Origin of the sequence: Rhodopseudomonas palustris (assembly GCF_003226555.1) — a bacterium.
Taxonomy (GTDB): domain Bacteria; phylum Pseudomonadota; class Alphaproteobacteria; order Rhizobiales; family Xanthobacteraceae; genus Rhodopseudomonas; species Rhodopseudomonas palustris_I.
On the sequence record NZ_QKQS01000023.1, the window covers coordinates 82,858 to 197,093 of the forward strand.

General features: G+C 66.1%; 103 protein-coding genes and 2 tRNA genes (1 of these 105 running past the window's edge). 38 read left to right on the plus strand and 67 right to left on the minus strand.

The features are described from left to right. The first annotated feature begins 44 nt into the window (after window positions 1-44). A complete protein-coding gene (locus DNX69_RS12985) occupies window positions 45-1,025 on the plus strand; it encodes a small ribosomal subunit Rsm22 family protein (RefSeq protein ID WP_110786408.1) in 981 nt (326 codons plus the stop codon). On the opposite strand, the gene DNX69_RS12990 is transcribed toward DNX69_RS12985, so the two are convergent. Beyond that, on the minus strand, window positions 1,026-4,253 hold the full coding sequence (locus DNX69_RS12990) for an autotransporter domain-containing protein (protein WP_110786409.1): 3,228 nt from the start codon (window positions 4,251-4,253) through the stop codon (window positions 1,026-1,028). It abuts the gene before it with no gap. Between the two features lie 299 nt (window positions 4,254-4,552). Here DNX69_RS12990 and DNX69_RS12995 point away from each other — a divergent pair, with 299 nt between their 5' ends. The 4 genes from DNX69_RS12995 (at window position 4,553) to DNX69_RS13010 (ending at window position 8,110) form a co-directional block, all read left to right on the plus strand. Beyond that, complete coding sequence (locus DNX69_RS12995; RefSeq protein ID WP_110787605.1) at window positions 4,553-5,104, plus strand: LemA family protein; 552 nt, start codon at window positions 4,553-4,555, stop codon at window positions 5,102-5,104. A gap of 135 nt (window positions 5,105-5,239) precedes the next feature. Further along, window positions 5,240-6,433, plus strand: coding sequence for a M48 family metallopeptidase (locus DNX69_RS13000; protein ID WP_110786410.1), 1,194 nt, complete (start codon window positions 5,240-5,242; stop codon window positions 6,431-6,433). Between the two features lie 179 nt (window positions 6,434-6,612). After that, window positions 6,613-7,386, plus strand: coding sequence for a hypothetical protein (locus DNX69_RS13005; RefSeq protein WP_110786411.1), 774 nt, complete (start codon window positions 6,613-6,615; stop codon window positions 7,384-7,386). A 58-nt stretch (window positions 7,387-7,444) separates the two neighbouring features. Continuing rightward, complete coding sequence (locus tag DNX69_RS13010) at window positions 7,445-8,110, plus strand: hypothetical protein (RefSeq protein ID WP_110787606.1); 666 nt, start codon at window positions 7,445-7,447, stop codon at window positions 8,108-8,110. Window positions 8,111-8,287: 177 nt separating this feature from the next. Here DNX69_RS13010 and DNX69_RS13015 read toward each other — a convergent pair whose 3' ends face one another. Together DNX69_RS13015 and DNX69_RS13020 are read right to left on the minus strand one after the other, a co-directional pair. Further along, window positions 8,288-8,833, minus strand: coding sequence for an adenine phosphoribosyltransferase (locus DNX69_RS13015; protein ID WP_110786412.1), 546 nt, complete (start codon window positions 8,831-8,833; stop codon window positions 8,288-8,290). Window positions 8,834-8,984: 151 nt separating this feature from the next. Further along, entirely contained in the window at window positions 8,985-11,144 is a 2,160-nt protein-coding gene (locus DNX69_RS13020; protein ID WP_110786413.1) for an anthranilate synthase component I, read from the minus strand. A gap of 294 nt (window positions 11,145-11,438) precedes the next feature. Between DNX69_RS13020 and DNX69_RS13025 the strand changes: the two genes are divergently transcribed. After that, a complete protein-coding gene (locus tag DNX69_RS13025; protein WP_110786414.1) occupies window positions 11,439-11,645 on the plus strand; it encodes a type II toxin-antitoxin system HicB family antitoxin in 207 nt (68 codons plus the stop codon). Window positions 11,646-11,690: 45 nt separating this feature from the next. Here DNX69_RS13025 and DNX69_RS13030 read toward each other — a convergent pair whose 3' ends face one another. The 4 genes from DNX69_RS13030 to DNX69_RS13045 form a co-directional block, all read right to left on the minus strand. Then, on the minus strand, window positions 11,691-12,344 hold the full coding sequence (locus DNX69_RS13030) for a hypothetical protein (RefSeq protein ID WP_110786415.1): 654 nt from the start codon (window positions 12,342-12,344) through the stop codon (window positions 11,691-11,693). Next, a complete protein-coding gene (locus tag DNX69_RS13035) occupies window positions 12,344-12,763 on the minus strand; it encodes a RusA family crossover junction endodeoxyribonuclease (protein WP_234826965.1) in 420 nt (139 codons plus the stop codon). Before DNX69_RS13035 ends, DNX69_RS13030 begins: the two co-directional genes overlap by 1 nt. 108 nt (window positions 12,764-12,871) lie before the next feature. Then, window positions 12,872-13,513, minus strand: a complete 642-nt coding sequence (locus DNX69_RS13040) for a class I SAM-dependent methyltransferase (protein WP_283809354.1) — start codon at window positions 13,511-13,513, stop codon at window positions 12,872-12,874. A gap of 3 nt (window positions 13,514-13,516) precedes the next feature. Further along, the gene (locus DNX69_RS13045) at window positions 13,517-14,839 is read right to left on the minus strand and encodes an ABC1 kinase family protein (protein WP_110786418.1); all 1,323 of its coding nucleotides are present in this window, start codon (window positions 14,837-14,839) and stop codon (window positions 13,517-13,519) included. A gap of 460 nt (window positions 14,840-15,299) precedes the next feature. Here DNX69_RS13045 and DNX69_RS26330 point away from each other — a divergent pair, with 460 nt between their 5' ends. After that, the gene (locus DNX69_RS26330; RefSeq protein WP_165825255.1) at window positions 15,300-15,476 is read left to right on the plus strand and encodes a hypothetical protein; all 177 of its coding nucleotides are present in this window, start codon (window positions 15,300-15,302) and stop codon (window positions 15,474-15,476) included. Between the two features lie 15 nt (window positions 15,477-15,491). On the opposite strand, the gene DNX69_RS13050 is transcribed toward DNX69_RS26330, so the two are convergent. The 10 genes from DNX69_RS13050 to DNX69_RS13095 form a co-directional block, all read right to left on the minus strand. Beyond that, the gene (locus DNX69_RS13050; RefSeq protein WP_011160033.1) at window positions 15,492-15,710 is read right to left on the minus strand and encodes an alkylphosphonate utilization protein; all 219 of its coding nucleotides are present in this window, start codon (window positions 15,708-15,710) and stop codon (window positions 15,492-15,494) included. A gap of 134 nt (window positions 15,711-15,844) precedes the next feature. Continuing rightward, window positions 15,845-16,534: an OmpW/AlkL family protein gene (locus tag DNX69_RS13055; protein ID WP_110786419.1), complete on the minus strand. Its 690-nt coding sequence runs from the start codon at window positions 16,532-16,534 to the stop codon at window positions 15,845-15,847. Window positions 16,535-16,766: 232 nt separating this feature from the next. Next, window positions 16,767-17,027: a hypothetical protein gene (locus DNX69_RS13060; RefSeq protein WP_110786420.1), complete on the minus strand. Its 261-nt coding sequence runs from the start codon at window positions 17,025-17,027 to the stop codon at window positions 16,767-16,769. 184 nt (window positions 17,028-17,211) lie between these two features. After that, window positions 17,212-19,122 (minus strand): propionyl-CoA synthetase, encoded by a 1,911-nt coding sequence (locus DNX69_RS13065; protein ID WP_110786421.1) that lies wholly within the window; start codon window positions 19,120-19,122, stop codon window positions 17,212-17,214. Between the two features lie 165 nt (window positions 19,123-19,287). Then, window positions 19,288-20,025: a tetratricopeptide repeat protein gene (locus DNX69_RS13070; RefSeq protein WP_110786422.1), complete on the minus strand. Its 738-nt coding sequence runs from the start codon at window positions 20,023-20,025 to the stop codon at window positions 19,288-19,290. A 239-nt stretch (window positions 20,026-20,264) separates the two neighbouring features. Continuing rightward, entirely contained in the window at window positions 20,265-21,068 is an 804-nt protein-coding gene (locus tag DNX69_RS13075; protein ID WP_110786423.1) for an SDR family NAD(P)-dependent oxidoreductase, read from the minus strand. 92 nt (window positions 21,069-21,160) lie between these two features. After that, complete coding sequence (locus DNX69_RS13080) at window positions 21,161-22,936, minus strand: B12-binding domain-containing radical SAM protein (RefSeq protein ID WP_110786424.1); 1,776 nt, start codon at window positions 22,934-22,936, stop codon at window positions 21,161-21,163. A gap of 157 nt (window positions 22,937-23,093) precedes the next feature. After that, on the minus strand, window positions 23,094-23,504 hold the full coding sequence (locus tag DNX69_RS13085) for a DUF1850 domain-containing protein (RefSeq protein WP_110786425.1): 411 nt from the start codon (window positions 23,502-23,504) through the stop codon (window positions 23,094-23,096). Continuing rightward, window positions 23,465-25,585 carry a TRAP transporter permease gene (locus tag DNX69_RS13090; protein ID WP_110786426.1) on the minus strand — a complete coding sequence of 707 codons (2,121 nt, stop codon included), beginning with the start codon at window positions 25,583-25,585 and terminating at the stop codon, window positions 23,465-23,467. The genes DNX69_RS13085 and DNX69_RS13090 overlap by 40 nt, the downstream gene beginning before the upstream one ends. Before the next feature lie 146 nt (window positions 25,586-25,731). Next, window positions 25,732-26,679 carry a TAXI family TRAP transporter solute-binding subunit gene (locus DNX69_RS13095; protein WP_110786427.1) on the minus strand — a complete coding sequence of 316 codons (948 nt, stop codon included), beginning with the start codon at window positions 26,677-26,679 and terminating at the stop codon, window positions 25,732-25,734. Window positions 26,680-26,832: 153 nt separating this feature from the next. Here DNX69_RS13095 and DNX69_RS13100 point away from each other — a divergent pair, with 153 nt between their 5' ends. Beyond that, window positions 26,833-28,098: an MFS transporter gene (locus DNX69_RS13100; RefSeq protein WP_110787607.1), complete on the plus strand. Its 1,266-nt coding sequence runs from the start codon at window positions 26,833-26,835 to the stop codon at window positions 28,096-28,098. A 29-nt stretch (window positions 28,099-28,127) separates the two neighbouring features. Here DNX69_RS13100 and DNX69_RS13105 read toward each other — a convergent pair whose 3' ends face one another. Both DNX69_RS13105 and DNX69_RS13110 read right to left on the minus strand, forming a co-directional pair. Next, window positions 28,128-28,478, minus strand: coding sequence for a response regulator (locus DNX69_RS13105; RefSeq protein WP_110786428.1), 351 nt, complete (start codon window positions 28,476-28,478; stop codon window positions 28,128-28,130). A 9-nt stretch (window positions 28,479-28,487) separates the two neighbouring features. Continuing rightward, on the minus strand, window positions 28,488-29,492 hold the full coding sequence (locus DNX69_RS13110; RefSeq protein WP_110786429.1) for an HWE histidine kinase domain-containing protein: 1,005 nt from the start codon (window positions 29,490-29,492) through the stop codon (window positions 28,488-28,490). A 173-nt stretch (window positions 29,493-29,665) separates the two neighbouring features. Here DNX69_RS13110 and DNX69_RS13115 point away from each other — a divergent pair, with 173 nt between their 5' ends. The 3 genes from DNX69_RS13115 to DNX69_RS13125 all read left to right on the plus strand — a co-directional run bounded on the left by DNX69_RS13115 (window position 29,666) and on the right by DNX69_RS13125 (window position 33,865). Beyond that, window positions 29,666-31,270, plus strand: a complete 1,605-nt coding sequence (locus DNX69_RS13115) for an alkaline phosphatase D family protein (RefSeq protein ID WP_110786430.1) — start codon at window positions 29,666-29,668, stop codon at window positions 31,268-31,270. A 134-nt stretch (window positions 31,271-31,404) separates the two neighbouring features. Beyond that, window positions 31,405-32,412, plus strand: coding sequence for a Bug family tripartite tricarboxylate transporter substrate binding protein (locus DNX69_RS13120; protein WP_110786431.1), 1,008 nt, complete (start codon window positions 31,405-31,407; stop codon window positions 32,410-32,412). A 238-nt stretch (window positions 32,413-32,650) separates the two neighbouring features. Then, window positions 32,651-33,865 (plus strand): EAL domain-containing response regulator, encoded by a 1,215-nt coding sequence (locus tag DNX69_RS13125; RefSeq protein ID WP_110786432.1) that lies wholly within the window; start codon window positions 32,651-32,653, stop codon window positions 33,863-33,865. A gap of 19 nt (window positions 33,866-33,884) precedes the next feature. Here DNX69_RS13125 and DNX69_RS13130 read toward each other — a convergent pair whose 3' ends face one another. Beyond that, window positions 33,885-34,343 carry a hypothetical protein gene (locus DNX69_RS13130; RefSeq protein ID WP_234827013.1) on the minus strand — a complete coding sequence of 153 codons (459 nt, stop codon included), beginning with the start codon at window positions 34,341-34,343 and terminating at the stop codon, window positions 33,885-33,887. 281 nt (window positions 34,344-34,624) lie between these two features. Between DNX69_RS13130 and DNX69_RS13135 the strand changes: the two genes are divergently transcribed. Next, window positions 34,625-34,927, plus strand: coding sequence for a hypothetical protein (locus DNX69_RS13135; protein WP_110787608.1), 303 nt, complete (start codon window positions 34,625-34,627; stop codon window positions 34,925-34,927). A gap of 18 nt (window positions 34,928-34,945) precedes the next feature. On the opposite strand, the gene DNX69_RS13140 is transcribed toward DNX69_RS13135, so the two are convergent. Beyond that, window positions 34,946-36,157, minus strand: coding sequence for a hypothetical protein (locus tag DNX69_RS13140; RefSeq protein ID WP_110786434.1), 1,212 nt, complete (start codon window positions 36,155-36,157; stop codon window positions 34,946-34,948). Between the two features lie 128 nt (window positions 36,158-36,285). Continuing rightward, window positions 36,286-36,912: an NUDIX hydrolase gene (locus tag DNX69_RS13145; protein ID WP_110786435.1), complete on the minus strand. Its 627-nt coding sequence runs from the start codon at window positions 36,910-36,912 to the stop codon at window positions 36,286-36,288. A gap of 79 nt (window positions 36,913-36,991) precedes the next feature. Here DNX69_RS13145 and DNX69_RS13150 point away from each other — a divergent pair, with 79 nt between their 5' ends. Further along, window positions 36,992-37,417 carry a PaaI family thioesterase gene (locus DNX69_RS13150; RefSeq protein ID WP_110787609.1) on the plus strand — a complete coding sequence of 142 codons (426 nt, stop codon included), beginning with the start codon at window positions 36,992-36,994 and terminating at the stop codon, window positions 37,415-37,417. Between the two features lie 15 nt (window positions 37,418-37,432). Here the strand turns inward: DNX69_RS13150 and DNX69_RS13155 are convergent, their stop codons facing one another. After that, window positions 37,433-38,179 carry an HAD family hydrolase gene (locus DNX69_RS13155; protein ID WP_110786436.1) on the minus strand — a complete coding sequence of 249 codons (747 nt, stop codon included), beginning with the start codon at window positions 38,177-38,179 and terminating at the stop codon, window positions 37,433-37,435. A gap of 114 nt (window positions 38,180-38,293) precedes the next feature. Here DNX69_RS13155 and DNX69_RS26335 point away from each other — a divergent pair, with 114 nt between their 5' ends. Then, entirely contained in the window at window positions 38,294-38,446 is a 153-nt protein-coding gene (locus DNX69_RS26335; RefSeq protein WP_165825256.1) for a hypothetical protein, read from the plus strand. A gap of 56 nt (window positions 38,447-38,502) precedes the next feature. Here the strand turns inward: DNX69_RS26335 and DNX69_RS13160 are convergent, their stop codons facing one another. The 14 genes from DNX69_RS13160 to DNX69_RS13230 all read right to left on the minus strand — a co-directional run bounded on the left by DNX69_RS13160 (window position 38,503) and on the right by DNX69_RS13230 (window position 51,327). Next, the gene (locus DNX69_RS13160) at window positions 38,503-38,880 is read right to left on the minus strand and encodes a response regulator (RefSeq protein WP_110786437.1); all 378 of its coding nucleotides are present in this window, start codon (window positions 38,878-38,880) and stop codon (window positions 38,503-38,505) included. Between the two features lie 166 nt (window positions 38,881-39,046). Further along, window positions 39,047-40,006, minus strand: a complete 960-nt coding sequence (locus tag DNX69_RS13165) for an MBL fold metallo-hydrolase (RefSeq protein ID WP_110786438.1) — start codon at window positions 40,004-40,006, stop codon at window positions 39,047-39,049. Between the two features lie 86 nt (window positions 40,007-40,092). Further along, entirely contained in the window at window positions 40,093-42,135 is a 2,043-nt protein-coding gene (locus DNX69_RS13170) for a methyl-accepting chemotaxis protein (RefSeq protein ID WP_165825257.1), read from the minus strand. A 341-nt stretch (window positions 42,136-42,476) separates the two neighbouring features. Further along, complete coding sequence (locus DNX69_RS13180; RefSeq protein ID WP_110786440.1) at window positions 42,477-43,955, minus strand: sensor histidine kinase; 1,479 nt, start codon at window positions 43,953-43,955, stop codon at window positions 42,477-42,479. A 172-nt stretch (window positions 43,956-44,127) separates the two neighbouring features. Next, window positions 44,128-44,203: transfer RNA gene (locus DNX69_RS13185), tRNA-Phe, on the minus strand. A gap of 135 nt (window positions 44,204-44,338) precedes the next feature. Beyond that, entirely contained in the window at window positions 44,339-44,521 is a 183-nt protein-coding gene (gene yacG / locus DNX69_RS13190) for a DNA gyrase inhibitor YacG (protein ID WP_110786441.1), read from the minus strand. Beyond that, window positions 44,511-45,134, minus strand: a complete 624-nt coding sequence (locus DNX69_RS13195) for a Maf-like protein (protein ID WP_110786442.1) — start codon at window positions 45,132-45,134, stop codon at window positions 44,511-44,513. Before DNX69_RS13195 ends, yacG begins: the two co-directional genes overlap by 11 nt. 96 nt (window positions 45,135-45,230) lie before the next feature. After that, window positions 45,231-46,388, minus strand: coding sequence for an AAA family ATPase (locus tag DNX69_RS13200; protein ID WP_110786443.1), 1,158 nt, complete (start codon window positions 46,386-46,388; stop codon window positions 45,231-45,233). A 318-nt stretch (window positions 46,389-46,706) separates the two neighbouring features. Beyond that, window positions 46,707-47,174: a low molecular weight phosphatase family protein gene (locus DNX69_RS13205; RefSeq protein ID WP_110787611.1), complete on the minus strand. Its 468-nt coding sequence runs from the start codon at window positions 47,172-47,174 to the stop codon at window positions 46,707-46,709. Window positions 47,175-47,229: 55 nt separating this feature from the next. Then, on the minus strand, window positions 47,230-47,721 hold the full coding sequence (locus tag DNX69_RS13210; RefSeq protein WP_110786444.1) for a UPF0262 family protein: 492 nt from the start codon (window positions 47,719-47,721) through the stop codon (window positions 47,230-47,232). Then, window positions 47,718-49,013 carry a histidinol dehydrogenase gene (hisD, locus tag DNX69_RS13215; RefSeq protein ID WP_110786445.1) on the minus strand — a complete coding sequence of 432 codons (1,296 nt, stop codon included), beginning with the start codon at window positions 49,011-49,013 and terminating at the stop codon, window positions 47,718-47,720. The genes DNX69_RS13210 and hisD overlap by 4 nt, the downstream gene beginning before the upstream one ends. Window positions 49,014-49,134: 121 nt before the next feature. Next, window positions 49,135-49,584, minus strand: coding sequence for a DUF2948 family protein (locus DNX69_RS13220; RefSeq protein WP_110786446.1), 450 nt, complete (start codon window positions 49,582-49,584; stop codon window positions 49,135-49,137). Window positions 49,585-49,603: 19 nt separating this feature from the next. Continuing rightward, a complete protein-coding gene (murA, locus tag DNX69_RS13225) occupies window positions 49,604-50,893 on the minus strand; it encodes a UDP-N-acetylglucosamine 1-carboxyvinyltransferase (RefSeq protein ID WP_110786447.1) in 1,290 nt (429 codons plus the stop codon). 146 nt (window positions 50,894-51,039) lie between these two features. Next, window positions 51,040-51,327 carry a DUF3551 domain-containing protein gene (locus DNX69_RS13230; RefSeq protein ID WP_110786448.1) on the minus strand — a complete coding sequence of 96 codons (288 nt, stop codon included), beginning with the start codon at window positions 51,325-51,327 and terminating at the stop codon, window positions 51,040-51,042. Between the two features lie 241 nt (window positions 51,328-51,568). Here DNX69_RS13230 and DNX69_RS13235 point away from each other — a divergent pair, with 241 nt between their 5' ends. Then, window positions 51,569-51,880 carry a hypothetical protein gene (locus DNX69_RS13235; RefSeq protein WP_110786449.1) on the plus strand — a complete coding sequence of 104 codons (312 nt, stop codon included), beginning with the start codon at window positions 51,569-51,571 and terminating at the stop codon, window positions 51,878-51,880. Window positions 51,881-51,943: 63 nt separating this feature from the next. Here DNX69_RS13235 and DNX69_RS13240 read toward each other — a convergent pair whose 3' ends face one another. Together DNX69_RS13240 and DNX69_RS13245 are read right to left on the minus strand one after the other, a co-directional pair. Beyond that, window positions 51,944-53,638 (minus strand): FAD-dependent oxidoreductase, encoded by a 1,695-nt coding sequence (locus tag DNX69_RS13240; RefSeq protein WP_110786450.1) that lies wholly within the window; start codon window positions 53,636-53,638, stop codon window positions 51,944-51,946. 31 nt (window positions 53,639-53,669) lie between these two features. Beyond that, window positions 53,670-53,876, minus strand: coding sequence for a hypothetical protein (locus DNX69_RS13245; protein ID WP_110786451.1), 207 nt, complete (start codon window positions 53,874-53,876; stop codon window positions 53,670-53,672). 77 nt (window positions 53,877-53,953) lie between these two features. Here DNX69_RS13245 and DNX69_RS13250 point away from each other — a divergent pair, with 77 nt between their 5' ends. Next, complete coding sequence (locus DNX69_RS13250) at window positions 53,954-54,418, plus strand: nuclear transport factor 2 family protein (RefSeq protein WP_110786452.1); 465 nt, start codon at window positions 53,954-53,956, stop codon at window positions 54,416-54,418. A gap of 164 nt (window positions 54,419-54,582) precedes the next feature. Beyond that, window positions 54,583-54,657, plus strand: a tRNA-Thr gene (locus DNX69_RS13255). 336 nt (window positions 54,658-54,993) lie between these two features. Here DNX69_RS13255 and DNX69_RS13260 read toward each other — a convergent pair. The 8 genes from DNX69_RS13260 to DNX69_RS13290 all read right to left on the minus strand — a co-directional run bounded on the left by DNX69_RS13260 (window position 54,994) and on the right by DNX69_RS13290 (window position 62,034). Next, window positions 54,994-55,740 carry an SDR family NAD(P)-dependent oxidoreductase gene (locus tag DNX69_RS13260; RefSeq protein WP_110786453.1) on the minus strand — a complete coding sequence of 249 codons (747 nt, stop codon included), beginning with the start codon at window positions 55,738-55,740 and terminating at the stop codon, window positions 54,994-54,996. A 36-nt stretch (window positions 55,741-55,776) separates the two neighbouring features. Further along, the gene (locus tag DNX69_RS13265) at window positions 55,777-56,739 is read right to left on the minus strand and encodes a sugar kinase (RefSeq protein ID WP_110786454.1); all 963 of its coding nucleotides are present in this window, start codon (window positions 56,737-56,739) and stop codon (window positions 55,777-55,779) included. Window positions 56,740-56,769: 30 nt separating this feature from the next. After that, complete coding sequence (locus tag DNX69_RS13270; RefSeq protein WP_110786455.1) at window positions 56,770-57,456, minus strand: L-fuculose-phosphate aldolase; 687 nt, start codon at window positions 57,454-57,456, stop codon at window positions 56,770-56,772. Between the two features lie 79 nt (window positions 57,457-57,535). Further along, complete coding sequence (locus DNX69_RS13275) at window positions 57,536-58,105, minus strand: peroxidase-related enzyme (protein ID WP_110786456.1); 570 nt, start codon at window positions 58,103-58,105, stop codon at window positions 57,536-57,538. 14 nt (window positions 58,106-58,119) lie between these two features. Next, window positions 58,120-58,605, minus strand: coding sequence for a molybdopterin dinucleotide binding domain-containing protein (locus tag DNX69_RS26670; protein ID WP_234826966.1), 486 nt, complete (start codon window positions 58,603-58,605; stop codon window positions 58,120-58,122). Next, window positions 58,551-60,428 (minus strand): molybdopterin-dependent oxidoreductase, encoded by a 1,878-nt coding sequence (locus DNX69_RS13280; protein WP_234826967.1) that lies wholly within the window; start codon window positions 60,426-60,428, stop codon window positions 58,551-58,553. The genes DNX69_RS26670 and DNX69_RS13280 overlap by 55 nt, the downstream gene beginning before the upstream one ends. A 32-nt stretch (window positions 60,429-60,460) precedes the next feature. Beyond that, on the minus strand, window positions 60,461-61,228 hold the full coding sequence (locus DNX69_RS13285; protein ID WP_110786457.1) for a CoA transferase: 768 nt from the start codon (window positions 61,226-61,228) through the stop codon (window positions 60,461-60,463). Further along, on the minus strand, window positions 61,228-62,034 hold the full coding sequence (locus DNX69_RS13290; RefSeq protein WP_110786458.1) for a CoA transferase subunit A: 807 nt from the start codon (window positions 62,032-62,034) through the stop codon (window positions 61,228-61,230). The genes DNX69_RS13285 and DNX69_RS13290 overlap by 1 nt, the downstream gene beginning before the upstream one ends. A 255-nt stretch (window positions 62,035-62,289) precedes the next feature. Between DNX69_RS13290 and DNX69_RS13295 the strand changes: the two genes are divergently transcribed. From DNX69_RS13295 to DNX69_RS13310, 4 genes are all read left to right on the plus strand, one after another. After that, the gene (locus tag DNX69_RS13295; protein ID WP_110786459.1) at window positions 62,290-63,435 is read left to right on the plus strand and encodes an ABC transporter ATP-binding protein; all 1,146 of its coding nucleotides are present in this window, start codon (window positions 62,290-62,292) and stop codon (window positions 63,433-63,435) included. Then, the gene (locus DNX69_RS13300; RefSeq protein ID WP_110786460.1) at window positions 63,432-65,225 is read left to right on the plus strand and encodes an ABC transporter permease subunit; all 1,794 of its coding nucleotides are present in this window, start codon (window positions 63,432-63,434) and stop codon (window positions 65,223-65,225) included. Before DNX69_RS13295 ends, DNX69_RS13300 begins: the two co-directional genes overlap by 4 nt. A gap of 30 nt (window positions 65,226-65,255) precedes the next feature. Then, window positions 65,256-66,344, plus strand: a complete 1,089-nt coding sequence (locus tag DNX69_RS13305) for an extracellular solute-binding protein (RefSeq protein WP_110786461.1) — start codon at window positions 65,256-65,258, stop codon at window positions 66,342-66,344. A gap of 82 nt (window positions 66,345-66,426) precedes the next feature. Beyond that, on the plus strand, window positions 66,427-67,182 hold the full coding sequence (locus DNX69_RS13310) for an IclR family transcriptional regulator (RefSeq protein WP_110786462.1): 756 nt from the start codon (window positions 66,427-66,429) through the stop codon (window positions 67,180-67,182). A gap of 13 nt (window positions 67,183-67,195) precedes the next feature. Here the strand turns inward: DNX69_RS13310 and DNX69_RS13315 are convergent, their stop codons facing one another. Both DNX69_RS13315 and DNX69_RS13320 read right to left on the minus strand, forming a co-directional pair. Further along, window positions 67,196-68,362: an acyl-CoA dehydrogenase family protein gene (locus DNX69_RS13315; protein ID WP_110786463.1), complete on the minus strand. Its 1,167-nt coding sequence runs from the start codon at window positions 68,360-68,362 to the stop codon at window positions 67,196-67,198. 158 nt (window positions 68,363-68,520) lie between these two features. After that, entirely contained in the window at window positions 68,521-69,564 is a 1,044-nt protein-coding gene (locus DNX69_RS13320; RefSeq protein WP_110786464.1) for a GMP reductase, read from the minus strand. A gap of 87 nt (window positions 69,565-69,651) precedes the next feature. Between DNX69_RS13320 and DNX69_RS13325 the strand changes: the two genes are divergently transcribed. Beyond that, the gene (locus DNX69_RS13325; RefSeq protein ID WP_110786465.1) at window positions 69,652-70,575 is read left to right on the plus strand and encodes a ketopantoate reductase family protein; all 924 of its coding nucleotides are present in this window, start codon (window positions 69,652-69,654) and stop codon (window positions 70,573-70,575) included. Here DNX69_RS13325 and DNX69_RS13330 read toward each other — a convergent pair. Beyond that, complete coding sequence (locus DNX69_RS13330) at window positions 70,559-71,308, minus strand: thermonuclease family protein (protein WP_110786466.1); 750 nt, start codon at window positions 71,306-71,308, stop codon at window positions 70,559-70,561. The two genes, DNX69_RS13325 and DNX69_RS13330, sit on opposite strands and share 17 nt — an antisense overlap. 124 nt (window positions 71,309-71,432) lie before the next feature. Here DNX69_RS13330 and DNX69_RS13335 point away from each other — a divergent pair, with 124 nt between their 5' ends. Together DNX69_RS13335 and DNX69_RS13340 are read left to right on the plus strand one after the other, a co-directional pair. Further along, complete coding sequence (locus DNX69_RS13335) at window positions 71,433-72,347, plus strand: PaaI family thioesterase (RefSeq protein ID WP_110786467.1); 915 nt, start codon at window positions 71,433-71,435, stop codon at window positions 72,345-72,347. Between the two features lie 180 nt (window positions 72,348-72,527). Then, window positions 72,528-73,691 carry a GGDEF domain-containing protein gene (locus DNX69_RS13340; protein ID WP_110786468.1) on the plus strand — a complete coding sequence of 388 codons (1,164 nt, stop codon included), beginning with the start codon at window positions 72,528-72,530 and terminating at the stop codon, window positions 73,689-73,691. Window positions 73,692-73,720: 29 nt separating this feature from the next. Here the strand turns inward: DNX69_RS13340 and DNX69_RS13345 are convergent, their stop codons facing one another. The 5 genes from DNX69_RS13345 to DNX69_RS13365 form a co-directional block, all read right to left on the minus strand. Beyond that, window positions 73,721-76,216 (minus strand): plasma-membrane proton-efflux P-type ATPase, encoded by a 2,496-nt coding sequence (locus DNX69_RS13345; protein ID WP_110786469.1) that lies wholly within the window; start codon window positions 76,214-76,216, stop codon window positions 73,721-73,723. Between the two features lie 160 nt (window positions 76,217-76,376). After that, window positions 76,377-77,585, minus strand: a complete 1,209-nt coding sequence (locus DNX69_RS13350) for an acetate/propionate family kinase (RefSeq protein ID WP_110786470.1) — start codon at window positions 77,583-77,585, stop codon at window positions 76,377-76,379. Then, entirely contained in the window at window positions 77,582-78,997 is a 1,416-nt protein-coding gene (locus tag DNX69_RS13355; protein WP_110786471.1) for a bifunctional enoyl-CoA hydratase/phosphate acetyltransferase, read from the minus strand. Before DNX69_RS13355 ends, DNX69_RS13350 begins: the two co-directional genes overlap by 4 nt. 23 nt (window positions 78,998-79,020) lie before the next feature. Next, the gene (gene fabI / locus DNX69_RS13360; RefSeq protein ID WP_110786472.1) at window positions 79,021-79,782 is read right to left on the minus strand and encodes an enoyl-ACP reductase FabI; all 762 of its coding nucleotides are present in this window, start codon (window positions 79,780-79,782) and stop codon (window positions 79,021-79,023) included. A 72-nt stretch (window positions 79,783-79,854) separates the two neighbouring features. Then, window positions 79,855-80,724, minus strand: a complete 870-nt coding sequence (locus DNX69_RS13365; protein ID WP_110786473.1) for an ADP-polyphosphate phosphotransferase — start codon at window positions 80,722-80,724, stop codon at window positions 79,855-79,857. Between the two features lie 376 nt (window positions 80,725-81,100). Here DNX69_RS13365 and DNX69_RS13370 point away from each other — a divergent pair, with 376 nt between their 5' ends. Further along, complete coding sequence (locus DNX69_RS13370; RefSeq protein WP_110786474.1) at window positions 81,101-82,486, plus strand: hypothetical protein; 1,386 nt, start codon at window positions 81,101-81,103, stop codon at window positions 82,484-82,486. 12 nt (window positions 82,487-82,498) lie between these two features. On the opposite strand, the gene DNX69_RS13375 is transcribed toward DNX69_RS13370, so the two are convergent. Next, entirely contained in the window at window positions 82,499-83,425 is a 927-nt protein-coding gene (locus tag DNX69_RS13375; RefSeq protein WP_110786475.1) for a cation diffusion facilitator family transporter, read from the minus strand. Window positions 83,426-83,588: 163 nt separating this feature from the next. Between DNX69_RS13375 and DNX69_RS13380 the strand changes: the two genes are divergently transcribed. Beyond that, entirely contained in the window at window positions 83,589-84,290 is a 702-nt protein-coding gene (locus tag DNX69_RS13380; RefSeq protein ID WP_110786476.1) for a DUF4396 domain-containing protein, read from the plus strand. Window positions 84,291-84,347: 57 nt separating this feature from the next. Next, the gene (locus DNX69_RS13385; protein WP_110786477.1) at window positions 84,348-85,616 is read left to right on the plus strand and encodes a cation:proton antiporter; all 1,269 of its coding nucleotides are present in this window, start codon (window positions 84,348-84,350) and stop codon (window positions 85,614-85,616) included. Between the two features lie 8 nt (window positions 85,617-85,624). Here the strand turns inward: DNX69_RS13385 and DNX69_RS13390 are convergent, their stop codons facing one another. Continuing rightward, entirely contained in the window at window positions 85,625-88,057 is a 2,433-nt protein-coding gene (locus tag DNX69_RS13390) for a membrane-bound PQQ-dependent dehydrogenase, glucose/quinate/shikimate family (RefSeq protein WP_207803148.1), read from the minus strand. Between the two features lie 149 nt (window positions 88,058-88,206). After that, on the minus strand, window positions 88,207-88,620 hold the full coding sequence (locus DNX69_RS13395) for a BA14K family protein (RefSeq protein WP_110786478.1): 414 nt from the start codon (window positions 88,618-88,620) through the stop codon (window positions 88,207-88,209). Window positions 88,621-88,963: 343 nt separating this feature from the next. Here DNX69_RS13395 and DNX69_RS13400 point away from each other — a divergent pair, with 343 nt between their 5' ends. After that, a complete protein-coding gene (locus DNX69_RS13400) occupies window positions 88,964-90,064 on the plus strand; it encodes a mechanosensitive ion channel family protein (protein ID WP_110787613.1) in 1,101 nt (366 codons plus the stop codon). A gap of 132 nt (window positions 90,065-90,196) precedes the next feature. Beyond that, on the plus strand, window positions 90,197-92,419 hold the full coding sequence (locus DNX69_RS13405; RefSeq protein ID WP_110786479.1) for an alpha,alpha-trehalose-phosphate synthase (UDP-forming): 2,223 nt from the start codon (window positions 90,197-90,199) through the stop codon (window positions 92,417-92,419). On the opposite strand, the gene DNX69_RS13410 is transcribed toward DNX69_RS13405, so the two are convergent. The 5 genes from DNX69_RS13410 to DNX69_RS13430 form a co-directional block, all read right to left on the minus strand. Further along, the gene (locus DNX69_RS13410; protein ID WP_110786480.1) at window positions 92,416-93,723 is read right to left on the minus strand and encodes a DUF2254 domain-containing protein; all 1,308 of its coding nucleotides are present in this window, start codon (window positions 93,721-93,723) and stop codon (window positions 92,416-92,418) included. The genes DNX69_RS13405 and DNX69_RS13410 overlap by 4 nt on opposite strands. A 91-nt stretch (window positions 93,724-93,814) precedes the next feature. Beyond that, complete coding sequence (locus tag DNX69_RS13415) at window positions 93,815-94,870, minus strand: SDR family oxidoreductase (RefSeq protein ID WP_110786481.1); 1,056 nt, start codon at window positions 94,868-94,870, stop codon at window positions 93,815-93,817. 170 nt (window positions 94,871-95,040) lie between these two features. After that, window positions 95,041-96,588, minus strand: coding sequence for a Do family serine endopeptidase (locus DNX69_RS13420; protein ID WP_110786482.1), 1,548 nt, complete (start codon window positions 96,586-96,588; stop codon window positions 95,041-95,043). 186 nt (window positions 96,589-96,774) lie between these two features. Further along, window positions 96,775-97,263 (minus strand): hypothetical protein, encoded by a 489-nt coding sequence (locus tag DNX69_RS13425; protein ID WP_110786483.1) that lies wholly within the window; start codon window positions 97,261-97,263, stop codon window positions 96,775-96,777. A gap of 111 nt (window positions 97,264-97,374) precedes the next feature. Further along, complete coding sequence (locus tag DNX69_RS13430) at window positions 97,375-97,647, minus strand: hypothetical protein (RefSeq protein WP_234826968.1); 273 nt, start codon at window positions 97,645-97,647, stop codon at window positions 97,375-97,377. 169 nt (window positions 97,648-97,816) lie between these two features. Here DNX69_RS13430 and DNX69_RS13435 point away from each other — a divergent pair, with 169 nt between their 5' ends. The 4 genes from DNX69_RS13435 to DNX69_RS13450 all read left to right on the plus strand — a co-directional run bounded on the left by DNX69_RS13435 (window position 97,817) and on the right by DNX69_RS13450 (window position 102,552). Continuing rightward, window positions 97,817-99,382, plus strand: coding sequence for an ABC transporter ATP-binding protein (locus DNX69_RS13435; protein WP_110786485.1), 1,566 nt, complete (start codon window positions 97,817-97,819; stop codon window positions 99,380-99,382). After that, window positions 99,366-100,457 (plus strand): ABC transporter permease, encoded by a 1,092-nt coding sequence (locus DNX69_RS13440; protein ID WP_110786486.1) that lies wholly within the window; start codon window positions 99,366-99,368, stop codon window positions 100,455-100,457. Before DNX69_RS13435 ends, DNX69_RS13440 begins: the two co-directional genes overlap by 17 nt. Then, window positions 100,444-101,361 carry an ABC transporter permease gene (locus tag DNX69_RS13445; protein ID WP_110786487.1) on the plus strand — a complete coding sequence of 306 codons (918 nt, stop codon included), beginning with the start codon at window positions 100,444-100,446 and terminating at the stop codon, window positions 101,359-101,361. The genes DNX69_RS13440 and DNX69_RS13445 overlap by 14 nt, the downstream gene beginning before the upstream one ends. Before the next feature lie 78 nt (window positions 101,362-101,439). After that, entirely contained in the window at window positions 101,440-102,552 is a 1,113-nt protein-coding gene (locus tag DNX69_RS13450; RefSeq protein ID WP_110786488.1) for a BMP family ABC transporter substrate-binding protein, read from the plus strand. A 195-nt stretch (window positions 102,553-102,747) separates the two neighbouring features. Here the strand turns inward: DNX69_RS13450 and DNX69_RS13455 are convergent, their stop codons facing one another. Both DNX69_RS13455 and DNX69_RS13460 read right to left on the minus strand, forming a co-directional pair. Beyond that, a complete protein-coding gene (locus DNX69_RS13455; protein ID WP_110786489.1) occupies window positions 102,748-103,713 on the minus strand; it encodes a S1C family serine protease in 966 nt (321 codons plus the stop codon). 120 nt (window positions 103,714-103,833) lie between these two features. Beyond that, the gene (locus DNX69_RS13460; RefSeq protein ID WP_349626984.1) at window positions 103,834-104,427 is read right to left on the minus strand and encodes a Bug family tripartite tricarboxylate transporter substrate binding protein; all 594 of its coding nucleotides are present in this window, start codon (window positions 104,425-104,427) and stop codon (window positions 103,834-103,836) included. A 129-nt stretch (window positions 104,428-104,556) separates the two neighbouring features. On the opposite strand from DNX69_RS13460, the gene DNX69_RS13465 reads away from it, so the two are divergent. From DNX69_RS13465 to DNX69_RS13475, 3 genes are all read left to right on the plus strand, one after another. Further along, window positions 104,557-105,816, plus strand: coding sequence for an O-antigen ligase family protein (locus DNX69_RS13465; protein WP_110786490.1), 1,260 nt, complete (start codon window positions 104,557-104,559; stop codon window positions 105,814-105,816). Between the two features lie 38 nt (window positions 105,817-105,854). After that, window positions 105,855-106,838 carry a UDP-glucose 4-epimerase GalE gene (gene galE, locus DNX69_RS13470; protein ID WP_110786491.1) on the plus strand — a complete coding sequence of 328 codons (984 nt, stop codon included), beginning with the start codon at window positions 105,855-105,857 and terminating at the stop codon, window positions 106,836-106,838. A gap of 225 nt (window positions 106,839-107,063) precedes the next feature. After that, entirely contained in the window at window positions 107,064-107,981 is a 918-nt protein-coding gene (locus DNX69_RS13475; protein WP_110786492.1) for a WecB/TagA/CpsF family glycosyltransferase, read from the plus strand. Between the two features lie 15 nt (window positions 107,982-107,996). On the opposite strand, the gene DNX69_RS13480 is transcribed toward DNX69_RS13475, so the two are convergent. Beyond that, the gene (locus DNX69_RS13480) at window positions 107,997-109,133 is read right to left on the minus strand and encodes a glycoside hydrolase family 5 protein (RefSeq protein ID WP_234826969.1); all 1,137 of its coding nucleotides are present in this window, start codon (window positions 109,131-109,133) and stop codon (window positions 107,997-107,999) included. 14 nt (window positions 109,134-109,147) lie between these two features. Beyond that, window positions 109,148-111,304 (minus strand): GumC family protein, encoded by a 2,157-nt coding sequence (locus DNX69_RS13485; protein WP_110786493.1) that lies wholly within the window; start codon window positions 111,302-111,304, stop codon window positions 109,148-109,150. A gap of 392 nt (window positions 111,305-111,696) precedes the next feature. Here DNX69_RS13485 and DNX69_RS13490 point away from each other — a divergent pair, with 392 nt between their 5' ends. Both DNX69_RS13490 and DNX69_RS13495 read left to right on the plus strand, forming a co-directional pair. Beyond that, a complete protein-coding gene (locus DNX69_RS13490) occupies window positions 111,697-112,815 on the plus strand; it encodes a glycosyltransferase family 4 protein (RefSeq protein ID WP_349626970.1) in 1,119 nt (372 codons plus the stop codon). 11 nt (window positions 112,816-112,826) lie between these two features. Next, window positions 112,827-114,236, plus strand: the 5' portion of a protein-coding gene (locus tag DNX69_RS13495; protein ID WP_110786495.1) for a glucosamine inositolphosphorylceramide transferase family protein. 120 nt of this gene lie beyond the right edge of the window; only the first 1,410 of its 1,530 coding nucleotides appear in the window; its start codon is at window positions 112,827-112,829; its stop codon lies off the right edge, out of view.

Here is a 114,236-nt window from a genome sequence, read left to right on the forward strand (position 1 = left end):
CCCGCAAGGGGGAGGGGAAACTTGGCTCGCTGCGCGGCTTTGCCATGATCCCCCCGTCCCTCCCCGCCGATCTCAAAGCCGCGCTGGAGCAGAAGCTGCAGGGGACGCAGCGTGCCGATGCGGCGGCGCGGGCGGAGCGGATTTCACTCACCTATCGCGGCGGCGGCACCTCGGCGCCGATCACCACCGAGGCCGACGCGCTGGCCTATGCGGGCGCACGGATGCCGGCCACCTATGCGTCGGTGATCGCCTGCCTCAACGCGATGGCGGCGATCCGCCCCGGCTTCGCGCCGGCGACGCTGCTCGATGTCGGCGCCGGCCCCGGCACCGCGAGCTGGGCCGCAGCTCAAGCATTCGAGACGCTGCAACGTTTCACCCTGCTCGACGCCAACCCCGCGCTGCGCAACCTCGCCCTGCAGCTCACCGAAGCCACGCGTCTGCCGGCGATCGACTACCGCCTCGGCGACGCCGGCAAGGCGCTGGCCGAGGCTCCGGAAGCGGCGCTGGTGATCGCCAGCTACGTCATCAACGAACTCTCCGACGCGGCGCGTGCGGCCTTTGCCGACGCGCTGTGGCGCAGGACCACCGATACGCTGCTGGTGGTCGAGCCCGGCACCCCGGCGGGCTATGCCCGCATCGTCGCGCTGCGCGACCGGCTGATTGCCCAAGGCGCGCGGGTCATCGCGCCGTGCCCGCACGACGCCGCCTGCCCGGTGACCGCGCCGGACTGGTGCCACTTCGTGCAGCGGCTGCCGCGCTCGAAGCTGCATCTGCAGCTCAAGGCCGCCGACGTGCCGTTCGAAGACGAGAAGTTCAGCTACGTGGCGCTGACGCGCGCTGCATTGCCGGAGCGGCCGGCGCGGGTGCTGGCGCAGCCCGAGCAGACCAAGGCGGCGATCACCGCCAAGCTGTGCACACCGAACGGCCAACTCGCCGTCGCCGTCGCCGCACGCCGCGACAAGCCGGCCTATGCGCGGTTTCGGCGGCTCGGCTGGGGCGACACGCTCGCCACCCCGTCCGAGTAATCAAAACGCGACCTTGACCTTGCCGCTGACCAGGTGGGTGACGGAGTCTTTGCTGCCGACGATCGCGTCGTAACCGATCGACACCAGTGCCGTCTGACCGAGCCGACCGGTGACGCCGGTGCCGAACACACCGCGGTCGCGGATGCCCTGGCCGGTGAACGTCGTGAATATGCCCGGCAGCGTCGGCTCGACGAAATTGGCATCGATGCTGCGGACGCCATCACGAAATTCGTGCAGCCAGGCCAGCCGCAATTCCGGCGTCAGCACGCCGTTGCTCGTCTGCAGATCGTGCGCGATCCGCAGGCTGGCGCCGGACCGCAGCGACTCGGCGCGGTCGGCCGCAACGCTCAGCGCACTGACGCTGCCGGTTTCGGTGAACGCATCGGTGGCGACGCGGGTGTATTGCAGGCTCACTTCCGGCGTGACCACGAAGCCGCCGAACATCCGCAAGTCGGTGCCTATCGCGCCGCGCACCGTATAGTGGTTGCCGTCGAACCGCGAGCTGTTGGCCGAGCCGAGCGCGACGCGGCGGTTGTCGTAACCGTCCCAGCCGTAGAAGCCGAGGACGTTGGCGTACCACCACGGCGCCCGATAGCTGCCATAACCGCCGATGCTGCGGCTGGTGATCTTGGTGGTGCTGCCGAGTGAATCGAGATCGCCGCTGGTCAGCGCATAGCTCCCGAACGCGCCGAGCACCCAGCGGTCGGACACGCGCCAATCGGCACCGGCGACGACGCTGGCGGTGGTCGAACGGGTGGCGCTGACGTCCGGCCGCGCGCCTTCGCGTGAATTGCTGAGACTGGAGCCGACGAACACGCCGAAGCCCGGATCGACCGCGGCACGTAGCGGCGGCGCCTTGGTGATCGGCGCATAGGCCAGCGCATCCGCGTTGGCGCCCCAGCCGGAGGCGGCCAGCGCATCGCGCGTATTCCAAGTGCCGAGCGAGGCCAGCGTCCGCTCCATGGTCGAGCCCGACGACCCGAACAGGCCGGCATCGGCCATCGCCAGCGCCGCACCGGCGCCGCCGAAATCGCTGCCGCCGCCGAACCTGGTCTGCATCATCCGCTGATCGATCAACATGCCGGTCTGCGACGCCGAGTTCAGCGTCATCCGGCCGAGCCCCTGATACGAAGCCGGCGAGAGCTGCGCCAACGCCGCGCCGACGTCCGCCGCGCTCGCGACGCTGTCGATCATGGCCAGCGCATCGGCACTCGCGGCGACACTGTTGGAAAGATTGTCGAGCAGCCAGGCCGGGCCGGCACTGCCGGGATGAGCCGAACTGGCGAAGGCCGAGAACGACGGCGCGAACGCGTTGGCCACCTCGAACGAGGTGTAGAGCGTGCCGCCGATATTGACGGTCTGACCGGCCGCGAGCTGCGCCCGCTTGGCGACGGACAGGCCGACCTTGTAGTAGTTCAGCGTATCGGTGCCGGTGCCGCCATTGACCAGACCGACGATGCGCGAACCCGACAGGATGTTGACGGTGTCGTTGCCGCCTTCCATGTTCACGGCGCGGCCGTTGTTGCCGATGATGGTGCCGGAATTGGTGAGGACGTCGTTGCCCTCGCCCATCTGGATCGCCGAGCCGTCGCCGCGGATGAAGCGCGCCGAGCCGGTGCCGGTGTAGGTGACGCCGTCGAGCGTGCCGACCGAATTGGTGTCGACGCTGCCGTTCTGCAGCAGCACCACCGCGTTCGGATCCGGGATTGCGCCGTTGCCGATGATGGTGCCGGCATTGACGATGGTGTCGTTGTCGGCGGTGGTGCCGGTCTTGTTCTCGAGCCGGATCGCGAAGCCGTTCTGGCCGACGATCGTGCCGCCGGCATTGTTGGTGATGGTGGTCGCCGCGACACCGCTGCGGCTGCCGTCGGCGTTGGAATCGTTGTTGACGACGATGCCGTAGGACGCGCTGGAGATGGTGCCGAAGTTGATGACGGTGCCGCCGCCGATCGACAGGCCTTCGCTGTTGTTGAGCCGGCCGCCGGAATCATAACCGCCGGCGCCGGTGCCTTCGATGATGCCGTAGTTGGTCACGGTGGCGGCGAAATCGACGTCGACGCCATCGCCGTCGCCGGTGCCGCCGCCGTTATAGGCGCCGGTGATGCGGCCATAGTTCACGACCGTGCCGGTGCCGTCGGAGCCGACACCGGAACCGTTGCGGCCGATGATGGTGGCGCCTGCCTCGTTGGTGACGTTGACGTCGGCGTCGGTGGTGATGCCGTGGCGGAAGCCCGAAATGGTGCCGCCGGACTTGTTGATCACCGTGCCCGAATGGCTCTGCCAGTCGATGCCGTCATTGCTGCTGCCGACGACGCCGTCGCTATAGATCAGACCGTAATTGGTGACGGTGGCGCCTTCGCCGGGCCGCACCGCGTCGGCGCCGGTCGAGCGGATCACGCCGGTGGCGCGGTTGATGATCTGGATGGTGCCCGAGGTCAGATCGTTGAAATCGATCGCCTGGCCTGTGCCGGTCGAAACGATGGTGCCGGCATTGTCGATGGTAAAGCTACCGGTCGTCGCCAGCGTGCCGGCGGTGGCGCGGATCGCATCGTCTTGCGACTGGATCGTGCCGGTCGCGGTGTTGATCACCTGGAACGACGTTACCGTGCCGAGATCACCGATGTTGAGGTTGATGCCGCGATTGGCGCCGTTGGTCGCATCTATCAGCCCGGCATTGGTGATGGTGGTGCTGCCGGAACCCGGCTTGATCGCATCGTTGCCGAGCGCACGGATGACGCCGCCGGCATTGTTGTTGATCTGTACCGTGCCGGTCGCCGAATTGTTGCCGGCGAAGTCGAACACCTGGCCGGTGTTGGAGACGATGGTGCCGGAGTTGTTGATCACCACCGTGCCGTTGCCGATCGCGGTGTTGAGCCGGAACGCGTCGTCCACGGTCGAGATCAGCGCGCCGGCGAAATTGTTCAGCGTCAGGCTGCGCGGCGGGTTTGAGCCCGACGTGTCGATGCCGCGGTTGCCCGAGGAGATCGTCCCCGAATTGTTGATGACGACGCCGGCAGCCGGGCCGGTGAAGGATATAGCGGTGCCGCTGACGTTCAGCGTGCCGCCGGACTCGACGGTGCCCGTTTCGGTGCCGGTCACGGTCTTGGCGGTGGTGTCGGTGGCTCCGGAGGAGACGTCGAACGACGCGGCGCTTGCCGGACACGAAACAGAGATCACACCCAGACACGCAAACACCATCCAGCTCGCGCCGGCACGCCATTTCAACATCGACCACCCCCAAATTTGGAGGCACTCCTAGGTGCGGCAAATAACGGCTGGATGACAGTCGGAAGACGCACCGACTAGTTGGACGCGGAGCGTCGCACTGATGCTCATCGGCAACGAAAACACAGATCATGAGTTGTAGTTGATACGGACACACGCCGGCACGTCGCAGTGCCGGGCCGATTGAACGCGTCAACCCGTACCGACGACGAATAATTGCCGCGTGGGGTGCGCGGTCCCTGCCGCTCGCGTATCGTTTGGACGCTCAGGCGCAGGGGCGAGATTGGATGGGAGACATCAATATGTGGATTTTTCTCGGCGTCGTCGCCGCGATCGCGCTGTTTGCGCTCGTCACCTACAACCGCCTGGTGGCGCTGCGGCAGCGCGTCGGACAGGCGTTCGCTGATATCGACGTGCAGCTGAAGCAGCGGCACGATCTGGTGCCGAACCTGGTCGAGACCGTGAAGGGCTACGCGACGCACGAGCGCTCGACGCTCGAGGACGTCGTCCAGGCGCGCAACGCCGCGATCTCGGCGCAGGGGCCAGGCCAGATGGCCGCGGCCGAGAACGCGCTGACCGCCTCGCTCGGCCGGCTGATCGCGCTCGGCGAGGCCTATCCGGACCTCAAGGCCAACGCCAATTTCCAGCAGCTGCAGAGCGAGCTCAGCGACATCGAGAACAAGATCGCGGCCAGCCGCCGGTTCTTCAACAACGCCGTGCAGGAGTACAACACCGGCATCCAGCAGATGCCCGCGGCGCTGTTCGCCGCCCCGCTCGGCTTCACCCACAAGGACTATTTCGACCTCGGCGAAACCCGCACCCAGGTCGAGCAGGTGCCACAGGTGAAGTTCTAGCGTTTGTCATTCCGGGGCGCGCGCAGCGCGAGCCCGGACTCCATAACCACCGCAGGGATTATGGATTCCGGGCCGGCGCCCCAAGGGCGCATCCCGGAATGACGTGGATGGGCCGTGCCCGATCGGATAGCCGCTATGGCCGCCTACGGTCTCTATACCCACATCGCCGCCAACAAGACCCGGTCGGTCGTGCTGCTGATCGGGCTGTTCGTGCTGGTGTATGTGCTGGTCTATGCCGGCGCGCTGATCGCCGAGGTGATGATCGACGGCGGCCGCGCGGTGCCGGACTATCTGCGCGCCGCCGCGTCCGATCTGATCAAGGCGGCGCCGTTCGCGACCCTGGGCGCGGCGCTGTGGATCGTGATCGCGTATTTCTTTCACCAGAAGCTGATCGACGCCGTCACCGGCGGCCATGCGGTGACGCGGGCCGAACAGCCGCGGCTGTACAATCTGCTGGAGAACCTGTGCATCTCGCGCGGCATTCCGATGCCGAAGCTGAAGATCATGGACAGCGAGGCGCTGAACGCCTTCGCCAGCGGCCTCAACCCGAAGCAATACGCCGTCACGGTGACCTCCGGGCTGGTCGAGCGGCTCGACGATGCCGAGCTCGAAGCGGTGCTGGCGCACGAACTGACCCACATCAAGAACGGCGACGTGCAGATGATGGTGATCGCGGTGATCATCGCCGGCGTGGTCGGATTCTTCGGCGAGCTGATGTTCCGGCTGTTTGTCCAGGGCGGGGTCCGGTTCGGCGGCGGCTGGTCGGGCGGCGGCTCGTCGTCGTCCTCTTCCTCCTCGTCGTCGGGCGACCGCAAGAGCGGCGGCGGCGCGATCGTCGTGGTGATCCTGGCGATCGTCTTGATCCTGCTGGCCTGGCTGCTGTCGCAGGTGGTGAAGCTGGCGCTGTCGCGCTCGCGGGAATTCCTCGCCGACGCCGGCTCGGTGGAGCTGACCAAGAACCCCGACGCGATGATCTCTGCGCTGCGCAAGATCGAGAACCGCGGCGAGCTGGACGGCGCGACCTCGGCAGTGATGGAAATGTGCGTCGACAATCCGCGCTCCGGCTTCTCCGATCTGTTCGCCACCCACCCGTCGGTGGAATCGCGGATCGACGCGCTGGTGAAGTTCGGCGGCGGGCATTACCTGCCGCCGCTGCCGGAGCCTGCACCGGCGAGCGATGCCGACGGAGCGGGAGGTGCGACAGCGGACGGCGATGACGGCGACGGTGCCGATACCGCCCCTGGCGAAGCGCGCCACGGCCCCTGGGGCGATGCGCCACCGGCGCCGCGCCGCGGATTGCTGCGCGGGCCGTGGGGCCGGCGAGGCTGATCGGGCGCAGCGGTCACGCAATCGCTTCGCATCTGAACGATTTTGTTGAGATTACCGGGTGTCATCGCCCACCCGATTGAATTATCCCTTGTTTCTGCCATGTTCTCGCCCAAAGCAGAGGTCTGCACCTCGGTCCTTCGGCCGTGGTGGGGGATCGAATCGGCCCGAAAAGGAATCTCATGGCGAAGCCAGCAGTGATCGTCGTCGGCGCAGACAAGGGCGGCGTCGGCAAAACCACGGTGTCGCGCACCCTGCTCGACTATTTCAGCGCCAACAACGTCCCGACCCGCGCCTTCGACACCGAGTCGCCGCGCGGCACGCTGAAGCGCTTCCATCCCGACATCACCGAGATCGTCGACATGACATCGACGGCCGACCAGATGAAGATCTTCGACACGCTGAACTCGGCGGTGCCGTCGGTCACCGTGATCGACGTCCGCGCCGGCCTGCTGTCGCCGGCTCTGGCTTCGCTCCGCGACATCGGCTTCCTCGACGCGGCGCGCTCCGGCCAAATCACCTTCGCGGTGTTCCACATCCTGGGCCCGTCGATCGCCTCGCTCGACGAAATCGCCGAGACCGCCAATTTCATGATCGGCGCGAAGTACTTCCTGACCAAGAACTTCATCAACAACACCAGCTTCTTCGAGTGGGACCAGGCGACCTACAATTCGTACTTTCACCGCATCAAGGACGCCACCGAGCTGACGATCCCGAAGCTCAACGAAATGGCCTACGAGCAGGTCGAGGTGTCGTCGGTGCCGTTCCTGAAGTTTGTCGCCAACAAGGGCGTCAGCGGCGAGCCGGCCAACTACTCGTTCGTGTTGCGCGGCTATGTCCGGCACTGGCTCGCCAACGTCTGGAGCGAGTTCGACCGGATCAAGCTGACCGACATCGTCGGCAAGGACAAGAACGGCCGCGGCACCCCGGTCACCGACGAGTCGGGCGAGAAATAGCTCGCATCGCTGGGGAAACCGGCTATATCGGACGGCACTCCCCGTCCGATATAGCATGATGTCGCGCACCCCGATTTACATCGTCTGTTCGCCGCGGCCGTTCGTCGGCAAGACCATGATCGCCCGCGTGCTCACCGAATATCTGCTGCTGCAGCGCGGCGCGGTGCTGGCGTTCGACATCAACGTCAAAGAACCGTCGCTGCTCGACTATCTGCCGCACGTCACCGAGACCGCGCAGGTCGACGACACCTTCGGCAAGATGGCGCTGATGGACCGTCTGATCCTGCATGACGGCCTCGCCAAGGTGGTCGACCTCGGCTTTCACGCCTTCGACGAATTCTTCGACACCTTTGCGGAGATCGGCTTCATCAAGGAAGCCGCGCGGCGGCGGGTGGCGCCGGTGGTGCTGTTCCTCGCCGACACCGACCGCAACTCGGCGCGCGCCTACGACCATCTGCAGGACATCGTGCCGCCGCGGCAGCTGATCACCATCGACAACGAGCACATCCTGCTCGGCGAACTACCGGCGGCGTACGCCCACGGCCGAGTGATGCGGATCCGCGGCCTGCCGCCGTTCCTGAAAACCTATATCGACCGCGTGAACTTCTCGTTCACCGGCTATTTGCGCGCCGAGCCCGACGCCTCCACCGAACTCAACCAGTGGATCCGCGCCAACTACACCACATTCCGCGCGCTGGAGCTGGAGCTGACGCAGGGGCGGTAGCGCTGCTATCGCAGCGCAGACAGCCTGCTCCCTCGCCCCGCGCTTGCGGGGAGAGGGCTGGGGTGAGGGGCTGCGGCCTCCCAGCGGATGCCGCAGCTTGCTGATATGCAGTGCCCGGCCCCTCACCCGGATTGCTGCGCAATCCGACCTCTCCCCGCATGGCGGGGAGAGGTTCAGTCAATGCCCTTCGAACGCGACCAACGTCCGTACCGGGACGCCCATGGCGCGGATCTTGTCGGCCCCGCCGAGTTCAGGCAGGTCGATCACGAAGCAGGCGGCGAGGACTTCGGCACAGATCTGGCGCAAGAGCTTGATGGCGCCCTCGGCGGTGCCGCCGGTGGCGATCAGATCGTCGACCAGGATCACCCGCTCGCCGGGGGTGATGGCGTCGACGTGGATCTCGATCTTGTCGGTGCCGTATTCCAGCGCGTATTCCATCGACACGCAGGTATGCGGCAGCTTGCCCTTCTTGCGGATCGGCACGAAGCCCGATGAGACCTGATGGGCGATCGCGCCGCCGATGATGAAGCCGCGCGCTTCGATGCCGGCGACCTTGTCGATCTTCGAGCCGGCCCAGGGTTGCACCAGTTCGTCGATCGCGCGGCGGAACGCCCGCGGCTCGCCGAGCAGCGTGGTGATGTCGCGGAAAATGATGCCGGGCTTGGGATAGTCCGGAATAGCCCGGACACTGGCCTTCAAATCTTGGGCAAACTCGGGGGTCATCGGCGCGGGTCTTTCGTTTCGGATGGCGCAATTCGTCATTGGCGGGCGGGCGGCGCAATCGGGCATTCGGCTGAGTTACCGCCGGGGGTGGTAGCAGAGCTCCCCCGGCGGGCCTTCGATCTGGATCAATCGCGGATGCCGGCCATTGGGCTTAGGCCGGCTGGCCGAGGCGGAAGGCATTTTCGACGATCCGCAGCCCGACCTCGCCGCCGAGCGACATCAGCGACTCGGGGTGAAATTGGACGCCGCCGACCGGCAGGGTCTTGTGTTCGATTGCCATCGCGATGCCGTCGTCGGTGGAGGCGGTGACGGTCAGGTCCTTCGGCATGTCGCGCATATCGACATACAGCGAGTGATAGCGGCCGATCGTGACCTCGTTGGGCAGGCCGCGCATCAGCGTGCCGCCGCGCACCTGGATCCGCGACGGCCGGCCGTGCGCCGGCTGCGCGAGCTGGCCGAGCGTGCCGCCGAAATACTCGCCCATCGCCTGGACGCCGAGGCAGACGCCGAAGATCGGCAGCTTCTTTTCGAGCGCGGCGTCGATCGTATCCTTGATCTTGAAGTCCTCCGGCCGGCCGGGACCGGGCGACAGCACCAAGAGATCGTAGGTGTTTTCGGCCAGCATCTTCAGGCCGTGGATGTAGCGCACCACGGTGACCTGGGCACCGACCTGGCGGAAGTAGTCGGCCAGCATATGCACGAAGCTGTCGTCGTGGTCGACCAGCAGCACCTTCTTGCCCGAGCCGGTGGCATCCGGCGCCAGCGCCGACAGCGGCTTGGCCGGATCGCCGCGCAGCGCCTGGAACAGCGCCGCAGCCTTGACCTGGCATTCCTTGTCCTCGGCCACCGGATCGGAATCGAACAGGCAGGTGGCGCCGACGCGCACTTCGGCCAGACCATCCTTCATCCGGATGGTGCGGATGGTGAGGCCGGTGTTGATCGAGCCGTCGAACCCGACCGCCCCGAAGGCGCCGGCGTACCAACGCCGCGGGCTGCGCTCGTTGTCCTCGACGAACTGCATCGCCCACAGCTTCGGGGCGCCGGTCACCGTCACCGCCCAGGCGTGGGTCAGAAAGGCGTCGAGCGCATCGAATCCGGGGCGCAGCATGCCCTCGACGTGATCGACGGTGTGGAACAGCTTCGAATAGGTCTCGATCTGCCGCCGCGCCAGCACCTTGATGGTGCCCGGCACGCAGACCCGCGCCTTGTCGTTGCGGTCGACGTCGGTGCACATGTTCAGCTCGAACTCGTCCTTCTCCGAGTTCAGGAGCTTTTGGATCTGCTCGGCGTCGCTGATCGCGTCGACGCCGCGGGCGATGGTGCCGGAGATCGGGCAGGTCTCGATCCGGCGGCCATCGGAGCGGACGAACATCTCGGGCGAGGCCGACACCAGGAATTCGCCGTCGCCGAGATTGAGCAGGCCGCCATAGGGCGACGGATTGATCCGGCACAGCCGCTTGAACACTTCGGCCGGCGAGCGCTCGCACGGCTCGCCGAACAGCTGGCCCGGCACCGCCTCGAACAGGTCGCCGCGGGCGAACGCCGCGCGCGCCTTTTCGACCACCTTGGGATAGTCGCCGGGCGCGTGGTCGGCGAAGCCCTGCCGGCCGGTCTGGGTGTAGACGCTCTCGGCGGTCTCGTTCGGCAGTCCGGCGGTGAACTGTCCCTTCCAGGCGAATTCATAGGCGATGCTGACGCCGCGGCCGGTGGCACGGTCGTAGGCCAGCAGCCGGTCCGGCACGTACAGCACGATGTCGCGCTGGTCCGCCTCGCGGGCGCGCTTCTGCTTCAGATCCTCGAACTGGAACACCAGATCGTAGGCGAAGGCGCCGTACAGGCCGAGCATCGGATCGGCCGGCGAAGCGAACGCGGCGATGACGGCGCGCACCAGCGAGATCGCGCTGGCGCGGCGGGTGCGCTGCTCCTCGTCGACCGGCGCCTCGCCGCGGACGATATGGCCCCTGATCTTGGTGGCGCAGGCCTGCTCGACCACCACGCAAGCCTCTTCCAGCTTGTCGGACAGGAACGCGATCAGCACCCGGCCGCGCGGATTCAGCGCCTCGATGGTGAAATTGTCGGCCCTGGTGGTCAGCGCCAGCGGTGGATCGGCGAAGCCGAGGTCGAAGCTCTCGTAGCGGCCCGGCACGGTTGTGCCGGACGACAGCATCACGCCGCGGCGGTGATCGAGCAGGTCGATCAACGCGTCGAGCGCCTGGCCGCCGGCAAAGGGCTCGGCGCTGCGCGTCACCCCGAGGCCCGCGGCGGTCTTGTAGTCGCTGGTCGGGGGAAGCGAAAAAACGGTCCTGTTCATGGCATCCTCTTAAGCAAATTGCCGGAGGAACGCCACACAGGACAAACGAAAGCCGCCTCGCGTGGCGGCCTCAGGACGATCGGAAATCAACGGGATCGCACGGCCACCTCTGGTTACGAGGTGCGCCACCAACGACGTCTGAGCAGCGGGGTCGGGCGGAACGTGCGCATGGGCGGCAGACCATCACTCCGGCCAGGCGGAGTCAAGAGGCGGCCGGCGCCTGCCGCCTGCAACCAAAGCAGCAGGACACAAGGCCGGGGCTGGAATATGCTGAGAAGCCAAGGAGCGGCTCTGATGCGCTATGCGGTGGTGATCGAAAAAGCCGAGGGTAATCATTCGGCCTATGTGCCGGACCTTCCCGGCTGCGTCGCGACCGGCGACAGCGTCGCTGCGGTCGAAGCTGAGATCCGCGAGGCGATCCGGTTTCACATCGACGGCTTGAGAGAAGACGGCTTGCCTGTCCCGCAGCCGACCAGTCTGGCCGAGTACGTCGAAACCTGAAGGTCGGTCCACGGCTGCCCAACTGGCGGCGTCCAGGGAAGGTAGCTAGACGTGACTTTTCATGCCCGGCAGTAGATCGGCCAGGGTCGACAGCAGGTCAGTGAACCGGGCGACGAGAGTACTGTCCACCGGAACAAAACCTCCGTGCGCCACGGCGTTTCTTACCGAAATGACTTGTCTGACGAGTTGCGCCTCGTCGGGCGTGACCAGCCCCTCGGATGCGAGGACTTCGATCAGACGAACCGGGCTTTGCGGGCGCCTGAACTGGTCCGGCAACAGCGCTCGGCCTATGGCTTCGAACGTCGCATATGCCATCAAGATCGCCGGCATCCATTGACCGGTCGACTGCAAATTCTCGACATCGCGAATGGCGGCCTCGATGTCGTCGCGCGACGCGACGCCCAGCTCGACTGGCGAGCCGAGCGGCGGCGCGTAGACGAGCTGCAGCTCCCACTCGTTCTGACCGGAAAACAGCGACTGCCCTGCTCCAGGCGCCATCGGTTCGCGTTCTCCGCCTCTGATGACTTTAATCGCGACCTTCTTCCCGCTCTTGATCGCGATCGCGTCCGGCCGATACGATTTCATGAATGCCGGCAACAGAGACGGCGAAGGATGGACGTAGATCTCGTAGCCCTCGTCGCGATAGCGAGGGAGTACCAGTTCGATCACTTCCCGCTCGGCGACGTCAGTGCTTGTCATCAGCTCAACTCTTCGAACGGATCGTCAGACAACCGCACATAAAGGACAGGCTTCGCTCCTCGTAAGGCAGCCTCTAACGTAGGACTTGGAGCTGCGAAGGGGAAGATGCCCTCCGGCTCGAATTTCTGGACGACGACGCGCTGCACCTGCCGGTCGTCCAAGTAGATATGACCTCCGAGCGCATCCAGGATCGGTTTGACGATATTGTCGATGTCTCCGGGCATCTCGGTCGGAGGAAAGTAGAACAGCATCGCCGAGATCGGGCGGGCGGTCGCAAAATGGCCTTCCGGCAGCGCCACCCGGCTCGCGCTGATCACCTGTCTTTTCCATTGATCGAGCGACTGGCGCCGTTTGGCCTGCAGCGAAACCGGCGTATCTGCCACAATGAACTCGATCGGAAATGCGATCTCCAAAGGCACCCCCTGCCTCGGCCTTGCGGAGACTAGATCATTTCGGGTTCCGGCTGAATGAGAACATAGGCGCTTACTTGGCGGGGCGGCGCGTCTTACTCACGCACACCGCGCCCGCTAACCCGGCTTGCGTGCCACGATGTAGGGGCCGTGCGGGTTGGTGCCGAACACGCGTTCGTCGGCGATGTCGAAGCCGGCGTCGCGGATCGCTTGGCGCAGTGCGCTGCGGGTCAGGGTCTGGGCACGCGGGAACAGGCCGATGCTGCGGAGGACGAAGAACAGCGCGCGCAGCTTGAAGCCCATCTCGGCGAAGCACCAGGTCTTGCTGATCAACAGGCCGCCGGGCTTCAGGTGAGCGTGGATCTGCGCCAGGGTGGCCGGCATGTCCGGCACCAGATGCAGCACCTGGAAGGCGCAGATCGCATCGAACGGGCCGCCGTCGAAGGCGGTGGCGGCGTCGGCCTGGACGAAGCGCAGATTGGCCGGCGCCGGCTTGGCGCGGGCGATCCGCAGCATCTCGGCCGAGAAGTCGGTGGCGATCCATTCGGCGGCGTGGGGCGCCAGCCGGATCGCGGCGGAGCCGGTGCCGCAGCCGATCTCCAGCACCCGGTCGGTCGGCCGCAGCCGCCCCGCCACGTCGGCCAGCATGGCGTCGAACGCGGCCGGATCCTTGATCGGCCGCGCCGCATAGCGGTCTGCGACCTTGTCCCAGAATTTGGCGTTAGCGGCCTCGGCCATGTACGGCCCCCTCTCGACCAGTCGTTACAGATACGGCTCGATGATGCCGCGCAGGTCGACCCGCGCCCGCATCCGCGTCGCCAGCATGTAGATGCCGCCGAACTTGCGCTGCAGGAACAGCGTGTCCATCGGCGGGATGCGGAAATGCGCGCGGTCCGACGCCATCGCCATGCCGGCGTCGCGCATCTTCATCGCCAGATCGCTGCCGCCGAAATCGAACGGCGTGTCCTGGCGTAGCGGCTGCAGCGACATCTCGAACATCTCCAGCATCGCCTGCTCCAGCCGCACCGGCACGTTGTCGGCGAAGAACCCGATGTCGCGCGCCGCGGCGCGGATGCCGGCGCGATCGCCGCCGAGGCCGGCGCGGAGCAGCCGACGATACAGCTCGGCGAATTCTGCGGGGAAGGCGCGGGTGGCGCCGAAATCGAGCAGCAGCAGCTGCCCGGTTTCCGGCGCGTAGCGGTAGTTGGCGAAGTTCGGATCGGTCTGCATCAGCCGGAATTCGAACAGCTCGCGGAACAAGAGCCCGATCAGCAGCGTCAGCACCCGGTCGCGCTCCGGCTGCGCCGCTGTGGCGAGGCTGTCGATCGGGCGGCCGTCGACATAGCTCATCGCCAGCACGTTCGGCGCCGTCAGATCGGCATGCAGCTCGGGCACGCGGAATTCCGGCCGGTCGGCGAGCAGCGTGCCGAAGGTCGACAGACAGCGGCCCTCGCGCTCGTAGTCGGCCTCCTCGTGCAACTGGCGCTTGGCCTCGGCGGCCATCGGCGCGATGTCGACGCCGCCGGGCACCAGGCCGGCGACGCGCATCAGCGCGGCGACATTGTCGACGTCGGAATTGATGCTGCGGCGGACGCCGGGATACTGCACCTTGATCGCCAGATCGCGGCCGTCGTTGGTCCGCGCCCGGTGGACCTGGCCGATCGAGGCCGCCGCGATCGGCGCGGCGTTGAATTCGGCGAAGCGCTGTTGCCAGTTGCGGCCCCACGCCTCGGTCAGCACCCGCCTGAGCTGCGGCACCGGCATGTGATGCGCTTCCTGGCGCAGCCGGCCGAGGATTTCGGCCAGCTCCGGCGGCAGCATGTCGCCGGCATCCATCGAGATCAGCTGGCCGACCTTCATCGCCGCGCCGCGCATCTGCGCCAGACGGTCGGCGACCTTCAGCGCATTCGCCGGCGTCAGCAGCAGTTCGTCGAGCCGCGGGCGCTGGCCGCGCACCAGTTGTCCGGCGACATCGGCGGCGACGTTGCCGGCGATCGACGAGGCCAGCCCGCCGAGTTTGGCGAGCCGCGACAGCCGCGAACTCGGCACCGCGACGGCTCTGCTCTCGATCTTCCGATGCGGCATCGTGGCTCCTTCGAAGGGCGGCACCAGGCGACAATGGATGGGATGACGCGGGGCGGGCAAGGCTGGCGCCTGCCCTCTGGTTATCCGTGCTACCGCGGGCGGCAGCGTCCGTCTGTGACCATGTCACCCCGATCACCGCACCGCCACGGCGCGCAATCGCCGCGGAACGCCGACGCCACTCGTGCATTGTCGCTGCGCATGCCGGGTGACAACCGGCCGCAACGGAGATGGCGGACGTGGCTTATTTTGCCGGTTTCTGGCCACGACACCAACGCATCGGTACGCGCTGACGCCTAACCCGTTCCCGGCATGCATCCCGCTCGCATCTCCGAGGCTGGGGATAACGGTGACAACTCGCCCTAATCGCGGCGCCGCCACGATCCGGAGGAACTTGCGCCCGGATCGGCGAATTGGTGGCGATTGTTGATGCCATCGCCAGCATGATCAGCGGGACACTCTCATGCCGACCCCCTTGGACAAGCAGATCGACCGGATCGTCGCCGAAAGCGGCGGCAGCGTTCACGAGGCGCTACGCGCGCTGATGCAGGTCAACGAACATCTCGAGGCCGAGCTGGCCCGGCTGCGCGCCGCGGTGATCTTCAGCCACGCGATGGGCGACGCCGGGCAACTCCACTAACGCTCCGGGCGACGTTCACGCCTTCTTCAAGAACTCGGTGCGCAGCACCAAGCCCTTGATCTTGTCGGTACGGCCTTCGATCTCGTCCTCGCTGTCGGTGAGGCGGATGCCGCGTATCATCGTGCCGCGCTTCAGCACGGTCGACGAGCCCTTCAGCTTCAGATCCTTGATGAGGGAGACGTTGTCGCCGTCGGCGAGCAGCGCGCCGTTGCAGTCCCTGACTTCGATGCTCATGGTCGGTTCCTTGTTTCGTGGCGCGAAGCCAAAGCAGGAATGCGGCGGTCGCGCAATGCTGCGGCGGCCGGCCTCCAAACGAAAAGCGCGAGGCGGATCGCTCCGCCCCGCGCCAGACTGCAGCCTGAAAAAGCTCAGAACCGATAGGTGATGCCGGTGCCGATCAGCCACGGATCGAGGTTGACCTTGCCGGTGATCGGCGTGCCGTTCGCCAGCGTGCCGCTCCACTCCGGACGCAGCCACAGCTTCTTGACGTCGACGTTGAAGCCCCAATGCTGGTCGATCATGTAATCGAAGCCGATCTGCACGGCGGGCGCGAATGCGTCCTTGAGGTGGCTGTCGATCACGGTGCAGCAGGCCGCGCTCTGGCTGAAGAAGAAGGTGTAGTTCACGCCGGCGCCGACATACGGCTTGAACGCGCCGAACTCGGTGAAGTGATACTGCAGCGTCAGGGTCGGCGGCAGCAGCCAGGCCTTGCCGACATCGATGCCGGTCAACGAGCCGTCGCCGGAGACGCTGTGGCGGGTGACGCCGAGGATCAGTTCGGCGGCGATGTTCTTGGTGAAGAAGTAGGTGATGTCGAGCTCGGGCACGACAGCGTCGGAGGTCTTCAGCGACGAGCCGGGCACTTGGTCGACATAGCCGGAATCACGCGGCACCACGCCGAGAGCGCGCAGGCGGATCATCCACGGGCTGGATTCCGCCACAACCGGCGCCTTGTAGATCGGACGGGTGGCGAGATCGGCGGCGTCGGCGTTCGACGACACGAAATTGAATGCCGCCGCCAAAGCCAGCGCCGACACTGCGGTCAGAAACTTAGTCATAGGTGCCCCTTTTGAAGCTCGGTCGCGTGAGCGGGAAACCCACGCTCACGGTGCACAGATGCCGCCGCGGGGCACGGCGGTTTGATCTGAATCAAATCGAAGAGGGTGCACTGCGGCATTGCGACGCGCGTGACTTTTCGGTCACGGATTTACGTCTTGCCACGTGCAGATAGAAACCGGCTCTCGCCGCAAGTCCAAATTTCGGGCCGAAAGCGCCAGTCGTCCCAGAAGCTTACTGGCGCTCCGGATTGCGCATCATGTACTCGCCGAGATTGCGCTGAGCGCGATTCGCACGGGTGATGGCGTTGGAGCGCTGCACATCGCGGTCCTTGCGGCAGGCGACGTATTCGGTCGAGCCTGCAACCACGCCGTTCTTCCGGCAATACGCATCGTCGTCCCCGAGATCGGCCGGCGCATCATTGCGGCTGGCGCAGCCGGCGAGTGCGACGGCGACGGCGAACAGGGCGAGCAGGCGTTTCGAGGTTGATGGCATCCAAGGTCCCCAGAGCACGGGTCATTCCGGGGCGCTCGCGAAGCGAGCGAACCCGGAATCTCGTGGCAACAACGTCGGGATTCCGGGTTCGCGCGTGACACGCGCGCCCCGGAATGACGTTTTGTGGCTCTGTCTAACCCGAATTGCGGAGTTTGTAAGTCCGCAGTTCGCGCCCCTGCCCGGCTCAGCTATGGCTCTTCAGCGCCGACGAGATGTCGTCGAGCGCGGTCGGGTCTTCGATCGTGGCCGGCATCGTCCAGGCGTCGCCGTCGGCGATCTTCTTGATGGTGCCGCGCAGGATCTTGCCGGAGCGGGTCTTCGGCAGCCGTGGCACGGTGATCGCCAGCTTGAACGCCGCCACCGGGCCGAGCTTGTCGCGCACCAGCTTGACGATCTCCTTTTCGATCTCGGCCGGGTCGCGGGTGACGCCGGTCTTCAGCACGATCAGGCCGCACGGCACCTCGCCCTTGATCGGATCGTTGATGCCGAGCACGGCGCATTCGGCGACGTCCGGATGCGAGGCGAGGATCTCCTCCATGCCGCCGGTCGACAGCCGGTGGCCGGCGACGTTGATGATGTCGTCGGTGCGGCCCATCACGAAGACGTAGCCGTCTTCATCGAGATATCCGGCGTCGGAGGTTTTGTAATAGCCGGGGAAGTCGGCGAAGTAGCTCTCGCGACAGCGGTCGTCCTGCTGCCACAGCGTCGGCAGGTTGCCGGGCGGCAGCGGCAGCTTGATGACGATCGAGCCCATAGTGCCGGCCGGTACCGGCTTGGCGCCTTCATCGACGACTTCGAGCTTGTAGCCGGGCATCGGTACCGTCGGCGAGCCGTGCTTGACCGGCAACAGGCCGAGGCCGACCGGATTGCCGGCGATGCACCAGCCGGTTTCGGTCTGCCACCAATGGTCGATTACCGGCACCTTGAGCTGCTGCTCGGCCCACTCCACCGTCGGCGGGTCGGCGCGTTCACCGGCCAGGAACAGGGTGCGGAATTTCGAGAGGTCGTACTTGCGGATAAAGTCGCCGTTGCCGTCTTCCTTGCGGATGGCGCGAAACGCGGTCGGGGCGGTGAACAGCGCCACCGCGCCGTGCTCGGCGATCACCCGCCAGAACGCGCCGGCGTCCGGCGTGCCGACCGGCTTGCCTTCGTACATGATCGAGGTCGCGCCGTGGATCAGCGGGCCGTAGATGATGTAGCTGTGGCCGACCACCCAGCCGATGTCTGAGGCGCACCACCACACCTCGCCGGGCTTCACGCCGTAGAGATTCTCCATCGACCATTTCAGCGCGACGAGGTGTCCGCCATTGTCGCGCACGACGCCTTTCGGCTTCCCGGTCGTGCCCGAGGTGTAGAGGATGTAGAGCGGATCGATCGCATCGACCGCAACGCAGTCCGCCTTCTTGCCGGCCGCGAGCGCGTCGCTGCGCAGCTTGCCCCAGTCGTGATCGCGCCCGTCCTTCAACTCGCAGTCCTGCTGCGGCCGCTTCAGGATGATGCAGGCTTCCGGCTTGATCGAGGCGAGCTCGATCGCTTCATCCAGCAACGGCTTGTACTTGACGATGCGGCCCGGCTCGATGCCGCAGCTCGCCGACAGGATCAGCTTCGGCTTGGCGTCGTCGATGCGGGTGGCGAGTTCTTTCGCCGCGAAGCCGCCGAACACCACCGAATGCACCGCGCCGATGCGGGCGCAGGCCAGCATCGCCACCATCGATTCCGGCACCATCGGCATATAGAGGATGACGCGGTCACCTTTCTGGACGCCGAAGTCCTGCATGATCGCGGCGAGCGCCTGCACTTCGCGCAGCATCTCGGCATAGGTGAATTTGGACGTCGTGCCGGTCAGCGGCGAGTCGTGGATCAGCGCGAGCTGATCGGCACGGCCATTCGCGACGTGGCGGTCGAGCGCGTTGTAGCAGGTGTTGACCTTGGCACCGGGAAACCAGCGGCCGTACAGGCCGAGCGAGGGATCGAACACCTTGGTCGGCGGCTCGATCCAGTCGATTTCCTTCGCGACCTCTCCCCAGAACCCCTCCGGGTCGGCCAGCGAGCGGGCATGAACCTCGCGGTAACGGCTTTTGTCATGGATGGTCATGGCGTCACGCTCCCGTGGATCTCAGGCGGTTTGCCGCCATGTCCGGCTTTTAGGCGCGGCATGCAACCCCGCCTTTGTTCCTAATCAAGCCGCCCCCTGGTTTGGTCCGGCCCGGGCGGACATTGTGGCGAAGGCCGGCGGCTTGCAAGAGAGAACCAGCCGCGCCTAGCCGCCGGACAACTGCCGCAGCCGCGCCTCGAGAGCGGCGCGCAGATCGTAGCCGGGGCGGCCGAAGCCGGTATCACGCACGGCCACGAACGCGGCATGCGCTTTCTTCAGCGCCCGCAGCGCCGCCGGCCTGCCGGCGCTGTCCAGCAGCGCCCGGCGGTACAGCGCGTCGATGCGTCGATCGAGATCGGCCAGCGCCGGATCGGCGCAGATCGCCTTGTTCACGGGCTTGCGGGCATGCCGGCAGTCGAAGCTGGGTTTGCCGGCGAGCGCCTGCTGCACCCCGGCACGCTCGACCTCCAGCGCCAGCGCCTTGTGATTGGCGCGCGCGGCGGCGTGATCGGGCTGCAGCTTCAGCGCCGCGGCGAAATCGGCCAGCGCCTTGCGCGCATCGCCCTTGCCGCGCCACAGCTCGCCGCGGGCGTTGAGCGCATCGGGCTGCTTCGGATCGACCCGCAGCGCGTCGTCGTAATCCTGGATCGCCCCGTCGATTTCACCGAGCCGGGCATGAGCAGCGGCGCGGGCCCGCAGCGCTTTGCAGCGGTCCTTCTTCTCGGTCTCGCGGCTGTCGATCACCTTGCTGCACAGCGCGATGGTACGGCGATCATCGGGCATGTTCGCCGCGGCCAGACACGCGCCCGGATCGGCGGTCGGATCGTCCAGCGGTTCGCCGCCGGTCGCAAACGCCGGGGAGGCGGCGATCAGTAAACTCGCGGCAATCAAGAGAGAGCGCATCGAAATGTCTCGTAGCAAACGGCCTCGGCGTATCGTCAGGCCCCAGTCCATTCTACAGCCGGGCTCTCAACGCTTTCAGCGTCATTGCGAGCGGAGCGAAGCAATCCAGAACCCGGTGCACAGAGCTGCTGGATTGCTTCGTCGCGGAGCCTGTGCTCGGACGGCGCGAAGCGCCGATCCGAGTGTTCCTCGCAATGACGGCCTTGAGGCAAGCGCACCGCGCAATGAATCGCTGCTGCTCAATTCACCTTCAGCGTCAGGCCGCCGTCGACCACCAGCTCGATGCCGGTGACGTATTTGGACTCGTCGCTGGCGAGAAATAGCGCGGCGTTGGCGACGTCCCAGGCTTCGCCCATGTGGCCCATCGGCACCTGCGCGTCGCGGGCGCGCCACATCGCATCGACATCGCCGCCCGAGTAGCTGGCGGCGAGACCGGCGGAGTGCGCCACCATCGGGGTCTTCATCAGCCCCGGCAGGATTGCGTTCACCCGGATGTGGTCCTTGGCGTACTCCACCGCGGTGTTGCGGGTCAGCGCGTTCATCGCCGCCTTGGAGGCGGCGTAACTGATGTAGGAGATGCCGAGATGACGGATCGAGGCGATCGACGAAATGTTGATGATCGATCCGCCGCCCTGACGCTGCATCACCGGAACGACGTACTTCATCGCCAGATACGCGCTCTTCAGATTGATCGCGAACACCCGGTCCCAATCGGCTTCGGCGACGTCGACCACGCTTCCGGTCTCGGCGATGCCGACGTTGTTATCGAGCACGTCGATACCGTCCCACGCCTTGACGCAGGCCGTCACCATCGCCTCGACCTCGTCGGCGCGGCTGACGTCGGCGGCGAACGCGATGCCCCGTCCGCCCTCGGCCTTGATGATGTCGACGGTTTCCTCGGCGGCCTCGATATTGCGATCGACACAGAACACCTGCGCGCCTTCGCGCGCAAAGGTCACCGCAGTCGCCTTGCCATTGCCCCAGCCGGGACCGATCGAACCGGCGCCGACCACCAGCGCAGTTTTGCCGTTCAGACGTTGCATACTTCTGGTTCCACTACACGTTTCGCCGGTCGCAGGCGCAGACCCGCGCCGACACGTGGCCGACCGGCGGCAGGACCCGCGACGAGGGGTGCTTACGGCGTCCCATGCGTGAGATCAAACACCTTCTTCTGGTGAGCGACGGCTTGCTTGGCGCTGACGCTCTGGGTGAGCAGGTCGAGCGAAGCCGCATCGTCGTCGGACACCGGCGTCAAAGCCTGATCGGTGTAGGCATGACGCTGCGGATCGCGCGCGACACGAACGCCGATCACCGCCACTTTTGCGAATGCGGCCAGAATCGCGCCGGTCTTTCGTACGCTATCGGACGCGAAACGTGGCCAGAACAACAGCGCGCTCGGCGCGGTCAGGCCCGGCCTCCGCTCCGACGGATGCCGCTGCCGGAACAGGCCGCATTGCAGCGGATGCACGCCTTCCACCCTCACGGCGGTCGAGAAGATCGCCAGCAGCTTGACCAGGCTGCTGATCTTGATGCCGGTGGCCGCCGCGCGTCGCAACAGCGTCTCGATATGGTCCGGCGTGTAGTAGCGGCTCCACGCCTCGCGATAGATCCCTTCCCATTCCGGCCGCGACATCAACGGATGCGCGGTGCAGACATGTTCGACGTCGTAGTTGTTGAGATCCGGATCCATCGCCACGCCGGCGCGCCACAGCGTCTGGTGATCCTCCGAGCCCGGCAGCGGCGTCAGGCAGAAGAACTCCATCACGTCGATCGGCAGTTCGCGCTTGATGATATCGATGTCGGCGCGGATCGACTCCGGCGTGTCGGCCGGAAAGCCGAGGATGTAGCCGGCCAGCGTGATGATGCCGTGGTCCTTCCAGGCCAGCAGCATCGCGCGATATTCAGTGATCTTGTTCTGCCGCTTGTTGGCGGTGATCAGGTTGGCCGGATTGATGTTCTCCAGCCCGATGAACACCCGCGTCACGCCGGCGCGCTTGGACTTCTCGATGAAGCGCGGAATCTTGTGACACAGCGTATCGACCTGGATCATGAAGCCGAGCGGCAGCCCATCGGTCTCGCGGATCTTGATCAGCCGGTCGAGGATCGCCTCCCAATCCTTGTTGCGGGCGAAGTTGTCGTCGGTGATGAAGTACTTGCTGATCCCCTGCGCCCAATTCCGGCGTACCATCGCCTCGATGTCGTCGGGGGTGCGGTAGCGCGATTTGCGGCCCTGCACGTTGATGATGGTGCAGAACGAGCACTGATAGGGACAGCCGCGGCCGGCATCGACGCTGGTCGACAGGCCGAGCGTCCGCTTCACCGTGGCGAGCGGCAGATACGGCGCCGGCACGCCTTCGAGCCCGGGCATATCGTTGAGGAAGTTGTAGACCGGCTGCAGCTGCCCGGCCGCGGCGTCCTGCAGGACGCCGTCGAACCGACCGCCCTCGGCCTCGCCGGCGAACATCGCGACCCCCATGTCGCGACACTCGTCGAGCCCGATCGCCTTGCCGTCCAGCATCGACAAGCAGCCGGAGACGTGGAAGCCGCCCATCACCACCGGTACGCCACGGTCGCGGAACGGCCGGGCGATATCGAGCGCGCGCGGATACTGGTTGGACTGCACCCCGACCAGCGCAACCAGACCGAAGTTGCCGTTGCGGGCGAAGCGATCGAGCAGCGCCGGGATATCGATCCGGGTGTTGAATTCGTCCATCGCCTCGATCTCGAACTCGACATCCGCGCCGAGAACCTGGCGGGCGGCGACGTCGGTACCAATGCCGTAGAGCGTGGCGAGTGAGTTCGAGGGGATGATGCCGCGCCACCAGCGCAGGACATAGCCGTCATCGTCGTAGTGCGACGGCTTGATCAGCAACAAGACGAATTTCCGTTTCGCGCGTGCGACCGGAACCATTGGCGACACCTTTCCCTGGGACCGGCCGAACGCCCGTCGAGCGGACGATCTGCATTGCGGTGCAGTGTGCCCGTGCTTCGGCTGTGGCCGCAAGCGATTAATCGGGAGCGGCAGCGTGAACTTCAACCGGCAGCAATGCGCCGGGAGCCAGGACTCGCTATCCGTCGCAGCGACTGAGCGTGGTCGGCTGCGGGCCGATCGGATGACCGACGATGTCGGACAGAGTGCGGCAGGTTCCTTCGCTACACAGCCGCCACTCGCCGGCGAGCCCCGAATTGCCGAGCACGACGTTCGGCATCGGCGGCCGATGCGGGTGCCACTCGAACCAGCCGCCGACCAGCCTCGCCTCCGGCGCCGGTTCCATGCCGGCACCGCTGCCCTTTACCCGCGCGGTGATCAGTTCGAGGCCCTGCGGGGTGATGGTCCAGTCCTCCTGCCACTCGACCTTTTCGATCGAATGGGTCCAGGCCAGCGTGAAGGCGGCGATCGCCAGCGTCTTCACCACGCCGGCGGAGGCGACGCACAGGCTCATGCCGCCGCCACCGCACGGCGCGGGCGCTGCCGCCATTGCCATGTCACGATCAGTGCCGCGACCACGAAACCAACATAGTCGCTGTAGGGAAACTCGCCGAGCAGGCAGACCGCGGCGGCGAACGCCACCAGTCGTTCAACCACCGTCATCCGCGTGAACAGGAAACCGATCGACACCATGCCGAACAGGCCGATCGCAATCAGCGCCTTCAGCGTGGCGTACAGCACGGCGCCGTAGAAGCCGAGCTCGGCCGCCATCGCGTCACCGGGCTGCAGCATCAAGGCCGGCGAGTACACCGCGATGAACGGAATGACGTAGCCGGCGAGCGCGATCCGCATCGCCTCCCAGCCGATCTTGTCGGGCTTTTCGCGGGCGATCGGCGCAGCCGCCAGAGCCGCCAGCGCCACCGGCGGCGACAGGTCGGCCATGATCCCGTAGTAGAACGCGAACATGTGACTGACGATCAGCGGCACCCCGAGATTGGCGAGCGCCGGCGCCGCCAGCGCCGCGGTGATGATGTAGGTCGGGATCGTCGGAATGCCGGTGCCGAGCAGGATCGACAGCAGCATCGTCATCACCAGCGCCAGGAACAAGCTCTTCTCGCCGAGCCCGATCACCCAGGTGCCGAACACGGTGCCGACGCCGGTCTGCGTCATCATGCCGATGATGGTGCCGACGATGGCGCAGGCCATGCCGACGGTGAGCGCCGATTTGGCGCTGTCGGCCAGCGAATCCCGGCAGGCTTGCAGCGTGGCGCGGCCGCCGCGGGTGATCGCCGCGATCGCCACCAGCGCGGCGACGATGATCACGATCCGCATGATGTCGAGACCGTTGTGCGACACCGCGCCGACCACCAGGGCGAGCCCGATCCAGAATACGTAGCGCAGCGCCGCGTTGGAGAAACCGTGGACGATGCTGGCGCCGAGGATCAGCGCCACCGTGAGCGCCAGCCCCATCGAGCCGGCGTACAGCGGTGTGAAGCCCTCGAACAGCATGAACACCAGCGCCGCCAAGGGCAGGATCAAGTACCAGCGGTCGATCGCGGCGCGCAATGCGCTCGGGATCTCGGACGCCTTCATCCCGACCAGGCCGTGCTTGCCGGCCTCGAGGTGCACCATCCAGAACGCGGAGGCGAAATATAGGACCGCCGGAATCACCGCGGCCTTGACCACCACCGCGTAGTCGACGCCGAGGGTTTCGGCCATGATGAACGCGACCGCGCCCATCACCGGCGGCATGATCTGGCCGCCCATCGAGGCAGTGGCTTCGACGCCGGCCGCGAAGGCGCGGCGGTAGCCGAACTTGATCATCAGCGGAATGGTGAACTGCCCGACGGTGACGACATTGGCGACGCCGGAGCCGGAAATCGTGCCCATCATGCCGGAGGCGAACACCGCGACCTTGGCGGGGCCGCCGCGGCTGCGGCCGAATAGGCCGAGTGAGACGTCGGTGAACAGCTGGATCATGCCGGCGCGTTCCAGGAACGAGCCGAACAGGATGAACAGGAAGATGTAGGTCGCCGATACGTAGATCGGCACGCCGTAGAAGCCCTCGGTGCCGAACGACAGATGGGTGACGACCTGATCGAAATCGTAGCCGCGGTGATTGAACGGCGCCGGCAGATACTGGCCGAAGAACCAATACAGCAGACACACGCCGCACATGATCGGCAACGCCGAGCCCATCAACCGCCGCGTGCCTTCGAAGATCAGCACCGCCAGTAGCGTGCCGACCGCAAGATCGAGGTGCGTCGGGTCGCCGTCGCGCTGGATCAGATCGGCATAGAAGATCCACTGATACAGGCCGCAGAAGAAGCCGAGCGCGCCGGTGAGCCAGGCGATGGTGCGGCCGAAATTGGTCCGCGCGGTGAAATTGCCGATCAGCCCGAAAGTGAGCAGCAGCAGGAAGCCGACATGGACGCCGCGCACCACCTGGCTCGGCAGCACGTTCCAGGCGGCGATGACGAGCTGGAAGCTGGCAAAGGCGATCGCCACCGCATAGGCCAGATAGCGCCAACCGCGCGGCCCGAACCCGGCGGGAAAGCCGTGCTCGAAATTGTCGAACTCGACCTTGACGGCTCCGGGAGCCGGTTCGACCGCAACCTCAGCCTTCAACATCGATGACCGTTTCCGCCGCGTGGTTTGTTATGGGTTTGTTATTTTGAACGTCATGCGCGGGCTTGACCCGCGCATCCATCGCTCTTGCCAAGAAAGATGGATGGCCGGGTCGAGCCCGGCCATGACACCTTCATTGCGGGTCGCGCTTACTTCAGCACGCCCTTTTCCTTGAAGTACTTGATCGCGCCGGGATGCAGCGGGACCGGGCTGCCGGCGGCGGCGGTTTCCAGCTTGATGCCCTTGCCGGCGGCATGGGCGGTGGCGAGCTCCGGCAGCGACTCATAGACCAGCTTGGTCATCTGATAGGCCAGATCGTCCGACACCGCGCTCGAGGTCACCAGATAGTTGATCACGGCGGCGGTCGGCACGTCCTTGTCCTGACCCTTGTAGGTGCCGGCCGGGATCGTCTCGGCCACGAACGGCGGCCCGATCTTGTCGACCACCTCCTTCGGCACCGACACCACGTTGATCTCGGTCGAATTCGACAGATCCTTCAGCGACGCCACCCCGAGGCCGGCCGACTGCAGCGTGGCGGCGAGCTGGCGGTTCTTCATCAGGTCGACGGATTCGGCGAACGGCAGATATTCGACCTTGCCGAGATCCTTGTAGTCCATCCCGGCCGCCTTCAGGATCGCGCGCGAGTTCAGCTCGGTGCCGGACTTCGGCGCGCCGACCGACAGGCTCTTGCCCTTCAGATCGGCCAACGTCTTGATGCCGGAATCGGCGGTGGCGACGATCTGGATGTAGTTCGGATAGATCGCGCCGATCACCCGCAGCTTGTCCAGCTTGGACTTGAAGCCGGCTTCGGCGTCGCCATCCCAGGCGGCTTTGAGCGAATCGCCGAGGCTGAACGCGATCTCGCCGCGGCCCTGCTGCAGCAGATTGAGGTTTTCGACCGACGCCTTGGTGGCCTGCACCTGCGCCTTCACGTTGGGAATCTTCTCGCCGTAGATCTTGGCGATCGCAACCCCGAGCGGATAGTACACCCCGGAGGTGCCGCCAGTCAGCACGTTGACGAATTGCTGAGCGCGGGCTTGCGGCGCCGCCAGGAAAACCACCGCAGCCGCGGCAACACCGAACAATCTGGCCTTCATGAACAGTTTTCTCCCCTAAGTTATTATTGAGAAACTGACCGGCCAAAACGTCGCGGTCAACCCGTCAAATCGGCGATCGCGGCCGGCAGCGCGGAACCGGATGGCAGGGGCCGGAATTGTACGTTTCCGTTCAAAGCAGCCGACGAGGTGCGCGTGCCGCCCAAGCCTGCCCAGCCGTTGGCCCGGCCGCTCGATGCCTTGAATTTTTTCCTAGCTGACGTCCGCGACGGCCTGGGGCCGTATCTGGCGATCTATCTGCTGGCGGTGCAAAACTGGAACGAGGCCTCGATCGGCCTGGTGATGACGATCGCGGCGGCGGCCGGCATCCTAGCGCAGACCCCGGCCGGCGCGCTGATCGACCGCTCCACAGCCAAGCGCGGCCTGATCATTGCGGCGGCGCTGCTGGTCACGATCGCGTCGGTGGTTCTGCCGTGGCTGGACAGCTTCGTGCTGGTCGCGGCGACCCAGGCGGTGGCGGCGGCCGCCGGCGCGATCTTCGCCCCCGCAGTGGCGGCGCTGACGCTCGGCATCGTCGGCCCCCGCGCCTTCGCCCGCCGCACCGGCCGCAACGAAGCCTTCAACCACGCCGGCAATGCGGTGGCGGCGATGCTGGCCGGCGCATTCGCCTATGGGTTCGGTCCCGGCGTGGTGTTCTGGCTGATGGCCGCGATGGCGCTCGCCAGTATCCTCGCCACGCTGTCGATCCCGGCGAGCGCGATCGACGACGAGGTCGCCCGCGGCCTCGGCGACGATCACCTGCCGGGCGACCATCATGAGCAGCCGTCCGGCTTCAAGGTGCTGCTCACCTGCCGGCCGCTGTTGATCTTCGCCGGCGCCACGGTGCTGTTTCACTTCGCCAACGCCGCGATGCTGCCGCTGGTCGGGCAGAAGCTGGCGCTGGTGAACAAGAACCTCGGTACCACGCTGATGTCGGTGTGCATCGTCGCCGCCCAGGTGGTGATGGTGCCGGTGGCGGCCCTGGTCGGCCACAAGGCCGACGCCTGGGGCCGCAAGCCGATCTTCGCGGTGGCGCTCGGCGTGCTGGCGCTGCGCGGCGCGCTGTATCCCTTGTCCGACGATCCATATTGGCTGGTCGGGGTGCAACTGCTCGACGGCGTCGGCGCCGGGATCTTCGGGGCACTGTTTCCGCTGGTGGTGGCCGATCTCACCCACGGCACCGGCCACTTCAACGTCAGCCAGGGCGCGATCGCGACCGCCGCCGGCTTGGGAGCGGCGCTGTCGACCGGCTTTGCCGGATTGATCGTGGTCAGCGCCGGCTACAGCGCAGCGTTCCTGGCGCTTGCGGCGATCGCCGCCGTGGCGCTGGTGCTGTTCCTGGTCTTGATGCCTGAGACGCGCGGGCAGGCGGCAGCCGCAAATCCGGCCACGGCGCCTGCGCCCGCCGCATCCGCGGTTTAGGCGCCCGATGGGCTGTCGGTGAACCGGAATCAGATTTCGATCAGCAGCCTCAAAGTCGACAGCACCCGTCGTTCGCTGGTCGGCTTACCGACATTGGGCACGCCGGCCAAAAGGTCTCCGCATTGGTGTTCCGGCTTGTCGTAGGCGCTCGCGACCGGGACGTTGCTTGCCGTGAGTCGTTCCGCGACCGGTGTCACCAGTTCGCTGCCGAGATTGACGTCCAACATCGCCACCGTCGGCAATCCTTCCTCCAGCAGGCGCAGGGCCTCCTTCACCGTTCCGACGGGGCCGATCACGGTCCAGCCATCGGCTTCGACCATCCGGGCCAGATCCATAGCGATCAGGAACTCGTCCTCGACGATGAGAACCGTCTTCTGCACGATGCACTTTCAATTCGGGAGCGAATCGCTCCTCAGCGGCACGAAGATCTCGGCCCGTAAACCCTCGACCGCGTAGTCCAGTTCCGAACGACCTCCGAGACTGTAGCTCGCCACCGAGCGGATCAGCTTGGTTCCGTAGCCTGTGCTGGCCGGCGGCGTCACCACGGGGCCGCCATGCTCGACCCAGCTCAGCCGAAGCTCGGTTTTATCGGCATCGATGGTCCAGCTCACGCGAACCTCGCCGCCCGCCTTGGAGAGGGCACCGTATTTGGCGGCGTTGGTCGCCAGTTCGTGGCAGATCAAACCGAGCGAGCTGAGCGAGCGGGACGCGAGCTCGACTGCCGGACCTGGCTCGATCACGATCGCTGCCGGACCTGCTTGGTAGGGAGCCAGAATTCGCTCCAGCAAAGCGGCCAGCACGGTCTCGTCCTGTTTGACGAAGGCCAGATCCTCGGCCTCCATCAAGGCGCCCAGCCGGCCCAGGAGATCGTCTCTGTATTGCTGCGCAGACCGTCCTTCGATCGGGGTCTGCCGCGCCAGAGATTGCGCCACGCCGAATAGATTCTTGATGCGGTGACGCATCTCGCCAAGCAGCAGATCCTTGGCGACATCGCGCTGGAACCGCTCGGTCGCATCGACGATCGACAGCAGCATCGAATGGCTGGCGTTGTCGGGATGCACCAGGGTGCGCGCCGTCAACAACATCGTCCGCGATCCCAGGCCCGGGAAGACGTGATCGACCTGGTAGTTGATGACCGCCGTCGCCTTGGGAATGACCTCGAGCAGCAGCCGGCGGAGGTCAGGAATATCCCACTGACCGTTGCCAAGCTCGAACAGCGGCTGACCAATCGTCTCGTAGCGGTCGACCTTGAAGGTTTCGAAAAACGACCGGCTGGCGTTCTGCACGCACAGGCTGGCGTCCAGCACCAGCATGGGATCGGCGACCGTATCGACAATACCTTGCGCCTGGACGTGGCTGGTGCGCAGCAGCCGATAAAGGTCTTCCATGTTCATCCGACAGCCCCGGAACACAAACACCAAACAACTACAAATAAACCCCAATCGTCACAATCCAGGAACCCGATCGCAAGGACTCAAGGCCCATGACGTGGTGTCGAGAGAGTTTCATGCGGCTCTGCTAAACTTTCCGACCCGCGCCTGAAGCCGCAACGCAAGAGTCTTGCTCGATGACGTATCCGCCGTCCGACCCGTCCGCGTTCGATCGCCGCACCGTGCTGCGCGGGGCCCTCGGCGCCGGGCTGATCGGACTCACGCCGATCCAGGCTGGCGCCGCCGCTCCGGTATCATTTAGCTCCGATCCGTTCACGCTCGGCGTCGCATCGGGCGATCCGGCACCGGACGGCTTCGTGCTGTGGACCCGGCTGGCGCCGGAACCGCTGAAGGCCCGAGGCGGCATGAACGCTCATCCGGTCGAGGTCACGGTCGAGATCGCCGACGATCCGGCGATGGCCCGGATCCTGCGCAGCGAACGGGCAATCGCCCATCTCGAGCTGGCGCATTCGGTGCACGTCGAGATCGAGGGGCTGGAGCCCGGGCGCGACTACTTCTACCGCTTCCGCGCCGGCGACGCCGAAAGCCCGGTCGGCCGCGCCCGCACCCTGCCGGCGCCGGACGCAAAGCCGTCGCAGCTCCGCTTCGCCGCGGCCGGGTGCCAGCGCTGGGAGGGCGGATACTACTCGGCCTGGCGCGCGATCGCCGAAGACCAGCTCGACTTCGTGTTCCACTACGGCGACTACATCTACGAATACGGCTTTGCGACCCACGACAAAGACGGCGCGCCGTGGCCGCGGACGATGCCGAAGGACTTTCCGGCCTGCTACACGCTCACCGACTATCGCCGGCGCTATGCGCTGTACAAGTCCGACCCGGACCTCAAGGCCGCGCACGCATCCTGCCCGTTCCTGCCGAGCTTCGACGACCACGAGATCGCCAATAATTGGGCCGGCGACAGCGACCCGAAACACACCCCTGCCGAAGCGTTCCTGTCTCGCCGCGCCATGGCGCTGCAAGCCTGGTACGAGCACATGCCGGTGCGTCGGGCACAGCGGCCGCGCGGGCCGGACGTCACTGCCTATCGCGGCTTCCGGTTCGGTGCGCTGGCGGACATCGCAGTACTCGACACCCGGCAGTATCGATCGCGACAGCCGTGCGGCAACGGCTTCCTGGCGGGCTGCGCCGAGGCCGAAGCGCCGGACCGGACCATGCTCGGTGCCGCACAGGAGCAATGGCTTGCGACCCGGCTGAGACAGGGCGACGCAACCTGGCGGGTGCTGGCCCAGCAAGTGCTGTTCGCGCCGTTCGACTGGCGCGGCTTTCCCCGAATCGAAGACCGCGGCGCGCCGGTCGCCGATGTCGATACATGGAACGGCGCCACCGCGGCGCGTGACCGGGTAATCGCGATGCTGGACGAGGCCAAGACCAGTAACGCAGTGGTACTCAGCGGCGACCTGCATCGGGCGCTGGCGCTCGAGCTGCATCGTGACGTCCACCATCCGGACGCGCCTGCAGTCGGCGTGGAATTTCTCTCGACCTCGATCTCATCGGTCGGCGGCGCCCCGGCGAACGACGCAGCGCTCGCCGCGATGTATCGCAACAATCCGCACTTGAAACTCTTCAGCGATCAGCGCGGTTACACCCGCCACATCGTGACGCCACAGCAGTGGCAGGCCGACTACCGGGCGATCGACAGCATCACCGCCCCCGGTCACCCGGCGCAGACCATTGGGTCGTTTACGATCGAAGCCGGCCGCCCCGGACTCATCACTCGCTAACGACAATCGGAAGAGGCGGCGCCGACGCGCGCGGTCACGCTGGTCCTCGCCGAATCGCCCGCATAGGATCATGCTGGCTGCTCGACGAAGTTGGCTGCGCTGCCCGGCAGCGCCGGCAACGCCCAAGGGACTCGATGATCGAACCCCGCCTTTCGCCCTCGCAAATCAGCCGGCGTCGCTTGCTGCGCGGCGCCGCCGCCGCGCTCGCACTGCCGCTGCTGACGCGAGCCGCTCGTGCCGGCAACTGGCCCGACCGGCCGGTGACCCTGGTGGTGCCGTTCGCACCCGGCGGCACCACCGACATCCTCGCCCACATCGTCGCCGAGGTTCTGACCGAGCACTACCGCCAGCCCTTCATCATCGCCAACAAAGCCGGCGCCAGCGGCAACATCGCGGCGGCTTTTGTGGCGAGCGCCCCGCCCGACGGCTACACCTTGCTGATCGGCACGCCCGGCATCCACGCCACCAACCGCCTTGTCTATCGCAGCATGGGCTACGACCCCGCCGCCGACTTCGCGCCGGTGATTCTGATCGCCCGCGTTCCAAATCTGTTGTCGGTGGCCAAGTCGCTGCCGGTGACCAGCGTCGCCGAGCTGATCGACTACGCACGCCAGCGTCCGCGTCAGCTGGTCTATGGCGTTTCGGCGCTGGGCTCGACCGGCCATCTGTCGACCGAGCTGTTCAAGTCCATGACCGGAGTCGAGATCACGCCGCTGCCGTTCAAAGGATCGGCGCCGATGCTGCGCGATCTCGCCGACGGCCGGGTACATCTCACGATCGACAATCTGCCGGCCGCCAAGCCGTTTCTCGAAGCCGGCACGATCCGCCCGCTGGCACTGACGACAGCGAAACGCTGGGCGCCGATGCGGCAGCTGCCGACCATCGCCGAATCCGGCCTCCCCGGCTACGACACCGCGTCCTGGTTCACCATCGGCGCACCGCGCGCGACGCCGCCGGAGATCGTGACCAACCTCAACACCACGGTCGCGGCGTTTCTCCGCAGCAAGAGCGGCACCGACAAACTACGTCGGATCGGCGCCGAGCCCAGCGGCGGCTCGCCGGACGCCATGCAGCGTCACGTGCTCGTCGAGATCGAGCGCTGGGACAAAGTGGCAAAGACCGCGGGGGTCATGCCGCTGTAACCGCAGCGCGCAGGCCGCTTGTACCTGATTACCATCATTCGACTGCCCCGCAATTTCGATCGCGGCGGTGGCACGAAACCTAAGTCCATCTGATCGCGCGCGTTTCAATCGATCGCATTTGATTCATAGGCACCCGTTTAACCCTACCCGGGACTTAGTGTGGGTTACGGTTTAATTCCACATTTTGAACTCTCTCCAACCCCTAAAGTTTGGCGCGTTATTTCGGGGGGTGGACCACATGAGAGCAACGACGGAAGCCGAAGCGTGTGTGCCAGCGGGCGGCTTCGGCCGCCGCAAGGTGGCGCCGCGCGCGTGCATCGTCGATCGCAAGCCGCATCTGCGGGCTTTCCTGGCCGACACGCTGGAGGAACATCGTTTCGTCACCAGCGAATGCGCGGGGGCGTTGGAACTGCCGGTGCGGCTCGCCGAGCATCAGCCCGACCTGCTGGTGATCGGCGCGACAGTCGACGGCATCGAGGCGGAAGCTATTCTCGACGCGCTGGCTGCGGCCCGCTTCGCGGGCTGCGTCCTGACAATCGCGCCGCGCGAAACCATCATGTCGGACGCCATCCGCCGCCACGGCGCCGAGCGCGGATTGAAGATGCTGCCGCCCCTGGCGACGCCGTTCAGCGCCCAAACGCTGAACCTCAGCTTGACGCCGCTGCTGCCGCAGGAACCGGCGCCGGAGCCGGAGATCGACGTCGCTGAGGCGCTGAAGGCCGGCTGGCTCGAGCTCTGGTATCAACGCTGTGTCGACGCACATTCGCTGACTCCGCAGGGCGCCGAGGCACTGCTGCGTATGCGGCATCCGAATTGGGGCGTGGTGTCGCCGTCGGCCTTCGTGCCGGACGGCAACGATCCGCATTACCGCGCATTGTCGGAATTCGTGGTGAAGCGCGCGGTCGCCGACTGGCACTATCTGCTGGACCATCAGGGCCCGATCGACCTGTCGATCAACCTGCCGGTGAGCTTTCTCAACGACGACAACGCGCTCGACGACCTCGCCGGCTGGATTCCGCAGCATCCGGCGTTCGGCGGCCTGATCGTCGAAGTCGACGCCGCGGAGATTGTCGATCATCTTCCCGAGATGGCGGAAATCGGCCGGCGGCTGCGGCTGCGCAACGTCGCGATCGCGATCGACAAAGTCGGCGCCGATTGGCCGGCCCTGATGTATCTCGACGACTTTCCGTTCGTCGAATTGAAGGTCGACCGCTCGTTCGTCACCGGCTGCGCCGACGACCGGCTGAAGCGCTCGGTGTGCAAGCGGATCATCGAACTGGCCGGCGATTACGGCGCGCGCTGCACCGCGACCGGAATTGAAACCCGGGCCGACTTCCAAACCGCGCACGAGCTCGGCTTCGACAAGATGCAGGGCTATCTGTTCGGCAAGCCGATGGGGCTGAAGAAATTCGCTCGCGCGGCGCATGCGCGCCCCGTCGCGATACACGACTGAGCGGCGCCGGAGCGCCGCGTCAGTCGAACGTCATGTCCACGCATTTGGAGACGTCGTCGCCGAGGCCGGACGCGATGATGATGCAACCGCGCAGCCGGCGCTGCTTAGTTTCGGCGGCCCACACGACGTAGCCCCCCGGGCCGAAGAATGCGTTGGTGTTGGCCGGCTCGGTCTCGGCGCCGTCGAATTGATAATCGCCGTCGGCATCGAAGATCCGCGGCCGTCGGAAGCAGCCACCGTCGGTCTGAACGTTGATGACTTCCTTGTTGTCGCGCGTCATCGCCAGGCTGACGACGCAGCGGAAATATTCCGACGTCTTGACGTTGAACAGATACGCATAGGACCTGCAGGTGGCGGTGACCAGCTTGCCGGGGCTCATGCCACGGCTGCAGGCGATGCGTTGATTGTTGCTCAGCCTGTACTCGTCGGCCGCTGCCGGCGCCGATGCGGCGAGCGCGGTCAGCCCTACCGCCAGCATCGCGCCGATCCAACGGCCTTGCATCGCGCGCTTGTGCATCGTCGTCCTCCCCGCTGTGATCGCCGCGTGAACGGCGATTCGGCGGCCGAACCATAGCGGCGCGAGCAACCGGGTAAAATCACAAAGTCGAACCGTTGGCCGACGACATCCGCCCGACATCAGACCGCGGCATGATTGACGTAAGATCGCCGTTCGTGATCTGTTCAAGCCTCCGCTGCATCAAGATGACGATCCGCCGAATCTCCTCGCCCCCGCCGGCCTGCCTCCTCGGAGCCCTCGCGATGACCGCCTCTCCTATCACCGTGCTGACGACGGCCGTGGCCCTTACGGCGCTGAGCTCGCTCGCTCACGCGGAGGCCGGCGAACCGTGGGTGCTGTCGCCGGACATGGGCTACGGATACACCCGCGACGGCAAGATGCTGACCTACAAGATGGGCACCAGCAACGCCAAGGAGCTGTTCAAAGGCGCCAAGAAGGTGCCGCGCCAGACGCTGTTCTTCGTCGGTGCGAACGGCCAGCTCTATATGCGCTCCGGGCCGTTCCTCGAAGGCGACGGCAGCTTCAAGTTCGGCGCCGATCAGTAGCGCCGACCACCACTAGGATCAGCGCTGCGCGGTGGTCTCGAATGCGGCGAACAGCTCGCGCGCGCCGGGATTGTTGCTGTTGGCGTCCATCCGCGCATCGGTGACCGCGAGCAACTTCGCCACCGTGTTGTGGCGAATCGCCACCGGATTGCGCTCGTAGCCGGAGCGCTGGAAGAAGTTCGAGGTCGGCACGATTTCGCGCGTCTCCTGCGGCATCGTCACCATGTCGAGACCGGTGCTGTCGCCGGTGAGATTCATCATCTCCAGTTCGGCGGCGGTGAGCCGCTCGCGATAGCCCTTGCGCTGCGCGAACACCACCGAGGTCAAGAGCTTGTGGGTCTGCAGCAGCGGGCCGACGTCGACGTCCAGCACCAGCGCGTGCACGCCCCAGCCTTGCGGCGTGCGGCCGAGCTTCTCGTGCTCGCTCCATGTCCCGGGGATCGAGCGCGCGAACGCCACCATCCGTTTCACCACCGCGATCTTGCGTTCGAGCGCGTGCCGCCGCGGCCCGGACGAGGTCGCGGCCTGCTCGTTCAGCGACTTGATGATCTGGTTGCCCTGCTCGGCCAGCAGCACCAAGGTGTTGGTCGTGAGCAGCTGATTGTAGCCGATCGCGGTCGAGATCGGCCGCGACCCGGCCCGCTTCTTGCTGAGCCCGGACTGCATGTCGTGCTCACCGTTGCCGCCGGTCTCGAACGCGTAGACCCGCACCGCCTGATCGCGGGTCAGCCCGGCTTCGCGCGCGGCACGGGCATAAGCGCGCTTGAACTCGGCCTCGCTCGACGGGCGCTGCGGCGTGAACTGATAGTACTGGGCGGCGGCACGGACGAAGTCGGCGACCACGGGAAGCGACTTGCGCTCGCGCGGCGGTTCGGTCGACGGTTCGGGATCAATCGGCCGCTTCGGCCCGGAATAGACCGGCGGCTGCACCAGCACATAATCGTCGAGCGTGATCTGCTCGCCGGTGCGGCGCTTGGCGTTGCGGATGCGGCGGCGTTCGGCGATCGCGTCCCAATAGGCACCGGCGTCGCGTTCGAATTCGGCGCGCGCGGCCTGATATTGCTGAAGCCGGTAGCGATATTCGGCGATTGCCTGCGGCGAGGCGGCCTGCGCCATCGCGTTCGCCACCGATGACGGCAGCGGCACCGCGGTTTGGGCGAGCGCGTGGGTTCCGAAAGCGAGCAGCGCTACCGGGGCGAACCGGGCGAGATGGATGATCGAATGAGCCATGCCGCATCCTCGCCCGATAGGGTGAATGAACCGTTTCCCCACAGCTTGCGGCGCACATCACAAACTGTGAACCGGGCGATTGTTTGTTGGAGCACGCGCCCTGACGGCGAGGGAGCGCGCCGCTCCGGCTATTTCCAGGCGAACACAGGCTGTTCGAGATCGGCGACGCGGGTGACGCGACCCGCCAGCACTTCGCGGAACTGATAGATCAGCGCCGCGGTCGGGGCGTGGATGAAGTCGCCGTCATAGCGGAACCGGACCACTCGGCGGTCGCTCTCCGGGATCGAGGTGAAGTCGAACGCATCCGGCGGCGCGATCTCGCCGAGGCCGACGTGATGCACCGACGCGACTTCGTCCGGGTTCGGCACCAGCGGCCCTGCCGAAGCGGCCCACGCCACCACCGGCGTCACCAGATAGCCGGAGCGGGTCGGATAGTCGTCGAGGATGCCGAGCACGTCGCCGGCGTTCAGCGCCAGGCCGAGCTCCTCGTGCAATTCCCGCAGCGCGGTTTCAGGTGCGGTCTCGCCGGCGTCGCAGCGACCGCCGGGCAGCGCCCATTGATACGCATGCGAACGCAGCCGCGGCGAGCGCCGTGTCAGCAGGAACGCGGCACGGCCGTCGTCCGCCGCCACCAGCGCGATCGCGACCGCGGCGCGCTTCAGCCCGGCCGGCGTCAGCCCGTCGTCGTGACGCGGAAAATTCGCGCAGCGCGCGGCGATCAGGGCTCGGGTAGCGTCGTCATGCGCGTGGCTCATGGTTCTTGACTACACTGCGCGCCTGACCGAGGAAACCGTTGCCGCCGCGCAAGGCTCTGCGGCGACGGAGAGGCGATCGATGACCGAGACCACCACTGCCCGCAGCATGAAGGCCGACGGCTGGAGCGTGATCCACGACGACGGCTTCATCGATCTGGTCGGGCCGCTGTGGCATCGCTGCGTCGACGGCACCAACGAATACGCGATTGCGACCGCGGCCAAGCACCGCAACAAGCGCGGCCTGGTGCAGGGCGGGCTGATGATGACGCTGGCGGACCGCACTTCGGGGATCGCGGCGCGCGATCAGTCCGGCGCGCCGCATCTAGCCACGGTGCAGATGGACACGCATTTCGTCGACGCCGCCGAGATCGGCGAGGTGCTGATCTCGCGGCCGCGGGTGGTGCGATCGACGCGCAGCCTGATCTTCACCTCGACCGAAATCAGCGTCGACCGCCGCTGCATCATCCTGGCGCACGGCGTGTTCAAGATCGTGCGGCCGCGCTGACGGCCACGCCGCAGCTCAGGCCGCGCGGCACCACCGCGCCAGCGCGTCCAGCGTCACCAGGGAATCGCCCGCGCCGGCGCCGGCCAGATGCCGATACGGCGCGTCCGGCTCGCCGAGATCGCTCAGCACCGCCAGCGCGCCGGGGAAGTCATCACCTTCGGTGTAAAGCCCCGGGGTGACGATGGTGGGCAGCCCGGCGGCGCGCGCCGCGCGCACCCCGTTGGTGGAATCCTCGAACGCGACGCAAGCGGCCGCCGGCAGCTTCAGCGCGTCGAGCACGTAGAGATAGATGTCCGGCGCCGGCTTCTTGGCAGGCACCACGTCCCCCGCCCCGACCACATCGAACAGCGCCATCGCGTCCGGCCCGAGCGAGGACTCGAGCAGCGCCTCGACATTCGGCAGGCTGGTGGTGGTGGCGATGCCGAGCTTCACCCCCGCCGCCTTCGCCTCGCGGATCAGCCGCGCCACGCCCGGGCGCAGCGCCGCGCCGGCAGCGACCAGCGCGGTGTATCGGTCGGTCTTGGCCCGATGCAGCTCCGGGATGCGATCGGCCGCGCGTTCGGCGCCCTCGGGGCTGGACCTAAGGAAATGCGCGATCCGCTCCTTGCCGCCGGTGACGTCGAGCAGCTTGCGATACAGCGCCGCATCCCAATGCCACGGCAGCTGTTCCGCCGCGAAGGTCGCATTGAAGGCCTGACGGTGCAGTTCTTCGGTCTCGGCAAGCGTGCCATCGACGTCGAAAATCAGAGCGGAAGGTAACATAAAACCGACTTACTCCATCTCTGTGCCGATCGGCCGAGAAGTGAACAAAAAACGGACCTGACAATGACTTAGGCAAGGTGTAAAGTAAACTTTACAACACCATCAAGTGTACTGATGTCAGATCTCGAACAGGACTACTCCGCCCTGCGCAAATGCGAGAAGTGCGGCGGCGAGATGAAGCTGATCGGCCGGTTGCCGCGACGGCTGCAACATCCCGCGCGCACCGTATTCCGCTGCGCTGCCTGCGACAATGTCGTCCAGGAGTAGGCATCCCGCCTGCCTGGCCGCGGGCATCGCTGCGTATGCGACGCTTTTGACGCCTTTCACCCCCGCCAAGCCAGAGCATCCTGCATCAGCCGCTGCAATTGCTGGCCGGTAAACGGCTTGGCCAGACAGTAGACGCCATTTTGCGGCGTCATGCCCTCGCGCTCCAGCATCGTCGCATCGAATTCGGGCAGGCGACCGCTGATCACAATGATCGGCAGATCGGGCTTGGCGGCCCGCACCGCGGCGAGCACGGTCATGCCCTGCACCTTGGGCAGGCTGAGGTCGATCAGTGCGATAGCCGGTGTGCTCTGGGACAGAAGATCGAGCGCCGCCGAGCCGTTATCGCACAACGTCACGCGATGACCGGCTTTTCCCAACGACAGATTCAGCACGGTACGGACCGCAGGCTCGTCGTCGACGACCAGCACCTCCATCACCACCTCTTGGCAGGCGTAAGGACCGTGAGCGCCGCGACGCGGAACAAAGACCGGCTGTGACGGTGTCAGACTGCCGCAGTTTACGAAACCAGCGCAACTGGTAGCGCTACGAGCGCCGGAGAGCGGCGCCCGCCTGTCGCACGCCCCTGTGAGGGCAAGCTGGTTACAGCGAAACCTCCATCAGGTCGCGGGCGACCACGAGCGAGCCGTTGTAGTGCTTCCTGACGTCCTGCATCCACATCTCGTCGGTGATGGTGTCGATGTCGCCCGGCACCAGATGCGTCATCACCAGCTTCTTGACCTTGGCGGCGGCGGCGAGCTTGCCGAGATCTTCGGTGGTGGTGTGTGACGCCAGCAGATGTTCCTTCAGCGTCGAGGCATTCTTGATCCGCGCCGCCAGCGCGTCGACGCCGGGCACGTACAGCGCTTCATGGATCAAGAGATCGGCGCCTTCGGCGAATTTCGCGATCTCCGGATTGTAGGCGGAGTCGCAGACATAGACGATGACGCCCTTCGGGGTCTCGAACTTGTAGGCGTAGTTGCGCTCCAGGATCGGCGGATGCGGGGTGCGCAGCGCGGTGACCTTGACCTTGTCGGTCGCCATCACCGGACCGGACTCGGTGATCTCCTTGACCACCAGGAATTTGCGCGGATCGGGCTTGCCCTCGTCGGGCATCCGGATCTCGATATCGTCCTTCATCGACTGCCAGAACGCCTTCGCCAGCCCGTCGAGACCGACCGGCCCGAATGCGTCGATCGGGTGATTGAGCCCGGCCGACCACGCGCCATAGACCATGTTGCCGAATTCGAGCACGTGGTCGGAATGCATGTGGGTGACGAACACATAGCGCAGGCTCGGCAGCGCCACCTTGGCTTCGACCAGCCGCCGCGCGACGCCGTAGCCGCAATCGATCACGAACGGAACGCCGTCGACCAGAAGCACGTTGGCCGGATTGGAGCGGCCGGTGCCGATCCGCGGCCCACCTTTGGTGCCGAGGAAGATCCACTTCACGCCCTCGCCGCCACCCTGCTGCGCCGCCGCAGCCGCGCTCTTCAGGCCGAGCGCGCCGGCGACCCCGCCAGCCAGAGACAAGTGTAGAAGCGTGCGCCGATCGATGGCCATCGCTGATCCTTTCAAGGGTGAGAGACAGAGAAAGATTAGACCGAGACAGCGCCCATCAGAACAGGGCGCGCTCGCTGCGCTCCGGACTACGCTGCACGGACATTGCCGAGGAATTCCGAAATCCGCATCGTCAAGTCGTTGCTGCGCGACGACAGGTCTCCGGCCTTGGCGATCATCCGCATCGCGGCCGCCTCCGCTTCGGCCATCGCCGTCGACACCGCACCGACATTGGCGGACACGTCCTTGGTACCAGCCGCGGCCTGCTGGGCGTTGTCGGCGATCTCGCCGGTCGACTGACGCTGCTGGGTCACCGACGCCGAGATGTCGCCGGTCACCGCATCGACCCGGTCGATGGTTGCACCGATCACCTTGATGACTTCGACCACCGCCGCGGTTTCGCTTTCGACGCTGGCGATCTGCTCGGCGATCTCCTCGGTCGCCTTGGCGGTTTGTGTCGCCAGAGTCTTCACTTCGTTGGCGACCACGGCGAAACCGCGGCCGGCTTCGCCGGCGCGCGCGGCCTCGATCGTGGCGTTGAGCGCCAAGAGGTTGGTCTGGCTGGCGATACCCTGGATGAACTTGATGATCGCGCCGATCTTCTCGACCGCACCGTTGAGTCCGTCGATCCGGGTGTTAGCATCGGCGACCTCGCGCACCGCCTCCGCCGCAATGCCGGCACAGACTTCGAGCCGTTCGGCCACATTGGCGATCGCGACGCTCATTTCCTCAGCGCCGCTGGCGATGGTGGCGACGTTGACCGACGCCTCCTCGGCGCCAGCGGCGACGCTGGTCGCCTGGGTCGCGGCGCCGGACGCCAACCGCGAGCAGAACTCCGCATCCTCGCGCATCGCCTGGCCGGCGACGGTGACGCCCTGGATCGCCTCGTGGCTGGCGGCGTCGAACGCCCGCGTGAGCTCCTCGATCCGCTCGGCCCGGGCTTCACGGGCGCGGCGTTCGGCGGCGGTCTCGTTCTCCAGTTCGGCGGCGGCGATGGCGTTGAGGCGCAACGTCTCGAGCGCCGCCGCGATCTCGCCGATCTCGTCGCTGCGGTGACGCCCCGGGACATCGACGGCACGGTCGCCGTCGGCCAACCGCGAGATCACCGCGGTCATCGCCATCAGCGGGCGGACCACGCGCCGGTCGAACACGATCACGACGCCGACCACCAGGGCCAGAACCAGTACCAGGCCGGCACACACCGCACCGAGCCGGATCAGCGCTGTGTCGCGCTCGTGCTCCGCGACCTCGGTCGCCTGGGCCAGCGCGACGTCGCGGATCGGCATCACCGCCTTGGCGGGTTCGACCAGACGCCTCAGCACCTCCTGGAACGACACGCCGTAATCGCCGCTGGTGAGCCCCTTCGCAGTCATCTCGGCGATGAAGCTGTCGGCCTTGCCGAAAAACTCGCGCTCGGCCGCCTGAACCGCGGCCTTCAGCGCCGGCATCTCGCCATATTGCGAGGCGGTCGCCTGCAGCCTATTCCAGGCGTGGCGGATCTCGCCGGTCAGCGCCGACGATTGCTCGATGTCGGCGATCGTCAGCTTCTTGGCGTTGCCGGCGGCGCGGGTGAAGTAACCGGCGCGGCGGCCGGCGGAGTCGCGCATATCCCAGGCGAGCCGCGCCACTTCGATCAGACTGCCGACATTGTCCTGCGCGATGGCCGCGGAACGCTCGAGCGGATTGGCAATGTCATTGAGCTGGGAAGTCAGCGCCAGCATCTGCGGCACGTAGTCCCTGATCAGCGCGGGGTCACGCTCGGCGCGCGGCAACCGGTAGGCGGCGTCGAGCCTTCCGTAGAGCACGGTGAGCCCTTGATCGACGCGATTGAGCGAGCCAAGCGCGCGGTCACGCTCGCCGTATTGCGCGGCGGTGATCGCGGCACGCGTCTTGGTCAGCACCTGAGCCAGCACCTCGCGGGTGCGAGCGATGCCGGCGAGCGCTGCGTCGTTCGCGGGTGCATCGGCAATCAGCGCGGCGTTCTGCGGGCCGCGACTGACGGACGCCTGCTCGGTCGCCTGCAACAGCGCCGTCATCGCCGTGGCGAGCCGCGCGGCTTCGTTGGCATTTTGATAGTCGCGCCAGCTCTGGACGACGAAGATCGCAGCCGCTGCCGCAATGACGATTGTCATTGCGGCGACACACATCATGAAAAGAGCACGTACGCGCATGAAGCCCCCGTTCGCTGCGAGGCATTCGTACTGGTACGAGTTAAAGTTCGGATAAGTCGGCGTTCCAGAATGTCAGAACTTGTCGTGACATTGCGGTGACGCGCTTGATACGCGCCATGCAGACATGGCGCGGCGTTGCGCAATTGCCCGGACGGACGCAACAATCGATCGATCCAGCGCCTTGCGGCCTCGCATCATGCTCATCACGCAGGCAATCGGCGGCGTTTCAACTCGTCGCCGCGCGTCGTCTTCCGAAAATGCAGCCCCGCTATGCGACGCTACGAACTTGCTCATCATGACGACTACGCAATCGGCAGATCGATCCGAAACGCGGCGCCGCGCTCGCGGCCGATCAGCTCGATCTTGCCGCCGAGCGTCGAGACCACAAGGTTGAAGGCGATGTGCAGGCCGAGGCCGATGCTGCCGCCGTCGCGCTTGGTCGTGAAGAACGGATCGAAGATCCGTTCGGCGACTTCGTCCGGGATGCCGACGCCGTCGTCCGCCAGCGTGATCCGAACCCGGTCCGGCGCGATCCGCGCGGCCTCGACGTGCAGCACGCCCTCGGCGTCGCCCGGGTAAGCGTGGATCGCGGAATTGAAGGCGAGGATGCCGAGCACCTGACCGAGCGCACCTGGGCGGCTGATCAACGTGATCCCCTCCGGCACGTTCAGCTCGACCGTGAGGCCGCGGCGCGACAGCAGCGGCCTCAGCTTTTCGAAGCTGGCGGACAGCCATCCGCGCAGCTCGAAAGCCTCTCGTTGCTCGTTGGCCTGATCGACCGCCACCTGCTTGAAGGCGTGGATCATCTCGGAGGCGCGCAGCAGGTTCTGCTGCGTCATTTGCAGCCCTTCGTCGAGCCGGCCGATGCCGCGGGTCAGATCGGAGCGACGCACCGCGCCGCCTTCCAGCGCGCGGGCAAGGCCGCGGACGTCGGCCTGCATCGCGCTCGAGGTCGTCAGCGCCAGCCCGATCGGCGTGCTGACCTCGTGGCCAACGCCGGCGACGAGTTGTCCCAGCGCCGCGAGTTTTTCAGCCTGCACCAGATGCGCCTGGGTGGCGCGTAGCTCACGCAACGAGGCTTCCGACCGCGCGGTCTCGCGCTGCAGCGCCTCGGTCGTCGCAAACTGCCGGCGCGCCCGATGTTCGCGGGCGCCGACCGCGTACAGCGACAGAAGATATGAATTGCCGATCAGGAAATGGTTGATGAAGCCGAGCCCGGGCGACATTTCCGGCGCCAACCGCTCGGCGAAAGCGAAGGCGAGCCAAGTGGTCACGCAGAAGATCAGCAGCGAGCCGATCCGCAGCGGCAGCATGGTCGAGACGAACAGGATGACGATGATCATCCCGGCGGACGCGTAGGTGAAGCCGGACGGCAGCACCAGATATACCGACGGCAGCACGCAGCCCGGAATCACGCAGTAGAGCAGCAGGATGGTCTCGGCCCAGCGCCGCACCGCCCCGAGCAGCAGCGTCAGCGGCAACAGCACCAACACCGCCGTGCCGCCCCGGATCCCCAGCGTGATCGGCACGACCTCAGGGTACAGCATCCAGTCCCAGAAGGTGTAGCCCGCATAGGTCAGCGCGCCGAGCAGCATCGCCGCCTGGGTCCAGCCGATCTGGGACCGGACGTAGCTGTCGACAAAGCGGCGCTCTTCCGCTGGATCGTCGAAGCGCAGCCCGGCGGTCTTCAACAGATCGTGGAGCCACTGACGGCGCGGCGCCGCCGCGGTCGCGGCGGGGAGCGACGCAGCACGGCTGTCGGATCGTTCGCTCGATGACATCAAGGATGCACAACGGAACCGCCGTCCACCGACGGCACACGGCGACCCGCGCGAAGCCGCCAAACATCACGCTCCGCGCGCTCGTCTCAGCGGTATCATCCTGCACAAGGCCAATGCAAGCAAACGGACCGGTGGAGGGCTGTGCGGGGGGAGCCGAGGCTTAAAGGGGAGATGGTGCCCAGGGGCGGGATCGAACCACCGACACTGCGATTTTCAGTCGCATGCTCTACCAACTGAGCTACCTGGGCGTCGTCCGCCCGGTTCGAAACCGGGGGAGCGCCGGGTTATAGTCAGACACGGCGGCCCTGTCCACCCGTCGGGACGGTCTTTTGCCGGGGAAAAATTCACCGGATCGTCGCACAGCCGCCGCCCGGAATTCCGGCTCAGTCCTCTTCGTCGTCGGCGGGCCGGCCGGGAATGGCGTAGGAGCCGGACAGCCAGCGATTGAGGTCGACGTCGCGGCAGCGCTCGCTGCAGAACGGGCGCGATTCGGCGGTCGCCGGCTTGCCGCACACCGGGCAGGGTTTGGCGCCGCGCTGTTTCGGCTGTGCCGGTTCAGCCGGCATTGAGCCAGCCCTGGCGGATCGGGAAGCCCTCGCCGCCCAGCAGCGAGATCGTCTCGTACAGCGGCAGCCCGACCACATTGGTGTAGGAGCCGACCAGCTTGACCACGAACGAGCCGGCGATGCCCTGCACCGCATAACCGCCGGCCTTGCCGCGCCATTCCCCGGAATCGACGTAGCCGGAGATGTCGTCCTCGGTCAGGCGCTTGAACCGCACCCGGGTCTCGACCAGACGCTGGCGAAACCCCTCCTTCGGCGTGACTAGGCAGACCGCGGTGTAGACGCGGTGATTGCGGCCCGACAGCAGCCGGAGGCATTGCGCGGCTTCGTCGGTCAGTTCGGCCTTCGGCAGGATGCGGCGGCCGACCGCTACCACGGTGTCGGCGGTGAGCAGATAGGAGCCGCGCAGATCGTCGTCGAGCTGGATCGACTGCAGCGCCGCATCGGCCTTGGCCCGGGCCAGTCGGTTGGCGCAGGCACGCGGCAGCTCGCCACGGATCGGCGTTTCGTCGACATCCGCCGGCCGCAGCGCGTCGGGCTCGATGCCGGCTTGGTTGAGCAGCGCGAGCCGTCGCGGCGAGCCGGAGGCGAGAACGAGTTTGGGACGGCCGAGCATGCGGAACTTTTGATTCGGGCGGGTGGCGGGAGAGCGCGCGGAACCTATCGGAAGGCGCGTGCCGGGACAACAGCCGCCCGGCACAGAATAGGACACTCAACGCGTCGGCCAGTTCCAGGACGGACGTTCGTCGTCGCGGACCAGCGTCTCGCTGAGCTCTTTCTCCAGCACGATCTCGCGGCTGTCGGCCTGCCGGCGCAGCGCCGACACCAACCCGTCGGCATGCGACACCACAACGATCTGCGAGCGTATCGCGGCTGCGGCGATCAGCCGGGCCAGCGGCGGCAGCAGATCCGGGTGCAGGCTGGCCTCAGGCTCGTTGAGAATCATCAACTCGGGCGGCCGCGGCGACAGCAGCGCGGCGACCAGCAGCAAATAGCGCAGCGTGCCGTCCGACAATTCCGCGGTCTTCAGCGGACGCAGCAGGCCGTACTGCTGCATCGCCAGCTCGAAATAGCCGTCGGCCTCCGACACCTCGAGGCTGGCGCGCGGAAACGCATCATCGATCGTGGCTGCCAGCGCCTCGCGGTCGCCGATCTCCAGAATAGTCTGGATCGCGGCGGCGAGATCGGCGCCGTCGCCGCCAAGCACCGGCGTATGGGTGCCGATCTGCGGCCGGCGCGCCGGCGCGTCGCGATCGGTGCGCAGTTGGTCGTAGAACCGCCAGTCCCGCATCCGGTCGCGCAGCAGCAACAGTTCCAGCGCCTCGCGTGGATCGGCGCCGTGGGTCATCATGCTGTCGGAGGGGCTCAGCGACCGATACACCTCGCGCCACTGCCCGTCGTCGTCGCGCACCCGCACCAGCGGACCGCGCCGTTCGGCAAACGCATTGGCGCGGCCGAGCAGCTCGCCGGTCCACACGCTCTCGACCTTGATCTCCGGGTCGCGCCCGAACAGCGAGGTCGCATCCGGCAGCGGCAGCCCGAGATCGATCGCGTAGCCGTAATCGGGCCCGGCGAAGCCGAGCTTGAGCGCGACGCGATTGTTGCGTGTCGTGCCCTGCACCGGCTGCGCGCCGCGCTTCATCGTGCGCGACAGCGTCTCGGGCCCGGCCCACAGCGTCGACGGCAAGCCGCCCTCGGCAGCCAGCGATTGAATCACCCGCCCCTGCGCGATCTCGGCCAGCAGCCGCAACGCGCGATACAGGCTCGACTTCCCGGTGCCGTTGGCGCCAGTGACGACATTTAGCGGCCCGAGCGACAGCCGCACATTGCGCAGCGACCGGTAACCCGAGACAGCGAGGCGCGTGATCATTGCGATTCCCGAGGTGTCCTAACGCTTGATGGATAGCAGATGCGGAGCGAGCGGCCAAAGCATGGAGCGCCGCCCCGCGAAGTGGACGTCCTTCTCCTTGCATACTCGCACCGCTCCCCACGGAACGTCATTCCGGGGCGCTCGCGAACCCGGAACCTCGATGTGAAGGGGGCCGTGCTCCACCGCGCGGGATTCCGGGCTCGCGCCTGGCGGCGCGCCCCGGAATGACGAATGTGCGGAGGCGAGACTACTCAGTGCGCCGTATGAAGGCGTGCAAGACAAGTAGCGCTGTGCCGGAGAAGATCACGAGCAGCGCAACTACTCGTTCCCGCCGTTGTGTCTGCCGAAGCGTTTGTAGATGCGGTGCATCAGGGAGTCGGCGACTTCGCGGTAGGCCGCGAGCTTCTGCTCGCGGCTACCTTCGGCGCCGGTGGGGTCGAAGGTCGGCCAGTATTCGACGTCGATCGCATGGGTGCGGGTCAGCTCCAGCGCCTTGTGGTGCGCCTCCGGCGACAGCGTGACGATCAGATCGAAGTTCAGGCCCTCGTAATCGTCCAGCTCTTCGATGGTCATCGGCTTGTGCTTGGAGATGTCGAGGCCGCGCTCGGCCATCACCGCCACCGCGAACGGATCGAGCTCCTGGGTCTTCACTCCGGCGGAGCGCACATACATCGTGCGCGGCGCGATGCCGCGCAGCATCGCCTCGGCCATCGGCGAGCGCACGCTGTTCATGCCGCAGGCGAACAGCACCGCGTGCGGCAGGCCGGTCCGCGACGACGGCGTCATCGCAGCCATCCGCCGCTCGGCCCACGCCAGGTTGCCCCGCGCGCGCCGGGCATCGTCAGCCCTTCCAGTGCAGCACGGAGATCAGCGTGAACAGCCGCCGCGCAGTGTCGAAATCGATCCGCACCTTGCCGGCGAGCCGCTCCTGCAGCGTGCGTGAGCCTTCGTCGTGGATGCCGCGGCGGCCCATGTCGATGGCTTCGATCTTGTCGGGCGTGGCGGTACGGATCGCCTGATAGTAGCTGTCGCAGATCATGAAGTAGTCCTTCACGATGCGGCGGAACGGCGTCAGCGACAACAGATGCGTGATCACCGGCGAGCCGTCCTCGCGGCGGATGTCGAACATCAGCCGGTTGCCGGTGATGCCGATGTGCAGCGTGAACGGCCCCTCGCCCGCGCCCTCCGGCGCGAACAGATTCTTTTCGACCAGATCGTAGATCGCGATGGCGCGCTCGTGCTCGATGTCCGGTCCCGAGCGCCCGATCGATTCCTCGTCGAGCGTCACCGCGACGATGCGATTGTTGGAATCGTCTGGTTCCGGATTGCTCATCGCTGATTCAGACGCAGTCCCACCGATCGCGCATGCGCGTCCAAGCCTTCGGCCTTGCCGAGCGCCATCGCGGCCGGGCCGAGCGCGGCGAGCTGCTCGGGGCCGCATTTCAGGATCGAGGTCCGCTTCATGAAGTCGAGCACGCCGAGGCCGGACGAGAACCGCGCCGAACGCGCGGTCGGCAGAACGTGGTTGGAGCCGCCGACATAATCACCGATCGCTTCCGGCGTATGGCCGCCGAGGAAGATGGCGCCGGCGTTGCGGATCTTGGCGGCGAACGCTTCCGGATCGGCGGTCATGATCTCCAGATGCTCGGCCGCGATCGCATTGGCGAGCGGGACCGCATCCTCGAGCTTCGCCACCTTGATGATGGCGCCGAACTCGTCCCACGAGGCGCGCGCGATCTTGACCCGCGGCAGCGTGGTAAGCTGCGCCGCCACCGCGCGCTCGACATCCGCGGCCAGCACCGCGCTATCGGCAATCAGAATCGATTGCGCATTGGCGTCGTGCTCGGCCTGGGCCAACAGATCGGCGGCGATCCAGTCCGGGTTGGCGGTCTTGTCGGCGACGACGACGACTTCCGACGGACCGGCGATCATATCGATGCCGACGCGGCCGAATACCAGCCGTTTGGCGGCGGCGACGTAAGCGTTGCCGGGGCCGACGATCTTGGCGACCGGCGCAATCGTCGCGGTGCCGTAGGCCAGCGCCGCCACCGCCTGAGCGCCACCGACGCGGTAGATTTCGGTGGCGCCGCCGAGCTTGGCGGCGGCCAACACCAGCGGATTGAGCGTGCCGCCGGGCGACGGCACCACCATCACCACGCGCTCGACACCGGCGACCTTGGCCGGAATCGCGTTCATCAGCACCGAGGACGGGTAGGCCGCGGTGCCGCCCGGCACGTACAGGCCGACCGCTTCGATCGGGCTCCAGCGCCAGCCGAGCTCGACGCCAAGCGGATCGGTGAAGCGATCGTCCTTCGGCAATTGCCGGCGATGGAAGAATTCGATGCGGTCGCGCGCCAGCTTCAGCGCCTCGATCGTCTCGGGATCGCAAGCCTTGACGGCGTCCTCGACCTCGGCCTCACCGACCCGCATCCCGGCGGCGTCCAGCGTCAGCCGGTCGAATTTCTCGGTCGCTTCCAACAACGCGGCATCACCGCGGCGCGCGACGTCGTCGACGATGGTGCGGGTGGCGGCCTCGATATCCGCCGCGACCTCCCGCTTCATCGCCAGAAAGGCTTTGAACTTGGACGCGAAATCGGACGTGGCGTTATCGAGACGAATGGGCATATCGATTTGATCCGGCAGGCGGCTGCGGCAGGCGGCCTCTGCTCAATGGCGCGGCGCCTTACCGCCGTCAACCCTCATAACCCGCGCGGTTTCGGCGGCCAATGCGGCGTCGGTCACAAGCTCAGCCGAGCCCGCCGAGATCGTCCGGCGGCGCACCGGCTTCGCCGATCGGGTCGGGACCGAGATCGGTCAGCGCGCATTCCAGACATTCGACGTCGAGCCGCAGCATGCCGCCACGGGAGAACATCAGCACCACGCTGCCGCCGGGCGGCTCCGCCGCGGCGTTGAATTCGAGGCCGATCAATTCCAGCGCCTCGGCTCTGGCGGTCATGTCGATCGCGCGCGACTTGCAGGCGAGCACCCGATCGAACCGCAGCGCCGCGATCAGGCGGCCGGGCACCGGTTCGCCCGACAGGGTCTGCTCCCAATCGAGCCGGTGCAGACCGATCACCAGCCGCTTCTCGGCCTGACGCCAGACGATGTCGCCGATCTCCACACGGGCGTCCTGGACGTGCGCAGAGATCACCGACAGGTCGTCAGGATCGAAAGCAAGCAGCTTGAGATCGCCCACGGCCAGCCCCTTCGCGGCATCAGCCGCTGATGCGCTCGATATTGGCGCCGCAGGCCGACAGCTTCTCTTCGAGCCGCTCGAAGCCGCGGTCGAGATGGTAGATGCGGTTGACCATGGTCTCGCCTTCGGCGGCGAGCGCGGCGATCACCAGCGACACCGAGGCGCGCAGGTCGGTCGCCATCACCGGCGCGCCGCGCAGCCGCTCGACGCCGTCGATGGTGGCGGTCTCGCCGTCGAGCGAGATCTTGGCGCCGAACCGCGCCAACTCCTGGACGTGCATGAAGCGGTTTTCGAAGATCGTCTCGGTGATGTGCGAGGCGCCCTTGGCGCGGGTCATCAGCGCCATCAACTGCGCCTGCAGATCGGTGGGGAAACCCGGGAACGGTGCGGTGGTCACGGTGACCGGGCTGATGCCGGCGCCGTTGCGCGCCACCTTGATGCCGTCGTTGTTGACCGTGATGGTCGCGCCGGCTGCGGTCAGGACGTCGAGCGCGGCTTGCAGCAGTTCGGGGCGAGCGCCCGAGAGCTGCACCTCGCCGCCGGCCATCGCCACCGCCATCGCGTAAGTACCGGTCTCGATCCGGTCCGGTAGCACGGTGTGGCGGGCGCCATGCAGCTTGGCGACGCCCTCGATAGTGATGCGGGGCGTGCCGGCGCCGGTAATCTTGGCGCCCATTTTCACCAGGCAGTCGGCGACGTCGACAATCTCCGGCTCGCAGGCCGCGTTGTCGATGACCGTGGTACCCTTGGCGAGCGTCGCCGCCATCAGCGCAACGTGGGTGCCGCTGACGGTAACCTTGGGGAATTCGATCTTGGCGCCCTTCAACCCACCCGGAGCCTTGGCGATCACATAGCCGCCGTCGATCGAGATCTCGGCGCCGAGCTTTTCCAGCGCCATGATCAGAAGATCGACCGGCCGGGTGCCGATCGCGCAGCCGCCCGGAAGCGACACCTTGGCCTCGTGCATGCGGGCGACCAACGGCGCGATCACCCAGAAGCTGGCGCGCATCTTCGACACCAGGTCATAGGGCGCGACGGTATCGACGATGGTCTTTGCCGAGATATGCAGGGTCTGGCCCTGATATTCGTGGTCGCCCGGACGCTTGCCGGCCGCCATGATATCGAGCCCGTGGTTGCCGAGGATCCGCTGCAGCAGCGCGACGTCGGCGAGCCGCGGCACATTGTCGAGAATCAGCGTCTCGTCGGTCAGCAGGGCCGCGATCATCAAGGGCAGCGCTGCGTTCTTGGCCCCCGAAATCGGGATAGTGCCCCGCAACTCGTTGCCGCCGATGATCTTGATGCGATCCATGCCGATTCCCGCTGATTTGCTGTGGAATTATACGGCACGAGCGCCGCCCATGGCAAAAGCGTGGAATTTGAGGCGATTTCAAGGGCTAGGCAGGAAACGCGGGCAGCAGCAGGCGGCGCGCTGCCGCCCGCGATCAAGACTTTGGGCTACCAGCCCTGGCCGTAGGTCCGGTAATCGCGGTGGCGCGGCTCGCGGAACGCGGCGCGCGGATTGATGATGCAGTCAGCCTGCCGGCCCGAGGCGGCGACACGGCACTGCCGGTAAGACGCATAGCTGCAATCGCCGGGGTAGCCGTAGCCCGGCGAGGCCAGACAGTAAGCCGAGGTGCGGGCCTCCGCCGGCGCGGCTGCGAGCAGACCGGCCGCAGCCACTGCCGACGCGAGTGCCATCGCGGCTAGCCGCGGCGTCGCGAAGCTGTTCAACATCGATCGCATTGCTGATTCCTCCTTGATCCATCGGGACAACCCCTCGTCGGGTTGGTCGTTCCGCCTTCGCAGATGGTTCGTGGCGTCCCAGGACACTGCAGCGCTGCGGCCGCACGACCCCCGATCACAATTTGCTACCGGATCGCGGGCGGAATTTATCGGCCGTCGCCGTACTATTTCGGAACGGGTCCGACAGCCGTCCGTTGAGGCGACATCGGTGCGATCGCACCATACACCCCGAGGAGGTTCCATGACATCCCGACTGACCCGACTGACCGGCGTTGCCGCTGCCGCGCTGCTGGCGACCACGATGGCCGCCGCCGCCCAGAGCCAGACCGATTCGCGCGGCAATGCGATGGGCTCGCAGAACGTCGGCAACGGCGCGCCGCATACCGGCACGATGGCCCCGGGCAACAAGATGGCGCCCGGCACCACCACCGGCATGGGCGGCAAGCGCATGAATGCGCCCAATCAGCAGGCGCCGTCTGCGAACCAGGGCGACGTCGGCACCCGCGGCACCACGAACACCACGGGTGCGCCGAGCGGCAGCGTCGGCCGCTGAGGAACGACCGATTGGACGACGAGAGCCCTGGCTTCGGCCGGGGCTTTTTTTTTGCGCAGAGCTTCAGCCGGCCAGATAGCTGTGCAGCGCCGCGACCACCTGAGCGCCCTCGCCGATCGCGCCGCCGACCCGCTTGACCGAGCCGGAGCGAACGTCGCCGACCGCGAACACACCCGGCACCGAGGTTTCCAGCGCCTGCGCCGGGCGCTGGCCTTCATCGGCCGAGGGCGCCCCGGTGATCACGAAGCCGGCGCGGTCGAGCGTGACGCCGCAGCCGTCGAGCCAGCCGGTCGCCGGATCGGCTCCCACGAACAGAAACAGGTTGCTGACCGCTATGGTGCAGTCCTCGCCCGACCGCCGGTTGCGCAGCGTTGCATGGGTCAGGCCGGTGTCGGCAGATCCGTCCAGCGCCACCACCTCGGTGTCGAACACCGGCTCGATGTTTGGCGTCGATTCGATCCGCTCGATCAGGTAGCGCGACATGCTGGCGGCCAGCCCGCCGGCGCGGACCACCATGTGGACCCGCGCGGCATGGCCCGACAGAAACACCGCGGCCTGCCCGGCCGAATTGCCGCCGCCGACCAGGATGACGTCCTGCTGCTTGCACAGCCGCGCTTCGATCGGCGAGGCCCAGTAATACACGCCGCGGCCTTCGAACTCGGCGAGCCGCTCGATCTCTGGCCGGCGATAGCGCGCGCCGCTGGCGACCACGATGGCGCGGGCGCGCAGCTCGCCGCCGTCGTCGAGCGTCAGCTTGAACGGGCCGTCGTCGCAGCCGCAGGCCAGCGCTTTCACCTCGGTCGGGATCAGGATGTCGGCGCCGAATTTCTGTGCCTGATTATAGGCGCGCGCGGTCAGCGCCATGCCAGAGATGCCGGTCGGAAAGCCGAGATAGTTCTCGATCCGGGCGCTGGCGCCGGCCTGGCCGCCGAACGCGCGCTGATCGCACACCGCCACGCTGAGCCCCTCGGACGCCGCATACACCGCGGTCGCCAGCCCCGCCGGGCCCGAGCCCACGATCGCGACATCGTACAGCTTGGAGCGGTCGACGTGGCCGTTCATCCGCATCGCGCGCGCCAGTTCGCCCTCGCTCGGATTGCGCAGCACGGTGCCGTCCGGCGTCACCACCAGCGGCAGATCGTGCGGGGCCGGCGAATAGCGCGCCACCAGCTCGGCGGCATCATGGTCGGTCGCCGGATCGAGCAGATGATGCGGCCAGCCGTTGCGGGTGAGGAAGCTCATCAGCCGCACCGCATCGTAGGCGTTGGCCGAGCCGATCAGCACCGGACCGCCGCTGCCGCCCTGGATCAGATTGACCCGGCGCAGGATCAGCGCCCGCATGATCCGCTCGCCGAGATCGGCCTCGGCGACCAGCAGGCCGCGCAGCCGGTCGGGGCGGATCAGCAGGCATTCGACCTCGCCCTCGGCGATGCCGTCGACCAGCGCGACGCGGCCGGACAATTGGCCGATCTCGGCCAGGAATTGGCCGGGGCCCTGCTCGGCCACCGGCGTGACGTGGCCGAGGCCGTCGTGCTGGGTGATCGCGACATGGCCGGACAGCACCACGAACATCCCCGGCCCCGGCTGCCCGGTCTCGAACAGATGCGCGCCGTCGGCATAGCGCCGCAGCTCCCCGAACCGGCGGATGCGCTCGATCTCGGCGGCGGTCAACACCGGAAAGGTCTGATCATGGCGGGGAACAGTGCTGCCGGCGGACGGCGCTTCCGGCCGGTCACCCACGGAGCTTGAATCCGCCATCTGATCCCTCGTTCGGTTGCCTTGCCGGACGTCAGTCTCCGCCAGGATCGCAGCGCCGGTCGGCGGTATCATGACCATCACGATCTAGCGCGTCTTGCACGTTCGCGGCAGGCCGCGCGGTATCCGGCTCAGCACGCCCCCGCGCCTGCGCCTTGCGGCGCTTCAGATTGGCGCGCAGCGCATCGGCGAGCCGCTGCTCGCGGCTGGAACGGGGCGGCGAATTGTCGATCTCGGCCATGCGAATTCCGCTGAACTCATGCAGTCCTCGTTCGACATAATGGTTTCGGCGTATTGCTGCGAGTGAGAGATTTCATCATGACGAACATTGCTTCGGCGCTGGCCCCAGGGGCGCAGCGGACCCTGGCCGTCTGGCACGAAGCGTTCGTCGGCCTGAATGGCGACCGGATGCGCGCGCTGATCGCCGACGATGTCGTGCTGCATTCGCCGATCGTGCAATCGCCGATCCACGGGCAGGACGGCACCGTCCTGGTGCTGACCACTGTGGCGGAGATTTTCCGCAGGTTCCAATATCGTCGGACCTATGTGGGCAGCCCGCTCGAAGCCGCGCTGGAATTCACCGCCGCGATCGACGGCTGGGAGCTGAAGGGCGTCGACCTGATGCGCTTCAACGAGGACGGCCGAATCGCCGAATTCGAGGTCATGATCCGCCCGCTGCGGGCGCTGTCGGCGCTCGGCGAGGAAATCGGCCGCCGAATCGGCCCGCGCCTGATGCAGATCAAGCGAACCGGCGCCTCCGGCCCGTTGACGAAGGACTCCTGAACCGCCGGCCGGGCGATCGGTCGCCGCGCGCTGCGACCCGCTCGCGCGTTTCCGCTGGTTTTTCCCGATCTTCCGGCGCGATACGCTTGCGCCGGCGGATGCCCTGTGGCAATGAACGGCCGCGCCGCGCGGGAGCCCACAGGCCGATTCCCCGCCCGGTCGATGCTGCCGTAGCTCAGTGGTAGAGCACTCCCTTGGTAAGGGAGAGGTCGTGAGTTCGATCCTCCCCGGCAGCACCATCACACATCTCGAAATATAGACTGAATCACAAGCGCTTACGGACGATCGAACGCGATCCGTTGGGCTTCAGTGCTGCCGCGAGCCATCATCGCGCCTTCCCACGCGTCCTGCGGGGGGCGCGTCGCCGTTAAGACGGATGTGGAAGGCTGGGCTCGGGCCGGCGGTACGACGACGTCGCCCGGCTGCGGCGCGAACAGCTGCCGCGCGTCGGAAGCGCGGGAGCTGTCGCATGGACTGCGCTGGTGAATACGCACGGCGCAGCGAGCTGATTTTGGCGCTACCCCAGGATGCTCAACGCTGCGCGGGGAGCCGCGCAGCGCACGTCTGCAAAGCCGTCAGCTGTAGAAGATGCCGCCATCGACGTTGAGCGCCTGGCCGGTGACGAACGCCGAATCGTCCGACGCGAAGAACGCGACCGGGCCGACGACGTCTTCCGGCTCGCCGAGACGGTGCAGGTCGGTGATCTTCTCGAAATACGTCACCCGCTCCGGATCGCGCAGATTGTTGCGGCCCATCTCGGTCTGGATGATGCCGGGGCAGACCGCGTTGACGGTGATGCCGTAGCCGCCGAACTCCATCGACGAGACGCGGGTGAAGCCGACCACGGCCGACTTCGACGCCGCATAGTGCGACTGGCCGGGGCCGCCGGTGCGCGCCGCCAGCGACGCGATGTTGACGATGCGGCCGTAGCGCCGCTCCTTCATGTGGACGACGACCGCCTGGGTCATCTGGAACACGCCGCGGACGTTGACCGCAAAGGTCTGATCCCAATGCTCCGGCGTGGTCTCGTCGATCATGGCGAGGCGCAGGATGCCGGCGTTGTTGACCAGCACATCGACATGGCCGAGCCCGGCGACGGCTTCGGTCACCGAGCGCTGGCAATCCTCGATCTTGCTGACGTCGGCAAGGATCGGAAGGCACTTGCGGCCGAGCTGCTTCACCTCCTCGACGGTCTCGCGCAGCACGCTGTCCTGTGCGGCGATGTCGGTGAGGGCGAGGTCGTAGCCGCGCTGGGCGAGGCCGAGCGCGATGGCGCGGCCGATGCCGCGGCTGGCTCCGGTGACGATGGCATGTCTGGTCATAGTTAGTCCTCGAAACGTTCCGATCCGGATTGGTTGTCAGTGGGCGCGGGCGCCGCGCACCGGCAGCGTGTTCATCGCCTTCACGGTTTCCTCGAACGACACGAGATTGGCGCCGGAGCCGAGGCCGGTGGCGACGATCGCGGCCGTGGCGGTCGCCAGCCTGGCGCAGTCCTCGAGATCCCAGTCGCGAACCAGGCCGGCGATGAAGCCACCGGTGTAGGAATCGCCGCAGCCCGAGGTGTCGCGCACGGTGATGTCGAACGCAGGCACGGTGAACTGCCGGCCGTCGCGGGTCATCACGAAGGAGCCGTGCTCGCCGAGCGAGATCGCGCAGGCGCCGGCGCCCTTGCCGATGAAGTAGCCCGCGCAGGTCGCCGGATCGTCGCTGCCGATCAGCGCGTGGGTTTCGTCGATGCTCGGCATGAAGAAGTCGGTGTAGGGCATCAGCGGCTCAAGCAGCGGCAGCGTTTCGCTGCGCGCCTGAATCAGATCGACCGTGGTGATGCAGCCGGCCGCCTTGGCGTCGCGCAATAGCGACACCGTCGGTTCGCCGTCCATCGCCAGCAGCGAGCCGACGCCGCCGAGATGCAGCACCTTGCTGCCGCAGGCGACCTTCTGGGCCTCGGGCGAGATCTTCCAGCGCGCCGAGGCGCCGCGCGCGTGCAGCACCGGCCGCGAGCCGTCGGGACGGATCGGCAGGATCGTCGCCGAAGTCGGCGCGCCTGCGATCTTCTCCATCACCGAGATGTCGATGCCCTCGTGCTGCATCGCGCCCAGCACCCAGTCGGCCTTCTCGTCGGTGCCGACCGCGCCGACCGCGAGCGCCTTCAGGCCGAGCCGGGCGCAGGGCACCACGGTGCCACCCGCCGTGCCGGCGACGGTGAGGCGGATTTCGTCGATCAGCGCCCGGCCGCCGCCGGCCGGGATTTCGGTGACCGGCACGCCGAGAATGTCGAGGATGTAGGTGCCGCAGACGCTGACGTCGTGGGGATGGGCCATGGAGCAAGCCTTGCGCAGGTTTGGTTGTTGTCAGTTGGAGGTCTTCGGAGCGCGGTCACTGTCGCGCAGGCCGTATTGGCCCCAGCGCTTCAGGATGCTGTCGACCTCGTCGTCGGACAGCAGCGGCGGCGTGCCGATCTGCAGGCAGCCGTGATACTGCTTGGCCAGCACTTCGACGGTGCCGGCGAGCCACAGCGCCCGGCGCAGGTTCGGGCCGATCGCGATCAGGCCGTGATGCGCCATCAGGCAGGCGCGGCGATAGCGCAGCGCTTCCAGCACGGTCTGCGACAGCTCGGCGGTGCCGTATTGCGCGTAAGGCGCGCAGGGAATGTCGTTGCCGCCGCCAGCCGCGATCATATAGTGGATCGCCGGAATCGCCCGGTTCATGATCGCGATGATGGTGCAGAAGATCGGATGCGCGTGCACCACGGCATGGGCTTCCGGCTTCTCGCGCAGAATGTCGAGATGGAAGCGCCACTCGGTCGAGGGCACCCGGCCCTCCGGCGCGGTCCACGAGCCGTCCCACTTCATCGCCACGATGTCTTCCGGCTGCATCAACTCGTAGGGCACGCCGGACGGCGTCACCAGGATGCCGTCCTCGGTGCGAACGCTGATGTTGCCGGAGGTGCCCTGGTTGATACCGAGGGCCGTCATCTCGCGGCAGGCGTCGATGATGGATTGCCGGGTCGCGACGTCTGCAGCGCCGGGAAGCGTCATGGGTGGGTTTCCTCAAAGGTTGGCCGCTGCGGCTCTTGCCGGCCGCTGCGCATCGTCGCGGAAGAACGAACGAAGCGCCTCAGCGCCCCATCGCATAGAACTCGTCGTTCGGCCGCATGCTGGTGACGTTGGCGAGGCGGTTGGACATGCCGAAGAACGCCGCGATCGCCGCGATGTCCCAGATGTCTTCCTCGCTGAAGTCGTGGCTCTTCAGCGTTTCGATGTCGGTGTCGCCGACTTCGTAGGCCTGGGCCGAGACCTTCATGGCGAAGTCGAGCATCGCACGCTGCCGCGGGGTGATATCGGCTTTCCGATAGTTCACCGCGATCTGGTCGGCGAGCAGCGGGTTCTTGGCGCGGATGCGCAGGATGGCGCCGTGCGCGATCACGCAATACTGGCACTGGTTGGCGTTGCTGGTGGCGACCACGATCATCTCGCGCTCGGCCTTGGTGATTGGACCCGGCTTGTCCATCAGCGCGTCGTGATAGGCAAAGAAGGCGCGGAATTCGTCGGGGCGATGCGCCAGCGTCAGAAACACGTTCGGCACGAAGCCGGACTTCTCCTGCACCGCCAGAATGCGGGTGCGGATGTCATCCGGCAGGCTGGCGATCTCCGGAACCGGGAAGCGACTGATAGCGGGCTTGGTCATGGCACTGTCTCTCTTTAGGCGGTCGCGAGGGCGACCAGCTTGTCCTGATATTCGTCGAAAGCGTCGCGTTGATCGGCGATGTGCGGCTCGGCGCGGACCAGGCACGTATGTGCCGAGCAGCCCTGGCCGAATTGCGATGTGCCGATGTCGAGCGTCAGCACGTTTGGATTGCCGGCGACTTCAAGGCCGTTCTCGTCGCGCGGGGTGAACCAGGCGCCGGTCGGCAGCACAAGTACGCCGGGGCGGACCGCCTCGGTGACGGTCGCCGTCGCCAGGCACGCGCCGCGCGTATTCCAGATCCGGATAGTCTGGCCGTCCGCGATGCCCCGCGAAGCCGCGTCGCGCGGGTTCAGCTTGGCCTGTTCGCGGCCGTTGCGCTTGGCCGCCACGCTGGCGACGCCGGTTTCGATCTGGCTGTGCAGCCGGCCGACCGGCTGGTGCGAGATCAGATGCAGTTCGGCCGCCTCGCTTCTGCCGAGCCATTCGGCCGGTCGAGCCACGCCGGATGCGGCAGGCAGTCGGCGTAGCCGAGCTCGGCGAGCGTGCGGCTGCCGAGCACGATCTTGCCGCTCTCGGTGGCGAGCGGATGAGCCGCAGGGTTGCTGCGAAACTCGGCCAGGAAGATGTGCTCGGCGCGCACCGGACAGCGGGCGTAGCCGCGCTCCCAGAAGGTGTCGAAGTCGGGCATCTCGAACCCGTGCCGTCCAACCGCGTCCTGCCGCACCTCTTCGTAGAGATGCCGCACCCAGCCGATTTCGTCGCGGCCTTCGTTGAAGCTGTCGGCGACGCCGAGCTTGCCGGCGATGCGATCGAAGATCTCGAAATCCGGCAGCGACTCGCTGACCGGCGCGATCGCCCGCTTCATCGCGATGACGAAATCGGAGCGGCGATTGCCGGCGATGTCGTTGCGTTCGATCGAGGTCGTCGCCGGCAGCACGATGTCGGCGCGCTGCGCGGTCGCGGTGAACATCGGATCCTGGACGATGATGGTCTCCGGCCGCGTCCACGCTTCGGCGAGCCGGTTGAGATCCTGATGGTGGTGATACGGATTGCCGCCGGCCCAATACACCAGCCGCGTATCCGGATAGGTCTGCGTCTTGCCTTCGTAGGTGAAGGTGCCGCCCGGATTGAGCAGCATGTCGCTGATCCGCGCCACCGGAATAAAGCTGTCGATCGGCCGCGTCAGTTGCGAGATCGCCGGCGACTTGCCGATGTTGAACGGCGAGCCGACGCCGCCGAGTGACCCGTAACCGAACCCGACGCCGCCGCCCGGCAGGCCGATCTGGCCGATGATCGAAGCGAGCCCGATCGCTGCCCAGAACGGCTGTTCGCCGTGATGGGCGCGCTGCAGGCTCCAGCTCGCGGTGAGCATGCTGCGGGTCTCGACCAGACGGCGCGCAAGCTTGCGGATGGCCTCGGCATCGAGACCGCAGATCTCCGCCGCCCAGGCCGCGTCCTTGCGGACGCCGTCGGCCGAGCCGTCGAGATAAGCCAAGAGCTGCTCGGCGCCGCTGGTGCAGCGATCGAGGAAGGCGCGGGCGTGGCGGCCCGCCAGCACGATCTCGCCGGCAAGCCCGAGCATCAGCGCCGCATCGGTGTTCGGACGGATCGGCCACCACTCGGCACCGACCCACTCCGGCATATCGTCCTTCAGCGGCGAGACGTGCACGATGCGGATGCCGCGATCGACGATCTTGCGCAAATACGACTCGACCCGATGCACGCCGATGCCGCCGGCTTCGGTCTGCGCCGTGCGCGGCGACAGCGCGCCGAACACCACCAGCGTCTCGGTATGGTCGGCGATGGTGTCGAGCGTGTTGGCGCGGCCGTCGCAGGCATCCGAGCTGCCGAGCGTATGGCGCAGGATCACCGGACCTGCGGCGATCGAATAGGTATCGACGTGACGGGTGAAGCCGCCGACCAGATTCAGCATTCGCTTGAGGAGCGACGAGGCGTGATGCAGCCGGCCCGAATTGGTCCAGCCATAGGAGCCGGCGAAGATCGAAGCGTTGCCGTAAGTCGTCGACACCCGGCGGATTTCATCCGCCACCAGCGTGGTCGCTTCGTCCCAACTGACTGGCACGAACTTCTCGGCACCGCGCTTGCGCCGGTCGCTGTGCTCGCGCTTGTCGAGCCAGCCGGCGCGCACCATCGGACGCAGCACCCGCCGCTTCGGATTGGCCCATTCCGGCACTGAATGGATGATCGGCGACGGCGCGGGATCGTGCGCGAACGGCTCGACCCCAACGATGCTCCCGTCCTGCACCAGCAGCGTATAGGCGCCCCAGTGACTGCAATGCGGGATTCGCTCGATCTCACTCACGCGCCGTCTCCGTAGGATTGTGGCCGATCGGCTCAGGACGCATGCGGCAGCGGCGGGGCGATCTCGCGCCGCATCTGGGCGGCGAAGTCCGGATAGGTTTCGGCGACCTCGTCGTAGACGCGCTCGCGCAGCAGCTTCAGGACCTGCGGATCCGGCAGCGCGGTCTGCGCCGGCGCATCGTCGTGACCGAACTTGAAGCCGGTCGCCTCCTTGATGGCGGCAAGATCATAGCCGGGATGAACGCTCTGCAGGTCGAAGCCGCGGCGGTCCTTGTCGAAGCGGAACAGCGCCTTGCTGGTGAGCAGCGCGATCGGACCGCCGGGACGATACACGCCTTCGTCGCTGAGGCCGGGCGCGCTGATGAAGTCGACCTTCTCGACCATCGCGCGCGGGGTGTGCTCCTCGCGGAACAGAATCACCCGCGGCACGACGTAGTACAGATAGGCCGATCCGAACGAGCCCGGCCAGCGCACCTGCGACTGCGGATACTCGCCGGCCCCAACCAGGTTGATGTTGCCTTGGCCGTCGATCTGGCCGCCGCCGAGGAAGAACGCATCGATGCGGCCCTGGCCGGCGCAGTCGAACAATTCGGCCGAGCCGTTGGTGAAGAAGTTGTGCTCGACCGAACCGAGGATCGAGATCCGCGGCCCGGTCTCGCCGGCCTGCTGCTTGAGCGCCCGCAGCAGCATCGCGCCCGAGGCCGGGATCGGCGAGGAGGCGCCGACCGCAACGTGGCGGACGCCGTCGAGCAGTTTGGCGATGGTGCAGATCAGGATCTCGCGCGGATGAATGTCGGTCATCAGGCGGGCTCCATCTGCGTCGTCGCCATGTAGTCGGCAAAACCTTCGGCGGTGCGCGCAGCCCGCGCGTAGCGAACCAGCTCCTGGGTATCGGCCGGATATTCGCCCCACAGCCCGTAGGGCCGGGCTCCCTTCGGTGCCAGCGCCACTTCAGTGACGTAGATCGCCGGCAGCACGCCGGCCGCGGTGATCTCGTTGGCAAGCAGGCTCTCGTCCACGATCCGCTCGACCGTCACTAGCGTGATCGCCGACGCATAGGCCATCGCGGCAAGCTCGCGGCGCCGTCCGATCCAGACATTGCCGAAGCGGTCCGCCATCGGGGCGTGGAAGATCGTGACGTCCGGCTTGATCGCGGGGATCAGCACCACCGGATCGCCGCCGTCCGCCAGCGGATTGTCGATCACGCGCCAGTCCTTGCGATGCCGCAGGATGTCGCTGCCGATCAGCCCGCGCATCGGCATGAACGGGCTGCCCTTCTGCGCCGCCATCAGGCCGGCGTGGATCGCCGGGCAGGTGGCGTCCATCAGCTTGATCGAGCCGTCCTTGACGGCTGCGTTGAAGCGCGGCGCGCCGCCGGCCTCGCCGAGCGTCACCGCGCTGGTCTCGACGGTGCGGACCAGGCCGGAGCCGATCAGCTGGTCGACCTGAAGGCCGCCGGTCGGCACGCAGATGAGATGCAGATTGCCGGTGTTGCGTTCGATGATCGGGCGGGTCATCGCCATCGAGACGCCGGCATAATCGACCGGCAGCCCCAGCCGGATTCCCGGCTCCACATACTTCGCCAGTCCGCGAAGATCGCTCGCCACGATCTACCTCCCGATTTGCTGTTCTATATTGTAGAACGTCTTTCCAAATAAAATTAGTCGCGCTGCCGAGCCTCTGTCAATGCCGATCGTGCCGCTCCGCAGCGCGCCGGCGCAACGCCGAAACGTCTTGGACAGCGCCACGGTGCCCCGGCGCCCGCTCCCCGACTTGACAACAGGCAGACAGCCGCCAAGAATAATTGGAATAGCGTTCCATAATATAGAACGACAAAGTCGGAACTGATCAGGGAGGAAACGATGGCCGAGCCAGTGGCTCTGCGCGCGGGAAATGTCGGCGCGCGAGGTGCAGCATCGCAGGCCGCGCAGACGCGGCAGGTGATCGGCTCCAGCATCGCGGTACGCGAGGCCGAAAAGCGCTACGGCGCGTTTCACGCGGTCGACCGCATCAATCTCGACATCGAGCCCGGCGAATTCGTCACCCTGCTCGGCCCCTCCGGCAGCGGCAAGACCACGCTGCTCAACCTGCTCGCCGGCTTCCAGACCCTCGACGGCGGCGAGATCCTGGTCGACGGCAAGCCGGTGCACAACGTGCCCACGCACAAGCGCGGCTTCGGCATGGTGTTTCAGAGCTACGCGCTGTTCCCCAACATGACGGTGACGCAGAACGTCGCGTTCCCGATGCGGATGGCCGGCGTCGATCGCGCCACCACCGCGCGGCGCGTCGCCGAGACGCTGGAAATCATGCGGCTGTCGGCGCACGCCGACAAGGCGCCGTCGGAAATGTCCGGCGGCCAGCAGCAGCGCGTCGCGATCGCCCGCGCCATCGTGATGCGGCCCAAGGTGGTGCTGATGGACGAGCCGCTCAGCGCGCTCGACCGCCGCCTGCGCGAGTCGATCCAGATCGAAATCCGCGACCTGCACCAGACCATCGGCAGCACCATCCTGTTCGTCACCCACGATCAGGGCGAAGCGCTGACCATGAGCGACCGCATCGCCGTGCTCGATGCCGGCAAGATCGTGCAGATCGGCCGGCCGCTCGACATCTATCGCCACCCCGTCAATCGCTTCGTGGCCTCGTTCGTCGGCGAGAGCAATCTGATCGAAGCCGAGATCATGCAGAAGCGCGGCACCACGGTGACGCTGAAGAACCGCTCCGGCTACGTGTTCGACGCCGAGAGCCGCGACGCCATCGACGTCGGCCGCGTCACCGTGCTGGTGCGACCCGAGCGGATCGCGATCGCCGACGAAGCCACCGCGAATTCGACGCCGGTGACGGTGACCTCGGCGATCTTCCTCGGCGAGACCCTGCGCATCGAAGCGCAGATGGAAAGCGGCGAGACGCTGCTGGTGCGCTGCCCCGACAGCGCCAAGCGGCCGCTGCCGAATATCGGCGATCGTCTGCACGTCAGCTGGGGCCCGGAAGACTGCTGGGTGCTGGCATGACGACGCTGTCGCTGACCGACGAGCCACGACGGCAACCAGCCTCTAGTCTGGCGATGAAGCTGAAGAACCCGGCGCTGTTGCTGCTGCCGGCGGTGGCGTTTCTCGGCTTCATCTATCTGCTGCCGTTGATCGACCTGATCCGCATCAGCATCAGCGGCCCGAGCTGGCTGACCTATTTCGAGCGCGTGTTCGCCGTGCCGCTGTACTGGGAATCGCTGGTCCGGACCATGCAGATCTCGGTCACGGTGGCGTTCCTGTGCCTGCTGTTCGGCTATCCGACCGCGCTACTGATTCATCGCAGCCGTGGTCTGACGCGTGCACTGATCGCCACCGCGATCGTGCTGCCCTACTTCATCGCGATCCTGATCCGCACCTACGCCTGGATGGTGCTGCTCGGCCGCACCGGACCGATCAACAAGCTGCTGGTGGCGATCGGCGTGCTGGGCGAGCCGGTGCAACTGCTGTTTCATCGCGGCACCGTGCTGCTCGGCATGACCGCGGTGCTACTGCCGCTGATGGTGCTGACGATCTATTCCAGCGTGTCGCGGCTCGATCCCGGCCTGACGCGCGCGGCGCTCGCCTCCGGCGCCGGCCCGATCGCGGTGTTCTGGCGGGTGCTGCTGCCGCTGACGCTGCCCGGCATCGGCGCCGGCTTCCTGCTGGTGTTCGTCGCCGCGATCGGCTTCTTCATCACCCCCACCCTGCTCGGCGGGCCGGGCGACCAGATGTTCGCCATGCACATCACCCAGCAGGCGGATTCGGTGACGTCCGAAGGCTTCCTACAGGCGCTCGGCGTGGTGCTGCTGCTGATCACCCTGGCGGTGGTGGCGATCGCCGGACGCTTCCTTGGCCTGGAATTCATCTGGGGCGGACGCAAGCTGACCGAGTCGACCGCCGCGGGCGCGACGCGGAAGGCCGCGAACGATCCGGCGCGCCGCACCATCGGCAGCAGCGTCGCGGACGCGATCGGTTGGCCGCTGCTGCGGCTGCTCGGCATGCTGCCGGCCAGTTTCGGCACCTGGACGGTGCGACTGATGGGCGGCCTCGTCGTCGCCGTGCTGATCCTCCCCATTGTCGTGGTGATGGTGATCTCGTTCAGCAGCGCCAGCTACCTGACGTTTCCACCTCCCGGATTCTCGCTGCGCTGGTACGAGCAGTTCTTCTCCGACACCAGCTGGATGCGGGCGTTCTGGACCTCGGCGATGATCGCCTCGGTCTCGGCCATCATCGCGGTCGGGCTCGGCACCTGCGCGGCGCTCGGCATCGTCCGCGGCGATGTCCGCGGCAAGTCCGCCATCATGCTGCTGCTGGTCAGCCCGATCATCGTGCCGCCGGTGGTGCTCGGCCTGTCGCTGTACACGCTGTTCTTGAAATTCGATCTGATCGGCTCGGTGTTCGGCCTCGCCGCCGCCCACGCGATCGGCGGCCTGCCGATCGTGGTGGTGATCCTGGCGGCGGCGCTGCAGGGCGTCGACAAGCGGCTCGAACAGGCCGCCGCGGTGCACGGCGCCTCATCGCTCACCGTGCTGCGGCTGGTGACCCTGCCGGCGATCGCGCCGGGCCTCGCAGCAGCCACGTTCTTCGCCTTCCTGCATTCGTTCGACGAACTGGTGCTCACCTTGTTCCTGTCGAGCGCGCAGCTCAAGACGCTGCCGCTGATGCTGTGGGGCGACATCAACTACCGGCTCAATCCGGTGCTGGCGGTGGTCTCGACGCTGGAAGTTCTGCTGGTCGTGGGAGGGCTGTTCCTCGCCCGGCCGGTGCTTGCAACCTCGCAAAAAGCGAGCTGACGACAAATCAAACCACGAGGGAAACGCAGGATGTTGGGATTGAAACGATTCGCGCTGCCGGCCTTGGCTTCGGCGGCCTTGATCGCCCTGGGGGCGGCGACCGCCGCGGCCCAGAGCAACGTCGTCATCATGCAGGATCCAGGCGGCGGCTACGGCGATGCGCTGCGCAAGGTGATGTACGACCCGTTCGAAAAGGAAACCGGCATCAAGGTCGTCACCGTGCAGGAGGCCCGCAGCGGCCCGCGCATCAAGGCCCAGGCCGAAGCCGGCAAGGCGCAGTGGGACCTGACCTTCATCTTCGACCAGGAGACCAAGCTGCTCGGCGATTGCTGCCTGGCCGACATCGACTACTCGAAGCTTTCGGAATCCGCCCACAAGACGCTGGCTGCGATGCCGGACAATCTGAAGCGCAAGAAGGGCGTCGCGCTGCAGGTGATCGGCGTCGGCCTCGTCTACAATAAGGACAAGTTCAAGGGCGACAAGGCTCCGCAGACCTGGGCCGACTTCTGGGACGTGAAGAAATTCCCCGGCCGCCGCTGCATGCCGGCGTGGCCGCGCTTCACCTTCGAGGCCGCGCTGATGGCTGACGGCGTCAGCAAGGACAAGCTATATCCGATCGACATGGACCGGGCGCTGAAGAAGCTGAAGGAGATCAAGCCGCACGTCGTCAAGTGGTGGACCACCGCCGCGCAGCCGCCGCAGCTGCTTCTCGACGGTGAAGCCGATATGTGCCTGGCCTACACCGGCTCGATGAGCAAGCTCGCGCTGGAAGGCGCGCCGATCGACCTCACCTTCAATCAGGGCTTCGTTTATTACGACTTTTTCTCGATTCCCAAGGGCGCGCCGAACTACGACAATGCGCTGAAGCTGCTGTCGTGGCGGCTCGATCCGAAGCGCGCCGCGCAACTGACCTCGACCTTCCCGGTGGCGCTGCCGTCGAAGGTCGTGTTCGATGCGGCGACCGACAAGAACATCGCGCGATATTGGGCCAACAACCCCGACAACGTCGCCAAGGCCATCGAATGGAGCCCGGACTTCTGGGGTGCGAAGTCGCCGGCGGGGAATTCCACCAATGAAGAATACGGACAAGAAAAACTGAACGCGATGCTGGCCGAATAAGGCGACTCGCAGCAAACTCCGACCGGCAGTCACGGCTGCCGGTCGTTATTTCCAGCACAGAGATATTGCGCCGGCCGCCTGAATGGACAAAGCTTTCATCAAGGGACTTCGACTGCTCGAGACCCTTGCGCTCAGCGATCAGCCGCGCGGCGTCACTGACCTCGCCAACCAGCTCAACTTCACCAAGAGCAACGTGCACCGGCTGCTGGCGACGCTGCAGTCGCAGGGCTACGTCCGCCAAATTCCGCCGCACAGCACCTATGAGCTGACCACCAAACTGTGGGAACTCGGTCATCACGTCATCCAGCGCATGGACCTGGTCCGGATCGCGCGGCCGGCAATGACCCGGCTGGCCGAGATCACCGGCGAGACCGTGCATCTTTCGGTGCTCGACGGCACCGAAATCCTCTATGTCGACAAGATCGAGAGCGCCCATCACATCCGGGCCCACACTAGCGTCGGGATGCGGGCGCCGGCCTTCACGGTCGCAACCGGCAAGGCGATGCTGGCGCAGATGCCGGATGATTATCTCGAGATCCTGCGCCCGCACCTGAAGCGCTATACGGATTCGACCCGCACCACGATCGAGGAACTGCGCGAGGACATCCGCACCATCCGGGCGCAGGGCTATGCGTCGGTGCTGCACGGCGAGTGGCGCGAAGGCATCGCCGCCTGCGCCTGCGCCATCATCGGCCGCTCCGGCGAACTGATCGGCGCGATCGGCATGTCCGGCCCGGATATCCGCGTCAAGCGCAAGCAGATCAAGGAATACTCGGTCCACGTCGTCGAAGCCGCCCGCAGCATCGGCGTCGCGCTCGGTAATGGCGCTGCGAAGTAGCCGCTTCTTAGGTCTAATACGACTTCGCCAGGCCGAGCACCTTTTCGGCGATGAAGCTGAGCGCCAGCTGCGGGCTGACCGGCGCGATCCGCGGGATCATTACTTCACGCAAATAGCGCTCGACATGATATTCCTTGGCGTAGCCGAAGCCGCCATGGGTCATCACCGCCTGCTCGCACGCCGAAAAGCCGGCTTCGCCGGCCAGATACTTCGCCGCGTTGGCGGCGGCGCCGCACGCCATGCCCTGGTCGTATTGCCACGCCGCCGACATCACCATCAGCCACGCCGCTTCCAGTTCGACCCAGTTCTTGGCGAGCGGATGTTGGATTCCCTGGTTCTGGCCAATCGGGCGGTTGAACACGATCCGGCTCTTGGCGTAGTCGGCGGCGCGCGACAGCGCCAGCTTGCCGAGCCCGACCGCTTCGGCGGCGATCAGGATGCGCTCGGGGTTCATGCCTTCGAGGATGTAATGGAAGCCCTTGCCTTCCTCGCCGATCCGGTCCTCGACCGGGATCTCGAAATCCTCGAAGAACAATTCGTTGGAGTCGACGATCTTGCGGCCCATCTTCTCGATCTCATGCACCTTGATCTTGGTGCGATCGAGATCCGCATAGAACAGGCTGAGGCCGTGGGTCGGTGACTTCACCTCCTCCAGCGGCGTGGTGCGCGCGAGCAGCAGGATCTTGTTCGCGACCTGCGCGGTCGAGATCCACACCTTCTGGCCGTTGACGACGTAGCGGTCGCCCTTCCGCACCGCGCGGGTCTTGAGCTGGGTGGTGTTGAGGCCGGTGTTCGGCTCGGTCACGGCGAAACACGCCTTGTCTCGGCCCTCGACCATCGGCGGCAGCATCCGCCGGCGCTGTTCCTCGGTGCCGAACACCACCACCGGATTGAGACCGAACACGTTGATATGCACCGCCGAGGCGCCCGACATGCCGGCGCCGGATTCCGAGATCGTGCGCATCATGATCGTCGCCTCGGTGATGCCGAGGCCGGAGCCGCCATAGGCCTCCGGCACGCAGATGCCGAGCCAGCCGGCGTCGGCCAGCGCCTTGTGGAAGTCGTACGGGAAGCCGCCCTCGCGATCCTTCTTCAGCCAATAGGCGTCGTCGAAGCCGGCGCAGATCTTGGCGATCGCATCTTGAATGGCTTCCTGCTGATCGGTGAGTGCGAAGTCCATGGGCTGGCTCTTGTTGGCTGGCTGTTGGTGCGTTCCCCGCGCGCTCATGCGAGTGAGCGCGCGGGCCGCACAATGCCATCTAGGCTCACGAGCGCAAGCGCAATCCAGCCCCCTGCCGCAGCGCGTATTCCGAGCCGCGGCAAATGCAGAGTGAAAGCTCAGCGATCGAACACGGTGTTGCGCTGAGCGTTGACCAGAATGAAAGTGGTCCGCTTCGGAATCTCCTTCAGATTCTCGGCGCCGATATAGGTCATCGCCGAGCGCAGGCCGCCGGCGATCTTCTCGACCGTGGCGCGCACGTCGCCGCGATACGGCACCTCGACGATCTTGCCTTCAGCCGCGCGATAGTCTGCGACGCCGCCATGATACTTGTTCATCGCGGTCTCCGACGACATGCCGTAGAATACCATGCTGGTCGGCGTCGTCTGCCCGTCCTGCCCGGCGTACTTCAATTCGCCGCCGCATTCGTCGTGGCCGGCCAGCATCCCGCCGAGCATGACGAAATCGGCGCCGCCGCCATAGGCCTTGGCGAGATCGCCCGGCACGACGCAGCCGCCATCCGAGCAGACGTGCCCTTTCAACCCGTGCGCGGCATCGGCGCATTCGATCACGGCGGAAAGCTGCGGATAGCCGACGCCGGTGAGATCGCGCGTGGTACACACCGAACCAGAGCCGATACCGACGCGGACGATGTCGGCGCCGGCGATCACCAGCGCCTCGGTCATCTCGGCGGTGACCACCGTGCCGGCCATGATGATCGCGTCCGGATTCTCCTCGCGCAGCTTGGCCACCGCGCGCACGAACGCCTCGGTGTAGCCGTTGGCGACGTCGATGTTCAGCATCGGCACCTTGACCTTGGCCTTCACCGCAGCGAGCCGGTCCCAATCGGCCGAGCCGGTGCCGACGGTGACGAACACGTTGGGGTCCTCGTCGCTTGTGAGATACTCGGCCAGCCGGTCCGGATGATGGAACTTGTGCAGGGCGACCAGCGCACCGAACGGCTTGAAAGCCTTCGCCATCTCCAGCGTGCCGATGGTGTCCATGTTCGACGCAATCAGCGGAAATCCGGTCCAGGCGCGGCTGGAATGGCGGAAGCGGAAGCTGCGGGTGATGTTGGCCTCGAACCGCGACGACAGCACCGAGCGCTTGGGCCGGATCAGCACGTCGCGAAAGTCGAGCTTCGGGTTCAAATCGATGTGCACGCACGCCACTCCCGGTTTCATCGGCCGAACGTCGACCTTAAAAAGGAATCATTGCGCATTGGTTGGCGCACGGGAAGGGAGAACGGGATGCAAGTGGCAGTGATGGGGGCCGGCGCGGTCGGGTGCTATTTCGGCGGATTGCTGTCGCTGGCTGGCCACGACGTGACGCTGATCGGGCGACAGAACCATGTCGATGCGATCGCGGCGAACGGCCTGCTGCTCGATACCAAGGACGGCATCCAGCCCATCCCGGTGCGCGCCGTCACCGAACCCAGCATCATCGCCCCGCCCGATTTGGTGCTGTTCTGCGTCAAATCGGCCGACACCGAGAGCGCGGGCCAGGCGCTGCAGCCGCGGCTGAAGCCGGACAGCGTGATCCTCAGCCTGCAGAACGGCGTCGACAACGCCGCCCGGCTGCAAGCCGCAATCGACCATCCGGTGATCGCTTCGGTGGTGTATGTCGGCACCGAGATGGCGGGGCCGGGCCATGTTCGCCATCACGGCCGCGGAGAGCTGCTGATCGGCGCCTCGGCGCAGAGCGACGCGATCGCGTCGGCGCTGATCGCCGCCAAGATCCCCACAACGATTGCGGTCGATATCGATCAGGCACTGTGGTCGAAGCTGATGCTGAACTGCGCCTATAACGCGCTGTCGGCGGTCGCCGATCTGCCCTACGGCGCGCTGCTGGCCGTGGACGGCACCGAGCAGGTCGTCCGCAACGTGATCGACGAATGTGTCGCGGTGGCGCGTGCTTGCGGCGTCGGCATTCCGGACGACGCGATGGCCAAGACGCTGGCGCTCCCGGGGGCGATGCCGAGCCAGAAGTCGTCGACCGCACAAGATCTGGCGCGCGGCAAGCCGAGCGAGATCGACTTCCTCAACGGCACCGTCGCGCGGCTCGGCGCCGCGCATGGCGTGCCGACCCCGACCAATCTGGCGCTGACCGTGATGGTCAAGCTGATCGAGAGCCGCCGCGGGGGCGGCGCCTCGGGAGTTAAGGCGACAGCTTGATCCGGCAGTTGTAGGCCTTGCGGAAGCCGGCGGCGCGAGCGTCGTCTTCCGAGCAGAACCACCGGTTCGGCTTGGTCAGGCTGGCGTAGCTCGGGCAGCCACGGAGCTGATACACGCCGACATTGCCGGTGATGCGGGCGCGGCGCGCCAGCTTGCCCTTGATGCTGCATCCCGGCAGCATCGCCGGTGTGTCGGGGAACATCACCTCGACCAGTTCGGCGTGCTTGTCGTCGCGGCAGGCGGCGCCGCGCAGCGGAGCGTCCTTATTCCAGCGCCGGAAATCGGTCGGCGCGACGAAGCAGCCGCGCCACAGTCCCTTGCGTTCGTCCTTGGCCCTGGTCTCATCGCCGGCGAAACGATCCTTGCCGCCCGCGCCGGCGTTGAGCGCGAAGCCGTCCTGGACGACGCGACGGCTGAGGCTCTCGGTCTCGCCGGCGACCGTGCAGGTGCCGAGCCGTCGTCCCTTGAAAACCGGATCGGGGCCGAGATCGCGGCAGGTGACGCTACGGCCGCCGATCAGCTTGACCAGCGCGTCGCGAGCCTCGAGGCCGCAGGCCGATGGATCGGCGAACTGGCTGATACAGCGCTGATCCAGTTCGGGCGCATCGACGCCCTCCAGCCGAAAGGTCTTGTCGCCGAGCTGCAGCGTGTCGCCGTCCTTCACCACCGCCTCCGCGGCCAAGGCGGGTGTCGCCAGCATCAGACCCAAAGCCATCACGATCAGTCGACGCATTCCCACCCCTCTCATCACCTCTGCGGCTCCGGCCGGAGACAGTCATACCAGCCGTGCGCCGAAATGATAGTCGCACGTCGCCAGAACGCTTTGATCGCGAACCCTCGCTTGCTAGAACGCCGCCATGTCCGATCAAGCCATCCCAGATCCGGCGCTGTCGTTCGACGACAAGGCGCGGATGATTCAGAACCGCCGCTCGATCCACGGCGCCATCCTCGGTTTGCAGCTTGACCGCTACGCGCCCGCGGAGGCTTGGAGCAGCCTGCCCTATCACCCGGTGTTCGTCGGCGATGTTTCCACCGGTGTGATCCATGGCGGCGTCGTTACCGCGTTGCTCGACGAGAGCTGCGGCATGGCGGTGCAGCTCGCGCTGCCCGGCACCACCGCGATCGCCACGCTCGATCTGCGGATCGATTATTTGCGGCCGGCGGCGCCCGGACAGATGATGCGCGCGCACGCACATTGCTACCATCTCACCCGCTCGATCGCCTTCGTTCGCGCTACCGCCTATCAGGACGCCGAAGACGTTCCGATCGCCTCCGCCACCGCGATGTTCATGCTCGGCGCCAATCGGAGCGACATGCTGCGGCAGACGCCCAAAGTGACGATGGACTCGCCGCCGGCTCTGGTGGCGCCCGACGATCCGGACGGCGGGCCGCTGGCGATCAGCCCCTATCCGCGCTTTCTCGGCATCCGCGTCGACGACGAGGCGCAGGCGATGATGCCATATGATCCGAAGCTGGTCGGTAACCCGATCCTGCCGGCACTGCACGGCGGCGTCATAGGCGCGTTTCTCGAGACCGCCGCGATCGTCAGCGTGCGCCGCGAAATCGGACTTTCCGCCGCGCCGAAGCCGATCGGGCTGACGGTGAACTACCTCCGCTCCGGCCGCCCGCTCGACACTTTCGCCAAGGTCTCGATCGTCAAGCAGGGCCGCCGCGTCGTGGCGTTCGAAGCCCAAGCCTATCAGCGCGATCCGGCCGAACCGATCGCATCGTGCTATGGTCATTTCAAGCTGCGCTCCGGCGCGGCGGAGTAAGCCGCCGCCATTGCTGGTCGAATTCGCCGCTGTCGTTGAGCGATTAAGTGGCGATTCGCCACAATCCGGCCGGCGGAACCGGCTTCACGCTGGATTCAGCATTGAGAGAATAGGTATCTCGCTGTCGCAGCGGGCGCCGGCCGCTTGATGCGGCACACTGCTGCGAGATCGACACCTCTGATGACTGCGACCAGCAAGATCGCGAACGCCGTCTACATCGAATTCGTTCGATTGCTGTACACCGCGCGCTGGCCCATCGTCGTGGTCGGCTTCGCGATGCTGACCACCGGCCTTGCGGTCGCCTGGCAGACCCGCGACGTGGTGATGGCGGTGATCGGCCTCACCGGCATGGCGGTGACACTCGGACGGCTCGCACTCTGCTTCGCCTTCGACCACGCGGTTGCAGAGCGCCCACTCGATGTCGCGATGGCCAAATTGTGGGAGCGCCGGCTCGCCGTCGGCGTGATCTCCACCGGCGTCTGCGTCGGTGCGTTCGCGGTCCGATGCTTCCTGCTACCCAACCTCGACGCGCATATGATCGCGGGTGGACTCGTGTTCGGCTATTGCGCAGGCACCACCACGCGGTTCTCGATCAGGCCGTGGATCGTGCAGGTTTCGCTGGTGGTCTCGGTGACACCGGCGGTCGCGGCATCTTTATGGAATTTCGATCTGCTGCACACGGCTCAGGCGGTGCTGTTCGTGATCTTCGCCTTGGGCGGCCTCGAACTGATCGACTACATCCACGCCACCACCGCTGAGCAATTGACACTGCGCGCCGAAGCGACGCGGCTTGCGCGAGCCGACGCGCTGACCAACCTGCCGAACCGCCGGCATCTGGTCGAACATTTCAACGAGCTCGCCAAGCGGCTGGCCCGCCACGGCGAGGGCTTCGCGGTGATCAGCCTCGATCTCGACTTCTTCAAGGAGGCCAACGACCGGTTCGGCCATGCCGCAGGCGACGAGATTTTGCGGATCGTTGCCGGACGCATGACCGAACTACTCGACGACGAGGACCTCGCGGCCCGAATCGGCGGCGACGAGTTCGTCGTGGTGCAGGCCAACGTGTCGGATCAGGCGGAAGCCGACGACCTTGGGCGCCGCATCGTCGCAGCGCTGTCGGAGCCCTATGCGATCGCCGGCGAAACGGTGATGCTCGGCGCCAGCTTCGGCCGCGCGGTGGCGCCGACCGACGGAGTCACGCTCAACGATCTGCTGCAAAGGGCGGACGCTGCACTGTACGAGGCGAAGCGCAACCGGCCCGCACGTCCGCGCAACCAGGCCAGGAGCGACGACGTCCCGCTGGTGCCGTGCATGACGGAGACGGCCGACCACAGTGTCGCCTGACCGGCGCCACGCCTGGCCCACTCCGACTTTCACGCAGCGCCGACGTGCCCCTCGACGCGGCGCAGGTGCAGCGCTTGGCGAGCGCCGCGATGGTCGAGCAGCCGATAGGTCGCGACCTTGACGATGCTCGCCACCACGAACGAGGTCAGCGCATAGGCCCACACCATCAGAGCAAGTTGCCAGCCGGTCGGCGTCATCGCCCAGCCATAGACCACGACCAGCGTGCCGATCAGTTGCGTCGCCTCGGCGGGCACCACCAGCTTCCAGCTCGGCCACGGCCGCTGCCACACCGCGCCGGTGTTGCGGGTGAGGTAGATCGTCATATGGCCGGATACCAGCAGCTTGAGGAAGATCAGCGGCTGGATCACCGACGGTTCGAGCTTCAGATAGTCCCGCGCGATCCAGAACAGGCCGAAGCTCTCGATCACGCCGTAGACGCCGAGCACCGAGGCGACCGTCAGCACCCGGGTCATGTCCCAGCGCACCGGCTTCTCGGCCACCGGAGCATTGTCGTAGGCGATCATCATGATCGGCAGGTCGTTGAGTAGCGCCAGCAGCACCACCATCACGGCGGTGACCGGATAGAAGTTGAACACCAGGATGCTGGCGGTCATGAACAGCAGCAGCCGGATGGTCTCGGCGATCCGGTAGATCGCGTAGCTGTTCATCCGTTCGAAGATCCGCCGCGCTTCTTCGATCGCGGTGGCGATCACCGATAGGCCGGTCGCAGTCAGCACCAGATCGGCGGCGGCGCGCGCCGCGTCGGTGGCGCCGCTGACCGCGATGCCGGCGTCGGCCTGCTTCAGCGCCGGGGCGTCGTTGACTCCGTCGCCGGTCATGCCGACGATCGCGCCCGAATCCTGCAGCGCCTTGACGATCTTGAACTTGTGTTCCGGGAAAACACGGGCGAAGCCGGCAGCGGCGGCGATCCGCGCCGCCTGCTCAGGCCCGTCGGCAGCGCCGCTGCCGAACACGCTGTCGGCCACCACGATGTTCTGGCCGAGCTTCAACTGGCCGGCGATCTCGCGGGCGATCGCCTCATGGTCGCCGGTGACCATCTTGACGTCGACGCCCATGTGGCGGATCGCGGCGATCGTCGTGGCGCAATCGTCGCGCGGCGGATCGAATAGCGGCAGCAGGCCGAGCAGCCGCCAGCGGCCGTCGGCATCACACCGGGCTGCCGCCAGAGTGCGAAAGCCGCGGGCGGCATCGCGTTCGACGGCCGCGGCGATCGCCTGCGCCTGGGTCTCGGCCGGCGCGCACAGCGCGGCGATCGCCTGCGGTGCACCCTTGGCGACGCGGAAGCGCGCGTCGTCGTGCGCGATCTCGGCCTCGGCGCGCTTGGCGACCGGATCGAACGGATGGAAGTTCAGCACGCGATAGGAGGCACGCTGCTCGGCCGGCGGCGCGGCAGCGAGGATTGCGGCGTCGATCGGGTCAGGCGCGTCGCCGCGCGAGGCCAGCGCGGCGGCGAGCAGCAGCTCGTCGCGGGTGACACCCGGCATCGGCTCGGGATTGCCGAGCGTCAGCTCGTTCTTGGTCATGGTGCCGGTCTTGTCGCTGCACAGCACGTTCATGCCGGCCATTTCCTCGATCGACACCAGCCGCGACACGATCGCCTTCAATCGCGCCAGCCGCTCGGCGCCGACCGCCATCGTCACCGACAGCACCGCCGGGAGCGCCACCGGGATCGACGCCACGGTCAGGATCAGGGCGAATTCCAGCGTCTCGGCCCACGGGTCGCGGCGAAACAGCGCCGCCAGCCCGATCACCAGCACCAGGCCGATCGTGATCAGGATCAGGAAATTGCCGATGCGCAGCACCGCGCGTTGGAAATGCGACACTGAGCCGGCCTGCTGCACCAGCCCGGCGGTCTTGCCGAAATAGGTGTTCATCCCGGTGGCGGTGACGACGCCGCTCATCTCGCCCTGCCGGGCGATCGAGCCGGAATAGACGTCGTCGCCGACGGCCTTGTCGACCGGCAGCGACTCGCCGGTCAGTGCGGACTGGTCGACCGTCAGATAGGAGCCGTGCAGCAGCTTCATGTCCGCTGGCACGATGTTACCGAGCGTGACCAGCACCAGATCGCCCGGCACCAGGGTGCGCGCCGCGACGTCCATCCAGACGCCGTCGCGGCGCACCCGCGCCTTCAGCGCCAGCCGCTGCTTGAGCAGCGCCACCGCATTGTCGGCCTGGAATTCCTGCCAGAACCCGACACCGGCATTGATGAACAGCATCGTCAGGATGATGGCAAGATCGGCCCAATGCCCCAACACGGCCGACAGCGCCGCGGCGATCTCAATCATCCACGGAATCGGACCCCAGAAGAAATGCAGCAACCGCTCGACGATGCCGACGCGATGTTCGGCCAGCGCATTGTCGCCATAGCGCTTCAACCGTTCGGCGGCCTCCTGCTCGGTGAGGCCACCGCAATCGTCCGGCGGTGACGCGCCGGGAGCTGACGGGATCGCATGATCGATCGTTGGCTGCTGGGAGGAAGAGGACGAAGTCGTGGTGTCGGGCATCGCGTGCCCTCCGATTATCGAGAGATCTCGCCGCCCCGCGGTCCCCGTCGTGAATTGCTACTGCCGGCCTCGTGCAGGCAGCCTTGCACGTCAGTCTCTCACCACCTGGGTGCAGCGCCCCGACTCGCTATCGCAATCGATCGGAGACCCGAACGATTCCTCATCCCTTCGTCGAACTACCGCCGTCGGCGAGCCGCCACACATGCCGCGCGATCATCAGATCTTCGTCGGTCGGGATCGCCCAGGCCGAGACTTTGCTGTCCGGCGCGCTGATCCGGCCCGCCCCCTTCAGGTTCGCATTGGCGTCGGGATCGAGCGCGACGCCGAGCCAAGTCGCCTGCGCACAAACACGCCGCCGGATTTCGGCGGCGTGTTCGCCGATGCCGCCGGTGAACACCAGCGCATCGAGCCCGCCGAGCGCGGCGGCGAGCGAACCGAGCTCGCGGGCAATCCGATACACGAACAGCTCGATCGCCTCGCAGGCGCGCGGGTCGTCGCTCGCCAGCAGGGTGCGCATGTCGTCGCTGATGCCGGAGACGCCGAGCAGACCCGACTCGCGATACAACAGATCTTCGATGGCCCGCGGCGTCATGCCTTTCTCTTCGAGCAGATACAGCACCACACCGGGATCGAGCTCGCCGCAGCGGCTGCCCATCATCAGGCCGTCGAGGGCGGTGAAGCCCATCGTGGTGGCGATGCTGCGACACCTCAGCATCGCGCACATGCTGGCGCCGGCACCGAGATGCGCCACCACTACCCGGCCATCGGCAACGGCCTGGCCGGCAACGTCCGGCAACCGGCCGGCGATATACTCGTAAGACAGGCCGTGAAAGCCGTAGCGGCGAACGCCCTGTGCGGTCAGCTCTCGTGGCAGCGCAAAGGCGGTGGCGACCTCCGGCAGACGGTGGTGGAACGCGGTGTCGAAGCAGGCGACCTGCGTCAGCTTTGGGTGCAGCTTAGCCAGCGCCTCAATCGCCGCAACGTTGTGCGGCTGATGCAGCGGCGCCAGCCTGTCGAAGGAGCGGAGCTGGGCGATCACCTCCGGCGTGACATAGACCGGGCCGTCGAACAGCGCGCCGCCGTGCACCACACGGTGGCCCACCGCACTCAGCCGGTGTTCGGGAAACGTGCTTTCGATCCAGCCGATCAGCACCGCCATCGCGTCGTCGTGGCTCGCGCCCTCGGGCAGATAATCGTCATGGCGCGTCGTGCCGTCGGCGTTCACCACCTTGAAATGCGGGCGATGACCGAGACTGCCGATGCCGCCTTCGCAGATCAAGTGTTCGGCGGTCGGTTCGGTGTGGGCTTCGTAAAGGGCGAATTTGATGCTGGACGAGCCGGCATTGAGGACCAACAGCACATCGCTCACGCAGCACCTCCGGACAGGTTCGTCAGGCCAGCAGTCTTGTGCCGGGCGAGCAGCAGCGCAATCGCGCAGGAGCCGAGCCGCGCCAGCGTCTTGTCGGCACGGCTGGTCAGGATGATTGGCACCCGCGCGCCGAGCACAATGCCGGCGACGTGGGCGTGGGCGAGATACTCGAGCTGCTTGGCCAGCATGTTGCCGGCCTCGAGATCCGGCACCACGAAAATGTCGGCGCGGCCGGCGACCTGAGAGACGATGCCCTTGGTCTTGGCGGCCTCCGCCGACACTGCGTTGTCGAACGCCAATGGCCCGTCGAGAATGCCGCCCTTGATCTGGCCGCGTTCAGCCATCTTGCACAGCGCCGCGGCGTCGAGCGTGGAGCGGATGCTCTCGGTGACGGTTTCGACCGCCGACAGGATCGCGACCCGCGGCTCGCCGATGCCGAGCGCATGCGCCAGATCAATCGCGTTCTGGATGATGTCACGCTTGTCAGCCAGCGTCGGATAGATGTTGATCGCCGCGTCAGTGACCAGCAGCGCGCGCGGATAGTTCGGCGCATCGATCGCATAGACGTGGCTAATCCGCCGCGCGGTGCGCAAACCGCGGCTGGCGTCGACCACTGCGTGCATCAGTTCGTCGGTATGCAGCGCGCCCTTCATCACCGCTTCGACCTCCCCGGACCGCGCCATCGCCACCGCGGCTTCGGCGGCGGCGGCGCTGTGCTCCACGGCGACGATCTCATAACCGCTCAGGTCGAGCGCCGCCTGAGTGGCGGCGGCGCGGATCTTGGCTTCGGGTCCGACCAGTACCGGCACGATCAGCCCCTCGCGCGCCGCCTCGACGGCGCCGAGCAGAGACGCGGAATCGACCGGATGCACCACCGCGGTGCGGATCGGCTCCAGGCCCCGCGTCATCTCGATCATCCGCTCGTAGCGGCGGGCGGTGGGATGCAGGTCGATCTCCGGCAGCAGCACCCGCGGCCGCGAGATCTTCTCGACCGGCGCGATCACTTCGGCGAGGCCGGTGATGACGTCTTCGCCGCGCTGGTTGGTGGCGCGGCAATCCAGCAGCAGCCGCTTCTTGGCGGCGTTCTTCTCTTTGACGGTGACCGTCACGGTGACCGTGTCGCCGAGCAGTACCGGCCTGGTGAAGCGCAGCGACTGATCGAGATAGATCGTGCCCGGCCCGGGCAGTTGTGTGCCGAGCAGTGTCGAAATCAGCGCTCCGCCCCACATCCCGTGCGCCACCACCTGATGGAACATGTCGCTCTTGGCGAAGGCGGCATCGACGTGCATCGGATTGACGTCGCCCGACATCACCGCGAACACCTCGATGTCGCGATAGGTCAGCGTGCGCGCCAGGCTGGCGCTGTCACCGACCTCGATCTCGTCGAAGGTGCGGTTTTGAATCTGTTCCATGTCGTGCTCCAGGAGGAACGACGTCAGCCGATCACATGATAGCCGGCGTCGATGTATTCGATATTGCCGGTCAGTGACCTTGCGCCGTCACCGACCAGAAATGCGGCGACGGCGCCGACATCGTCGATGCTGACCAGCTGGTGCGCCGGCAGCCGAGCGCGGGTGCGCTCCAAGAGTTCATCGAACCGCGCGATGCCGGACGCGGCACGAGTCATCAGCGGGCCGGGAGACAGCGCGTGGACGCGGATCTTCTTCGGCGCCAGTTCGGCCGCCATGTAGCGCACCGAGCTTTCCAGCGCGGCCTTCACCGGGCCCATCAGATTGTAGTCTTCGACCACCTTTTCCGAGCCGTAGAAGGACACGGTCAGCAGGCAGCCACCGTCCGGCATCAGCGGTTCTGCGAGCCGCGCCATGCGAATGAAGGAATGACACGACACATCCATCGCCATCGCAAAGCCCACCTGCGAGCAATCGACGACCCGGCCGTGCAGATCCTCCTTCGGCGCGAATGCGATCGAATGCAGCAGAAAGTCGAGCCGGCCCCATTGCCGGGAAATCTGCTCGAACACCGCTTCGAGCTGCCCCGGCTCGCGCACGTCGCACGGCACGACGATCGGACAGCCGAGCTGTTCAGCGAGCGGCGTGACGTGAGGCGCAGCCTTGTCGTTGAGATAGGTGACGGCGAGTTCGGCGCCAGCGTCGCGAAATGCACGCGCGCAACCGAATGCGATGCTCTGGTCGTTGGCGATGCCGACGACCAGGCCCTTCTTACCTTGCAGTGTCATGTGGTCTCCGTAACCTCGGCACCGTGTCATCACCATGACAGGCGCATGCGACCAACGGCCGGCGCAGTCGCTTCACTTCAGCAATTGCTCGCGCATCCGTAATAGCTCTTTGCGCCGGTCGGATGTGGTTTCCGGATAGCTCATTTTGAGCGATTCCATGGTCTCGGCGATCACCTGCGAGACGATCAGCCGCGCATTCTCCTTGTCGTCGGCCGGAACGGCATACCACGGCGAGTCCTCGGTGGAGGTCTCGCTGAGGCACTTCTCGTAGGCGTCCATGTAATCGTCCCAGTACTGACGCTCTTCGAGATCGGCGGCGCTGAATTTCCAGTTCTTCTCCGGCTCGTCGATCCGCGCCAGGAAGCGTTTGCGCTGTTCATCCTTCGACAGATGCAGGAAGAATTTGACGATCCGGGTGCCGTTGGCGTGCAGATGCTGCTCCAGATCGCGGATCGAACGGTAGCGTTTGTGCCAGAACGATTTGCCGAAATTCTCGCCATTCGGCACCGCCTCGCTCTGCAGGATGTCCGGGTGAACCCGGACGATCAGCACCTCTTCGTAATAGGACCGGTTGAAGATGCCGATCCGGCCGCGCTCCGGCAGGTCGCGGGTGGTCCGCCACAGAAAGTCGTGCTGCAGCTCGGTGGCGCTCGGATGCTTGAAGCTGAAAACCTGGCAGCCCTGCGGATTGACCCCCGACATTACGTGCCGGATCACCCCGTCCTTGCCGGCGGCGTCCATCGCCTGGAAGATCAGCAGGATGGCGTGGCGGTTGCTGGCGTAGAGCAGTTGCTGCAGATCGCTCAGCCGCTCGACCTGGGAGCGGAGCAATTCATGATAGTGCTCCTTGGATTCGTAGAACGGATCGACCTTGGTGGGCTTTTTGCCGAGGTCGACTTTCTCGCCCTCCTCGACCCGAAATTGCTTGGTCTTGATCTTCATTTCCGTCCTTTCGGGATCGTCACCGCGGAACCGGCCTGCCGCCACGGCCGCCTTCCGCTCGAGAGAATATTATAACCATCTCCCGGCCGGGGCCGCCACCGCCCTCCCTGAACCTTGAACTCAGTCAGGCTTCGTTCATCATCGCCCTCTTAAGGTTGCAGCCGGTCGTGTATCGGCGCCGCAAGGCGAACTGCCGACATAAAGCAACCTCATTTGTACTTCATCTGCGCCCGGCTGCGGGCTTCGCTGGCGGCCCGAAGCGCTTGTGTAGTCAACGGAAATCACTATGGTGCGGGCCGCCGCGGACGGCCTCGGTGGCCCAATTGAGCGGCCCCGTCGGCTCCGACGGTCCACAGCGCTGATAAGAGCGGTCGAGATGGAAACTTCTATTCCCGGTAAGGTTTTCGCCGCGCAGGCGCGTCGAAGCAATGCGGCGCGGATCGCACTGTTTGTCCTGCCGCTGCTGATGCTGGCACCGGCGATCTGGAACGGCTACCCGCTGCTCCAATACGACACCGGTGGTTACCTCGCGCGCTGGTACGAGGGCTACCTCGTTATCAACCGATCGACCTCCTACGGCATCTACCTGCATCTCGGCGAGCAGACCCAGTTCTGGCTCAACCTCGCGTTCCAGGCGATCGTCTCGCTCTGGATCATCCAGCTGACCCTGCGGGTCTTCGGCATCACCGGCACGTTCCGGCTCGCCGCGATCGGCGTCGGCCTGATCGCCACCACGGCGCTGCCGTGGATCACCAGCATGCTGCTGACGGACATCTTCGCCGGTCTGTCGGTGCTGACGCTGTTCCTGCTGATCGCCTATCGCGGCCAGACCACGACGATCGAGAAGATCCTGCTGTTCGCTTTCACCGCCTTCGCGGCCTCGACCCACAGCGCCACCATGATCGTGCTCGCGGGGGTCTGCGCTGCCGGCTGGGTTCTGCTGCCCTGGCTGCGCGGCCGGATCACCGCCTCCGGGCTGACCCAGGCCAGCTCGGCGCTGGTGGTCGGCGCGCTGCTGGTGCTCGGCTGCAATTACGCGCTGTCCGGCAAGCTGACCTGGACGCCCGGCGGCTCCGGCGTCGCATTCGGCCGGATGCTGCAGGACGGCATCGTCAAACGCTATCTCGACGACCATTGCCCGCAACAACAGCTCAAGCTGTGCCCCTATAAGGACGAACTGCCGCCGACCGGCGATGACTTCCTGTGGGGCGGCAACAACATGTTCGACAAGCTCGGCCGGTTCGAGGGAATGAGCGACGAGATGGAGTTCATCTCGAAGCAGGCGCTGATTGCCTATCCCTGGTTGCAGGCCAAGGCCGCCGCCAAGGCGACCTGGGACCAGCTCGTGCACGTCGCCACCGGCGAAGGCACCAATGGCTGGCTGCCGCACACTTACGGCATCATCGAGCGCTATCTGCCCGAGCAGAGCAAGGCGATGCGAGCGGCCAAGCAGCAGCATTGGGATATCAATTTCGACGCCGTGAATCTGGTTCACGTCCCGGTGGCGTTGGGATCGATGGTGCTGATGCTGGGAATTCTCGGCTCTGCGGCATGGCGGCGCCGGCTCGACGACGTGACCCTGCTCGCCGGCACCGTGACGCTGGCGCTGCTCGGCAACGCGATGGTCTGCGGCATCATCTCCGGCCCGCACGACCGCTACGGTTCGCGGATCGTCTGGATCGCGACCTTCACGGCGATGATCGCCGCGGTCGCCTATCTCAGGCACAGCCGCCGTGGTGCCGACGAAGACGCTGCGGACTGACCTCCTCCGCCGCTAGCGCTGCAATTTCGGTCGGATGAACACGCAGACAACCTGCGGACAGCTGCGTTTGATCTCGGCCTCCAGTGACGCGAAGCTGCGCTCGATCTCGACTGCGCGGCTGTCGTCCGGAAAATCCAGGGTCAGCGCCACCACCACCTGCCAGGGCGCGAGGTGCACGGTGAACATCGGCTCGGCGCTGACGATCCGGCCGTGACCGCCCGCGATCTGCAGGATTCGGTCCCGGAGCGCCGGATCGGCGGGCTCGCCCATCAATAGCCCTTTGCTCTCCCGCGCCAGGAACGCGCCGGTGAGGCCGAGCAGCAGCCCGATCGCGATCGAAGCGACGCCGTCGAGCACCGGCATCTGAAGCCAGTCCGCGGCGGCAGTGCCGGCGAGCGCAAACACGATGCCGAGCAGCGCCGCGGAATCCTCGAACAGCACCATGAACGAGGTTGGATCCTTGCTGCGGGTCGCCGCCTCGATGTACTCGGCATCGGGCAGATAGCCCAGCGTCGGCGCGACCGATCGAAAACCCTTCCAGGCGACATACCAGGAGCCCAGCTCGAACACGAAGGCGAGCCCGAGCACGATGTAGCTGACCCGGACGTCGCTGATCGGCGTCGGATCGAGAACGTGAACCACGCCCTCGTAGAACGAGACGCCGGCGCCGATCGAGAAGATCAGCAGCGCCACGATGAAGCTCCAGAAATACAGCTCGCGGCCATAACCGAGCGGATGAGCGGCATCGACCGACTTGGCGGCACGGTGCAGACCGTACAACAGTAACAATTCGTTGCCGGTATCGACCAGCGAGTGCACCCCCTCGCTGAGCATCGCCGAACTGCCGGTCCAGGCCGCCGCGGCCATCTTGGTGACGGCGATCGCGAGGTTGCCTACGAGCGCCGCATAGATCACTTTCTTCGACGACGCGTGCGACATACCCTTGTCCGCCTTCTCGTTGGTCCGCGCACATAGCGGCTGCCAGGAATGACGATACAGACTGCAGCTTGTTCCCGCCCGCGATCACGAGGTCCTCCTCGCCTGGAACGCGCCCGGTTACCAGGACTTGTGGTCGCAACTGCATCGAAGCTGCGGTCCGCTCATGATTCCTCATTGGCTCCATTTGGTGGCGATCGGCTCGCTATTGCTCGGCGCGCTCTGCGCGAGCGTGATCGTGGTCGACGAAATCCGGCATCCGCAAAGAATGTGGATCATGAACGCGGTATGGCCGCTGACGGCGTTGTTCGGGACCGTCATTTGGACCTGGGGATACTTCCGGTACGGCCGGCTGTCGGCCGCAGACGCTGGTGAGCAACCCGACAAGCCGTTCGGCATCATGGTGGCGGAGGGCGCGTCGCATTGTGGCAGCGGATGTACGCTGGGTGACATTTGCGCCGAATGGCTGGCGTTCGCTGTCCCGACAATCGCGGTGTGGCTCGGGTGGCAGAGCCTTTTCGCCGAGAAGATCTTCGCGGTATGGATCCTCGATTACATCTTCGCTTACGTGTTCGGAATCGTGTTTCAGTACTACACGATCGCGCCGATGCGGCAGCTCGGCGTCGGCGCCGGATTATGGGCTGCGGTGAAGGCCGACACTCTGTCGCTGACGGCCTGGCAGGTGGGCATGTACGGCTTGATGGCGCTGGCGCAATTCTGGATATTCCGTCGCCTGTTCGGCGTGGAACTAGAGGTCGCGAGCCCGGAATTCTGGTTCGTAATGCAGATCGCGATGCTGGCCGGATTCGCGACCAGCTATCCGGTCAATTGGTGGCTGTTGCGCCGGGGCATCAAAGAGAGGATGTAGTCGCTCCGGCCGCAAAGCCGGCGAGCACTCATCCGGCAAGGGGCTTTGGGATCTGCGATGCTGTCTCTGTTTGAAATCGTCGCGGTGCTGCTGGCGCTGACCGCGACGTTCGCGTGGCTCAACCACGTCCTGTTCGGCCTGCCCAACCAGATCGGCCTGCTGATCATGGCGCTGGCCGCCTCGCTGGTGCTGGTCGGTTTCGAACTGCTGTTTCCGAATGCGCCGATCTTTCACGAGATTTCCGACCTGTTACGACGAATCGACTTCTCCGAAACGCTGCTGAACGGCATGCTCGGCTTTCTGCTGTTCGCCGGCGCGCTGCAGATCGATCTGTCGCGGCTGCGTGCGCGCAAATGGATCGTCGCCACGATGGCCACGATCGGCGTATTCATCTCGACCATCCTGATTGCCGGCGGCTTTTGGTACGCGGCTGGGTTGTTCGGCGTGCCGATGCCTTTCGCCTGGGCACTAGTGTTCGGCGCGCTGATCAGTCCGACCGACCCGATCGCGGTGCTGTCGACGTTGAAGGCGATCAGCATCCCAGAGACCCTGGAGATGGACATCTCCGGCGAGTCGCTGTTCAACGACGGCGTCGGCGTCGTGCTGTTCACGCTGCTGCTGACCGCCGCCACGACGAGCAGCGGCGAATTCGAACTGCAGCATTTCGGCGAAATGTTCGCGGTGGAGGCCGGTGGTGGTGCGCTGCTCGGACTGGTGACCGGTTACGTCGCCTATCGGGCGATGCGCGCGATCGACGACTATCCGATCGAAGTTCTGATCTCTATCGCGCTCGCGACCGGCACCTATGCCTTGGCCTTGCGGCTGCACGTCAGCGGCCCGATCGCAGTGGTGGTGTCCGGCGTGCTGATCGGCAATCGCGGTGCCGCATTGGCGATGAGCGACCAGACCAAGCGCTATCTGTTCGGATTCTGGACGTTGATCGACGAGATCTTGAACTCGGTACTGTTCCTGCTGATCGGAATCGAGGTGCTGGTGCTCGGCTTCGATTGGTCGCTGGCACCGCTCGCCCTGGTGGCGATCCCGATCGTGATGGTGGCGAGGCTGATCTCGGTCGCGGCGCCGATCGGGCTATTGAGCCTGCGCTATCCTTTCGAACGCGGAACGATCGCGATCCTGACCTGGGGCGGCGTGCGCGGCGGCATCTCAGTGGCACTGGTGCTGGCGATTTCCGCCAACGAGTACAGACCGGCGCTGGCCGCGGCCACTTACACGGTGGCGCTGTTCACGATCGTCGTCCAGGGCCTGAGCCTGGGCTGGGTTACCCGCCGCCTCGGCGTCGGCCGATCCAAGCCGGCGCCGGAATAGCGGTCGCCTCAGCGCGAGGCGACCGCGGAGTCCGGCAGCGCATAGACGACCAGTTCATCGCCGATCGGGGTCTCCATGAAATGATGGCCGCCGGCCATGATCGCCAAATATTGTTTGCCGCCGACCGAATAGGTCATCGGCGTGGCTTGCCCTCCGGCTGGCAGTACGTCGGTCCACACCGTCTTGCCGGTGGCGAGGTCGACGGCGCGAATGAGGTTGTCGGTGGTCGCCGCGATGAAGATCAGTCCGCCGGCCGTCACCACCGGCCCGCCGTTGTTCGGAGTACCGATCGTGAGTGGCAGCATCGACGGAATGCCGAACGGGCCGTTGGTCCGGGCCTGGCCGAGCGGCCGATCCCACATGGTCTCGCCGCTCTTCAGGTCGATCGCGCGCAGCCCGCCATAGGGCGGCTGTTTACACAGTAGCCCAGTGACCGGCAGCCGCCAGCCGGCGTTGACGTTGATGGCGTAGGGCGCACCGGCCTGCGGATCGCCGGCGCCTTCGGCTCCGCCGATTTTGCCGCGGGCCTGGTTGCGCGGCGCCCACCCTCGCCGGTCCGCTTCGGCGCGGGGGACCAGCCGGTTGTAGTTCGGCATGTCGTTGTAGTTGGCGATGATCAGGCCGCGGACCGGATCGACCGCGATGCCGCCCCAATCCGATCCGCCATTATAGCCGGGATACTCGATAGAATGCCGGTCGGTCGTCGGCGGCGTGAAAATGCCCTTGTAGCTCGCCTTTCTGAACAAGATGCGGCACACCATCTGATCGATCGGTGACATTCCCCACATGTCGGCCTCGACCAGATCAGGCTTCTGCAACGTGGCGTAGAGCGAGAACGGCTGCGTCTGGGCGCGCTGTTCGGGTTCGACGCCCGCTTGCGGCACTCGGCGTTCCTCGACTCCGGTTAGCGGCTTGCCGGTGCGCCGGTCGAGCACGAACAGATCGCCGCGCTTGCTGGGCAGGATCAGCGCCGGCACCAATCCTGCGGGTCCGGGAAAATCCACCAGCGTCGCCTGGGAGCCGAGATCATAATCCCAGACGTCGTTGCGCACCGTCTGGAAATGCCAGGCCGGCTTGCCGGTGGTGACATCGATCGCCACCAGCGAGGTCGCGAACTTCTTTTCGAGCTCGCCGCGACTGCCGCTCCAATAATCGACCGCGGAGACGCCGAGCGGCAAATACACCAGACCGAGCTCCTCGTCGCCCGAAGCGGTGGTCCACATGTTCGGCGTGCCGCGGGTGAAGGTTTCGCCTTTCGGCGGCAAACCGGTCAGTTCCGGCTTCGCCATGTCCCAAGCCCAGCGCAGCGCGCCGGTGACGGCGTCGTAGCCGAGGATCACACCCGACGGCGCGTCGCGCTTCTGACCGTCGAGCACCTGATGCCCGGTGACCACCACACCGCGCACGACGGTAGGCGGCGACGTGATCGAGTACATCCCCGGCACGTTCTGGCCGATGCCGACCGTGGTGTCGACCGCGCCGTCGCGGCCGAAATCGGCGCACGGCTTGCCGTTACGGGCGTCCACCGCAATCAGGCGCGCATCCAGCGTGCCTTCGATGATCCGGCTCGCGCAGGCCGACTGCGGGTCGGCATCGGGCACAGCGTAATAGACCACGCCGCGGCATGCGGCGGTGTACGGAATGTACTCGTCGGACACCTTCGGATCGTAGCGCCAACGCTCCTTGCCGCTCGCAGCATCGAGCGCGATCATGATGTTCTTCGGCGTGCACAGATACAGCGAGTCACCGACCTTCAGCGGCGTCGTCTCCGCCCCATAAGTGCCCTTGGCGGCCTGGCTCGGAAGATCGCCGGTGTGATAGGTCCAGACCTTGCGCAGTTCGGCGACGTTGCCGGGCTTGATCTGATCGAGCGGCGAATAACGCCGCGCCGCGTAGCTGCCACCGTAAGCGGGCCAATCCGTGCCTGGGTGCAGCCGCGATGGATCCTGCATACCGCCCGACAGAGGTGCGGCGGCCGCCACGGCCGCGGTGCTCGGCTGATTGATCAATGCGATTACCAGGGCGCCCGCCGCGGCAACGGCGATGCAGGCGGCCGCCCAGCCGAGAGCCGCTCCCAGCCGATGACGGAATGGGACGAGCCATGGCGTCGCGGCAACAACGAGAATCAGCAGCACCAGCGGCCCGACGAGGCGGGGCACCAGGGCCCAGCCGTTCGGGCCGACCTCCCACAGAGACCAAGCCACGGTACCGGCGACCACGATCCCGTAGACATACAGCGCCGCCGCACGACGCATCCACAGCAGGATTGCGGTAGCGAGCAACCCGACACCCGCGACGACATAATAAGGCGACCCACCCAGCGCGGCGAGCCACGCGCCGCCGGCCGCCAGCACCACCCCGCACAAGAACATCAGACCACCGAGGGCGATCACGAACCAGACGCCGGCTCCATCACGGCGGGATACGTTACGCTCGGTCATGAAGCGGGCTCCTGGTTCCATTGAACCGAGCAACGCGCCCCACCCCGCACCGTTCCGTGGTCAAGCTCGCGACCTTGGTCCTCTATCGGACCAACGAAAAGAGCCGCGCGGGGCCACCGCGCGGCTCTTTCAATCAGATGACGCTGCCGTTACGGGCAGGGATGCCGATTTCCGTCGTAGCCCAGATACGTGCCTGAGGACGGATCGTAGGACTTGAAGCGCTGCGAGCAGTAGGCGTCGGCATCCGCCGCCTGCGCCTGGGCGTTCGCCTGAGCCTGGCTGTTGGCGATGGCGCCGCCGATGATCGCACCGGCCGCGAGGCCGCCGATCGCCGGACCCCAGCCATAGCCGCCGCCGTGGCGATAGTAACCGCGGTGACCCCAGCCACGGTGGCCATGCCAGCCGTGGTGACCATGATGGCGCCATTGCACCTGCTGCACGGCCGACGGCGCCTGCTGAGTCGCCGCACCGGCCATCATCGGCGCCGCAGTAGCCGGGCTCGACGCCAGCGCCAGAGAGCCCATCAGCAAAGCAGCGGCAGGTAGCGCACGCGAAATCATCATCGATATTCTCCTTGTTGTTTCATCGATGCCGTTCGCGGCACACGGGCGCCGCCAAACGATCTGTTGCGACAACGAGAAATACCATTGAGCGTTCCGCGCGACCGGGTGCGACCAATGTTCCGTCAGATGCCGTACGAATCCTTAGTCCGAAATGGGAGGCGTCGTTGCACGACGGATTCGGCGACTGCGTCTTTCATTCGAGACCCGGAAGACGCGACGGGAAGGAACCAATCCCGCCGCAGCGCATCAGAACCAAGTGTGCAGCGCGCACGACGTCGTCACAGCATTCGAGGCTCCGTTGTTCCAGCGTGCGATCTCCGACCTCTCCGCCCGGCTGAATGTCATGCCACCCTGGCTCACGGTGACGCTGATCGTCACCGCCGTCGCAGTCGTCGCGCTGCTCTTGCATCGGCTGGTGTATGCGCTGCTCGAACGCAGGCTGAAGCGCTCGCAGCGGTTCGCGTGGCTGCTGATCCTGCAGAAATCCCGCGGCCCCTCGGCGCTGGCCGTGATCCTATTCGCGGCCGTCGCGGTGCTGCGGCTGATGCCGCTAGAAGCCGGCCTCGCCCAAACCCTGATTCGCATTCTGCAGATCACAGTGATCGCACTGCTGACTTGGATCGCAACGCGCGTGACCGACATTTTCGGCGCGGTGTATTTGCGCAGCTTCCAGAAGGACACCACGGACGACTTCACCGCCCGCAAGCAGGTGACTCAGATCCGCATCCTGAAACGCGCCGCCGCCACCGTCATCACGGTGATCGGCGTCGCCGCGGCGCTGATGACGTTCGAATCCGTCAGGCAATACGGCGTCAGCCTGTTCGCCTCCGCCGGCGTCGCCGGCCTCGCGATCGGTCTCGCGGCGCGCCCTTTGCTGTCGAGCATGATCGCCGGCATCCAGATCGCGCTGACCCAGCCGATCCGGCTACAGGACGTGGTGATCGTCGAGGGCGAATACGGCACGGTCGAGGAAATCACCTCGACCTACGTGGTCATCAAGCTGTGGGACTGGCGGCGGATGGTGATTCCGCTCAGCTATTTTATCGAAAAGCCGTTTCAGAACTGGACGCGCGACAGCGCTGAGCTGATCGGCGCGGTCACGTTCAACGTCGACTATTCTGCCGATGTCGAGCGAATTCGGAGCAAGCTGGAGCAGATCGTCCAGGATCATCCGCTGTGGGACAAAAAGGTCGTCAACCTGCAGGTGATCGACGCCACCGAACGGTCGATCCAATTGCGTGCGCTGGTCAGCGCCGCAACCGCATCGACGCTGTGGGACCTTCGCTGTGCGGTTCGCGAGCAGCTGATCACCTTTGTGCGAGATGATATGGCGCGGGCGCTGCCGCGCAGCCGGCAACAGGTAGTGGAAACCAAGCCGGTCGCGATTCGCGCGGCCGATGCCGGGGTCAGCATCTCGGCGATTCCGCAGCATGCCGCGGAGTGATTCGCGGCGTTCTTGAATTCACCTCGGCCCCCGGCGCGAATCGGCGTTTCCCCGCGCCACGCAGAAACGGCCTGACGCATCGCGCCCGGTGGTGTAAACAGCCTGCGGACCACAAGGGGAGATCGGCCGCAGATGCAGCGTACCAAAGCAGCCCTCAAATATCTCGGCCTCGGAATCGCCGTGACCGTGATGCTCGGGCTGGCGATCGCGCCGTTCTCAAAGCGGCTGATCGAACAATGGTCGCGCAACGACGTCGAGGCGCGCTCGCGGCTTGTCTACAACGCGGTGCAATCCCAAGTGGTCACCGCGATGACCGAGCACGACGACGTACAACTCTCCTTGTTGTTCAGCGCCATTGCACTCGATCAGCGTATTCTGGCGGTCGGCCTGTGCGCGCCGCAGGGCCGGCTGGTCGCACCGACCAAAATGATGCCCTCGACCTTCTCGTGCGAGAAGGTCGCCCGCTCGGACACAGAAAGCTTCTCGACGATCGCGATCGACGGCCACCGCATCATGGTCGGCGCGTTTCCGATCTCGCACGGGAACGCGAAATCCTATCTGGTCATTCTGCACGATCTGAGCTTCATCGACAAACGCTCCGGCGAGGCGCGCGCCTTTATCATCGCGGCGCTGCTCGGCGTCGCCGTCGCGATGGCGGGCGGCGCGATCATCTTCGTGCTCGTGACGCTGCGCGGCTGGATGGAATCGCTGCGCCGCGCCGTCGAGGACGTCCGCACCGGGACCAGCTCGCTCGCGGCGGCTCGCGACCAGAGCGCGATCGATCTGCAGATCAAGAAGCTGCTCAGCGAGGTCGAGGTCGGCCGCAGCGCGATCAATGCGACGCAGATCGAATGGTCACCGACCACGCTGCAGCAATTGCTGCGCGACTCGCTGCCCGAAGCCGAGGTGCTGATCGTCTCCAACCGCGAGCCCTACATCCACAACCGCGACGGCGACACCGTTTCGGTTCAGGTCCCGGCGAGTGGCCTAGTGTCGGCGCTAGAACCGGTGATCCGCGCCTGCGGCGGGACTTGGATCGCGCACGGCAGCGGCAGCGCGGATCGCGAAACGGTCGATCGCCACGACCGGATCGAGGTTCCGCCGGATCGCCCCGCCTACAGCCTGCGCCGGATCTGGATCACCGACGAGGAGCAGGAAGGCTTCTATTACGGCTTCGCCAATGAGGGGCTCTGGCCGTTGTGCCACATCGCCTTCGTGCGCCCGACCTTCCGCGAGAACGACTGGCGCCTGTATCAGGCGATCAACGAGCGGTTCGCCGATGCCGTGGTGCAGGAGGCCAAGACCGAAGATCCGATCGTGCTGGTGCAGGACTATCACTTCGCGCTGGCGCCGCGGATGATCCGCAACAAGCTGCCGAAGGCGACGATCATCACCTTCTGGCACATCCCGTGGCCGAACGCCGAGACCTTCAGCATCTGTCCATGGAAGGAGCAGATCATCGACGGCATGCTCGGCTCGACCATCCTCGGCTTCCATACCCAATTCCACTGCAACAATTTCTTCGAGACCGTTGACCGCTTCATCGAAAGCCGGATCGATCGCGAGCACGCCACCGTCACGCTCCGCGGCCACGAGACCATGGTCCGTGCCTACCCGATCTCGATCGAATGGCCGCCGGCTGCGCTCGAAGGCCAGCCACCGGTCGACGTCTGCCGCACGGACGTGCGCGAGGCGCTCGGCCTCGCAGCGGACACCCGGCTCGCGGTCGGAATCGAGCGGTTCGACTACACCAAGGGCATTCTCGACCGGATGCGCGCCGTCGACGATCTGCTCAGCCGCGAGCCGCACTGGAGAGGCAAACTGGTGTTCGTCCAGGTCGCAGCGCCGACTCGCAGCAAGCTGTCGAGCTATTCGTCGCTGCAGGACGATGCGGTCGCGCTTGCCGACGAGATCAACGCGCGCCATGGCTCGGCGGACTACACGCCGATCCGGCTGCTGATCCGCCATCACGGCGCCGCCGAAGTGTTCAAGCTGTTCCGCGCCGCCGATTGCTGCGTCGTCTCGAGCCTTCACGACGGCATGAACCTGGTCGCCAAGGAATTCGCCGCCGCGCGCGACGACGAGCGCGGCGTGCTGGTGCTGTCGAGCTTTACCGGCGCCTCGCGCGAGCTGGCCGCAGCCTTGATCGTCAACCCGTATCACCTGCACGAGATGGCCACCGCGCTCGACACCGCGCTGCGGATGCCGGACCGCGAGCAGCAGGAGCGGATGCGGGCGATGCGCCAGCAGATTAGGGAGTGGAACGTGTATCGCTGGGCCGCGCGAATGCTGATCGACGCCGCGGCGTCCCGTCGCCGCCAGCGCATCTTCGACCTCGCCGCAGACGCGCGCTAAGATGCCTTGAGCGAGCTTCTGGGCCCTTCGGCGATCATGTCGACGAAGGCCCGGTGCCTGGTTCGAATATCGCTGAGGTCGCTCGGCGACCCGACGTCCCGTTCGGCGTCGCGCATCACCAGATCGGCGTGCTTGCGCACCGCCTCCATCCGCGCCGGGTCACGCTCGCAGCTCACCACCCAGGTCATCACTTCGATCATGCGGATCAGCACCGAAGGCTTGCCCGCGGCGTTCTGACGGATCATGTGAAACATCGCGCCGACCAGTTCGTCGTAGCGGACATGCGGCACCACCAGCACAGTGCGATCATCCTTGACCGCCACCCCGGTCTGCAGCCGCAGCGGTTTCATCTCGCACAGCGCCGAACCGAGCCGGTCAAGCACGCTGATCGCGGTGTGAGGATCATTGATACCGGGCGACAACGCGCGCACGCCGACCTCGACGAGTTGCCGGACCGCAAAGAGTAGATCGGTGGACGTGGAACGCTGTGGGCTCAGCGCGGTGGCGGCACGGATCGCTTCGGCAGCGCCGTCGCGCGGCGGGCTGATCATCGCGATCGGGGCACCGGGAAACACGTAATCCCCCGGACGCACCAGCATCTTGATCGCGGCGTCATTTTCACAAGCCCAAGTTGCGAGCCCATCCTCATCGAATTGATTCAGGTAACCGCGGCGATCGTCCGTAACCGGCTCGGCGTCGCGCCAGAACTCCGGCGGCGGCGGAGCCGACTCGCGATCCTCGGTCGCCAGCGTCCGCATCACGTCGCGGACGTCCTCGCTGACCAGGCCGACCACCGTGTCGACATTGATCCGCCCCGACATATGGCCGACGAAATACACCAAGGTGGCCACACAGACGAAGGCGAGCGCGATGCCTGCGCTGACCGCAAGATGTGGAATGAACGCGCCCTCGTCCGGCATTCGGACGCTGCGTAGCACCACCAAGGCGTAGCAGAACGTTCCGAGGAAAATGCCGAGCGTGATCTGATTACCGCGGTCGCGGGTAAAGTTGCGTAGCAGGCGCGGTCCCATTTGCCCCGCGGCGAGCGACAGCGCCGCAATGGTGATCGAGAAGACGGTGCCGGCCACTCCGATGGTCGAGGAGGCGACCGCCCCAAGCAGGGTGCGCGCGCCGGTGGCGCCGCCATTGTAAATCCAGCCGTTCAGCCACTCGGGCACGAGCTCCTGGCTGTCGACCACCACCAGGCCCCGAGCCCCGACGATGCCGACAATCACCAACAACGCCGGCAACAGCCAGAACGATTCGGCAAGATCGTTGATCAGTTTGCGAAGGCGTGCGGTCACTCCGGCTCCTCATCTTGAGCCCCGCCCGCAGCGAACGGCTCGGGAGCACAAGCCGAGGCCACCGAAAAAGTTCCAGATCGGGAACGCCACGTCAGCGCGCGCTGGACGTGATCAGCCGAGGTGACGACCGAAGGGCGGAGCCTCGCCGCTCGCTGCGAACGACCGCAGCCAATAACGCCAGACCCGCCGCAGCGGCCCCCAATGCGACGCCGGCACGCAGCAGCGTCGGATTGAACGGAAACGCCGCCGCAGAAGAGCGTCGGTCAAACCGGCCATGCGCGCCCGGATCGCCCGGTCCGGCGGCGAACAGATTGTCGGCGCGGTTCGGATCGTCCGGCTCGTCGCCGGTCTCGTTACCAACCCCGGCCTTTGCGAGGATCCGATCGACCACCGAAGGCATCAGCATTTGACCCAGGATCGCCTTCACGGCCGAGGAACCGACCCAATATTCGCGCGGCGCGTGCTCGGCGGCGCGGACAACAGCGGCGGCGATCGCTTCGGGCTGATAGATCGGCGCCACCGGCGCCGGTTTGTGTTGGAATTTGTTGCGGGCCCAATCGAACTGCGGCGTGTTGACCGCCGGCAGATGCACCATGGTGAGAGTGATCGCGCTGTTCTCGGCTTCCAGCTCGCTACGCAGTGAATCGATGAAGCCGCGCGTCGCTGCCTTGGCGGCGCAATACGGTGCCTGGAACGGGATCGAGCGATACGCCAGCGCCGAGCCGATCGAGATGATGGCGCCGCGATCGCGCGGGCGCATGTGGCGCAGCGCCGCCAGTGTGCCGTGCACCTGACCGAGATAACTCACGCGCGTGACCTGGAGAAACTCCTCCGGCGACAGGTCGACGCTCGCGCCATAGACAGTCACCATCGCGTTGTTGATCCATAGATCAATCGGCCCAAGCTCGGCCTCGACCCGCGCCGCAGCGGCCACCATTGCCTGCGCATCGGCGACATCGGCTTCAATCACCAGCGCCTCGCCGCCGAGACGCACGATCTCCCGCCGGGTACTGTCCAGGCCCTCGCGCCCCCGCGCGATCAGGGCCACCTTGCAACCGCGTCGGCCGAACGCGACCGCGACCGAACGGCCGACCCCTGCGCTGGCGCCGGTCACCACGACGGTTTCAATGAACTCGCGCTTAGTCATAACAATCCCTTTGCTGAAACAACGAAGGCGTTTGCACCCTCAACGCGGCCGTTGCGCTTCCGTTTGCTCGACGCCAGATGAATTCTCGGTCATCCGACCCAAGGCAAACGAAACGAGGGACGGGCTAGAGCCGTCCCTCGTGAGAACCAGGCAAATGCGAGAAGTTCGGCTCAGCCCTTGGCAATCGGCACGGCGACGAAGCGCGCCGCCGAGTCCGCTGTCTTCACGCGCATCAGGACGCTCTTCTTGCCGTCCTTGCTGGCGGCGGCCAGCGCGCTGCGGACATCGCCGGTGTTCGACACCGACTTTCCGCCGACCGCGAGGATCACGTCGCCAGTATGCACGCCTTTGTCGGCGGCCGGACCGTCCGGATCGACGGCGGTGACGACCACACCGTTCTGACCGGCGCCGTCGACATCGCTCGCCGGCGCGACACGCAGGCCAAGATAGGGCTGGCCGGCACCGTGAGCGCCACCGTTGTCGGCGACCTTCTGATGATCGCCGGGCATCTCGGCGAGGGTGAGATCGATCGTCTTGGATTGGCCGTTGTGCAGCACGTCGAGCTTGACCGAGGACCCCGGCGCCATCGTGCTGATGGTCCGTGCCAGTTCACGCGAGTCCTTGACCTCCTTGCCGTTGACCGCGGCAATCACGTCGCCGGCCTTGATCCCAGCTTTCGCGGCGGGGCTGCCGTCCTGCGGACTGTCGACCAGCGCACCGCGCGCCTGCTTCATGCCGAGGCTGTCGGCGATCTCGGCCGTGACCGGCTGCACCTGGACGCCGAGCCAGCCGCGGGTGACGTAACCGTTGTCCTTGAGCTGAGCCACCACGAGTTTCGCGGTGGCGGCCGGAATGTCGAAGCCGATGCCGACCGAACCGCCAGACGGCGAGTAGATCGCGGTGTTGACGCCGATCACGTTGCCGTTGGTATCGAACGCAGGTCCGCCGGAATTGCCCTTGTTGATCGGTGCGTCGATCTGCACGTAGTCGTCATAGGGGCCGGAGCCGATATCACGGCCGCGCGCCGAGACTATGCCGGCCGTCACTGTGCCGCCGAGGCCGAACGGATTGCCGACCGCGACCACCCAGTCGCCGACCCGCGCCGGCGCATCGGCGAAGTGGACGTGCGGAAAGTCGGTCTTGCCGTCGACCTTGATCAGAGCCAGATCGGTCTTGGGATCGGTGCCGACCACTTTGGCGGTGTAGATGGTGCCATCATCGGTCGTGACCTGCACCGACTTGGCATGGTCGACAACATGATTGTTGGTGACCGCGTAACCGTCCGCGGTAATGAAGAAGCCGGAGCCTTCGCCGGTGATAGTCTGGTGCCGTTTCGGCATGCCGTTAGGACCACCGAATCCGAACTGACGCTCAAACTGCTGGAAGCCGGGCGGCAGCTGCATCTGCTCGCCGTCGTCGCGCACCAGCGGGGTGGTCTGACGATCCTCGTCGATCTTGACCCGCACCGAGATCACTGCAGGCTTCACCTTGGCGACCAGATCGCCGAACCCCGCCGGCGCCGGCGTGCCGCTCTCGGCCGCATAGGCGGGCGAACCAAACGACGGCATCTCGCGGGTGAGAAATCCGGCGCCGCCGAGCGCAACCACCATGCTCAAGCCCGCAACGGAGGCCAACAGCGAGAGCCGCCGTGGCCTCAAGACTTTGCGGATGTGAGCATCGTTCTGCACTGATACGTGGTCGATGTGGTCGCCTTCCATGACATGGTCTCCATCTGGTCGATCGTGAATGTGAAACGATGAGACCGAATATAGGAGAGCGACCTTACGGCGAGCTGTGCCGGAAATTAACGTTCAGCAAGATGGTATCACGCAAACGCGAGCCACCGGTCCGTTCGCTGCTGCGGAAGGAGCCGGCGGCGCGGAGAACAGGACCGCCTTCGCGTATCAGCGCCGCTTCATCGAAACGGAGATTTGGCGGACGTCATTGCCTTGCGGCACGATCGTCACCGATTGCGACGCGCCGCGGGTAGCGACCGACAGCGACGCGCTGAAGCCCGGCCCGCTTACTTGCGCCGAGATCCCGCCGCCGCGCGCCGTGCCCGAGACGTTGCCGGTGACGTTGCGCGTCGCCTCGCTCCAGGTGCCGGAAATGCGACCGCCGCTCTCTTCAACGTTACTGGAGATGTCGAACTTGTAGCTGGCGCTGGCGCAAGTGAGCTTCTGCTGCATCAGCCGCCCGCCGCCGCCGACCGCATACGACGCTCGGCAGCGGATCCGTTCGGCTGTACCGTCCGACATCTGCACCCGCCCCGACCCCGCCCAGTAGCCGGCCAAACTGTCGAACGCGCCGGCAGCGAGGCCCGCGGTCGGCGCGAGCAGCAGCGTACCGGCAAAACCGGCGGCGAAAACGGGAGCGGCGAGACGAACGGTCATGACTGGCCTCCGGATGGGCAAACGACAGCATGCGGCGCAGAGCCCCGCCGCGCGGGTCTGGCACAACGATTCTGCCTGCAATCGGTTTCATCGGCCTGCGGGCCGCACCGATCATCCCAGCAGCAGCGCAATCAACGTCCCGACGACCACGCCGGCACAGGCGCTCGACAGCACGAACACCGAGCCCCACAACAGAAAATAGCCAATCACCGCGCCGAGCGTCTTGTCGAGATGATCGCCATACATCCAGAACGACGCCGCGAATGCAACCAGCAGGAGGCTGGCGATCGCAACCCTGAGCCAAAGGGCCCGGCGCGAGGCACGGGCAACGAACCACGCGCCCCATCCGATGGCGACGGCAAGCACAAGCCAAGCGATGATCAAGCGAACGGCCATGACAGTTTCCAGAGTACAGAGGACGGCCTACGCCGTGGAGTCGACGAACGGATGACGGATCGCCGCCGCGGCGGATTTCCATTACATTATCAGGGTGCACGCGTCCTCGCCCGGTCGTGGACCTTACGGAATTACCCTGCCGCCGATGTGATGGTGAATGGCTCCCCTTCCTGATTCCGATCCGCGCGAGCCCTCGCCGCTGTTTCAGGGCCGCGGGCTGACCAAGCGATTCGGCCGCTTCGTCGCTAACGAGGCGATCGATCTCGATATCGCGGCCGGGGAGATTCACGCGCTGCTCGGCGAGAACGGCGCCGGCAAATCGACGCTGGTGAAGCTGATCACCGGGTTGCTGCAGCCGGACGATGGCCAGATGCGCTGGCGCGGCACTGCTGTCACCTTCGCTGGCCCAGCGCAGGCTCGCGCCTGCGGCATCGCCGCGGTGTCGCAGCACTTCGCACTATTCGACAACCTCACGGTCGCCGAGAACGTCGCGCTCGGGCTCGATCGCCGGGTCTCGGTCGGTAAGCTGGCTGCCGAGTTGGAGCAGATCTCGCGGCGCTACGGCCTGCCGCTCGATCCCAAACGCGAGGTGTGGCGTCTGTCGGTCGGCGAACGACAGCGGATCGAAATCGTCCGCGCGCTGCTGCAGGATCCGCAGCTTCTGATCCTCGACGAGCCGACCGCGGTGCTGACGCCTGCGGAAGCCGGCCGGTTGTTCGAGGTGCTGGAGCGCCTGAAAGCCGACGGCCGGGCGCTGCTGTACATCTCGCACAAGCTCGACGAGGTGAAGCGCCTCGCCGGGATCGCCACCATTCTGCGTGCCGGCCGCGTCGTCGGCCGCTGCGATCCGCGCCGGGAGACTGCCGCAGCGCTGGCAAGGATGATGGTCGGCAGCGACGTGATCGCACCAAAACAATCCAGACACGCGATCGGGGCTCCGCTACTCAGCGTCGCCAAACTGACGCTGTCCCCCGACGATCCGCACGGCGTGACGCTGCGCGACCTTTCCCTTGAAGTGCGGAGCGGCGAGATCGTCGGCATCGCCGGCGTCGCCGGTAATGGTCAGGATGAATTGTTCGCAACACTGTCGGGCGAAACGTCGATCGCGCAGGCGGACGCTATCACGATGGCTGGCGAAGCCGTCGGCGGTCTCTCGATCAACCGACGGCGCCGGCTCGGCGCCGCGTTCGTGCCGGAGCAGCGGCTCGGCCACGCCACCGTGCCGACGATGAGCCTATCCGACAATGCATTGCTGAGCGGACACGCAACCGGCGGACTGGTGCGATACGGCCTGATCGATCGCGGTGCTACGCGGGCGCTGGTCGACCGCGTCACTGAAGCGTTCGACGTGCGCAAAGCCAGCCGCGATCCCGAAGCGGCGCGGCTGTCTGGCGGCAATCTGCAGAAATTCATCGTCGGCCGCGAGATCCTGCGGCAGCCGAAGCTGCTGATCGTCGATCAGCCCAGTTGGGGGCTGGATGCCGGCGCCGCCAGCGCGATCCGCCAGGCCCTGCTCGACCTCGCAGCGTGCGGCGCCGCGGTGCTGGTGATCAGCCAGGATCTCGACGAGCTGATCGAGATCGCCGACCGGATCGCGGTGATGTTTCGCGGCCGGCTGTCGCCGCCGCGTCCCGTCAGCGAGATCGGCCGCGATCAGCTCGGACTGTTGATGGGCGGCAGCGTATGGCCGACCACGGAGGCGCACGATGGCGCTGGTGCTTGAGAGGCGCATCGAGCGATCGGCGGCGATCGCGCTCGCCTCACCGCTGCTGGCGATCGCGCTGACGCTGCTGACCCTGACGCTCGTGTTTGGGGCGCTCGGCAAAAATCCCGGTGCGGCGCTGGCAGTGTATTTCATCACGCCGCTGACCGACGGCTATTCGCTGCAGGAAATCGCCGTGAAGGCCTCGCCGTTGGTGATGATCGCGGTCGGTCTGGCGCTGTGCTACCGCGCCAACGTCTGGAACATCGGCGCCGAGGGGCAATTGCTGATCGGCGCGATCGCCGGCAGCGGACTGGCGGTGATGACGCAAGGCACTCATCCCGGCCCCTGGCTGCTGCCGGCGATGCTGCTGGCGGGGGCGGCGGCCGGGGCCGCCTACGCGCTGATCCCCGCGCTGTGCAAAGTGAAATTCGGCGCGTCCGAAATCTTGATCAGCCTGATGCTGGTCTATGTCGCCGGACTGCTGCTCGATTATCTGGTGCGTGGGCCGTGGCGCGACCCCGCCGGCTTCAACTTTCCAACCACCGCCGAATTCGATTCCGTTGCGACGGTGCCGCTGCTGATCGCCGGCAGCCGCGTTCATGCCGGCCTGATCCTGACGCTGATTGCGGTCGCTGCCGCAGCCGTGCTGCTCGGGCGGACGTTGAAGGGCTTCGAGATCCGCGTGGTCGGCACCGCGCCGCGCGCGGCGCGGTTCGCCGGCTTCAAGGCCGATCGCGTGGTGCTGACGAGCTTCGCGATCTCCGGCGCGCTGGCCGGCCTCGCTGGCATTCTTGAAGTCGCCGGACCGATCGGCCATCTGCAGCCGGACATCTCGCCGGGCTACGGCTTCACTGCGATCATCGTGGCGTTTCTCGGCCGGCTCAATCCGCTCGGCATTCTCGCCAGCGGACTTTTCCTCGCGCTGACCTTCATCGGCGGCGAGCAGGCGCAGATCACGCTGAAACTGCCGCAGGACATGACCGGCGTGATCCAAGGCATCCTGCTGTTCTACGTGCTCGCTTGCGATTCGCTGATTCTGTACCGGCTCCGCTGGCGTGCACCGCAACGAAAGGCGCTTGATGGGCCTCATTGAAGCGATCCTGCTGTCGATCGTCACCGCCTCGACGCCGCTGCTGCTGGCGGCGAGCGGTGAGCTGATCGCCGAGCGCGCCGGCGTGCTCAATCTCGGCGTCGAAGGCATGATGCTAATCGGCGCGGTATGCGGTTTCGCCGGCGCCTGGGCAACCGGCTCGACTGCGATCGGTGCGCTGTACGGGATCGCAGCCGGTGTCGCGCTCGCAGCACTGTTCGCAGCGGCCGCAATCGGACTCGCAATCAATCAGGTCGCGGCCGGCCTGGCGCTGACGATCCTCGGCACCGGTCTTGCGGGCCTGATCGGCACGCCGCTGGTCGGCGAGACCATCACCGCCGCTCCGCATCTGTGGCTGCCATGGCTCACCGACCTGCCTTTGGTCGGCAAGCTGCTGTTCGGTGAGGACGCCCTGGTCTATCTGGCGATCGGGCTGATCGCGGGCATCGCCTACGTGCTCACCCGCACCCGGACGGGGCTGATCCTGCGCGCGGTCGGTGACGATCCGGCCTCGGCGCATGCGCTCGGCTACAACGTCGCGGCGATCCGAACGCTGGCGGTGCTGTTCGGCGGTGGCTGCGCGGGGCTCGCCGGCGCCTATCTGACGCTGGCCTACACGCCGTTCTACGCCGCCGGCATGACGGCGGGCCGCGGCTGGATTGCCCTGGCACTGGTGGTATTCGCCTCGTGGCGGCCGGGCCGGCTGGTGGCCGGCGCCGTGTTGTTCGGCGCGGTGTCGATTCTGCAACTGCACGCCCAGGCGTTCGGCCTCGGCGTGCCATCGCAACTCATGTCAGCTCTGCCCTATCTTGCCACGGTCCTGGTGTTGGTGCTGATCTCGCGCGTCCGCCGCGGCGGCTCGGTGGCGCCGGCGGCGCTCGGAACCGGGTTCGTGCCGGAGCGCTAAAGACGAGATCCGAGGGCCGCGCGGCGGGGGCGCGGGGCTCGCATAGGACGATCCCCGAACGATGAAGCGGAGAATCGGATGAACAAGGCGATCATGGCGGCGGCGCTGGTGCTGACGGCGAGCTGCGCGGCACTTTCGGCAGCCAACGCCCAGGACAAGCCGGAAGGCAAGCCGGGGACCAAGCCGGACAAGCTGAAGATCGGCTTCGTCTATGTCGGACCGGTCAGCGACTTCGGCTGGTCGTATCAGCACGATCAGGCGCGCCAGGCGATCGTCAAGGAATTCGGCGATCGCGTCGAGACCACCTTCCTCGAAAAGGTCGGCGAAGGTCCGGACGCCGAACGCTCGATCGAACAGCTTGCCCGCGCCGGCAACAAGCTGATCTTCGCCACCTCGTTCGGCTACATGGATTCGGTGATCAAGGTCGCCAAGAAATATCCGGACGTGAAGTTCGAGCACGCCACCGGCTACAAGCGAGAACCGAACGTCTCGACCTATGCCGGGCGGTTTTACGAAGGCCGCACCATCCAGGGCACGATCGCGGCGAAGATCTCCAAGAAGGGCGTGCTCGGCTATATCGGCTCGTTCCCCGTGCCCGAAGTGATCTCCGGCATCAATGCCACCATGCTGGCGGCGCAGAAGATTAACCCGAACATCAAGGTCAAGATCGTCTGGGTGAACTCCTGGTTCAATCCCGGCAAGGAGGCCGATGCCGCCAAAGCGCTGATCGACCAGGGCGCCGACGTCATCATGCAGCACACCGACAGCGCCGCGGCGATGCAGATCGCCAACGAGCGCGGCATCCACGCCTTCGGCCAGGATTCCGACATGATCAAATTCGGACCGAAGGCTCAGCTCACCGCCATCGTCAACAACTGGACGCCGTACTACATCTCGCGCGTTAAAGCAGTGATGGACGGCAAATGGGCGTCGCAGGACGTGTGGGAGGGGCTGAAGGACAAGATGATTCAGATGGCGCCCTACACCAACATGCCGGACGACGTGAAGCAGCTCGCCGCCGACACCGAAGCAGGCATCATCGCCGGCACCATCAAGCCGTTCGCCTGCCCGATCCTCGATCAGGACGGCAAGGAGGTCGAATGCAAAGGCGGCGACCACCTCGACGACGGCCAGATCCGCGGCATGAATTTCTACGTCAAAGGCATCGACGACAAACTTCCGGGGAAGTGAGTCAGATACTCACCGCGGGTGAGGAGAGCAGGGCCTGTCCCCGATCCTGACGTCATACGCGGGCTTGACCCGCGTATCCATCGCAAGCGAAAGCGCGCCTGCTGAATGCGCCACTGTTGCGAAGAGGATAGATTGCGGGTTCAAGCCCAGCCATGACTCCTGATGGCGAAGCATCAGATCGCGGGCCCGGCGAGATCAATGCAGCCGCGGCGCCTTGAGAAATTTAGCGCGGTCGGAGGAATGCAGCACCACGTCGAAGGTAGCACCGCCGCTGAACAGCGTCAGCGGCACCTCGACGCCGGCGGTGCCGAGCCCCCAAACCTTGCGGTAGAACTCGGCTTCGCTTCGCACCTTTTCGCCGGCGACGGCGAGAATCACGTCGCCGGTCTTCAGCTCGGCGCGCGCCGCCGGCCCCTTCGGCGCGATCCCGACCACCACGACCTTGTCCTCGATCTCGGTGGAATACAGCCCGAGCCACGGCCGCACAGGCTTGTTGGGACGGCCGAACTTGCGCATGTCGTCGAGAATCGGCGGCAACAGATCGATCGGCACGCTCATATTGTAGTGATCATTCGAGCCGCTGCGCTCGATCTGCAGCGAGCCGACGCCGATCAGTTCTCCGGTCGCCGACAACAATGCGGTGCCGCCCCAATTCGGATGCGACGGCTCGGTGAAAATTGCATCGTCGAGCAGATACTCCCAGTAGCCGGCGAACTCCTGGCGCGCAGCGATGCGGCCGGCGACCGAGCGGGTGCGGCCACCGACGCCGCCAATGATGACGCGCTCGCCCGATTTGGCGAAGGCGGAGCGGCCGAGCTGCAGCGATGGCAGATCGATCGGGCCAAGCGCCTGCACCAGACCGAAACCGCTCTCCTGATCGAAGCCGAGCGCATGACCTTCGACGACGCGGCCGTCACCAAGATGCAGCCACACCGTTTCGGCTTCGGTGATCAGATAGCCGATCGTCAGCACCAAGCCGTCGTCGATCAGCACGCCATTGCCGGCGCGCTCAGTGCCGAGCGTACCGGCCGTGTAAGCGTCCGCCGGAATGATCGCATGCAGCCCGACCACCGCGGACAGCGCGCGGTCGAGATCGAAGCCGAAATCGGCCGAGCGTGGCCGGATCGCGGCCGGGACGTTCCATTCGGGGAGCGAAGGCATCCGGCGTCTCCTGTTGCGCAACACCGCGTGCAACCGGAAATATCGGGGGCTGCTCGGCGATTTGCAAGCCGGCGTCACAGTGCCGCGGGTGACGCAGCCGAGACGCCGGCCGCTTCGGGCTCAGCCTTCCTTATGGACGCCCGAGCCCTCGACGATCTTGCGCCAGCTTTCGGTCTCCGCCGCCAGCATTGCACCGAACTGCTTGGCATCGCCGTGCAGCTCGATCGCGCCGAGGTCGACGATCCGCTGTTTGATCGCGGGCTGGTCCAGTGCCGCACTGATCTCGCGGTTGAGCAGATCCACCACCTGCTGCGGTGTGCCGTGCGGCACGCCGACCCCGTAGAACGAGCTGGTGTCGTAGCCGGGCAGCGTGTCGGCAATCGGCGGCACCTGCGGCAGCACTGCCGAGCGCTCGCGGCTGGTGACGCCGAGCGCGCGAATCTTGCCGGCCTGCGCCAGCGCGAACGACGAGGTGACGTTGTCGAACATCGCCTGGATCTGGCCGCTCATCAGATCGGTCAGGCCGGGAGCCGAGCCACGATACGGCACATGCACCATCTCGATGCCGGCCATCGACTTGAACAACTCACCCGACAGATGCAGCGAAGTGCCGATCCCGGACGAGCCGACGCTGATCTTGCCCGGATGCGCCTTGGCATAGGCGATGAACGACGCAGGCTCACTCGGCGACGGATCCGATAAGTTGTCGTTAATTGCGACGCTTCATACTCGCGGGCGAGCACCGACAGCGCCCATTGCGTGTCCCACCGGTACCACGGGCCTGCCGCCCGACAAGGTTAACGAGACCTTTTCGGAGAAAAGCGCGACCCAAGGCTGAACCTGATGACCGATTTTGCCTTTGCGCCGCGCGTCGCCGCCCATTCCGCCAATCCCCCGCGCCTCAAAGCGCTGCAACTCGGCCTGCTCTGGCTGGTCGGCGCCAGCGGTGCGATCGTGTTCATCGAACCGAGCCCCTATGAGATCGCCATCGTGCTGGCGCTGGCGGTGTTCGCCGCCACCGGCGGACTTCGCATGGCTCCAGCGCTGATCGTCCCGATTGGCCTGCTGCTCGGAATCGAGCTCGGCTACAGCATCGGTGCAGCCGAACTGATGGGCGATCCCATCGTCCTAAATTGGATCCTGACGTCCTGGTACATGGCGGTGACCGCGGTGTTCTTCGCCATGGTGTGCCTGCAGGACACTCAGGAACGCGCCCAGGCGATAGCCCACGGCTACATGATCGGCGGAATCATCGCGGCGCTCGCGGGTATCGTGGGCTACTTCAATCTGCTGCCGGGCGGCTACGATCTGCTGACCTTCGTCGGCCGTGCGCGCGGCACCTTCAAGGACCCGAACGTGCTCGGCGCGTTCCTGATTTTTCCGGCGATCTACAGCCTGCAGCGGGCGATCGAAGGCTCGTTCTGGACCATGATCCGCAATGGCATTGCGTTCGGCATCATCTCGCTCGCGATCTTTTTGGCATTCTCGCGTGCCGCCTGGGGCATGCTGGCGGGCGCCTCGCTGCTGACCGTGGCATTGATGTTCATCACCGCACCGACACAGCAGCGTCGATTGCGAATCGTCATTCTTGCGGCACTCGCGCTCGGCGTGCTCGGCGCCACAATTGCGGTGTTGCTGTCGTTCGACCAGATCGACGCGCTGTTCAAAGAGCGCGCCAGTCTGGCACAGCCCTACGACAGCGGTCGGTTCGGCCGGTTCGGCCGGCACCTGCTCGGCGCAGCGATGGCGCTAGACTACCCGACCGGGATTGGGCCCCTGCAATTCCGCCGGTTTTTCCCGGAAGACACCCACAACTCGTTTTTGAATGCGTTCATGTCAGGGGGTTGGATCAGCGGCACGTTGTATCCGGCTCTGGTGTTCATCACCGCGGCTTATGGGCTGCGCCACGTCTTCGTGCGCACGCCGTGGCAGCGGATCACCATCGTGGTGGTGACTGCCATGGTGGTAACGCTGATGGAGAGCTTCATCATCGACACCGACCATTGGCGGCATTATTTCATGCTGCTGGGCTTGACGTGGAGCCTGGCGATCGCCAGCACTCGGCTGCGCAATCAACGACCGGTCGCGTCTGCCCCGAGCTGACCGCCGCACCGCCCCCAAAAAGATTGATCGGACGCCGTATGGACCAACGCCACATCCTCGTCACCGGCGGCGCCGGTTATATCGGTAGCCATATGACCCTGGCGCTGCTCGAAGCCGGCGAACGCCCGCTGGTGATCGACAATCTCTCCACCGGCTCGCGCGCGGTGGTACCGGCGGGGGTGCCGCTGTTCGAAGGTAATGTCGGCGACGCCGAGTTCGTCGGCCGGATCATGGACGCGCATCCGATCGAGGCGATCATTCATTTCGCCGCCAGCATCGTGGTGCCGGAATCCGTCACCAAGCCGCTCGCCTACTACGGCAACAACACCGCCAATGCCCGCACGCTGCTCGACTGCGCAATCAAGCGCGGCGTGCCGCACATGGTGTTCTCCTCGACAGCGGCGGTGTATGGCGAGCCAGAGCGGACGCCGGTCGAAGAGGATGACCCGACCAAGCCGATCAACCCATACGGCCGTTCCAAGCTGATGGTGGAGTGGATGCTGGCCGACGTCGCGCAGGCCCATCCATTCAGCTACGCGGCCCTACGCTACTTCAACGTCGCCGGCGCCGATCCGCAAGGCCGCACCGGACAATCGACACCGAACGCCACCCATCTGATCAAGGTGGCGGTGGAAGCCGCGCTCGGCAAGCGGCCCGGGCTCGACATCTACGGCACGGATTATCCGACGACCGACGGCTCCTGTATCCGCGACTACGTCCATGTGTCCGATCTCGCGCAGGCCCATCTCGACGCGCTGCGCTATCTGCGTGACGGCAAGCCGAGCATTACCTGCAATATCGGCTATGCGAACGGTTACTCCGTGCTCGAGGTGATCGAGGTGGTGAAACGAGTGTCGGGCGTCGATTTCGAGGTGCGGATCAAGGGCCGCCGCGCCGGCGATCCGGCGGCGCTGATCGCCTCCAATCAGCGCGCGCTTTCGGCGCTGAACTGGACGCCGCACCACGACGACCTGGAGCAGATCGTGCGTGACGCGCTCGCCTGGGAGCGTCGTCTCGGCTGAGAACGGAACCGTTAAGCTGTCTCAACCCGGCACGCCGCGCCAAATCGGCACATCCCCGAGCGTTTGCTGGACAGCTGCCGCAGCCTTTCTGCGATCGCGGTGATGGCACCTTAACCACTTTACCCTGTTGGGCGAAGGCGGTTGGTCAAAGGTTGCTTCCATTGCTCGAATGATCGAATGTTCTGCCGCAAAGTCGATCGACCTGAGTGGTCGTGAGGAAGTGGAATGTCCAACGCGCTAGATAACGGCGACAAGCCGGCTGCGACGACCAGCGCCGAACGGCGGGGGGCGGATCGCAGGAAAGCTGCGTTCTGGATTCCATTCGACCGGCATCTGCCGCATGGCGAGCGCCGCGTCTCCGGCGACAGGCGACGCGAGCGGTTCGGGCAATGGCCGCGCGTGCTGCTGGGCGGCCTTCCGATCGTGGTGAGCGATCAATCCGAAACCGCGCGGATGATGGTCGATGAAGCACTGCTGCGTCGCGGATTGTGGCGCTATCCGGCCTACATGACTTCGGCGAACGGCGAAGTGACCTATCGCTGCGCGGTCGACGCGACCGAGCGAGAGCTGGTGATGGAGGCCGACGCGATTCACGCCGACGGCATGCCGTTGGTGTTCGTCTCGCGGTTCCGCTGCGGCCAGTCGCTGCCAGAGCGTGTCGCCACCACCGATCTGTTCCACGAGGTCGCGCGCGAGGCATGCAAGCGCGGCGCAACGATGTACATGCTCGGCGCCAATGAAGCCTCCAACAGGCTCGCGGTCGAGCGCGTGCAGCGCCGCTATCCGGGACTGCGCCTGGTCGGGCATCGCCACGGCTACTTCGCCGACGAGGCGGAGGAAATCGCGGTATGTCGCGAGATCGGCGCGCTGGCGCCGGACATCCTGTGGGTGTCGATGGGCGTGCCGCGCGAGCAAGCTTTCGTGGTTCGGAACCGCCACCGCTTGACCACCATCGGCGTGATCAAAACCTCGGGCGGCCTGTTCGACTTCCTTTCGGGCTCGAAACCACGCGCGCCGCAATGGATGCAGAAGATCGGCATGGAATGGCTGTGGCGCATGGCGCTGGAGCCTCGCCGGCTCGGCCTGCGCTATCTGAAGACTAACCCTTACGCGATGTATCTGCTGCTGACCCGGTCGCGCTGAAGTCGCGCGATCCGCTCAGCGCGGACGCATCAGCGTTTCGATCACCCCGGCATCGAGACGGCCGGTGCGCGGATCAGTCAGGCCGAACCCCTGATCGAGTTCCCAGTAAGTCCACCCCCAGCAATTGGCTTCGGCCGAATCCACCACCGACTCCAGCCAGCGCAGCCGGCTGTCGCGGGGCGCCGCCTGTTTGAACACGCCGAACTCGTTGATGATCAGCGGTCGTGCGTAACGCTCCTGCCAGGCGACGGCGGGAATGAGCTGACGCGCCACGTAGCTTGGCGAGCCAGCTTGTGCGATCGCCTTGTCGAGGTCTTGCAGCGCCTTGTCGTCGCCGCGTGCGGTCAGTTCGCTGCGCAGCCGCACCACAGCCGGATCGTCCGCGACCAATGGGAAGGGCAGATCGTGAATCCGGCTGAGCGGATTGGCCGGATCCCAATGGCCCTGATGGGTAAACACCATCGGATCGTAGAAGTGCAGCGCATAGACCACGTTGCGATCGGCCAGCGGCTGGAATTGCGGCAACGAGTCGGCGCGCTGCCAATAGGTCGGGCCGACGATCAACGTGGTTTGCGGCAGCTGGCCGCGCACGAAGGTCGCGAGCTGTTCGGCCTCGCGCTGCCAACGATCCGGCGCGATATCCGGCTCGTTCAGCAATTCGGCGAACACCCGCTTGACCGGATGCTTCCGGATCACCCTTGCGAGACCACCCCAAGCATCGATCATTGCGGCCATCGAGGATTTCGGGTCGTCGCGGTGCAGCCGGCCGAACCCTTCTCCGGGATGAAGATCGACCGAAACGTGAAAGCCCAGGCCGATCAGTTCGGTGAGCGCCGCATCGATGCCGGCAAGCTGCCGCTCAATGGTGGCCTGCGGACTGAAGGCATGCATCACTAGATCGCCGGCGACCGGAAGCCGGATATGGGTGAATCCCGCCCTGCGCACTGCGCGCAACAGCTCCGGACTAGGTCCCTGCAGGCGCGCATTTTCGGTCCAGTTCGACACGTTGACGCCGCGCGCCAACGCCGCGATTGTCTGCGCAGGGACGCCGGATGCCGGCCCGCTACACCGGCCCTGCGCATCGGCTTGTGCCGCAAAGAGAAGCGGCATCATCAAGATGATGACACGCGCGATCACGCTTGCGGCCGCCACCTGACGGTCACCGATCAGCTCGCCAGCCGCGCGGCGCTCGTCGCCGCGGCGGAAGCCTGATGGGCGCTGGCCCTATTGATGACGACGCCGACGGGCGTCCGGCCGCGACGGGACAACAACGCCTGCGCTTCCAGCGCAGCGCCTGCTTCGGTCACGGTGCGATCGACCACCAGCAAGCTGAGATCGGCATGCGCGGCGATCTCAGCAACCTCCGGCTGTTGGTCTAGCGCGGGCGCGTCGATCAAGATCAAATCGAACTCGCTGCGCACGTCGCTTTGAGCCGATGCATCCGGCACCGGACCGATCAGTCGCAACACCGACGGAATCGTTGTCTTGAGCACCCGCACCTGCGCGCCAGAACTGGGCTCGCTCCGGCCCGCCGGCGCGGTCCGCGACTGCCCGGCAACCTCGATCACCACGCTGAGCAGGCCACGGTCGATTGCGATCGCGTTCAGCGCGCGGGCCACCGAGCTCTTGCCGGCGCCGGCATTTACCGATGTCACCAGCACCACCTTGCCACGTTGCGACGGCTTGACGCCGACCGCATCGAGCAGCCCGATCACATAGTGATCGAGCCGCCGCTCCCCGCCCAGCATCGCCAACTTACCGCCGAGGGTGCGCACCCCGGCCAGATCGGGAATCCGCGCCACGATCGGAAGACTGGCATCATCGGCGGCAGGCTTCGTGTCCTTTGCAGGTACAGGTACTGGTGTCGGTGCCGGCATCGCTTCGGCCGGCGCAGCTGCCGTCGCATCGTCCGGCGGATTGGAATCGTCGGCCGGCGCGGCACGCTGCGCCATCGACGCCATGATTGCAGTGATCGCGATCGACACCAGAACCGAAGCCACCGCGATCGCGGCGATCAGCACCAGCAGCGGCGGGCGCGTCGGCCGGGTCGGCGGCGTTGCGAACGACGCCACCTTGGTCTGGGTCGCCTGCAGCAAGCGTTGCTGATTGGTGGCGTTGTAGCGCTCCAGGAACTGCTCGTAGATGGCGCGGTTGGCGTTGGCCTCGCGCTGCAGCTCCTTGAGCTTCACCGAGGCTTGATCATCGCCGAGCATCTCGCTCTCGAGCGATTTCAATTGCTGCTCCAGCGCCTTCTGCTGATCAAGCATGGCCTGGTAGTCGGATTTGGCACTGGCGAGATTGCGCTTGCGCTCGGCCTCGATCTGGCGATTGAGCTCGGCGAGCTGATTGTAGGCGATCACCAGTTCCGGATGGCGATCACCCAGCACGGCCCGTTTCTGGGCGATCTGGTCGTTGAGCTGGGTGCGCTGTGTCCGCAACACGCTGACTAGGTCCGATTTCGAGCCGGTCGAGCCGTCGACATCGGACTTCAGATCGCGCTGTGCCTGTTCATAGCGGTTCTTCGCTTCCTCGGTTCGCAGCCGCGCCGCGGAGACCTGCTGCGTCAATTCGGTGACGCGAAGCTGGCGCGTCGTGCTCTCGCGACCAGCATCGACGATGCGGTATTGCGTCTTGAACGCCGCCACCGCATCTTCTGACGCCCGCAGGGTCTGGTTCAGCGTCTTCAGCCGGTTGTTCAGCCATGCTGCGGCTTCGTCGGCCGCAATGGTGCGGACCTTGGTCTGGCTGGCGACGAAAGCCTCGGCGACCGCATTGGCGTAATACGCCGCGCGCTGCGGGTCCTTCGCCACAAAAGTCATTTCGATGACGTAAGTCAGGCCGCGTCGTGCGATCTCGAGGTGCTTGCGGAACCGGTCCAGCACTCGAGCCGGATCGGTCTCGCTGCCGGCGATTTCGCGATCCTCGGCGACCTTCAGCTTCTCGACCAGCGGCTTGAGGAAGCCGTCCGACTTGGCAATCTCGATCAGACTCTGCAGCGCGGCGGCGTCTTGGCCGATGCCAGGCAGAACTTCCTGATCAGTGGTGACGCGCTGCTCACGCGGATCGACGATCACCAGCGCGGTAGCTGCATAACGTATCGGCACCAGCCATAGGCCGAGCATGCCGAGCACGAACAGCACGCCGGCCAGCGCGGCAATCCGCTTCAGATTTTCACGGAGGAACTTAGTGACGACGGCGGGCGTCAGCTTGGCTTTGATCAAGTCGCTACGGCCACTCGGAAGCTGATCCGGATCTTCCCAAATGTCCGCAGTCGGACGCGTGACGGGGATCGCCTTGTCCCGACCTGGTTGGCTACCCGACATACGCACACTCCACACGAACCGGCCCGCTCGCCACACCGCCAAAGTAAATATCTACGGTTAATCCGTGGTTACTCCAGGGCAACCGGGCGGTTGGTTATCAGATGGTTAAGGAACCATGTCGGTCAAGTACGAGCGCGACGACAGCGCTTGTGCGTTCTGCACCAATTAACCGCGCCGCAACGAAATTGTCCAAGCGCAGCCTCACGCGTATATAACGACACGGTCGAGACGTGCACCTTTCGTTAACCGTCGGACCTGCAGCAGCTGACGTTGACAGAAGCGCACGAGGCGAGGAGACGAGGCACGTGAACGACCTGATCACTCGAGCCGAACATGGGTATGCGAGCGACGGACACGCTTCGCGCGCGCCCAGCGCGGCCGTGGGATCGCCGTTGCGCCAAGGCCGCGTGCTGCTGATTCAGACCCAGGCCGAGAATGCCGGCGCACAGGAGATCTCGCGGCTGGTCGGGGCCGGGCTGGCCGCGCGAGGCTACGACGTCCACAACCTGTTCTTCTTCCGGCAATCGCGCGCCTTCGACGAGCCAGCCAACACCGTCTATTGCGCGCCCCGGCGCCCGGGAGATCCGGGGTCGTTCCTACGCTTTCTGTTATCGCTAGGCCGCCAGATCCGAGCCACGCGTCCCGATGCGATCCTGACGTTCCAGCACTACGGCAATGCGATCGGCGGTGCGATCGCGCGGTTGGTGAGCCCGGCGCCGGTGATCGCCAACCAGGTCTCTGCGCGACTGACCATGCCGGGATGGCTGCAGAAGCTGGACCTGACGATGGGCCGGCTCGGAATCTTCCGCGCCATCACGGTGAATTCCGACGACATGCTGCGCGACTATTCACGCTATCCGGATTCCTATCGCAGGCGTTTGGTCCATGTTCCACACGGCTTCGATCAGAAGCACTCGGCGCTGACCAAGGCAGCGGCGCGTCAACGCTTCGACCTGCCAACCGACGGCACCGTGCTCGGCACCGCGGCGCGGCTGCACCCGCTGAAACAGCTCGACGCCACCATCCGCGTGCTGCCGGCCAATCCCAGCTGGCGACTCGCACTCGCCGGTCACGGCCCGGACGAGGCGCGGTTGCGCGCGCTGGCCGCACAGCTCGGCGTCGCCGATCGGGTGTTTTTCGTCGGCGAGATCACGCCGGAGCAGGTCGCTGACTTCCTCGCCTGTCTGGACGTCTTCGTATTCCCCTCACTGGCCGAGACTTTCGGGCTGGCCGCAGTCGAGGCCGCGCATGCGGGCGTGCCTGTCGTCGCAAACGATCTGCCGGTGCTGCGCGAGGTGCTGTCCTATCAGGGCGAGCCGGCGGCGGTTCTGGTCGATGCTGCCGACACGACCGCGCTCGGTACCGCAATCAACGCTGTGCTCGCCGACCCCGGGCTGAGGGTGCGACTTCAGCGCAGTGGCGAAGGTTTGAAGACCAGGTACTCTGTCGACGCCATGGTGGACGAATACGTCCGAATTATCAAACAGGCGATGGCGGCGCATATTGTTTGACGGATTGACGGATGATTGTTGAGCTTCGTTTCGATCAACAGCGCCCCCGAGCGTGGATGCGGCATTTGCTCGATCTGCTGGCGGATGATCAACGCACGCTGCAGGTGAGCTGGATTTCTTCGCCGGCCGAGCGTCCCGCCGGGCTCGAAACGCTGCTCGATCTCGAACGGATGCTGCTGCGACGCGGCCGGCGCTGCGGGAGTGACGCCGAGCCGGCATTGCTGAACGAGGCCCGTGGGTCGTACGGCACGCCCGAAGTGGTGATCGATTTCACCACCGCACCGCGCGAGGCCGATTGCGGGGCCCGGCTGTATTTGCGCCCCCTGTTCGACGGCCATGATGGCGAAGACGCTTTGCTCGCTGCGATCCTCGCAGGCGATCTGCCGGTGATCGAAATCCTCGATGACGTCAGCGGCGCAGTGATGTGGTCTGGTCAGCCGTCCGGCGAAAATGCAAGCGGCCTCGGTGGCGCGCTCGGCGCCACCATGGCTCGCACCGGAACGCTGCTGAAGGGCGTGCTGGAGAGCGGCCCGCGGCCGCAGACCATCGCCCGGGAAGGCGCCAATCTCGGTCACCCGCAATCCGCCAGAGGTTTCGTCGCCCGCAACCTCGCAATGTCGATCGCCAAATCGATCTACCGGCTGTGCTGCTACGCGCCGCATTGGCGGATCGGCTGGCGCTACACGGACGACGCCGGGATCTGGGGTTCCGGCGATCTGTCCGGCCCCGGCTGGCAAGCGTTACCAAGCCCCGCCAATCGGTTCTACGCCGACCCATTCGCGATGACGTGGAAGGGCCGCACCTTCGTGTTCTTCGAAGATCTCGACCATCACGTCGGCAAGGGCACGATCTCGGCGACAGAGTTCGGCGACGCCGGCCCGATCGGCGAAGCCGTGCCAGTGCTCGAGGCGCCGTGGCACTTGTCGTACCCGTTCCTGATGGAGCATGGCGGCGAGCTCTGGATGATTCCGGAGAGCAGCGTGCGGAAGGACGTCGCGATCTATCGATGCATCGCGTTTCCCGGCCGCTGGGAACGCCACGCGACGCTGCTGTCGGGCATCGAACTCGCCGACGCCACCATTCTACAGCACGAGGGTCTGTACTATTTGTTCGGTGCCACCCGCGACGACGAGGGCGACGGCGGCTATTCCGATACGCTGTCGATCTATGTCGGGAACGATCTGTTCGGGCCGTGGCAACCGCACGCGCTCCGGCCGGCGTTGGTCGACCGCGCCAGCGCGCGGCCGGCCGGACATTTCGTTCGGCGCAGCGGCCGGCTGTGGCGACCGGTGCAGGACTGCACACGCGGCTATGGCGGCGCGGTGGGTCTGGCGGAGATTACCGCCCTGTCGCCGGAGACTTTCGCGCAGACCGTGCGCCACATCATCGAACCGGGACCGCGCTGGCCGGGCCGCAAACTG

Excerpts from the sequence above, each read along its gene's own strand:
- DNX69_RS12985 (WP_110786408.1), top strand. The coding sequence starts at position 45 with ATGATCCCCCCGTCCCTCCCCGCCGATCTCAAAGCCGCGCTGGAGCAG.
- DNX69_RS12990 (WP_110786409.1), bottom strand. The coding sequence starts at position 4,253 with ATGTTGAAATGGCGTGCCGGCGCGAGCTGGATGGTGTTTGCGTGTCTG.
- DNX69_RS12995 (WP_110787605.1), top strand. The coding sequence starts at position 4,553 with ATGTGGATTTTTCTCGGCGTCGTCGCCGCGATCGCGCTGTTTGCGCTC.
- DNX69_RS13000 (WP_110786410.1), top strand. The coding sequence starts at position 5,240 with ATGGCCGCCTACGGTCTCTATACCCACATCGCCGCCAACAAGACCCGG.
- DNX69_RS13005 (WP_110786411.1), top strand. The coding sequence starts at position 6,613 with ATGGCGAAGCCAGCAGTGATCGTCGTCGGCGCAGACAAGGGCGGCGTC.
- DNX69_RS13010 (WP_110787606.1), top strand. The coding sequence starts at position 7,445 with ATGTCGCGCACCCCGATTTACATCGTCTGTTCGCCGCGGCCGTTCGTC.
- DNX69_RS13015 (WP_110786412.1), bottom strand. The coding sequence starts at position 8,833 with ATGACCCCCGAGTTTGCCCAAGATTTGAAGGCCAGTGTCCGGGCTATT.
- DNX69_RS13020 (WP_110786413.1), bottom strand. The coding sequence starts at position 11,144 with ATGAACAGGACCGTTTTTTCGCTTCCCCCGACCAGCGACTACAAGACC.
- DNX69_RS13025 (WP_110786414.1), top strand. The coding sequence starts at position 11,439 with ATGCGCTATGCGGTGGTGATCGAAAAAGCCGAGGGTAATCATTCGGCC.
- DNX69_RS13030 (WP_110786415.1), bottom strand. The coding sequence starts at position 12,344 with ATGACAAGCACTGACGTCGCCGAGCGGGAAGTGATCGAACTGGTACTC.
- DNX69_RS13045 (WP_110786418.1), bottom strand. The coding sequence starts at position 14,839 with ATGCCGCATCGGAAGATCGAGAGCAGAGCCGTCGCGGTGCCGAGTTCG.
- DNX69_RS26330 (WP_165825255.1), top strand. The coding sequence starts at position 15,300 with ATGCCGACCCCCTTGGACAAGCAGATCGACCGGATCGTCGCCGAAAGC.
- DNX69_RS13050 (WP_011160033.1), bottom strand. The coding sequence starts at position 15,710 with ATGAGCATCGAAGTCAGGGACTGCAACGGCGCGCTGCTCGCCGACGGC.
- DNX69_RS13055 (WP_110786419.1), bottom strand. The coding sequence starts at position 16,534 with ATGACTAAGTTTCTGACCGCAGTGTCGGCGCTGGCTTTGGCGGCGGCA.
- DNX69_RS13060 (WP_110786420.1), bottom strand. The coding sequence starts at position 17,027 with ATGCCATCAACCTCGAAACGCCTGCTCGCCCTGTTCGCCGTCGCCGTC.
- DNX69_RS13065 (WP_110786421.1), bottom strand. The coding sequence starts at position 19,122 with ATGACCATCCATGACAAAAGCCGTTACCGCGAGGTTCATGCCCGCTCG.
- DNX69_RS13070 (WP_110786422.1), bottom strand. The coding sequence starts at position 20,025 with ATGCGCTCTCTCTTGATTGCCGCGAGTTTACTGATCGCCGCCTCCCCG.
- DNX69_RS13075 (WP_110786423.1), bottom strand. The coding sequence starts at position 21,068 with ATGCAACGTCTGAACGGCAAAACTGCGCTGGTGGTCGGCGCCGGTTCG.
- DNX69_RS13080 (WP_110786424.1), bottom strand. The coding sequence starts at position 22,936 with ATGGTTCCGGTCGCACGCGCGAAACGGAAATTCGTCTTGTTGCTGATC.
- DNX69_RS13085 (WP_110786425.1), bottom strand. The coding sequence starts at position 23,504 with ATGGCGGCAGCGCCCGCGCCGTGCGGTGGCGGCGGCATGAGCCTGTGC.
- DNX69_RS13090 (WP_110786426.1), bottom strand. The coding sequence starts at position 25,585 with ATGTTGAAGGCTGAGGTTGCGGTCGAACCGGCTCCCGGAGCCGTCAAG.
- DNX69_RS13095 (WP_110786427.1), bottom strand. The coding sequence starts at position 26,679 with ATGAAGGCCAGATTGTTCGGTGTTGCCGCGGCTGCGGTGGTTTTCCTG.
- DNX69_RS13110 (WP_110786429.1), bottom strand. The coding sequence starts at position 29,492 with ATGAACATGGAAGACCTTTATCGGCTGCTGCGCACCAGCCACGTCCAG.
- DNX69_RS13115 (WP_110786430.1), top strand. The coding sequence starts at position 29,666 with ATGACGTATCCGCCGTCCGACCCGTCCGCGTTCGATCGCCGCACCGTG.
- DNX69_RS13120 (WP_110786431.1), top strand. The coding sequence starts at position 31,405 with ATGATCGAACCCCGCCTTTCGCCCTCGCAAATCAGCCGGCGTCGCTTG.
- DNX69_RS13125 (WP_110786432.1), top strand. The coding sequence starts at position 32,651 with ATGAGAGCAACGACGGAAGCCGAAGCGTGTGTGCCAGCGGGCGGCTTC.
- DNX69_RS13130 (WP_234827013.1), bottom strand. The coding sequence starts at position 34,343 with ATGCTGGCGGTAGGGCTGACCGCGCTCGCCGCATCGGCGCCGGCAGCG.
- DNX69_RS13135 (WP_110787608.1), top strand. The coding sequence starts at position 34,625 with ATGACCGCCTCTCCTATCACCGTGCTGACGACGGCCGTGGCCCTTACG.
- DNX69_RS13140 (WP_110786434.1), bottom strand. The coding sequence starts at position 36,157 with ATGGCTCATTCGATCATCCATCTCGCCCGGTTCGCCCCGGTAGCGCTG.
- DNX69_RS13145 (WP_110786435.1), bottom strand. The coding sequence starts at position 36,912 with ATGAGCCACGCGCATGACGACGCTACCCGAGCCCTGATCGCCGCGCGC.
- DNX69_RS13150 (WP_110787609.1), top strand. The coding sequence starts at position 36,992 with ATGACCGAGACCACCACTGCCCGCAGCATGAAGGCCGACGGCTGGAGC.
- DNX69_RS13155 (WP_110786436.1), bottom strand. The coding sequence starts at position 38,179 with ATGTTACCTTCCGCTCTGATTTTCGACGTCGATGGCACGCTTGCCGAG.
- DNX69_RS26335 (WP_165825256.1), top strand. The coding sequence starts at position 38,294 with ATGTCAGATCTCGAACAGGACTACTCCGCCCTGCGCAAATGCGAGAAG.
- DNX69_RS13160 (WP_110786437.1), bottom strand. The coding sequence starts at position 38,880 with ATGGAGGTGCTGGTCGTCGACGACGAGCCTGCGGTCCGTACCGTGCTG.
- DNX69_RS13165 (WP_110786438.1), bottom strand. The coding sequence starts at position 40,006 with ATGGCCATCGATCGGCGCACGCTTCTACACTTGTCTCTGGCTGGCGGG.
- DNX69_RS13170 (WP_165825257.1), bottom strand. The coding sequence starts at position 42,135 with ATGACAATCGTCATTGCGGCAGCGGCTGCGATCTTCGTCGTCCAGAGC.
- DNX69_RS13180 (WP_110786440.1), bottom strand. The coding sequence starts at position 43,955 with ATGTCATCGAGCGAACGATCCGACAGCCGTGCTGCGTCGCTCCCCGCC.
- yacG (WP_110786441.1), bottom strand. The coding sequence starts at position 44,521 with ATGCCGGCTGAACCGGCACAGCCGAAACAGCGCGGCGCCAAACCCTGC.
- DNX69_RS13195 (WP_110786442.1), bottom strand. The coding sequence starts at position 45,134 with ATGCTCGGCCGTCCCAAACTCGTTCTCGCCTCCGGCTCGCCGCGACGG.
- DNX69_RS13200 (WP_110786443.1), bottom strand. The coding sequence starts at position 46,388 with ATGATCACGCGCCTCGCTGTCTCGGGTTACCGGTCGCTGCGCAATGTG.
- DNX69_RS13205 (WP_110787611.1), bottom strand. The coding sequence starts at position 47,174 with ATGACGCCGTCGTCGCGGACCGGCCTGCCGCACGCGGTGCTGTTCGCC.
- DNX69_RS13210 (WP_110786444.1), bottom strand. The coding sequence starts at position 47,721 with ATGAGCAATCCGGAACCAGACGATTCCAACAATCGCATCGTCGCGGTG.
- hisD (WP_110786445.1), bottom strand. The coding sequence starts at position 49,013 with ATGCCCATTCGTCTCGATAACGCCACGTCCGATTTCGCGTCCAAGTTC.
- murA (WP_110786447.1), bottom strand. The coding sequence starts at position 50,893 with ATGGATCGCATCAAGATCATCGGCGGCAACGAGTTGCGGGGCACTATC.
- DNX69_RS13230 (WP_110786448.1), bottom strand. The coding sequence starts at position 51,327 with ATGCGATCGATGTTGAACAGCTTCGCGACGCCGCGGCTAGCCGCGATG.
- DNX69_RS13235 (WP_110786449.1), top strand. The coding sequence starts at position 51,569 with ATGACATCCCGACTGACCCGACTGACCGGCGTTGCCGCTGCCGCGCTG.
- DNX69_RS13240 (WP_110786450.1), bottom strand. The coding sequence starts at position 53,638 with ATGGCGGATTCAAGCTCCGTGGGTGACCGGCCGGAAGCGCCGTCCGCC.
- DNX69_RS13245 (WP_110786451.1), bottom strand. The coding sequence starts at position 53,876 with ATGGCCGAGATCGACAATTCGCCGCCCCGTTCCAGCCGCGAGCAGCGG.
- DNX69_RS13250 (WP_110786452.1), top strand. The coding sequence starts at position 53,954 with ATGACGAACATTGCTTCGGCGCTGGCCCCAGGGGCGCAGCGGACCCTG.
- DNX69_RS13260 (WP_110786453.1), bottom strand. The coding sequence starts at position 55,740 with ATGACCAGACATGCCATCGTCACCGGAGCCAGCCGCGGCATCGGCCGC.
- DNX69_RS13265 (WP_110786454.1), bottom strand. The coding sequence starts at position 56,739 with ATGGCCCATCCCCACGACGTCAGCGTCTGCGGCACCTACATCCTCGAC.
- DNX69_RS13270 (WP_110786455.1), bottom strand. The coding sequence starts at position 57,456 with ATGACGCTTCCCGGCGCTGCAGACGTCGCGACCCGGCAATCCATCATC.
- DNX69_RS13275 (WP_110786456.1), bottom strand. The coding sequence starts at position 58,105 with ATGACCAAGCCCGCTATCAGTCGCTTCCCGGTTCCGGAGATCGCCAGC.
- DNX69_RS13285 (WP_110786457.1), bottom strand. The coding sequence starts at position 61,228 with ATGACCGACATTCATCCGCGCGAGATCCTGATCTGCACCATCGCCAAA.
- DNX69_RS13295 (WP_110786459.1), top strand. The coding sequence starts at position 62,290 with ATGGCCGAGCCAGTGGCTCTGCGCGCGGGAAATGTCGGCGCGCGAGGT.
- DNX69_RS13300 (WP_110786460.1), top strand. The coding sequence starts at position 63,432 with ATGACGACGCTGTCGCTGACCGACGAGCCACGACGGCAACCAGCCTCT.
- DNX69_RS13305 (WP_110786461.1), top strand. The coding sequence starts at position 65,256 with ATGTTGGGATTGAAACGATTCGCGCTGCCGGCCTTGGCTTCGGCGGCC.
- DNX69_RS13310 (WP_110786462.1), top strand. The coding sequence starts at position 66,427 with ATGGACAAAGCTTTCATCAAGGGACTTCGACTGCTCGAGACCCTTGCG.
- DNX69_RS13315 (WP_110786463.1), bottom strand. The coding sequence starts at position 68,362 with ATGGACTTCGCACTCACCGATCAGCAGGAAGCCATTCAAGATGCGATC.
- DNX69_RS13325 (WP_110786465.1), top strand. The coding sequence starts at position 69,652 with ATGCAAGTGGCAGTGATGGGGGCCGGCGCGGTCGGGTGCTATTTCGGC.
- DNX69_RS13330 (WP_110786466.1), bottom strand. The coding sequence starts at position 71,308 with ATGCGTCGACTGATCGTGATGGCTTTGGGTCTGATGCTGGCGACACCC.
- DNX69_RS13335 (WP_110786467.1), top strand. The coding sequence starts at position 71,433 with ATGTCCGATCAAGCCATCCCAGATCCGGCGCTGTCGTTCGACGACAAG.
- DNX69_RS13340 (WP_110786468.1), top strand. The coding sequence starts at position 72,528 with ATGACTGCGACCAGCAAGATCGCGAACGCCGTCTACATCGAATTCGTT.
- DNX69_RS13345 (WP_110786469.1), bottom strand. The coding sequence starts at position 76,216 with ATGCCCGACACCACGACTTCGTCCTCTTCCTCCCAGCAGCCAACGATC.
- DNX69_RS13355 (WP_110786471.1), bottom strand. The coding sequence starts at position 78,997 with ATGGAACAGATTCAAAACCGCACCTTCGACGAGATCGAGGTCGGTGAC.
- fabI (WP_110786472.1), bottom strand. The coding sequence starts at position 79,782 with ATGACACTGCAAGGTAAGAAGGGCCTGGTCGTCGGCATCGCCAACGAC.
- DNX69_RS13365 (WP_110786473.1), bottom strand. The coding sequence starts at position 80,724 with ATGAAGATCAAGACCAAGCAATTTCGGGTCGAGGAGGGCGAGAAAGTC.
- DNX69_RS13370 (WP_110786474.1), top strand. The coding sequence starts at position 81,101 with ATGGAAACTTCTATTCCCGGTAAGGTTTTCGCCGCGCAGGCGCGTCGA.
- DNX69_RS13375 (WP_110786475.1), bottom strand. The coding sequence starts at position 83,425 with ATGTCGCACGCGTCGTCGAAGAAAGTGATCTATGCGGCGCTCGTAGGC.
- DNX69_RS13380 (WP_110786476.1), top strand. The coding sequence starts at position 83,589 with ATGATTCCTCATTGGCTCCATTTGGTGGCGATCGGCTCGCTATTGCTC.
- DNX69_RS13385 (WP_110786477.1), top strand. The coding sequence starts at position 84,348 with ATGCTGTCTCTGTTTGAAATCGTCGCGGTGCTGCTGGCGCTGACCGCG.
- DNX69_RS13390 (WP_207803148.1), bottom strand. The coding sequence starts at position 88,057 with ATGACCGAGCGTAACGTATCCCGCCGTGATGGAGCCGGCGTCTGGTTC.
- DNX69_RS13395 (WP_110786478.1), bottom strand. The coding sequence starts at position 88,620 with ATGATGATTTCGCGTGCGCTACCTGCCGCTGCTTTGCTGATGGGCTCT.
- DNX69_RS13400 (WP_110787613.1), top strand. The coding sequence starts at position 88,964 with ATGCCACCCTGGCTCACGGTGACGCTGATCGTCACCGCCGTCGCAGTC.
- DNX69_RS13405 (WP_110786479.1), top strand. The coding sequence starts at position 90,197 with ATGCAGCGTACCAAAGCAGCCCTCAAATATCTCGGCCTCGGAATCGCC.
- DNX69_RS13415 (WP_110786481.1), bottom strand. The coding sequence starts at position 94,870 with ATGACTAAGCGCGAGTTCATTGAAACCGTCGTGGTGACCGGCGCCAGC.
- DNX69_RS13420 (WP_110786482.1), bottom strand. The coding sequence starts at position 96,588 with ATGGAAGGCGACCACATCGACCACGTATCAGTGCAGAACGATGCTCAC.
- DNX69_RS13425 (WP_110786483.1), bottom strand. The coding sequence starts at position 97,263 with ATGACCGTTCGTCTCGCCGCTCCCGTTTTCGCCGCCGGTTTTGCCGGT.
- DNX69_RS13435 (WP_110786485.1), top strand. The coding sequence starts at position 97,817 with ATGGCTCCCCTTCCTGATTCCGATCCGCGCGAGCCCTCGCCGCTGTTT.
- DNX69_RS13440 (WP_110786486.1), top strand. The coding sequence starts at position 99,366 with ATGGCGCTGGTGCTTGAGAGGCGCATCGAGCGATCGGCGGCGATCGCG.
- DNX69_RS13445 (WP_110786487.1), top strand. The coding sequence starts at position 100,444 with ATGGGCCTCATTGAAGCGATCCTGCTGTCGATCGTCACCGCCTCGACG.
- DNX69_RS13450 (WP_110786488.1), top strand. The coding sequence starts at position 101,440 with ATGAACAAGGCGATCATGGCGGCGGCGCTGGTGCTGACGGCGAGCTGC.
- DNX69_RS13455 (WP_110786489.1), bottom strand. The coding sequence starts at position 103,713 with ATGCCTTCGCTCCCCGAATGGAACGTCCCGGCCGCGATCCGGCCACGC.
- DNX69_RS13465 (WP_110786490.1), top strand. The coding sequence starts at position 104,557 with ATGACCGATTTTGCCTTTGCGCCGCGCGTCGCCGCCCATTCCGCCAAT.
- galE (WP_110786491.1), top strand. The coding sequence starts at position 105,855 with ATGGACCAACGCCACATCCTCGTCACCGGCGGCGCCGGTTATATCGGT.
- DNX69_RS13475 (WP_110786492.1), top strand. The coding sequence starts at position 107,064 with ATGTCCAACGCGCTAGATAACGGCGACAAGCCGGCTGCGACGACCAGC.
- DNX69_RS13485 (WP_110786493.1), bottom strand. The coding sequence starts at position 111,304 with ATGTCGGGTAGCCAACCAGGTCGGGACAAGGCGATCCCCGTCACGCGT.